The sequence below is a fragment of the Maricaulis sp. genome (genome assembly GCF_048269565.1).
In the GTDB taxonomy this organism is placed as follows: domain Bacteria; phylum Pseudomonadota; class Alphaproteobacteria; order Caulobacterales; family Maricaulaceae; genus Maricaulis.
Window position 1 is genome coordinate 35236 of record NZ_JBLXIK010000005.1, and the last position, 110846, is coordinate 146081.

113 protein-coding genes and 4 tRNA genes (1 of these 117 running past the window's edge) are annotated in these 110846 nt (G+C 64.4%); 43 read left to right on the forward strand and 74 right to left on the reverse strand.

The genetic code is table 11. The features are described from left to right. Window positions 1-379: 379 nt before the first annotated feature. The 4 genes from ACN0YL_RS10700 to ACN0YL_RS10715 all read right to left on the reverse strand — a co-directional run bounded on the left by ACN0YL_RS10700 (window position 380) and on the right by ACN0YL_RS10715 (window position 3286). Window positions 380-922, reverse strand: coding sequence for a CDP-alcohol phosphatidyltransferase family protein (locus tag ACN0YL_RS10700; RefSeq protein WP_417491543.1), 543 nt, complete (start codon window positions 920-922; stop codon window positions 380-382). 34 nt (window positions 923-956) lie between these two features. Further along, window positions 957-1595, reverse strand: a complete 639-nt coding sequence (locus ACN0YL_RS10705) for a lysophospholipid acyltransferase family protein (RefSeq protein WP_417491542.1) — start codon at window positions 1593-1595, stop codon at window positions 957-959. Next, on the reverse strand, window positions 1596-2546 hold the full coding sequence (locus tag ACN0YL_RS10710; protein ID WP_417497965.1) for a phosphatidate cytidylyltransferase: 951 nt from the start codon (window positions 2544-2546) through the stop codon (window positions 1596-1598). Between the two features lie 155 nt (window positions 2547-2701). Beyond that, window positions 2702-3286, reverse strand: coding sequence for a hypothetical protein (locus ACN0YL_RS10715; protein ID WP_417497966.1), 585 nt, complete (start codon window positions 3284-3286; stop codon window positions 2702-2704). 174 nt (window positions 3287-3460) lie between these two features. Here ACN0YL_RS10715 and ACN0YL_RS10720 point away from each other — a divergent pair, with 174 nt between their 5' ends. The 10 genes from ACN0YL_RS10720 to ACN0YL_RS10765 all read left to right on the forward strand — a co-directional run bounded on the left by ACN0YL_RS10720 (window position 3461) and on the right by ACN0YL_RS10765 (window position 12017). Continuing rightward, complete coding sequence (locus ACN0YL_RS10720; RefSeq protein ID WP_417491587.1) at window positions 3461-3745, forward strand: helix-turn-helix domain-containing protein; 285 nt, start codon at window positions 3461-3463, stop codon at window positions 3743-3745. A gap of 67 nt (window positions 3746-3812) precedes the next feature. Beyond that, the gene (locus ACN0YL_RS10725; RefSeq protein ID WP_417497967.1) at window positions 3813-5552 is read left to right on the forward strand and encodes a SulP family inorganic anion transporter; all 1740 of its coding nucleotides are present in this window, start codon (window positions 3813-3815) and stop codon (window positions 5550-5552) included. Next, entirely contained in the window at window positions 5545-5883 is a 339-nt protein-coding gene (locus tag ACN0YL_RS10730) for a DUF983 domain-containing protein (protein ID WP_417497968.1), read from the forward strand. Before ACN0YL_RS10725 ends, ACN0YL_RS10730 begins: the two co-directional genes overlap by 8 nt. 53 nt (window positions 5884-5936) lie before the next feature. Then, window positions 5937-6299, forward strand: a complete 363-nt coding sequence (locus tag ACN0YL_RS10735) for an ArsR/SmtB family transcription factor (protein WP_417491537.1) — start codon at window positions 5937-5939, stop codon at window positions 6297-6299. Then, a complete protein-coding gene (locus ACN0YL_RS10740) occupies window positions 6296-6769 on the forward strand; it encodes an ArsI/CadI family heavy metal resistance metalloenzyme (RefSeq protein ID WP_417469026.1) in 474 nt (157 codons plus the stop codon). Before ACN0YL_RS10735 ends, ACN0YL_RS10740 begins: the two co-directional genes overlap by 4 nt. Further along, window positions 6769-7797, forward strand: a complete 1029-nt coding sequence (gene arsB / locus ACN0YL_RS10745; protein WP_417497969.1) for an ACR3 family arsenite efflux transporter — start codon at window positions 6769-6771, stop codon at window positions 7795-7797. The genes ACN0YL_RS10740 and arsB overlap by 1 nt, the downstream gene beginning before the upstream one ends. After that, window positions 7794-8231 carry an arsenate reductase (glutaredoxin) gene (arsC, locus tag ACN0YL_RS10750; protein ID WP_417497970.1) on the forward strand — a complete coding sequence of 146 codons (438 nt, stop codon included), beginning with the start codon at window positions 7794-7796 and terminating at the stop codon, window positions 8229-8231. The genes arsB and arsC overlap by 4 nt, the downstream gene beginning before the upstream one ends. 92 nt (window positions 8232-8323) lie before the next feature. Then, window positions 8324-9217: an N-formylglutamate amidohydrolase gene (locus ACN0YL_RS10755; protein ID WP_417497971.1), complete on the forward strand. Its 894-nt coding sequence runs from the start codon at window positions 8324-8326 to the stop codon at window positions 9215-9217. Then, a complete protein-coding gene (locus ACN0YL_RS10760) occupies window positions 9214-10605 on the forward strand; it encodes a YfcC family protein (protein WP_417497972.1) in 1392 nt (463 codons plus the stop codon). Before ACN0YL_RS10755 ends, ACN0YL_RS10760 begins: the two co-directional genes overlap by 4 nt. A gap of 77 nt (window positions 10606-10682) precedes the next feature. Continuing rightward, window positions 10683-12017 carry a M20/M25/M40 family metallo-hydrolase gene (locus tag ACN0YL_RS10765; RefSeq protein WP_417497973.1) on the forward strand — a complete coding sequence of 445 codons (1335 nt, stop codon included), beginning with the start codon at window positions 10683-10685 and terminating at the stop codon, window positions 12015-12017. Window position 12018: 1 nt separating this feature from the next. Here the strand turns inward: ACN0YL_RS10765 and ACN0YL_RS10770 are convergent, their stop codons facing one another. After that, the gene (locus ACN0YL_RS10770) at window positions 12019-12948 is read right to left on the reverse strand and encodes an NAD(P)H-binding protein (RefSeq protein ID WP_417497974.1); all 930 of its coding nucleotides are present in this window, start codon (window positions 12946-12948) and stop codon (window positions 12019-12021) included. Between the two features lie 110 nt (window positions 12949-13058). On the opposite strand from ACN0YL_RS10770, the gene ACN0YL_RS10775 reads away from it, so the two are divergent. Next, a complete protein-coding gene (locus ACN0YL_RS10775; RefSeq protein ID WP_417491529.1) occupies window positions 13059-13982 on the forward strand; it encodes a LysR family transcriptional regulator in 924 nt (307 codons plus the stop codon). A 13-nt stretch (window positions 13983-13995) separates the two neighbouring features. On the opposite strand, the gene ACN0YL_RS10780 is transcribed toward ACN0YL_RS10775, so the two are convergent. Then, window positions 13996-14071, reverse strand: a tRNA-Lys gene (locus ACN0YL_RS10780). 116 nt (window positions 14072-14187) lie between these two features. On the opposite strand from ACN0YL_RS10780, the gene ACN0YL_RS10785 reads away from it, so the two are divergent. Next, complete coding sequence (locus ACN0YL_RS10785) at window positions 14188-14802, forward strand: hypothetical protein (protein ID WP_417491528.1); 615 nt, start codon at window positions 14188-14190, stop codon at window positions 14800-14802. On the opposite strand, the gene ACN0YL_RS10790 is transcribed toward ACN0YL_RS10785, so the two are convergent. The 3 genes from ACN0YL_RS10790 to queA are packed head-to-tail and all read right to left on the reverse strand — an operon-like array spanning window position 14775 to window position 17535. Then, complete coding sequence (locus tag ACN0YL_RS10790) at window positions 14775-15341, reverse strand: GNAT family N-acetyltransferase (RefSeq protein WP_417497975.1); 567 nt, start codon at window positions 15339-15341, stop codon at window positions 14775-14777. The two genes, ACN0YL_RS10785 and ACN0YL_RS10790, sit on opposite strands and share 28 nt — an antisense overlap. Beyond that, window positions 15338-16480, reverse strand: a complete 1143-nt coding sequence (gene tgt / locus ACN0YL_RS10795; protein WP_417497976.1) for a tRNA guanosine(34) transglycosylase Tgt — start codon at window positions 16478-16480, stop codon at window positions 15338-15340. Before tgt ends, ACN0YL_RS10790 begins: the two co-directional genes overlap by 4 nt. Next, window positions 16477-17535, reverse strand: coding sequence for a tRNA preQ1(34) S-adenosylmethionine ribosyltransferase-isomerase QueA (gene queA, locus ACN0YL_RS10800; RefSeq protein ID WP_417497977.1), 1059 nt, complete (start codon window positions 17533-17535; stop codon window positions 16477-16479). Before queA ends, tgt begins: the two co-directional genes overlap by 4 nt. Window positions 17536-17737: 202 nt before the next feature. On the opposite strand from queA, the gene ACN0YL_RS10805 reads away from it, so the two are divergent. Beyond that, entirely contained in the window at window positions 17738-18745 is a 1008-nt protein-coding gene (locus ACN0YL_RS10805) for an endonuclease/exonuclease/phosphatase family protein (RefSeq protein WP_417497978.1), read from the forward strand. Window positions 18746-19060: 315 nt separating this feature from the next. Here the strand turns inward: ACN0YL_RS10805 and ACN0YL_RS10810 are convergent, their stop codons facing one another. Beyond that, window positions 19061-20290 carry a cytochrome C gene (locus tag ACN0YL_RS10810; protein WP_417497979.1) on the reverse strand — a complete coding sequence of 410 codons (1230 nt, stop codon included), beginning with the start codon at window positions 20288-20290 and terminating at the stop codon, window positions 19061-19063. A 608-nt stretch (window positions 20291-20898) separates the two neighbouring features. On the opposite strand from ACN0YL_RS10810, the gene ACN0YL_RS10815 reads away from it, so the two are divergent. After that, window positions 20899-21207, forward strand: coding sequence for a hypothetical protein (locus ACN0YL_RS10815; protein ID WP_417497980.1), 309 nt, complete (start codon window positions 20899-20901; stop codon window positions 21205-21207). Window positions 21208-21278: 71 nt separating this feature from the next. Beyond that, a complete protein-coding gene (locus ACN0YL_RS10820) occupies window positions 21279-21968 on the forward strand; it encodes a hypothetical protein (protein WP_417497981.1) in 690 nt (229 codons plus the stop codon). A gap of 139 nt (window positions 21969-22107) precedes the next feature. Here ACN0YL_RS10820 and ACN0YL_RS10825 read toward each other — a convergent pair whose 3' ends face one another. From ACN0YL_RS10825 to gyrA, 4 genes are read right to left on the reverse strand one after another with little or no spacing between them, the layout of a single operon-like run. Continuing rightward, the gene (locus ACN0YL_RS10825) at window positions 22108-22560 is read right to left on the reverse strand and encodes a peptidylprolyl isomerase (protein WP_417491522.1); all 453 of its coding nucleotides are present in this window, start codon (window positions 22558-22560) and stop codon (window positions 22108-22110) included. A gap of 5 nt (window positions 22561-22565) precedes the next feature. Further along, complete coding sequence (locus ACN0YL_RS10830; protein ID WP_417497982.1) at window positions 22566-23519, reverse strand: peptidylprolyl isomerase; 954 nt, start codon at window positions 23517-23519, stop codon at window positions 22566-22568. Further along, on the reverse strand, window positions 23516-24007 hold the full coding sequence (gene coaD, locus ACN0YL_RS10835; protein WP_417491520.1) for a pantetheine-phosphate adenylyltransferase: 492 nt from the start codon (window positions 24005-24007) through the stop codon (window positions 23516-23518). Before coaD ends, ACN0YL_RS10830 begins: the two co-directional genes overlap by 4 nt. A 2-nt stretch (window positions 24008-24009) precedes the next feature. Further along, complete coding sequence (gene gyrA, locus ACN0YL_RS10840) at window positions 24010-26832, reverse strand: DNA gyrase subunit A (RefSeq protein ID WP_417497983.1); 2823 nt, start codon at window positions 26830-26832, stop codon at window positions 24010-24012. A 328-nt stretch (window positions 26833-27160) separates the two neighbouring features. On the opposite strand from gyrA, the gene ACN0YL_RS10845 reads away from it, so the two are divergent. Next, on the forward strand, window positions 27161-28447 hold the full coding sequence (locus ACN0YL_RS10845; RefSeq protein ID WP_417497984.1) for an ectonucleotide pyrophosphatase/phosphodiesterase: 1287 nt from the start codon (window positions 27161-27163) through the stop codon (window positions 28445-28447). Between the two features lie 14 nt (window positions 28448-28461). Here ACN0YL_RS10845 and ACN0YL_RS10850 read toward each other — a convergent pair whose 3' ends face one another. Beyond that, the gene (locus ACN0YL_RS10850; protein ID WP_417491517.1) at window positions 28462-29082 is read right to left on the reverse strand and encodes an EF-hand domain-containing protein; all 621 of its coding nucleotides are present in this window, start codon (window positions 29080-29082) and stop codon (window positions 28462-28464) included. Window positions 29083-29350: 268 nt separating this feature from the next. On the opposite strand from ACN0YL_RS10850, the gene ACN0YL_RS10855 reads away from it, so the two are divergent. Together ACN0YL_RS10855 and ACN0YL_RS10860 are read left to right on the forward strand one after the other, a co-directional pair. Next, window positions 29351-29911: a superoxide dismutase family protein gene (locus ACN0YL_RS10855; RefSeq protein ID WP_417497985.1), complete on the forward strand. Its 561-nt coding sequence runs from the start codon at window positions 29351-29353 to the stop codon at window positions 29909-29911. Window positions 29912-29967: 56 nt separating this feature from the next. Then, window positions 29968-30441, forward strand: a complete 474-nt coding sequence (locus ACN0YL_RS10860) for a hypothetical protein (RefSeq protein ID WP_417497986.1) — start codon at window positions 29968-29970, stop codon at window positions 30439-30441. A gap of 15 nt (window positions 30442-30456) precedes the next feature. Here ACN0YL_RS10860 and ACN0YL_RS10865 read toward each other — a convergent pair whose 3' ends face one another. Then, window positions 30457-31023: a winged helix-turn-helix domain-containing protein gene (locus ACN0YL_RS10865; RefSeq protein ID WP_417497987.1), complete on the reverse strand. Its 567-nt coding sequence runs from the start codon at window positions 31021-31023 to the stop codon at window positions 30457-30459. Window positions 31024-31112: 89 nt separating this feature from the next. Between ACN0YL_RS10865 and ACN0YL_RS10870 the strand changes: the two genes are divergently transcribed. Beyond that, the gene (locus tag ACN0YL_RS10870; RefSeq protein ID WP_417497988.1) at window positions 31113-32555 is read left to right on the forward strand and encodes a serine hydrolase domain-containing protein; all 1443 of its coding nucleotides are present in this window, start codon (window positions 31113-31115) and stop codon (window positions 32553-32555) included. Here the strand turns inward: ACN0YL_RS10870 and ACN0YL_RS10875 are convergent. The 4 genes from ACN0YL_RS10875 to ssb are packed head-to-tail and all read right to left on the reverse strand — an operon-like array spanning window position 32552 to window position 35580. Beyond that, a complete protein-coding gene (locus tag ACN0YL_RS10875; protein WP_417497989.1) occupies window positions 32552-33025 on the reverse strand; it encodes a DUF2269 family protein in 474 nt (157 codons plus the stop codon). The genes ACN0YL_RS10870 and ACN0YL_RS10875 overlap by 4 nt on opposite strands. Next, a complete protein-coding gene (locus tag ACN0YL_RS10880; protein WP_417497990.1) occupies window positions 33025-34320 on the reverse strand; it encodes an NAD(P)H-binding protein in 1296 nt (431 codons plus the stop codon). Before ACN0YL_RS10880 ends, ACN0YL_RS10875 begins: the two co-directional genes overlap by 1 nt. A 48-nt stretch (window positions 34321-34368) precedes the next feature. Continuing rightward, window positions 34369-35061: a hypothetical protein gene (locus ACN0YL_RS10885; protein ID WP_417497991.1), complete on the reverse strand. Its 693-nt coding sequence runs from the start codon at window positions 35059-35061 to the stop codon at window positions 34369-34371. A 36-nt stretch (window positions 35062-35097) separates the two neighbouring features. Next, the gene (ssb, locus tag ACN0YL_RS10890; protein ID WP_417497992.1) at window positions 35098-35580 is read right to left on the reverse strand and encodes a single-stranded DNA-binding protein; all 483 of its coding nucleotides are present in this window, start codon (window positions 35578-35580) and stop codon (window positions 35098-35100) included. Window positions 35581-35890: 310 nt separating this feature from the next. On the opposite strand from ssb, the gene uvrA reads away from it, so the two are divergent. Then, entirely contained in the window at window positions 35891-38767 is a 2877-nt protein-coding gene (gene uvrA, locus ACN0YL_RS10895) for an excinuclease ABC subunit UvrA (RefSeq protein ID WP_417497993.1), read from the forward strand. Between the two features lie 43 nt (window positions 38768-38810). On the opposite strand, the gene ACN0YL_RS10900 is transcribed toward uvrA, so the two are convergent. Further along, entirely contained in the window at window positions 38811-39530 is a 720-nt protein-coding gene (locus tag ACN0YL_RS10900) for a cytochrome b/b6 domain-containing protein (RefSeq protein WP_417497994.1), read from the reverse strand. A gap of 98 nt (window positions 39531-39628) precedes the next feature. On the opposite strand from ACN0YL_RS10900, the gene ACN0YL_RS10905 reads away from it, so the two are divergent. Continuing rightward, window positions 39629-40129 carry a helix-turn-helix transcriptional regulator gene (locus ACN0YL_RS10905; protein ID WP_417468992.1) on the forward strand — a complete coding sequence of 167 codons (501 nt, stop codon included), beginning with the start codon at window positions 39629-39631 and terminating at the stop codon, window positions 40127-40129. Here ACN0YL_RS10905 and ACN0YL_RS10910 read toward each other — a convergent pair. From ACN0YL_RS10910 to ACN0YL_RS10925, 4 genes are all read right to left on the reverse strand, one after another. Next, window positions 40054-41028 carry a CPBP family intramembrane glutamic endopeptidase gene (locus ACN0YL_RS10910; protein WP_417497995.1) on the reverse strand — a complete coding sequence of 325 codons (975 nt, stop codon included), beginning with the start codon at window positions 41026-41028 and terminating at the stop codon, window positions 40054-40056. The genes ACN0YL_RS10905 and ACN0YL_RS10910 overlap by 76 nt on opposite strands. Before the next feature lie 129 nt (window positions 41029-41157). Next, window positions 41158-42213 (reverse strand): hypothetical protein, encoded by a 1056-nt coding sequence (locus ACN0YL_RS10915; protein WP_417497996.1) that lies wholly within the window; start codon window positions 42211-42213, stop codon window positions 41158-41160. Between the two features lie 74 nt (window positions 42214-42287). Further along, on the reverse strand, window positions 42288-43208 hold the full coding sequence (locus ACN0YL_RS10920; protein WP_417491501.1) for a hypothetical protein: 921 nt from the start codon (window positions 43206-43208) through the stop codon (window positions 42288-42290). A gap of 88 nt (window positions 43209-43296) precedes the next feature. After that, a complete protein-coding gene (locus ACN0YL_RS10925; protein WP_417497997.1) occupies window positions 43297-44499 on the reverse strand; it encodes an energy transducer TonB in 1203 nt (400 codons plus the stop codon). A 99-nt stretch (window positions 44500-44598) separates the two neighbouring features. Here ACN0YL_RS10925 and trmFO point away from each other — a divergent pair, with 99 nt between their 5' ends. Next, window positions 44599-45993: a methylenetetrahydrofolate--tRNA-(uracil(54)-C(5))-methyltransferase (FADH(2)-oxidizing) TrmFO gene (trmFO, locus tag ACN0YL_RS10930; protein ID WP_417497998.1), complete on the forward strand. Its 1395-nt coding sequence runs from the start codon at window positions 44599-44601 to the stop codon at window positions 45991-45993. A 65-nt stretch (window positions 45994-46058) separates the two neighbouring features. Beyond that, a complete protein-coding gene (locus tag ACN0YL_RS10935) occupies window positions 46059-48002 on the forward strand; it encodes an alpha/beta fold hydrolase (protein WP_417497999.1) in 1944 nt (647 codons plus the stop codon). Here the strand turns inward: ACN0YL_RS10935 and ACN0YL_RS10940 are convergent. Next, complete coding sequence (locus ACN0YL_RS10940; RefSeq protein WP_417498000.1) at window positions 47999-48814, reverse strand: squalene/phytoene synthase family protein; 816 nt, start codon at window positions 48812-48814, stop codon at window positions 47999-48001. The two genes, ACN0YL_RS10935 and ACN0YL_RS10940, sit on opposite strands and share 4 nt — an antisense overlap. 119 nt (window positions 48815-48933) lie before the next feature. Here ACN0YL_RS10940 and ACN0YL_RS10945 point away from each other — a divergent pair, with 119 nt between their 5' ends. Both ACN0YL_RS10945 and ACN0YL_RS10950 read left to right on the forward strand, forming a co-directional pair. Next, complete coding sequence (locus tag ACN0YL_RS10945; RefSeq protein ID WP_417498001.1) at window positions 48934-49539, forward strand: superoxide dismutase; 606 nt, start codon at window positions 48934-48936, stop codon at window positions 49537-49539. A gap of 81 nt (window positions 49540-49620) precedes the next feature. Further along, window positions 49621-50961 carry a serine hydrolase domain-containing protein gene (locus ACN0YL_RS10950; RefSeq protein ID WP_417498002.1) on the forward strand — a complete coding sequence of 447 codons (1341 nt, stop codon included), beginning with the start codon at window positions 49621-49623 and terminating at the stop codon, window positions 50959-50961. Between the two features lie 86 nt (window positions 50962-51047). On the opposite strand, the gene ACN0YL_RS10955 is transcribed toward ACN0YL_RS10950, so the two are convergent. The 7 genes from ACN0YL_RS10955 to surE form a co-directional block, all read right to left on the reverse strand. Next, entirely contained in the window at window positions 51048-51656 is a 609-nt protein-coding gene (locus tag ACN0YL_RS10955) for a urate hydroxylase PuuD (RefSeq protein ID WP_417491493.1), read from the reverse strand. Between the two features lie 88 nt (window positions 51657-51744). After that, entirely contained in the window at window positions 51745-52680 is a 936-nt protein-coding gene (gene secF, locus ACN0YL_RS10960; protein ID WP_417491492.1) for a protein translocase subunit SecF, read from the reverse strand. Between the two features lie 13 nt (window positions 52681-52693). Next, a complete protein-coding gene (gene secD / locus ACN0YL_RS10965; protein WP_417468982.1) occupies window positions 52694-54352 on the reverse strand; it encodes a protein translocase subunit SecD in 1659 nt (552 codons plus the stop codon). A 28-nt stretch (window positions 54353-54380) separates the two neighbouring features. After that, window positions 54381-54689 (reverse strand): preprotein translocase subunit YajC, encoded by a 309-nt coding sequence (gene yajC / locus ACN0YL_RS10970; RefSeq protein ID WP_417468981.1) that lies wholly within the window; start codon window positions 54687-54689, stop codon window positions 54381-54383. A gap of 120 nt (window positions 54690-54809) precedes the next feature. Next, complete coding sequence (locus ACN0YL_RS10975) at window positions 54810-55718, reverse strand: peptidoglycan DD-metalloendopeptidase family protein (protein WP_417491490.1); 909 nt, start codon at window positions 55716-55718, stop codon at window positions 54810-54812. 189 nt (window positions 55719-55907) lie between these two features. Further along, entirely contained in the window at window positions 55908-56561 is a 654-nt protein-coding gene (locus tag ACN0YL_RS10980; RefSeq protein ID WP_417498003.1) for a protein-L-isoaspartate(D-aspartate) O-methyltransferase, read from the reverse strand. Between the two features lie 14 nt (window positions 56562-56575). Beyond that, on the reverse strand, window positions 56576-57373 hold the full coding sequence (surE, locus tag ACN0YL_RS10985; RefSeq protein ID WP_417498004.1) for a 5'/3'-nucleotidase SurE: 798 nt from the start codon (window positions 57371-57373) through the stop codon (window positions 56576-56578). 156 nt (window positions 57374-57529) lie between these two features. Between surE and ACN0YL_RS10990 the strand changes: the two genes are divergently transcribed. Then, window positions 57530-57757 (forward strand): hypothetical protein, encoded by a 228-nt coding sequence (locus ACN0YL_RS10990; protein WP_417468978.1) that lies wholly within the window; start codon window positions 57530-57532, stop codon window positions 57755-57757. Further along, window positions 57754-58134 carry a type II toxin-antitoxin system death-on-curing family toxin gene (locus tag ACN0YL_RS10995; RefSeq protein ID WP_417498005.1) on the forward strand — a complete coding sequence of 127 codons (381 nt, stop codon included), beginning with the start codon at window positions 57754-57756 and terminating at the stop codon, window positions 58132-58134. Before ACN0YL_RS10990 ends, ACN0YL_RS10995 begins: the two co-directional genes overlap by 4 nt. Before the next feature lie 4 nt (window positions 58135-58138). Here the strand turns inward: ACN0YL_RS10995 and ACN0YL_RS11000 are convergent, their stop codons facing one another. The 10 genes from ACN0YL_RS11000 to ACN0YL_RS11045 form a co-directional block, all read right to left on the reverse strand. Continuing rightward, window positions 58139-58570 (reverse strand): hypothetical protein, encoded by a 432-nt coding sequence (locus tag ACN0YL_RS11000; protein ID WP_417498006.1) that lies wholly within the window; start codon window positions 58568-58570, stop codon window positions 58139-58141. 635 nt (window positions 58571-59205) lie between these two features. Further along, complete coding sequence (gene serS / locus ACN0YL_RS11005) at window positions 59206-60483, reverse strand: serine--tRNA ligase (RefSeq protein ID WP_417498007.1); 1278 nt, start codon at window positions 60481-60483, stop codon at window positions 59206-59208. Window positions 60484-60564: 81 nt separating this feature from the next. Continuing rightward, entirely contained in the window at window positions 60565-61371 is an 807-nt protein-coding gene (tatC, locus tag ACN0YL_RS11010; RefSeq protein WP_417491485.1) for a twin-arginine translocase subunit TatC, read from the reverse strand. Window positions 61372-61376: 5 nt separating this feature from the next. Then, window positions 61377-61829: a Sec-independent protein translocase protein TatB gene (gene tatB / locus ACN0YL_RS11015; protein WP_417498008.1), complete on the reverse strand. Its 453-nt coding sequence runs from the start codon at window positions 61827-61829 to the stop codon at window positions 61377-61379. A gap of 5 nt (window positions 61830-61834) precedes the next feature. Next, window positions 61835-62047, reverse strand: coding sequence for a twin-arginine translocase TatA/TatE family subunit (locus ACN0YL_RS11020; RefSeq protein ID WP_339741872.1), 213 nt, complete (start codon window positions 62045-62047; stop codon window positions 61835-61837). A gap of 79 nt (window positions 62048-62126) precedes the next feature. After that, a complete protein-coding gene (gene scpB, locus ACN0YL_RS11025; RefSeq protein WP_417498009.1) occupies window positions 62127-62930 on the reverse strand; it encodes an SMC-Scp complex subunit ScpB in 804 nt (267 codons plus the stop codon). Beyond that, window positions 62923-63732: a segregation and condensation protein A gene (locus ACN0YL_RS11030; RefSeq protein WP_417498010.1), complete on the reverse strand. Its 810-nt coding sequence runs from the start codon at window positions 63730-63732 to the stop codon at window positions 62923-62925. Before ACN0YL_RS11030 ends, scpB begins: the two co-directional genes overlap by 8 nt. Before the next feature lie 7 nt (window positions 63733-63739). Beyond that, complete coding sequence (gene nagZ, locus ACN0YL_RS11035; RefSeq protein ID WP_417498011.1) at window positions 63740-64756, reverse strand: beta-N-acetylhexosaminidase; 1017 nt, start codon at window positions 64754-64756, stop codon at window positions 63740-63742. Beyond that, window positions 64753-65601, reverse strand: a complete 849-nt coding sequence (locus tag ACN0YL_RS11040) for an SPOR domain-containing protein (RefSeq protein ID WP_417498012.1) — start codon at window positions 65599-65601, stop codon at window positions 64753-64755. Before ACN0YL_RS11040 ends, nagZ begins: the two co-directional genes overlap by 4 nt. 109 nt (window positions 65602-65710) lie before the next feature. Further along, on the reverse strand, window positions 65711-66919 hold the full coding sequence (locus ACN0YL_RS11045) for a deoxyguanosinetriphosphate triphosphohydrolase (RefSeq protein WP_417491479.1): 1209 nt from the start codon (window positions 66917-66919) through the stop codon (window positions 65711-65713). Between the two features lie 65 nt (window positions 66920-66984). Between ACN0YL_RS11045 and erpA the strand changes: the two genes are divergently transcribed. Together erpA and ACN0YL_RS11055 are read left to right on the forward strand one after the other, a co-directional pair. Next, window positions 66985-67314: an iron-sulfur cluster insertion protein ErpA gene (erpA, locus tag ACN0YL_RS11050; protein ID WP_417491478.1), complete on the forward strand. Its 330-nt coding sequence runs from the start codon at window positions 66985-66987 to the stop codon at window positions 67312-67314. After that, a complete protein-coding gene (locus ACN0YL_RS11055) occupies window positions 67314-67988 on the forward strand; it encodes a nitroreductase family protein (RefSeq protein ID WP_417498013.1) in 675 nt (224 codons plus the stop codon). The genes erpA and ACN0YL_RS11055 overlap by 1 nt, the downstream gene beginning before the upstream one ends. Here the strand turns inward: ACN0YL_RS11055 and ACN0YL_RS11060 are convergent. Then, a complete protein-coding gene (locus ACN0YL_RS11060) occupies window positions 67985-68353 on the reverse strand; it encodes a hypothetical protein (protein ID WP_417498014.1) in 369 nt (122 codons plus the stop codon). The two genes, ACN0YL_RS11055 and ACN0YL_RS11060, sit on opposite strands and share 4 nt — an antisense overlap. Window positions 68354-68454: 101 nt before the next feature. On the opposite strand from ACN0YL_RS11060, the gene ACN0YL_RS11065 reads away from it, so the two are divergent. Continuing rightward, on the forward strand, window positions 68455-69243 hold the full coding sequence (locus ACN0YL_RS11065; protein ID WP_417498015.1) for an exodeoxyribonuclease III: 789 nt from the start codon (window positions 68455-68457) through the stop codon (window positions 69241-69243). A 9-nt stretch (window positions 69244-69252) separates the two neighbouring features. Here ACN0YL_RS11065 and ACN0YL_RS11070 read toward each other — a convergent pair whose 3' ends face one another. The 5 genes from ACN0YL_RS11070 to ACN0YL_RS11090 all read right to left on the reverse strand — a co-directional run bounded on the left by ACN0YL_RS11070 (window position 69253) and on the right by ACN0YL_RS11090 (window position 75953). Next, the gene (locus ACN0YL_RS11070; RefSeq protein ID WP_417498016.1) at window positions 69253-70209 is read right to left on the reverse strand and encodes a DUF3137 domain-containing protein; all 957 of its coding nucleotides are present in this window, start codon (window positions 70207-70209) and stop codon (window positions 69253-69255) included. Window positions 70210-70226: 17 nt separating this feature from the next. Beyond that, window positions 70227-72896: a valine--tRNA ligase gene (locus ACN0YL_RS11075; RefSeq protein WP_417498017.1), complete on the reverse strand. Its 2670-nt coding sequence runs from the start codon at window positions 72894-72896 to the stop codon at window positions 70227-70229. 73 nt (window positions 72897-72969) lie between these two features. After that, on the reverse strand, window positions 72970-73590 hold the full coding sequence (locus tag ACN0YL_RS11080; protein WP_417498018.1) for a DUF2497 domain-containing protein: 621 nt from the start codon (window positions 73588-73590) through the stop codon (window positions 72970-72972). A gap of 91 nt (window positions 73591-73681) precedes the next feature. Beyond that, entirely contained in the window at window positions 73682-75076 is a 1395-nt protein-coding gene (locus ACN0YL_RS11085) for a TolC family outer membrane protein (protein WP_417468960.1), read from the reverse strand. 223 nt (window positions 75077-75299) lie between these two features. Continuing rightward, entirely contained in the window at window positions 75300-75953 is a 654-nt protein-coding gene (locus ACN0YL_RS11090; protein ID WP_417491471.1) for a protein-L-isoaspartate O-methyltransferase family protein, read from the reverse strand. 186 nt (window positions 75954-76139) lie between these two features. Here ACN0YL_RS11090 and ACN0YL_RS11095 point away from each other — a divergent pair. Next, window positions 76140-76213: transfer RNA gene (locus tag ACN0YL_RS11095), tRNA-Cys, on the forward strand. 86 nt (window positions 76214-76299) lie between these two features. Here ACN0YL_RS11095 and ACN0YL_RS11100 read toward each other — a convergent pair. Continuing rightward, window positions 76300-76656, reverse strand: a complete 357-nt coding sequence (locus ACN0YL_RS11100) for an Mpo1-like protein (RefSeq protein WP_417491470.1) — start codon at window positions 76654-76656, stop codon at window positions 76300-76302. Window positions 76657-77038: 382 nt separating this feature from the next. Between ACN0YL_RS11100 and ACN0YL_RS11105 the strand changes: the two genes are divergently transcribed. Next, window positions 77039-77114, forward strand: a tRNA-Asn gene (locus tag ACN0YL_RS11105). Window positions 77115-77137: 23 nt separating this feature from the next. Here the strand turns inward: ACN0YL_RS11105 and ACN0YL_RS11110 are convergent. The 4 genes from ACN0YL_RS11110 to ACN0YL_RS11125 form a co-directional block, all read right to left on the reverse strand. Beyond that, a complete protein-coding gene (locus ACN0YL_RS11110; protein ID WP_417491469.1) occupies window positions 77138-77875 on the reverse strand; it encodes a prephenate dehydrogenase/arogenate dehydrogenase family protein in 738 nt (245 codons plus the stop codon). 75 nt (window positions 77876-77950) lie between these two features. Then, window positions 77951-78631: an SET domain-containing protein gene (locus tag ACN0YL_RS11115; RefSeq protein ID WP_417491468.1), complete on the reverse strand. Its 681-nt coding sequence runs from the start codon at window positions 78629-78631 to the stop codon at window positions 77951-77953. A gap of 87 nt (window positions 78632-78718) precedes the next feature. After that, window positions 78719-80527: an ABCB family ABC transporter ATP-binding protein/permease gene (locus tag ACN0YL_RS11120; protein WP_417491467.1), complete on the reverse strand. Its 1809-nt coding sequence runs from the start codon at window positions 80525-80527 to the stop codon at window positions 78719-78721. 146 nt (window positions 80528-80673) lie between these two features. After that, window positions 80674-81672, reverse strand: a complete 999-nt coding sequence (locus tag ACN0YL_RS11125; protein ID WP_417491466.1) for a LysM peptidoglycan-binding domain-containing protein — start codon at window positions 81670-81672, stop codon at window positions 80674-80676. Between the two features lie 134 nt (window positions 81673-81806). Between ACN0YL_RS11125 and ACN0YL_RS11130 the strand changes: the two genes are divergently transcribed. Continuing rightward, window positions 81807-82370 (forward strand): TIGR00730 family Rossman fold protein, encoded by a 564-nt coding sequence (locus ACN0YL_RS11130; protein WP_417498019.1) that lies wholly within the window; start codon window positions 81807-81809, stop codon window positions 82368-82370. Here the strand turns inward: ACN0YL_RS11130 and ACN0YL_RS11135 are convergent. The 5 genes from ACN0YL_RS11135 to gltX all read right to left on the reverse strand — a co-directional run bounded on the left by ACN0YL_RS11135 (window position 82367) and on the right by gltX (window position 85536). Continuing rightward, the gene (locus ACN0YL_RS11135) at window positions 82367-82570 is read right to left on the reverse strand and encodes a helix-turn-helix transcriptional regulator (RefSeq protein ID WP_417498020.1); all 204 of its coding nucleotides are present in this window, start codon (window positions 82568-82570) and stop codon (window positions 82367-82369) included. The genes ACN0YL_RS11130 and ACN0YL_RS11135 overlap by 4 nt on opposite strands. Further along, window positions 82567-82953 (reverse strand): hypothetical protein, encoded by a 387-nt coding sequence (locus ACN0YL_RS11140; protein ID WP_417498021.1) that lies wholly within the window; start codon window positions 82951-82953, stop codon window positions 82567-82569. The genes ACN0YL_RS11135 and ACN0YL_RS11140 overlap by 4 nt, the downstream gene beginning before the upstream one ends. 1 nt (window position 82954) lies before the next feature. Further along, window positions 82955-83113, reverse strand: a complete 159-nt coding sequence (locus tag ACN0YL_RS11145; RefSeq protein WP_417491463.1) for a hypothetical protein — start codon at window positions 83111-83113, stop codon at window positions 82955-82957. A gap of 9 nt (window positions 83114-83122) precedes the next feature. Further along, window positions 83123-84022: an alpha/beta fold hydrolase gene (locus tag ACN0YL_RS11150; protein WP_417498022.1), complete on the reverse strand. Its 900-nt coding sequence runs from the start codon at window positions 84020-84022 to the stop codon at window positions 83123-83125. Between the two features lie 170 nt (window positions 84023-84192). Then, complete coding sequence (gene gltX / locus ACN0YL_RS11155; protein WP_417498023.1) at window positions 84193-85536, reverse strand: glutamate--tRNA ligase; 1344 nt, start codon at window positions 85534-85536, stop codon at window positions 84193-84195. A gap of 176 nt (window positions 85537-85712) precedes the next feature. On the opposite strand from gltX, the gene ACN0YL_RS11160 reads away from it, so the two are divergent. Further along, the gene (locus ACN0YL_RS11160; protein WP_417498024.1) at window positions 85713-88037 is read left to right on the forward strand and encodes a pentapeptide repeat-containing protein; all 2325 of its coding nucleotides are present in this window, start codon (window positions 85713-85715) and stop codon (window positions 88035-88037) included. Window positions 88038-88047: 10 nt separating this feature from the next. Here the strand turns inward: ACN0YL_RS11160 and ACN0YL_RS11165 are convergent, their stop codons facing one another. The 4 genes from ACN0YL_RS11165 to ACN0YL_RS11180 form a co-directional block, all read right to left on the reverse strand. Then, window positions 88048-88476, reverse strand: coding sequence for a hypothetical protein (locus tag ACN0YL_RS11165; RefSeq protein ID WP_417498025.1), 429 nt, complete (start codon window positions 88474-88476; stop codon window positions 88048-88050). Between the two features lie 645 nt (window positions 88477-89121). Beyond that, the gene (locus tag ACN0YL_RS11170) at window positions 89122-90783 is read right to left on the reverse strand and encodes an NAD+ synthase (protein WP_417498026.1); all 1662 of its coding nucleotides are present in this window, start codon (window positions 90781-90783) and stop codon (window positions 89122-89124) included. 41 nt (window positions 90784-90824) lie between these two features. Then, window positions 90825-91751 carry a Gfo/Idh/MocA family protein gene (locus tag ACN0YL_RS11175; protein ID WP_417498027.1) on the reverse strand — a complete coding sequence of 309 codons (927 nt, stop codon included), beginning with the start codon at window positions 91749-91751 and terminating at the stop codon, window positions 90825-90827. A 105-nt stretch (window positions 91752-91856) separates the two neighbouring features. Then, the gene (locus ACN0YL_RS11180; protein ID WP_417491457.1) at window positions 91857-92360 is read right to left on the reverse strand and encodes a GNAT family N-acetyltransferase; all 504 of its coding nucleotides are present in this window, start codon (window positions 92358-92360) and stop codon (window positions 91857-91859) included. Between the two features lie 72 nt (window positions 92361-92432). On the opposite strand from ACN0YL_RS11180, the gene ACN0YL_RS11185 reads away from it, so the two are divergent. The 3 genes from ACN0YL_RS11185 (at window position 92433) to ACN0YL_RS11195 (ending at window position 94670) form a co-directional block, all read left to right on the forward strand. Next, on the forward strand, window positions 92433-92867 hold the full coding sequence (locus ACN0YL_RS11185; RefSeq protein ID WP_417498028.1) for a DUF3667 domain-containing protein: 435 nt from the start codon (window positions 92433-92435) through the stop codon (window positions 92865-92867). A 21-nt stretch (window positions 92868-92888) separates the two neighbouring features. Next, window positions 92889-93884, forward strand: coding sequence for an NADP-dependent oxidoreductase (locus tag ACN0YL_RS11190; protein WP_417491455.1), 996 nt, complete (start codon window positions 92889-92891; stop codon window positions 93882-93884). Window positions 93885-94403: 519 nt separating this feature from the next. After that, window positions 94404-94670, forward strand: coding sequence for an HU family DNA-binding protein (locus tag ACN0YL_RS11195; RefSeq protein ID WP_091767795.1), 267 nt, complete (start codon window positions 94404-94406; stop codon window positions 94668-94670). Between the two features lie 95 nt (window positions 94671-94765). Here ACN0YL_RS11195 and ACN0YL_RS11200 read toward each other — a convergent pair whose 3' ends face one another. Genes ACN0YL_RS11200 through glmU form a run of 6 tightly spaced genes read right to left on the reverse strand, consistent with a single transcriptional unit; the run spans window position 94766 to window position 101574 of the window. Continuing rightward, on the reverse strand, window positions 94766-96133 hold the full coding sequence (locus ACN0YL_RS11200) for a class II 3-deoxy-7-phosphoheptulonate synthase (RefSeq protein ID WP_417498029.1): 1368 nt from the start codon (window positions 96131-96133) through the stop codon (window positions 94766-94768). 1 nt (window position 96134) lies between these two features. After that, the gene (gene gor / locus ACN0YL_RS11205) at window positions 96135-97526 is read right to left on the reverse strand and encodes a glutathione-disulfide reductase (protein ID WP_417498030.1); all 1392 of its coding nucleotides are present in this window, start codon (window positions 97524-97526) and stop codon (window positions 96135-96137) included. A 22-nt stretch (window positions 97527-97548) separates the two neighbouring features. Beyond that, the gene (locus ACN0YL_RS11210; RefSeq protein WP_417498031.1) at window positions 97549-98004 is read right to left on the reverse strand and encodes a DUF2059 domain-containing protein; all 456 of its coding nucleotides are present in this window, start codon (window positions 98002-98004) and stop codon (window positions 97549-97551) included. Window positions 98005-98051: 47 nt separating this feature from the next. Continuing rightward, window positions 98052-98753, reverse strand: coding sequence for a ribose-5-phosphate isomerase RpiA (gene rpiA / locus ACN0YL_RS11215; RefSeq protein WP_417491450.1), 702 nt, complete (start codon window positions 98751-98753; stop codon window positions 98052-98054). Then, on the reverse strand, window positions 98750-100219 hold the full coding sequence (locus tag ACN0YL_RS11220; protein WP_417498032.1) for an NAD-dependent succinate-semialdehyde dehydrogenase: 1470 nt from the start codon (window positions 100217-100219) through the stop codon (window positions 98750-98752). The genes rpiA and ACN0YL_RS11220 overlap by 4 nt, the downstream gene beginning before the upstream one ends. Beyond that, window positions 100216-101574 carry a bifunctional UDP-N-acetylglucosamine diphosphorylase/glucosamine-1-phosphate N-acetyltransferase GlmU gene (gene glmU / locus ACN0YL_RS11225; protein ID WP_417498033.1) on the reverse strand — a complete coding sequence of 453 codons (1359 nt, stop codon included), beginning with the start codon at window positions 101572-101574 and terminating at the stop codon, window positions 100216-100218. The genes ACN0YL_RS11220 and glmU overlap by 4 nt, the downstream gene beginning before the upstream one ends. A 116-nt stretch (window positions 101575-101690) precedes the next feature. Between glmU and ACN0YL_RS11230 the strand changes: the two genes are divergently transcribed. Continuing rightward, on the forward strand, window positions 101691-102380 hold the full coding sequence (locus tag ACN0YL_RS11230; protein ID WP_417491447.1) for an HAD hydrolase-like protein: 690 nt from the start codon (window positions 101691-101693) through the stop codon (window positions 102378-102380). Between the two features lie 6 nt (window positions 102381-102386). Here the strand turns inward: ACN0YL_RS11230 and ACN0YL_RS11235 are convergent, their stop codons facing one another. Continuing rightward, window positions 102387-102605, reverse strand: coding sequence for a phosphoglycolate phosphatase (locus ACN0YL_RS11235; RefSeq protein WP_091767813.1), 219 nt, complete (start codon window positions 102603-102605; stop codon window positions 102387-102389). A 249-nt stretch (window positions 102606-102854) separates the two neighbouring features. Here ACN0YL_RS11235 and ACN0YL_RS11240 point away from each other — a divergent pair. From ACN0YL_RS11240 to ACN0YL_RS11255, 4 genes are all read left to right on the forward strand, one after another. After that, window positions 102855-102929 (forward strand) — tRNA-Val (locus ACN0YL_RS11240). A gap of 175 nt (window positions 102930-103104) precedes the next feature. Beyond that, entirely contained in the window at window positions 103105-104145 is a 1041-nt protein-coding gene (locus tag ACN0YL_RS11245; protein ID WP_417491446.1) for an extracellular solute-binding protein, read from the forward strand. Window positions 104146-104147: 2 nt separating this feature from the next. Then, a complete protein-coding gene (locus tag ACN0YL_RS11250) occupies window positions 104148-105770 on the forward strand; it encodes an ABC transporter permease (RefSeq protein WP_417498034.1) in 1623 nt (540 codons plus the stop codon). A gap of 22 nt (window positions 105771-105792) precedes the next feature. Then, the gene (locus tag ACN0YL_RS11255) at window positions 105793-106833 is read left to right on the forward strand and encodes an ABC transporter ATP-binding protein (protein WP_417491444.1); all 1041 of its coding nucleotides are present in this window, start codon (window positions 105793-105795) and stop codon (window positions 106831-106833) included. Between the two features lie 67 nt (window positions 106834-106900). On the opposite strand, the gene ACN0YL_RS11260 is transcribed toward ACN0YL_RS11255, so the two are convergent. From ACN0YL_RS11260 to ACN0YL_RS11270, 3 genes are all read right to left on the reverse strand, one after another. After that, window positions 106901-107974: a Leu/Phe/Val dehydrogenase gene (locus ACN0YL_RS11260; RefSeq protein ID WP_417498093.1), complete on the reverse strand. Its 1074-nt coding sequence runs from the start codon at window positions 107972-107974 to the stop codon at window positions 106901-106903. A 110-nt stretch (window positions 107975-108084) separates the two neighbouring features. Next, window positions 108085-108675, reverse strand: coding sequence for a uracil-DNA glycosylase family protein (locus ACN0YL_RS11265; protein WP_417498035.1), 591 nt, complete (start codon window positions 108673-108675; stop codon window positions 108085-108087). Further along, window positions 108662-108919, reverse strand: coding sequence for a DUF3253 domain-containing protein (locus tag ACN0YL_RS11270; RefSeq protein ID WP_417491441.1), 258 nt, complete (start codon window positions 108917-108919; stop codon window positions 108662-108664). The genes ACN0YL_RS11265 and ACN0YL_RS11270 overlap by 14 nt, the downstream gene beginning before the upstream one ends. Window positions 108920-108963: 44 nt before the next feature. Here ACN0YL_RS11270 and ACN0YL_RS11275 point away from each other — a divergent pair, with 44 nt between their 5' ends. Further along, the gene (locus ACN0YL_RS11275) at window positions 108964-109686 is read left to right on the forward strand and encodes an acyltransferase (RefSeq protein ID WP_417498036.1); all 723 of its coding nucleotides are present in this window, start codon (window positions 108964-108966) and stop codon (window positions 109684-109686) included. Here ACN0YL_RS11275 and ACN0YL_RS11280 read toward each other — a convergent pair. After that, window positions 109683-110846 carry the 3' portion of a NupC/NupG family nucleoside CNT transporter gene (locus ACN0YL_RS11280; RefSeq protein WP_417498037.1) on the reverse strand. It continues 126 nt past the right edge of the window, so 1164 of the gene's 1290 nt are visible here — the last part of the coding sequence; its start codon lies off the right edge, out of view; its stop codon occupies window positions 109683-109685. The genes ACN0YL_RS11275 and ACN0YL_RS11280 overlap by 4 nt on opposite strands.

Here is a 110846-nt window from a genome sequence, read left to right on the forward strand (position 1 = left end):
CCCCCCTGCGCGGGGGTGAACGCCAGTCAGGACCTCGAACGACCGGGCTCCGACCCTGCCATGTCGAGGTCCCGGCCTTCGCCGGGATGACGTGGGATAATTGTCGGCGGTGGGGGATAAGTGAGCGGCAGCGAGGGACTGGCACCTCTGGTGCCTGTCCCGGGGAGGACTCACTTTTCCCGTGGGACGCGTACCAGAGGGACACGTCCCTCTGCACCGGGATAAGTTGGCTCAATTTTCGTCATCCCGCCCCCCTGCGCGGGGGTGAACGCCAGTCAGGACCTCGAACGACCGGGCTCCGACCCTGCCATGTCGAGGTCCCGGCCTTCGCCGGGATGACGTGGGATAATTTTCGGATGGTGGGGATAGGCGGACGCCCCTACCCCGCCAGCGCCCGCACAGCCTGGCGGGTATAGCCTATCAGTGTCACCAGGGTCAGCGCGGCGGCGAGCACGATCACGGTTTCGGCGACCGGGGCGAGTGCGATCTGGGTGCCGGGCACCCGCGCCAGCGGCATCATCGCCAGGCCCAGCCCCGCAAAGCTGGCGATGATCTTGACGGATTCCAGGGGCGAGGCTGTCAGCGCCGCCCGTGCAGCCAGGGCCTCACCGAAGGAGGCGACGATATTGCAGCGCGCAACCAGGATGACGGCGGCGCAGGCCGCGAGCAGGCCGAGATCGCCATGGACCAGAAGACCGGCGACGGCGGCCAGGGTGAGCAACCGGTCGGCGACCAGGTCGAGCATCGCGCCCAGAGCCGAGCTTTCGCCGAGCCCACGCGCGATCTTGCCATCAACGACATCGAGCAGGCCCGAGCCGAGATAGAGCGCCAGCGCGATCCAGCCCGGACCACTCATCGCCAGCAGGATGAAAAGCGGCAGGACCAGGCCCATCCGGAACAGGGTGACGGTATTGGAAATCATCGCAGTCTCCATTCGATGCGGCGTCGCGGCGCACTCACAGCCAGCGCAGCGGCGGCGCATCCTTGCGCAGGGTTTCGATCGTCGTCTTGAGCTGGTCCATGAAAGCGGCCCGGTTGCCCGACCAGGTGAAGGGCGCACCGATAATGGCGCTGCAATTGAAGGGCACGAGAATACGCGCGCCGCGCGGCAGCACCCGCCCGGCGCCCTGAAGATAGACCGGGGTGATGGGAGCTTTGGGAAATTCCTCGGCGAGGCGGGCAATGCCGGCCTTGAAATCCCCCATCTCCTCGGCCTTGCCGCGCGTGCCCTCCGGGAAGATCAGCAATATCTCGCCGCGCGCCAGCGCCGCCTTGCAGCCCGCCAGGACATCGCTGCGGCCGGCGCCCGTGCGGGTGATGGGCAGAATGCCGACGACGCGCTGGTAGAACCAGCTGGAGAATGGCGTCTTGAGGAAATGATCGGCCGCCGCGACCGGCCGGATTTCCGCCAGGCTGGCGGAGGGAAACAGGCAGATCAGCAATAGCGTGTCGATATGGCTGTTGTGATTGGCCGCAATCATCGCCGGCCCCTGGGTCGGCAGATTGCGCGCCCCTCGCACATCAAACCCTATGATCAGCCAGGCAAAGGGCTTCACGAGCAGGACCAGAATCAGTCGGCGCACCAGCTGCAGCATCTAGAAGCGCTCCAGGGCGAAGATCGCCAGCATGTGGAAATACCAGGGCGCGGTGAACATCAAACTGTCGAGCCGGTCGAGGACACCGCCATGGCCCGGCAGGAAGAGGCTGGTATCCTTGACCCCGAGATCGCGCTTGATCGCCGACATGGTGATATCACCGAAAAAGCCCAGCACCGGCAGGACCGTCCCGATCAGCACGCTCGGCCAGAAGGCCAGCGGCGTGAAGAAGGGCGCCAGCACGACAAACACGATCGCCGTTGTCGCGAAGCCGCCGATCGCGCCTTCCCAGGTCTTGTTGGGGCTGACGGTGGGGATGATCTTGTGACGGCCGAAGGCCTTGCCCCAAACGTATTGGGCGACATCATTGAACTGGGTGATGAAGATCAGGAAGAAGACCAGACCGGCTGCGCCCGCCTGCGGCACCTCTGCCGCCGGTGTGCGCATCAGGAAGGCGACATGGCCGAGATTGTAGACGCAGACAATCACGCCCCAGTGCATCACCCCGATCGTCGCGAGAAACCCGTCGGTCCGGCCGAGCAAGGTCATCATCACCGCCGTGGCGACGAAGACATAGATCGGCACGATCACCAGGAAATAGGCGTAATTGTCGATCCAGATCGCCCAATAGCTGATCAGGATCGAGGCATAGACCACCAGCACCACCAGCCGGTCCTCGCGCCGCGTGGGCGCCAGGGTGAGAAATTCCCGCAGGGCGACGAAACTGACGAAGGCGAAGACAATCGTGAAGGCCTGCCAGCCGGCCAGGAGGGCACCGCCGATCACGCCGCAGATCAGCCACCAGCTGCGCATGCGCGGACCGAGGTCGCTCCATCGGCCCTGCTGCAGGCGCGGCAGGATGATCGCGGCCAGACTGCCGGCGAGCAAAAGCGCCAACAGCCCGGCAAAGCCGGCGCCGAGCGGGACAGGAAGCGGGGCGAACGGGTTCAAGCCCCGCCGCCAGCGATGCGGCGGGCAGGTGCGGACCTGCCTGCGAGTTTCAATCTGCACGCCAAGACCGGTTTCCCCATTGCCATTGCAACCCTAGCGGTGAATCGGCTTCACGCAATAGCGATCAGGACGGCACGGATCGATACGGGGCGCCGCTACTCCGGACAGCGCACCAGCGTCCAGGCGTCCTTGCGGCCGCCATCGGCCCAGTGGACCAGATTGCCATCGATCACCGCGAGATTGTAGTCGATCGGTTGCTCATCGCCCTCGACGCTGCACAGGCCGGTGACACGCCATTGTGACGGGCCGGTCTCGGTGACGCTGTCGAACTCGCAATGGGCCTCATGCTGGTCATAGCCGTCGGCGCGCAGGATCATCGGCGGTTGCTCGTATTCCTGTCCGACGGCGCATTGCGCCAGATCGACGCCCCAGGTGCCGACATAGGCAGGCGCGGCGACCGACGCAGATGGAGCAGGCCCCTTGCCAGGCACGGCCGCGGCAGGCTCGGTGGCAGCGGGCTCGGCCGGGTCGGGCTCAGTGGCAGCTGACGGCTCGCTCGCCATCTGGCTGTCCACTTCGGTGGCCGGTGCGGCCATCTCGGCCGGTGCGGCCATCTCGGCCGGTGCGGCGGCGTCCGGGGCCGCAGGGGCCTCCTCGCCGCCACAGGACACGAGCAATGCGGATGCGAGCAAAAGCGAGCCCGCAGGCAGACAGTTTGCGAAGCGGTCAGAACTGGACATGATTTCCCCCATTGGCCTGAAAAACCTGAATATTCCGGCCAGCTTGGGCGAGACCGGCGGTTTGTACAAGTGGGCAGGAGGCTGCGGCAGAAAATCGCAGCTCAAGCAGCAATAATGATGTTTCATATATCATCATTAATGCGTATGCTCGAATCGCAAACGGAAAACGCGATCATGATCACCTCGGCCCAGATGCGCGCGGCGCGCGCCCTGCTCGGAATCGACCAGAAGACACTGGCGGCCAGGGCCGGCGTCTCGGTCCCGACGATCCAGCGGATGGAAGCCAGCGATGGCAATGTGCGCGGCGTGGTCGGATCGCTGGTGCGTGTGGTCGAGGCGCTTGAAGGCCTCGGCGTCGAGTTGATCGGCGATCATGCGCCCAGCCAGGGGACAGGGCGCGGCGTGCGCCTGAAGGCACCGCCCGATGCGGCGACCGATGAGATCTCAACAGCAGACTGAATTTTCTTTCGCGACGGCGACCGCCGACTGATGCCGACGATCCCGCCCCTCTTGAAGGCAGGTGGACATGACCCAGACGACCCAGAAGCAGACCCGCAAAGCCGCAAGTCAGGAACCGCCTGTCCTCGGCGAACTCTTCCTGCCCAAGCTGATCACCGTGCTGCGCGAGGGCTATACCCTGGCGCATTTGCGCAGCGATGCCGTCGCCGGTCTCACGGTGGCGATTGTCGCCCTGCCGCTGTCGATGGCAATCGCGATTGCCGCCGGCGCCTCGCCGGCCCAGGGCATCATCACGGCAATCATCGGCGGTTTCTTCGTTTCCCTGCTCGGCGGCAGCCGGTTCCAGATCGGTGGTCCGGCCGGGGCCTTCATCGTGCTGATGGCAACAACAGCCCAGACCTTCGGCATGGACGGGCTGATCCTGGCGACGCTGATGTCGGGCGCCATCCTGATGGCGATCGGCTTCTTCAAGCTCGGCACCTATATCAAATTTATCCCCTACCCGGTCACGGTCGGTTTCACCGCCGGCATCGCGGTGATCATTTTCGCCAGCCAGGTCAAGGAATTGCTCGGCCTGCAACTCGCCGTGCCCGAACCGGGCCCGCTGCTGGAAAAACTGCCGGTGCTCTGGCAGGCCCTGCCGACGACCGATGCACTGACCATAGCGGTCTCGGCGGCGACGGTGCTGGTGATCATCGGCATCCGTCATGTCAGACCACACTGGCCGGGCATGCTGATCGCTGTCGCGCTCGCCGCCGGCGCCACCGCCGCCTTCTCGCTGCCGCTGGAGACCATCGGCTCGCGCTTTGGCGGTATTCCGTCCAGCCTGCCCTGGCCTTCCCTGCCCGATATCTCCGGCCCGCGCCTGATGGCGCTTTTGCCGAGCGCCTTCGCCTTTGCGCTGCTGGGTTCGATTGAATCCCTGCTCTCGGCTGTGGTCGCCGATGGCATGACCGGGCGGCATCACCGCTCCAATAGCGAGCTCGTCGCCCAGGGCGTCGCCAATATCGGCTCGTCCCTGTTTGGCGGCATCTGCGTGACCGGCACGATTGCGCGCACCGCGACCAATGTCCGCGCCGGGGCCCACGGCCCCGTCGCCGGCATGATGCATGCCGGCTTTCTGCTGCTCTTCATCCTGATTGCGGCCCCGCTGGCCAGCTTCATCCCGCTCGCCTGCCTGGCCGGGGTGCTGGCCCTGGTGGCGTGGAACATGGTCGAGAAACACGCTTTCATGATCCTGCTGCGCGCCTCGCGCGCCGATGCGGTGATCCTGCTGGCAACCTTCGGCCTGACGATTTTCCGCGATCTGACGGAAGCCATCATCGTCGGCTTCGCCATCGGCTCGGTCGTCTTCATCCACCGCATGTCGCAGACCACCGCAATCGAGAGCCTGACGCCCTTTGTCGACGAGGACCGGCCCGACCGTGTCACCGCGCCGGCCGACGCCAAGGCCGGGCCGACCGAGCAGGATGCCGACATCCTGGTCTACCGCATCAGCGGTGCCTTCTTCTTCGGCGCCGCCGCCTCGATCGGCTCGGTGCTGGAGCGAATCGCCGACACCCATCGCGTCCTGATCATCGATTTTGCCGCCGTGCCCTTCGTCGACTCCACTGCGGCGAACATGATCCTCGGCCTGGCGCAACGGGCCCGGCAACGCGGCCTGCCGGTGATCATATCGGGCGCCTCGACAGTCGTGCAGCAAAAGCTGACGGCGCTGGAGATTACCGCGCCGCTGGCGAGCTATGAGCCGGCGCTGGAACCGGCGATGGCCGCGGCGCGCAGCTGGATCGACGGGCATCATGAATAAGCTCCTGCCGGTCTGGCGCGCCTTCAACCTGCGCTGTCCGGCCTGCGGCAAGGGCAAGCTCTATGCGCGCTATCTCAAACCGGTCGAGGTGTGTGAGGTCTGCGGCGAACCGATCGGGCTGATCCGCGCCGAGGATGGTCCCGCCGCCTGGACGATTCTCGGCCTCGGGCCGTTTCTGGTGCCGATTGCCTTCATGGTCTCGATGAGCGGGGCACCGATCTGGCTGACCCTGCCGCTGATGCTGCTCGGCGCCATCGGCATCGTATTGCTGGCGCTGCCGCGGGTGAAAGGCGTCTTCATCGCGGTGTTGTGGAATATGGGCCGGCGCTGAGCCGCGTGAAAATCCGGCTTGACGGCGGATATTATTTCTATAATCGTTGAATTATGGAAACATCACTCGCAGTCCTTCGTCTCTCCGCCCTGGCCCAGGCCAACCGCCTGTCGGTCTTCCGCCTGCTGGTTCGGGCCGGCAAGACCGGCCTTGCCGCCGGCGAGATCGCGCGCCAGCTCGACATCGCCCCCAATACGCTCTCGGCGCAGCTGACCGTGCTGGCCAATGCCGGCCTGGTCGACAGCCGCCGCGAGGGCCGCTCGATCATCTATACCGCCGCCTTCGAACAGATGGGCGATCTGCTCGTCTATCTGGTCGAGGATTGCTGCCAGGGCGATGCCGGCGTCTGCACGCCGGTGATGGACGCAGCCCAGCGCATCGCCTGCACCCCCTCATCCAAAGGAGCCTGCTCATGAAACGCCTGCACATCCACGTCGCCGTCGACGATCTGCCCGGCTCGATCAAATTCTACTCGACCCTGTTTGCCAGCGAACCGAGCGTCGAAAAATCCGACTACGCCAAATGGATGCTCGAGGATCCACGCGTCAATTTCGCCATCAGCGCCCGCGGCGCCAAGACCGGGATCGAACATCTCGGCATCCAGGCCGAAGACGGCGCGGAACTGGCCGAGGTCTATCAACGCCTCGCCAGCGCCGACGCCGCCGTGCTTGAAGAGGGCGAAACGACCTGCTGCTACGCCAAGTCCGAAAAGAGCTGGGTCAATGATCCCAGCGGCATCGCCTGGGAGGTGTTTCACACCACCGGCGAAGCGGTCACCTATGGCGGCGCCGCTGCCGGCGCCGATTTGCCGCCCTCCGCCCGGGCCGGCAGCGAAGCGCAAGCCTGCTGCACCCCGACGGTCAAGCGCGACGGCGCCTGCTGCTGATGGGCACGTTCGAACGCTATCTCTCCGGCTGGGTTGCGCTTGCAATCATCGTCGGGATCGCCCTCGGCCAGCTGGCGCCCGACCTTCTGGGCGCCCTGGCCGCGCTCGAAATCGCGCACGTCAACCTGCCGGTTGCGCTGCTGATCTGGGCCATGGTCTGGCCGATGATGATCGGGATTGATCTGGCCAGTGTGAAAGAAGTCGGCAAACAACCCAAGGGCCTGATCATCACCCTGGTGGTCAACTGGCTGATCAAGCCCTTCACCATGGCCGCCCTCGGCGTCCTGTTTTTCAAACACGTCTTCGCCGGACTGATCCCCCCCGCCGATGCGCAGGGCTATCTCGCCGGCCTGATCCTGCTCGGCGCCGCACCCTGCACCGCCATGGTGTTTGTCTGGTCACAGCTGACGCGCGGCGATGCCGCCTACACACTGGTCCAGGTCAGCGTCAATGACACCATCATGGTCTTCGCCTTCGCGCCGATCGTGGCGCTGCTGCTCGGCGTGACCGATATTGCCGTGCCGTGGGAGACCCTGCTGATCTCGGTCGGGCTCTATGTCGTCATTCCGCTGATCGCCGGAATGCTCACCCGGCGCATCCTGATCCGCCGCGGCGGCGAAGCGGCGATCACCGCCTTCACCGACCGCATCAAACCGGTCTCGATGATCGCGCTGCTGGCCACCGTGGTTCTGCTGTTCGGCTTTCAGGGTCAGGTCATCCTGGCACGGCCGCTGATCATCGCCCTGATCGCGGTGCCGATCATCCTGCAATCCTACGCCATCTTCGCGCTCGCCTATGGCGCCGCCTGGGCCTGGAAACTGCCGCATGCGGTCGCCGCGCCCTGCGCCATGATCTCGACCTCGAATTTCTTCGAGCTCGCGGTCGCCGTCTCGATCAGCCTGTTCGGATTGAATTCCGGCGCGGCGCTGGCGACCGTGGTCGGCGTGCTGGTCGAGGTGCCGGTGATGCTCTCCCTGGTCGCGATCGCCAATGCGACGCGCGCCCGCTTCCCCGGGGCCAATCCATGATCGTCGTCCACCACAACCCCGCCTGCGCCACCTCGCGCAATGTGCTGCAGACGATCGAGGCGGCCGGCTATGCGCCGGTGGTGGTCGAGTATCTGACCGAGGGCTGGACCCGGCCGCAATTGCTCGGCCTGTTCGCCGCCGCCGGCCTGACCCCGCGCACCGCGCTGCGCGAAACCAAGTCGCCCGCCGCCGAGCTCGGCCTGCTCGAGCCCGGCGTCAGCGAGGCGCGCATCCTCGACGCCATGCTCGAGCACCCGGTTCTGGTCAATCGCCCCATCGTCTGCACCGGCAAGGGCGTCCGGCTCTGCCGCCCCAGCGAGGCCGTGCTCGACCTGCTCGACAACTGGCCGCAAGGCCCCTTCACCAAGGAGGATGGCGAGATCATCATCGATGCTGACGGCCAGCGTGCCGACGGCGCGGGTCAGAGCGGATAATCCCGTCGTCCCGACAGATTTTTCTGGTCAGGCCGCAGCATTTCCCGGAACACTGAATCCCGACGCCGAATCCACGGCGTCCGGAGTATTTCGTGGCCACACCCGATCCTGCAACCGCGCCCGCGTTCCGCCTCTCCCTGCCGGACGGGGACACGGCGGTTCCGCTGGTGCTGGATTCGCCGCATAGCGGCACGGCCCTGCCGCCCGGCTTCGAGACACTGGCGACGCGAGAGCAGCAGCTCACCGCCTGGGACGCCTTCATTCCCGACCTGTGGCGCGGCGCGGTCGAGGCCGGCGCCAGCCTGCTCGAGGCGGAGTTCCCGCGCATCGTGATCGACCCCAATCGGGCCGCCGACGATATCGATCCGGAGATGGTCGACGGGGCATGGCCGCTCGCCTGGGGCAAGCTGGCACCGACACGCTATAGCGCGCGCGGGATGGGGCTGATCCGCAAGCTGATCCTACCCGGCCTGCCGATGTATGCCGGCCCGCTGACGCCGCAGGAGATCCACCGGCGGATCGACACGCTCTACACGCCCTATCACTGCGCCCTCGCCGACCGGCTTGATGCCCTGCACGCCCGCTTCGGAGGGGTCTGGCATATCAATGCCCATTCGATGAAGTCCCAGCCCAATGCGATGAATATCGATCTCGGCCAGGCGCGGCCCGACATGGTGCTCGGCGATCTCGACGGGACCAGTGCAGCGGCGGACTTCACCGATCTGGTCGAGCGCGAATTGCGCGCCTGCGGTTATTCGGTCGCGCGCAACCAGCCCTATAAGGGCGGCGATATTGTGCGACGCCATGGCCATCCTGCCCGCGGGCGCCACAGCCTGCAGATCGAGATCAACCGCGCCCTCTACATGGATGAGGCCCGTTTCGAGCCATCCCCCGGATTTGACGCCCTGCAACGCAATCTCACAGGCCTCGCCCGGGCCATCGCCAACGACCTGCGCGCGCGCACCCAGCCAGGACAGACCCGATGACAAGCACCACCAAACCGGCCCGTCCGATGAACCCGGTCATCATCCTGCTGGGGATATTGCTGCTGGCGACACTGATGACCTGGCTGGTCGGTTCCGGCAGCTATGAGCGTGCCGGACGTCTGATCGTGCCTGACAGCTATGCGCCAATGGGCAAGGACGGGTCGCTGACCGGGGTCTTCCTGCCGGTCGAGGCGCGCGAGGGTATGGCGACGCCGGTCAGCCTGACCGAAACCCTGCGCGCGATTCCCGAAGGCCTGCAGCGCGCCGCCAATCTGATCTTCATGGTGCTGATCATTGGCGGCCTGTTCGGTATTCTCGACCGCGCCGGCGTGGTCGAGAATGGCATCAACCGGCTGCTGCACGCCGTGAAGGGCAATGTCATGGTGCTGGTCGCCGCCCTGATGACGATCTTCTCGGCCGGCAGCGCCTTTTTGGGCCTTGCCTCGGAATACCTGATCGTCATCCCTGTGATGACAGCGTTGGCGACGCGCATCGGCCTGTCGCCGATCATCGGCTTCGCCATCGTCACCATCGCGGTCAAGGTCGGCTATCTCGCCTCGGTCACCAATCCGATCCCGCTGACCATCGCCCAGCCGCTGGTCGGGGTGCCGATCTTTTCCGGCGCCGGATTACGCCTCGCCTTCTATGCGGTGTTTCTGGCGGCCGGGATCGGCTTTCTGCTCTACCGCGTGCGCGGCATGAACAAGGGCGAAGCCATCACCATCACCGACCATCCCGTGCCCGACATGACCTGGCGTGAAGGCGCGATGCTGGCGATCCTGGTGATCGGCATCGGCATTATCCTGACCGGATCGACGCGCTGGGAATGGTCGCATCACGAGCTTTCGGCCTGCTATATCGCCATGAGCCTCGCCCTCGCATTCGCCAGCGGCCTCACGCCCAATGAAAGCGCCGACGCCTTCATTTCGGGCATGAAGAAAGTCCTGCTCGCCAGCGCCCTGATCGGGGTCGCCATGGCGGTCACCGTGGTGCTGGAGGATGGCCGCATCCTCGACACGATTGTCCACGCCCTCAATGGCGCCGTCGGCGAACACGGGTCCTATGTCACCGCGATCTCGATGTTCGGCTCGCAGCTGGTGCTCGATTTCCTGATCCCCTCGACCTCCGGCCAGGCCGCCGTCACCATGCCAATCCTGGCGCCCCTGGCGCAGCTGGCCGATGTCGGGCCGCAAACCACCGTCATCGCCTTCCTGTTCGGCAATGGCATCACCAATATGCTGACCCCGACCTCGGGCACATTGCTCGCCTATCTCGCCGCCGGCCGCATCGACTGGCTCGACTGGGCCAAATTCATCGCGCCGCTCTGGGCCGGCTTCATCGTCATCGCCTGTCTCCTGCTCGGCGTGTCGGTCTGGCTGGGCGCCTAGCTGTGCCGGCCCGGGGCTGGCCGGCGGAGCCGATCCGCCTATAGTCACCGCCAAATCGAGCTACATCAGGAGTGAACATGCGCGCGAAAATGATGATCGCCAGCCTCGCGGGCCTCGCCCTGCTGGGCGGTTGTGCGAGCACCAGCTGGCCGGCGCCGCAGCCGGCAATGGCTGAACCGGCCGCATCCGCGCGGCCTGCCGATGATGGCCGCATCACAGGCCTTATGGCCGACGCGCGGGTGCAGGCCGCGTTCAGTGAGATCGAGGCGATGCGCACGCTCAATAATGAGCGCCTGGTCGAACTGACCGAAATCCCCGCCCCGCCCTTCGCAGAGCAGGCACGCGGCACAGAAATGGCGGCCCGCATGCGCGCGCTCGGGCTGGATGATGTCAGCATCGACGCCGTCGGCAATGTCATCGGCCGCCGCCCCGGCACCGCCGGCAGCGAGGCGCGCCGCATCGCCATCGTCGCCCATCTCGACACCGTGTTTCCGGAGGGCACCGACGTCACCGTTCACCGCGAGGGGGACCTGTTCACCGCGCCGGGGATTGGCGATAATTCGCGCGGACTGGTGGTCCTGCTCAGCCTGATCGATGCGATGCAACAGGCCGGGATCGAGACCCGCGATGATCTCGTCTTCATCGCCTCGGTCGGCGAGGAAGGCCTCGGCGATCTGCGCGGCGTGCGCCACCTCTACGCCAACGGGGCCTCGCCGTTTGACAGTTTCATTGCCATTGATGGCGGAGAGGCGGCGCGGCTGGTCGTCACCGCCGTCGGCTCGATCCGCTACCGCGTCACCTTCCGCGGACCGGGCGGGCATTCCTATGGCGCCTTCGGTCGCGCCCAGCCGCACCAGGCGCTGGCCGAGGCGATCCTGCGCTTCACCGAAGCGGCGACACCGATCACCGAATCCGGGCCCAAGGCGACCTTCTCCTTCGGCCGTGTCGGTGGCGGCACCTCGGTCAATTCGATTCCGTTCGAAAGCTGGATGGAAGTCGATATGCGCTCGGCCAATCCGCCCAAGCTCGCCGCATTGCACGAAGCCTTTCTTGGCGCGGTCGATGCGGCGCTCGAGGCTGCCAATGCACGCCGCCGCCAGGGCGAGGCGATGACGGTCGAACTCGATGCCGTCGGCAACCGGCCACCGGGCGAAGGCGATCTCTCCGCGCCGCTGGTGCAAAACGCCATGGCCGCGATGCGCGCCCTCGGCCTCGACCCCGAACTGGCCGCCTCCTCCACCGACGCCAATATCGCGATCTCGCGCGGCGTCCCGGCGGTCACGCTGAGCCGCGGCGGCATTTCCCGCAATGCCCACGCACCCAATGAAAGCTGGCAGGACGAACAGTCCCACGAGGCGATCCAGATCGCCCTGCTGGTCGCGCTGGCCGAGGCGGGGCTGGCGGAGCGGTAGTTCAGCGCGCCCGGCCAATCCCGATAGCCAGCGCCTGCGCCAGTGGCGTCGGCTGGAAGTCCGGCAGGAGTTGCGCCAGCCGTGCGCCGTCAATCGCGTGTGGCACATGCCACAGATATTCCATCTCGCAGACCTCGCGCATCTGGGCGTTGACCAGGCCCAGCAGGCGCAGGAACGTCCAGGGCATGCCGGTGATTTTCAGCCGGCGTCCGGCCACGCCCTCAAGCGCATCCACCAGCTCGCGACCGGTCAATGCATAGCCGGCAAAGCCGATAGTCTCGAAGCTTGGGAGCGCAGCGCGTTGCCCGGCCAGCGCCGCCATGGCCCGCGCCATATCGGGCAGGAAGGCCCAGGCGTGAACCCGGTCGAGCGGTCCGGGATACATCACCTGGCCGCGCGCGATATTCGCGGTGATATGGTCCTCGAACCAGTTGCCGGATTTCACGCCCTCAAAGAAATCGCCGCCACGCAGGATGACGGTCTGGACGCCGTCGGCCGCGGCACCGGCATAGGCCCGTTCCATCTCGACGCGCAGCCCTCCCTTGCGGTGCCGCGCGCGCTGCGGCGTCGCGGCATCCAGACGGGACGGCATATTGCGCCCGAAATTATAGACATTGCCCGGCAGCATGACCGTCGCGCCGGTCTGTTTCGCGGCGGCGATCACGGCCCTGGTGATACGCGGCAGATCGCGTGACCATTTCGGATAGGGCGGATTGACCGCATTGACGATCACATCACAACCGGCGGCCGCGGCACCCAGGCTGGCGGCGGAGAAGGCATCGCCCGTAACACGCGTCTCGCCACCGGCCGGCGCAGCCCCGGTCCAGTCGCGCGCCAATGCCCGCACCGACCAGCCCGCTGCGAGAAAGGCGGTGACGGCGGCACGGCCAAAGCGGCCCCTGGCCCCGAGAATGATGGCTTGTCCTGACATGGAAGACCTCTGCTGGTTTCGGTTTCGAATTGACAGACGGGTTATCGTCATTCAATTTTGATTGAACAATTTACATTTTTGGCTATTTGCCAATCATTTTTGGATACACGATGACGCGCGATTTCGACTGGTCCCATCTGCAGACCTTCCTCGCCGTGGCCGAGCACGGCACGCTCTCCGCCGCCGCCCGCGCCACCGGCGGCAGCCAGCCGACGATGGGCCGGCATATCGCGGCGCTGGAGGAACAGCTCGGCGTGCGCCTGTTCGACCGCGCCGCGCACGGGCTGACGCTAACGCCGACCGGTGGCGATCTGATCGAGCATGCGCGCTCGATGTCGGCGGCGGCCAACCGGCTTTCCCTGACCGCCAGCGGCCGCAGCGAGCATATTGGCGGCACGATCCGCATCACGGCGAGCGAAATCGTCTCGACCTATATCCTGCCTGACATCCTGACCGCCCTGCACCGGGCCGAGCCGGAGATCGAGATCGAACTCGTGGCCTCCGACCGCAGCGAAAACCTGCTGCAGCGCGAGGCCGATATCGCCATCCGCATGTACCGGCCAACCCAGGCCGATGTGTTCACCCGCAAGGTCGGCGATCTGCAACTCGCCATGTTCGCCGCCCGCGATTATGTCGCCCGCCACGGTGTCCCGACCGGCCTGGACGATATCGGCGATCATGTGATGATCGGTTATGACCGCAGCGATCTCATCCTGCGCGAGTTCGCGGCGCTGGGCCGCCCGGTCGACCGCCATTTCTTCGGCTTTCGCTGCGACAGCCAGGTGGTGTGCTGGCGCATGGTGGTGGCCGGCTTCGGCATCGGTTTCAACCAGCTCGAGATCGGTCTCGCCGAACCGCGCGTGCAACGCATCGAGACCGACATCCCCCTGCCCTCACTGCCGATCTGGCTCACCGCCCATTCCGAACTCAAGACCAGCCGCCGCGTACGCCGCGTGTTCGATTTCCTCGCCGAAGCGCTGAAGGCCCAAGGCGCTCATGCCGACGAGCGGAGCGGTGCAGTGCGCGTGGACTGAAAGAAAAAAGGAATGGTGAGCCCGCCGGGGCTCGAACCCGGGACCTACTGATTAAAAGTCAGTTGCTCTACCAGCTGAGCTACAGGCTCCCCTCTCGAGGAAGGCCCTACCTATAGCGGTGATTCCGGTGGGTCAATCGTGGCTTGCCTATGGATTTCAGCAATTGCGATACGGTTTTGCCATAATTGGCGGTAATATCGAATCCATGAGTGGAAAGATCAGTCTCCTGACATGCGTGCTGGCGGCGTTAGCGGTCAGTGCATGTTCCTCGACCGGACAGGGCGCCGGCAGTTTTGCGCGCGACGAGACCAGCGTCGCGGTGGAAGATGCGATCGGCCTGCCGCGCGAGCGGCCCGGGCCGATCATGGTCGATGAGGGCGATGAGACCGTCCCCACCCCCTATGGCGGCGAAGGCTCGCCGCGGCGTTGCTCGACGGTAGCGCGCGACATCGCCCGCCTGACCGTCGTGCTCGGCCCCGACATCGAGGAAGTCGAACGCCGCGAAGCCGAGGCGGATGCGGATCATGACCATGAGGGCTGGATCGACCAGGGGGCCCATTTCGCCTCCCAGGCGCCGGACCTCGCCTCCGACGGCGCGCGCAGCCTGTATCACTCCACCATTGTCGGGCTCAATCCGGTGCGCCCGGTGATCCGGTTCATCGGCGGCGCCAGCCGGATCGAGGACGATGCCCGCGAACGCCGCGACATGGCCCAGCGCCGCCGCGCCTATCTGCGCGGCATCTATGACGGTTTCGGCTGTCCCCCGGCCCAGATGCGGCGGGCATTCGAGGATTATGGACTGCTTGAAGAGGCGGAGTGACGCGCGGGGCCGAGCTGCTTGCAGAACAGCCGCGTATCGCAGGGCGCACCATCGGGCATCAGCGCAAAGCCGGGAATGATCCCGACAGGCGTCCAGCCGGCGCGCGTATAGAGCCGGTCGGCGGGCGTGCCGGGCACGGTATCGAGCACCAGCAGCGTCTTGCCGGCCTCGATGGCCGCCGCCTCGACAGCCGCCAACAGAGCCGCGCCCAGGCCTTGTTTGCGCGCGCTGGAATGCACCAGCATTTTGGAGATATCGCCGCGATGCGGCTGATTGTCGGGCTGGGCGGTCACCAGCTGCACCGAGCCGAGGATGCGGCCGTCAGGCCCGTCTGTCGCTGCGAGCAGGATACGCTCGCCGCGCTCAACGCCGGCGATAATCCCCTGCCAGAACTCACGCGCGCGCTCAGCCGAGAGCGGTGCCATGAAGCCGACCGAAGCGCCGCCCTCGACGATGTCGAGCAGCAGGTCACAGAATTCGTCCAGCCGGGCGGTGATAGTCGGCGCCGTCAGGGCGCGGATGACGAGCGCGTCGCTCATTCGCTGCGCGCTGCCGCCTCGGCGACGCCCTGATCCCATTTCGCCCGGAATTCGCGCCGGAAGGCCTCGTATTCACCCGCCGCGATGGCGGCGCGGATGCGCGCCATCAAGTGTTCGAAATAGGCGATATTGTGCCAGGAGATCAGCATCGCCGAGAGATATTCGCCGGACTTGAACAGGTGGTTGAGATAGGCCTTGGAATAATCCCGGCTGGCGGGGCAATCGATCTCGGGCGCCAGCGGTGTGTCATCCTCGATGAAGTCGGCGCGCTTGATATTGATCGGGCCATAATCCGACCAGGCCTGGCCATGGCGGCCCGAGCGGGTCGGCAGGACGCAATCGAACATGTCGACCCCGCGCGCGACGGCCTCGACCAGATCGATCGGCTTGCCGACGCCCATCAGATAGCGCGGGCGTTCCACGGGCAAATGCGGCGTGGTGAAATCCAACACATCGCACATCTGCTCGAAGCCTTCGCCAACGGCGAGACCGCCAATGGCATAGCCGTCAAAGCCGATTTCCTTGAGCCCTTCAGCCGATTGACGGCGTAAATCTTCGAATACCGAGCCCTGGACAATGCCGAACAAGACCTGGTCATCGCGGGTTCCGAACGCGTCTTTCGAGCGCTGGCCCCAGCGCAGGGAAAGTTCCAGCGAGGCCTTGGCTTCTGCGGGCGTGCAGCCGAAGGCGGTGCATTCATCGAGCTGCATCGAGATGTCGGCGCCGAGCAGGTCGGCCTGGATCTCGATCGAGCGTTCCGGCGTCAGATGATGTTTCGAGCCATCGATATGACTTTGAAAGGTGACGCCCTCCTCGGTCATCTTGCGCAGTTTCGACAGCGACCAGACCTGGAAGCCACCGCTATCGGTCAGGATCGGGCCGCGCCAGGTGGAGAATTTGTGCAGACCGCCCAGACGCTTCACCCGTTCAGCACCGGGGCGCAGCATGAGGTGGTAGGTATTGCCCAGAATGATGTCGGCGCCGGTGTCCTTGACCTGGTCCATATACAGCGCCTTGACCGTGCCCGCCGTGCCGACAGGCATGAAGGCCGGGGTGCGGATATCGCCGCGCGGGGTTTTCAGCGTGCCGGTGCGCGCAGCGCCGTCTCTGGCGTGGATCTCGTAGGCAAAGACGCTCATCGGGCGCGCTCCAACAGGCTGGTATCCCCGTAGGAATAGAAACGATAGCCGTCCGCAATCGCGTGGGCATAGGCGCGCTGCATCGTCTCCAGACCGGCCAGGGCGCTGACCAGCATGAACAGCGTCGAGCGCGGCAGGTGGAAATTGGTCAAAAGCGCGTCGGTGATGCGGAACTCATAGCCGGGCGTGATGAAAATCTCGGTGTCGCGGCTGCCGGCCTCGATACGCCCGACCTCAGGTGCCAGGCTCTCCAGCGTGCGCAGCGCCGTGGTGCCGACCGCGATGACGCGGCGGCCCTCAGCCTTCGCCGCATTGATCGCGTCGGCCGATGCCTGCGAAATCGTGCACCATTCGCCATGCATGAGATGGTCGTCGGTATCATCCGCCTTGACCGGCAGGAATGTGCCGGCGCCGACATGCAGGGTCACATCACAGCGCTCGACACCGCGCGCCGCCAGGGCCGCAAACAGGCGTTCGGTGAAATGCAGCCCGGCGGTCGGCGCGGCGACGCTGCCGTCCTCGCGGGCGAACAGGGTCTGGTAATCCTCGATATCGGCGGCATCGACCTCACGCTTGCGCGCGATATAGGGCGGCAAAGGCGGCACGCCGGTGGCGGCGATGGCCTCGTCGAGCGCAGCGCCGCTCTTGTCAAAGGCCAGCAGGGTGTCGCCCCCTTCGGCCTTTTCGACCACCTCGGCAGAGAAGGCGCCGAATTCGATCACATCGCCGACTTTCAGCCGCTTGGCCGGGCGCACGAAGGCGCGCCAGCGATCGGCGCCGATGCGCTTGTGCAGATTGATCTCGGCACTCACCGCGCCGCCACCACCGACCGCGCGCGCGGCGCGGGTGCCGGTCAGGGCCGCCGGGATCACCCGGGTATCGTTGAACACCAGCAAATCACCGGCGCGCAGCAGATCGGGCAGGTCGAGCACTTGCTTGTCGGCCAGCGCGCCGGAGGCATCGACATGCAGCAGCCGCGCGCCATCGCGCGGACGCGCCGGACGCAGGGCAATGCTGGCCTCGGGGAGGTCGAAATCGAAATCATCTACTCGCATCTGGTGGGGTCTAGAGCATTTTCAGCAAAAGTGGGAACCGGTTTTGCGGTTCGAAAATGCGACCACACGGGATTCAGCATTTTCAGCAAAAGTGGGAACCGGTTTTGCGGTTCGAAAATGCGGCACTTGCATCCGTCGGACACACCGCTTCGCAATCTTTGCTGTGTATGAGAGGCTGCCGACGGTCAAACGGATATTCGACTTGCGTCACACCATTACCGCCCTTCTCGCCACCGGCCTGCTGTGTGGGCTGGCCCTGATACTGATGCTGGCGCCGCTCTGGCGCGGCTTTGACGCCGCGCGCGAGATCTGGCCCATCCTGATCGTGATCGGCGCCCTCGCCGCCCTCAGCGTCCAGGCCAACCGGCATCGCGGCGCCCGCCTGCTCGCGCTGGTGGCTTTCGCGGTGATCCTGCTGCCGGGCGTCGGCGAGACGGTCCGGGCCTGGCGCCAGACACCGGCGGAGCCGACCCCCGACGCCTATGAGATCGCCATCGGCACGCATAATCTGTGGGGCCGCAATGCCTCGCCGATGGATGCCGCCAGCCTGTTGCCGGTGCGCGCGCCGGATGTGCTGGCCTTGCAGGAGAGCTTCGGCAAGGCCAGCGAGGCCGGCGAAGCGCTGGTGGCGCATTATGCCCATGGCGCCCGCTGCCGCTCCAACCGCCTGCTGAGCAATCTGCCCATGCTCGCCTCCGGCTGTGTCGAACTGCCGCCGGCCGTGCTTGAGGCCGCGACGATCCCGTGTGACTGGGAAATTCCGCCCGCCGTGTGGGCGCGCCTGCAATTGCCCGATGGCAGCGAGGCGGTTTTCGTCTCGGTGCACCTGACCTGGCCCTTCCCCGGCGCGACCCAGGACTGCCAGCGCCGCGGCCTCAGCCGCGCCCTGGCACAATGGCCACAGGACCGGCTGGTGGTGATGGGCGATTTCAACGCCGCCGCCCCCGCCTTCGCCCTCGCCCGCCTCGACCGCGATCTCGGTCTTGAGCGCCGCTCGATCGGCATCGCCACCTTCCCCGCCGAGGGCCGTTTCCAGCAAGCCGGCCTGGGCACACCGCCCGTCCCGCCGATGTTGCTCGGGATCGACCATATCTTCGCCGGGGAGGATTGGGAGACGGTCGCCATTGAGGCGGGACCGAATACGGGGTCTGATCACCGGCCGCTACTGGCGACGCTGCGGCTGCGCGGGGCGCTGGCTGATCAGCCGTGAGACCCGTTCTCCACCTGCCGTCCCGATCAACGCGCCTCAATCAGACGTCATGCTCACTAGGTTTTTGAACTCTTGAGAATGAACTGTCTCAAGCTCTTCCCCCGGAGGAGCGCAGCGACTTCCGGGGGAAAACCTATGCTGTGTTTGGTCCCGAGGAGGCCCCGCGCGGGGCCACACCTCGCCCTGAACACCATGCCGAGTCCTGTCTGGCGCTCTGCTTGGCAAGGATTTCAGGGACCGCTGCGCCCTGCGTGGGCGAGTTTTGAAGGAGATTGTTTTCCTCAGGCGATTGCGCCGGGAAACCAATGCCCCGCCTCAACGCCCCTCCACCGTCACCCGCGCAAGATGATTGGTCCCGCTCTGATGGATCAGCAGGGCCTGGCCATCGCGGGTCGTACGCATATGGCGCAATATCCCGGCATGGACCGGGCCGGAGGGGATGGGCCAGCTCTGGAAGGTCTCGGCCTGCGGGTCGAAGCGGACCAGCATGTCGGGGCGCACCCCGCTCTCATTATACCAGATCGCGCCATCAAAAACGGCGATGGCATAGGGATGCGAATTGGGGCCGCTGGGCGAATCCCATTCGCGGATCTCGCCGCTTTGCGGGTCATAGCGGCCGAGCCGCCCCAGCCGCGAATTGACCCACCAGATAATGCCATCGCTATCGATATCGAGCCGGCGCACCGTGGTGCCGGCATCCGGCAGGGTGATTTCCTCGACATCCATCGTTTCCGGGTCGACGCGCAGCAGGCAATTGGCGCCATTGCAGGCGACCCAGACCGTGCCATCTTCCGCGATCTTGACGCCATAGGGCCTCGAGCGCGCGCGTGGACTGTCGACCAGGCGAACCTCGCCGCTTTGCGGATCGAGGCGGCCGATCATATTGCTGCCCTGCAGCGAGAACCACATGATGCCATCGGCGTCGAACTCGGCCGTATGCGGGTCGCGGGCGGCCTCATCGGGCATCGGATATTCGGTGATCTCGCCGGTCGCCGGGTTGAAGCGGCCAATCGTGGCGTTGCGATTGCCGGTATACCAGGCATCGCCATCCGGGCCGATCGTCACCGAATGCGGCCCCGCACCGGCGGGCAGATCAAATTCCTCCATCTCGCCCGTTACCGGGTCGAGCCGGCCGAGAATGTCGAGCCATTGCCCGACCCACCAGATACTGCCATCGGCCGCCTCGACCGGATCGCGCGAGCGCTGCCCCAGGGTCGGCACCTGCCATTCCTCGAAACGGATCGACATCGGACCATCGACCGGTGTCGCGGCGCGGCTGTCATTGCGCGGGTAATGTTCGGCAAGATAGTCAAGGATTTCCGCCTGCATTTCCGGCGCGCCCGACAGGTCGATCATCATCGCGGTCAGCGCGCTCCAGTCCTCGCGCGAATAGCCCGATGTGCGCTCGACCGTGCTGATCGCATGGCAGGCGGAACAGACGGCTTCCACCGTCTCGCGGGCCTCGCTGGCCGGTTGCGCCAGGGCTGCGGCGGGCTGGCAAAGCGTGGCGGCGATGATGAGCAAGGGAAGTGAATGGCGTCGCATGTCAGGGCTCCGGGCGGTGGCATGATCGGGGCAGTGTAGTGGAAGATTGGCGGATTGGGAGGGGAAATCAGGGGATGTCGTTGCGCCGGTGGCGGCGCTCGGCTGCCCGGCGCAAGGCGCTCTATCTCATAACACCACAAACCTTCCCCCGGAGGAGCACAGCGAATTCCGGGGCCTGCCATGCGTTGGCCAGCTGGCTGGATTCCCCTCCGGCAGGCCCCGCAACAAGTGCGGGGGAAGAGTGCGTTGTAAGTTTTGGAATAGCTTGCCCCGCGCCGGCCCACACCCCGCCCTGAAAACCATGCCGGGATCCGGCCAGACTGGACTTGTCTCGTCAAGGGCGCCGGAGGCGCCGCTTCGCGGTTTCACCCTTGACGAGACAAGTCCAGTCTGGCGCCCTGCTTGGCAAGGGTTTCAGGGATCGCTCCGCCCGGCGCGGGCGAAGATTTGAAAAACGTCAAGCGCCCCGAGATTTTTGGCCAGGGAAAGTGGTGTTCGCCCCTGCTGTTCGATCGAGGCAGATCGCCTCGGCCTAGCGGTCGACAATCAATTCCTTTACGTTCGCCGAGCAAAGGTTGAGCATTGCACTAGTAATCTGGGAGATTGTGATGGGATTGCTGCAGGACATGCTCTCGGCCCTCGATCGTTGGGATGAATGGAAACGTATGCGGGCGACGCCCGATCGCGTCGATGAATTGGAGCGCCGGTTGAAGGCGGTCGAGTCGCGACTGACGCGTGCGCCGGGCGATCCGTCGCTTCCGCTCTGCCCGATCTGTCGGTCCGGACGGCTCAAGACCATAGACATCAAACCAGATCCGCAATTCGCGTTCGCTGGGCTGCAAATTCACACCCTGAAATGCGACGACGAAGCCTGCGGACACTCCGAGACACGACAGGTCGATCCAAAGAAATCTTGAGTATAGTCAATCCAAGCTATTCGATATCATGTGGATCGCTAGCGCATGCACCGAAACGAGGAGCGGACACCATGAAACGAACCATCGGCATTCTAATTGGCAGCGCATTAGCCGCTTTGGCGCTTGCGGGCCCAGCACTCGCAGACTGCGTGCGTAGTGACATCACAGAAGAGCGCAGCGTTGCAACCACCTTTAGAGCAGCAGACCACAATTCGATTACATCAAGCTACGACTTACGGCCCACATTCGCGAGCCTATGCCTTAGTGATGGTAGTGTGCCTGATGGCGACTTCGTATTGTTCGAAATCGATACCTATGGAGGGACTGGGTATAGTCGCTTTGCTGTGCGCCTCGACGACGCACCCGAGCTGATCGATGACCTGCAAACATTCCTACGTTGGCACGCTATAGCGGCAGCCCGTGGCGACGTGTTCGAGCGGGACATTTCAGTCGACAGCGACGCCCGTTGTCGCCACGCGGAATATCTCGACGAAAGGGAGCACAACCGATCAAACCAGCGAATGGCACAAGATGCTCGACGGCAGTGCGAGCTGGATCGGGCGAACAGTTACGGCTTTGGTTACGCGTATTATCGTGGTGTTTTTGTCAAATTTCAGCGATCTGCTAGAGGACAATCGGTAGGTTCCACGATCACGCCCGATCAAGTGCCCGAGTTGATCCGCGTGCTGGCGGACTTCATTTCCGGTGAGCTGGAAGCTGAAACACTGTCACAGGCTGAGTTGGATGCGACGTACCAATAGCCGCCGTTCAGCGGCGTTGGCGAAGTGATGCCGCCCCAACCCATTCCCGCCTCAAGCCAACCCACCTCGCCCCCACCCAACAAAAAGCCGCGACACCCAAAGGCATCGCGGCTCTCCATTTCAGCACATACGTCGGAGCCTAAACCTCGACAATGCTCGCCTTGATGATCTTGCCGGGGTTTGCCGGTGGCTCGCCCTTCGGGATGGCGTCGACATGGTCCATGCCGTCGATGACTTCGCCCCAGACAGTGTACTGGTTGTCGAGATAGGGCACGGCATCCAGGCAGATGAAGAACTGGCTGTCGCCGCTGTTCGGATCGGACGAGCGGGCCATCGACATGGTGCCGCGGACGTGTTTCTCGGCGTTGAATTCGGCCGGGATCTTGGTGCCCGAACCGCCCATGCCATTGCCGTTGGGGCAACCGCCCTGGGCGACGAAGCCGTCGATCACGCGGTGAAAGGTCAGGCCGTCATAAAAGCCTTCCTTCACCAGCTCGGTGATGCGGGCGACGTGTTTGGGCGCCAGGTCGGGGCGCAGTTTGATCGTCACATCACCCGTTTCGAGGGTGAATACGAGTTGTTCTTCAGCCATTGAATTTACTCCAGAATTCGTGTCGGCACGGGAATTTCGCAAACATCCGGCAGGGCGCCGGCGGCATTGCGCAGTGAATCGAGATAGGCGGTAAAAGCAGCCGACTCGGTGTCGACAACCTGGATATGGGTGCGTTCGGATTCGGGCAGGTCAGCGGCGACGCGCATCGAATCGATCGTGTCCGGCACAAAGCCCGGATCCTGCCCCAGCGTTCCGGTGCGCAGCGCGTTGACGGCGTCCTGGCCGGCGCGGACGCGGCCCCAGACGGTGTAGATCGCGTTGAGGTGCTCGGCATTGCCGCGCGTGATGTAGAACTGGCTGCCGGCGCTGTTGGGGTCATTGGTGCGAGCAGCAGCAGCAGCGCCGGTGCAATGCAGGAGCCAGCTATTGATGCGGCCATCGCCGGTCAGGGCGGCGGCGGCCAGCGTCTGGGTGCCAACCGGGAAACCGTGCCAGAAACCGGCCTTGGCCGATTGCGGAATATTGGAGGGGTTGATCACACGGTCCTGCAACTCGCTGACTGGAAGTTCGGCACCACGGCGCACGGTGAATTCAGAGTCCATCGCCGGCAATTCGGTGCGGTGATTGGGATTGCCGCGCGCGCCGCCGCCCTGGGCCATGAAGCCGTCGAGGACACGGTGCCAGACCAGGAAATCATAGAATTGCTCCCGCGCCAGGGTCTTCATCCGCTCGACATGATTGGGCGCAAATTCCGGCGCCAGCTCGACAATCACACGGCCACGCGGCGTTTCGATATAGAGCGTGTTTTCCGGATCGAGCTCGCGCCAGGCGTCTTCGGGGAAATCGAACGTCGCCGCGCCGCCGGCCGCACCGGTATCGTCCTGGACGAGGGTGACGATGTCGGCATCGGCGGCCTGGCCGGTATCGGCCTCGCGCGCGCAGGCAGCGGTCGCCAGACCGAGCGAGAGGACAAGGGAGAGTGTAAGATGTTTGATCACGCGAGACGCTCCTTCAAACGGCGTTCGATCACCGGGGGCACGAAAGCCGAGATTTCACCGCCCAGCGAAGCGATTTCCTTCACCAGCCGGGACGAAATGGCCTGGTGGCGCGGATCCGCCATCAGGAAGACAGTCTCGATATCATCATTGAGCTGCTGATTCATCGCCACCATCTGGAATTCATACTCGAAATCGGACACGGCCCGCAGTCCGCGCACGATCGACTGGGCCCCGACCTGCTCGGCGAAATGCATCAACAACCCCTCGAACGGCCGCACCTCGACGATGGTGTTGCCGGCGATATCAGCCACTTGCGACTGAAGCATCTCGACCCGTTCCTCGAGCGAGAACAGCGGTTGCTTCGCCGCATTGATGGCGACACCGATGATCAGATGATCAACCAGTTTCACCGCGCGCCCGATAATATCGAGATGCCCATTGGTGAGCGGGTCAAACGTGCCGGGATAAAGCGCGGTGCGAGTTTCCATGATCAGCTCTCCGTCTCGTTGCCCGGTCCCTCACTGCCGTTATCAAGGTCAGGCGACAGGCCGTCAGCCCCGTCATGCCCGTCATGCCCGTCCCCGTCATGCCCGTCCTCATCGCCCGCATCCTGAATGCGTACGACGGCGACAACATTCTCGCCTTCATTGAGACGGATCAGGCGCACACCGCGCGTCGACCGCCCGGCAATGCGTACAGTCTCGACCGGGAAGCGGATCAGCTGCCCGCCATCGGTGACGGCCATGATCTGGTCGCTGTCCTCGACGGCGAAGCTGGCGGCGAGCTCAACCCCGCGCTTGAGATCGGTCGCCGCGACACCCTGATTGCCGCGTCCCATGACACGGTAATCATAGGCGCTGGAGCGCTTGCCCATGCCATCGACACCGACGGTGAGGAGGAATTCCTCGGCGGCGCCAAGCTCGGCAATCCGTTCCGGCGACAGCGCAGCGATCTCGCCGTCATCCTCGCCATCACCGGCGTCAGCCGTGACCGCGTCCTCGCCCTCATCGCCCGCCGCCAGCCGCATTGCGGTGGCGTGCTTGAGATAGGCGCGCGCTTCCGGTGAGGTGACATCGACATGGTTGAGAATGGCCATCGAGATCAGATGATCGCCCTCGGCCAGACGGATACCACGCACACCGACCGAGGAACGGCCGGCAAAGATGCGGACATCATCCACCGGGAAGCGAATGGCGCGGCCCTTGTCGGAGACGAGGAAGACGTCATTGTCCTCGGTGCACAGGCGTACGGCGACAATGCTGTCATCGTCTTCCAGCTTCATCGCAATCTTGCCGTTGCGATTGACCTGCACGAAGTCGGACAGGCGGTTGCGGCGCACCGTGCCGCGCCCCGTCGCGAACATCACATTCAGTTCGCTCCAGCTGTCCTCGTCCTCCGGCAGGGCCATGATCGAGGTGATGGTCTCGCCCTGGTCAAGCGGCAGGAGATTGATCATTGCCTTGCCGCGCGTATTCGGCGCGCCCAGCGGCAGACGCCAGGCCTTGGTCTTGTAGACCATGCCGCGATTGGAGAAGAACAGCAGCGGCGCATGGGTCGAGGTCACGAACAGGGTCGTGATGAAATCCTCGTCCTTGGTCGCCATGCCCGAACGGCCCTTGCCGCCGCGCCGCTGGGCCCGGTAATCGGACAGGGCCGTACGCTTGGCATAACCGCCATGAGTGACGGTGACGACCATTTCCTCGCGCGGGATGAGGTCCTCGTCCTCGAAATCGAACTCGCCATCGATGAAGACGGAACGGCGCGGCGTGCCGAAATTCTCGCGAACCTCGACCAGCTCATCGCGAATGATCTCGATCACACGATCGCGCGAACGCAGGATATCGAGCAGATCGGCGATCTGTTCGGCCAGCGTGCCGGCCTCATTGCCGAGTTCGTCACGGCCCAGGCCGGTCAGGCGGTTGAGGCGCAGTTCGAGGATGGCGCGGGCCTGCTCCTCGGTCAGCTTCAACGTGCCGTCCGGCTGCAGCACCGATCGCGGATCCGCGACCAGGGAGACCAGCGGCGCAACATCATGCGCCGGCCAGGCGCGGGCCATCAGGCCTTCGCGCGCCGCGGCCGGATTCGGCGCCGCACGGATCAGGGCGATGACTTCATCGATATTGGCGACGGCGAGTGCCAGACCGACGATCACATGCGCGCGGTCACGCGCCTTGGCGAGATCATGCTTGGCACGGCGGGCGACGACTTCCTCGCGGAAGCGCAGGAACTCCTTGAGGATATCCATGACGCCGAGCAATTGCGGGCGGCCGCGCACCAAGGAGAGCATATTGGCGCCGAAACTCGTCTGCATCGGTGACCAGCGATAGAGCTGGTTGAGGATGACATCGGCATTGGCATCGCGCTTGAGCTCGATGACAACGCGCATGCCGGTGCGATCGGATTCGTCGCGCAGATCGGCAATGCCCTCGATCTTCTTCTCGCGGACAAGGTCGGCGATCTTCTCGATCATCGTCGCCTTGTTCACCTGGAACGGGATCTCGTGAACGATGATCGCCATGCGATCCTTGCGCACTTCCTCGACCGTGGTGAGGGCCCGCATGATGATCGAGCCACGCCCGGTCGCCACGGCACTGCGCGCACCGGCGCGGCCGAGGATTTGCGCCCCGGTCGGGAAATCGGGGCCGGGGATGTATTCGAGCAATTCATTTTCGCCGAGCTGCGGATCGTCGAGCAGGGCCAGCGTGCCATTGATCACTTCGACCAGATTGTGCGGCGGGATATTGGTCGCCATGCCGACGGCAATACCGCCGGCACCATTGACCAGAAGATTGGGGAAACGCGCCGGCAGAACCGCGGGTTCATGTTCCTGGCCATCATAATTGTCGCGGAAATCGACAGTGGACTTGTCGATATCGGCCAGCAGCGCACTGGCCGGCTTGTCCATGCGAACTTCGGTATAACGCATCGCGGCCGGCGGATCGCCATCGACCGAACCGAAATTGCCCTGCCCGTCGAGCAGCGGCAGACGCATCGACCAAGGCTGGGCCATGCGCACCAGCGAATCATAGACGGCCTGGTCGCCATGCGGGTGATACTTACCGATCACATCACCGACGACCCGCGCCGACTTGCGATAGGGCTTGTCGGGCGTGTAGCCGTTTTCATGCATCGACCAGAGAATACGGCGGTGCACCGGCTTGAGACCGTCACGCGAATCCGGGATGGCACGGCTCACGATCACGCTCATCGCGTAATCGAGATAGGAGGTGCGCATCTCGTCTTCGATGGAAATATTGCCAACGCCTTCCGGCAGACCGGGTGGCGGGGTCAGAACATCATCGTGATCGCTCAAGGCGGTCCTCTCTCATTCGCGTCGCTGCCGGGTGAAACCCCGCTGCGCAATGCAAAATGCCGCCTTGTATCCGGCACACAGAATCGGTGCGTGAATCAGGCGGCTTTCCTGTCACCAACACTTAACAAGCACAGGCCCGAAGGGCAAATGCGCTGGGCGGTAGCGGCGGCCTGCTGCAGACGATCGGCACGCTGACAAGAAACTGTCTCGCAGGGCGGCTAGTCAGGGACAACTTGCCAAAGCCTGCCCACAGTCTGCACGGTGTCGAAACCTGCAGCCTCAACTGTTCGACCGGACGCGAGTCGCCGGTCCACACGGGATGATGAACATGACCAATCCACGCCTGCTCGCCAGGGCCATCACCGGCCTCGCCTTGCTTGCCCTCGCCGCCTGCGCCCACACGCCGGCGCCGCCTGCGGCCAGCGATGAACCGATCGTGCTGATGATCGGGCTCGACGGGCTGCGCTATGACGCGATCGACCGCTGGGATGCCCCCAATCTGCAGGCGCTGGCGGCACGCGGCACCCGGCCGCAGCGCATGCTTCCGGTGATGCCGTCCAAGACCTTCGTCAATTTCTACTCCTTGGCGACCGGGCTTTATCCCGAACACCACGGTATGATCTCCAACGCGCCCTATGATCGCGTCTTTGACGAGGTTTTCTCGAGCCGGAATGGCGGCCCGCAGGATCCGCGCTGGTGGGGCGGCGAGCCGATCTGGACGACGGCCGAGGAGCAGGGCGTGCGCTCAGGCATCATGTTCTGGCTCGGCTCGGAAGTGGCCCATAACGGCATCCGTCCGACGGTCTGGCATCCCTATGTCCACGAAATGCCCTATGAGGACCGCGTCGCCGAAGTCCTGTCCTGGTTTGACGCCCCGGCCGATGAACAGCCGCGCCTGGCTGCGGTCTATTTCGACCATGTCGACACCATCACCCACGGCGCCGGTCCGTTCACGCCCGAGGAAGGCGAGGCCGTCGCCCGCGTCGATGCCCTGGTCGGCGAGCTGGTGGACGGGTTGACCGAGCGCGGCCTGATTGACCGCACCAATATCATCATCGTCTCCGATCACGGCATGGTGGACGTCTCGATGGAGCGCTCCGTCGCCATCGACACGCTGGCCGATCTGGACGGGCTCTTCATCCCGGAATTTTCCGGACGCTACGGCCCCGGTCTCGAGCCGTTCGTGATGGCCTATGGCGAGCCGGAGGCCGTTGACCGCGCCTATGCCGCACTCGATGGCGCCAATGAGCATGTCACCGTCTACCGGCGCGGCGCCATGCCCGACACCTGGCATTTCGACCATCCCGATCGCGGCCCCGACCTGTTCATCCATGCCGAACCGGGCTGGCTGCTGACGCGCAGCGATGCCGATCTTTCCGGCGCCTGGCCGGCCGGCATGCACGGTACCCATGGCTATGACAATCGCGCCGAGAGCATGGGCGCGACCTTTATCGGCGCCGGTCCGATCTTCCCGGCGGGCACGCGTCCGGACGCCTTCGAGAACGTCAATGTCTATCTGATGATCGCCTGTGCGCTTGGCCTCGAGCCCGCCGCCACCGATGGTGATCCGGCCGAAGTGGCGCGGATCACCGGGGGGCGGTGCCCGGCGAACTGAGCCGGGCGTTCGGCTCAGTCGCGATGGGCGATGAATTCGGCGCGGCTGATACGGCCATCGCTGTCCGCGTCCATCGCGTCGAACACGTCATCGACACCGCTGCGTGCGCCCGCCTCGGCATCGCTGAGCACGCGCTCGATATAGGCGGGGTCGAGCAGGGTTTCCTGCGCCGCCGGACCGAATTCGGCCATCGCCTCGGTGATCGAGGCCATCGCCTCACTGCGAAGGCCCTCGCCGAGCCGTCCGTCATCGGTCAGGCCGGCGACATGATAGAGATCGACGCGGTTGAAATACCCGTCGGCGTCGGTGTCGACACTGGCGAATTGCTGTTCCGGATCGTCGCGGTCAGCGGTCGCCGTCTGGACCGGCAGGATGGCCGTAGCTGTGGTGAGCGCCAGGGCGGCTGCAAGGGCAGCTGGAATTGTCATCATCATGGGGAACTCCGTGAGCTTGAGGGGCAAACGGGCCCAGGGGCGCCGGACGGGACGCACGGGATAGGCCTCCACGAATTGCCGCACCGCTTCACTGGCGGTGATGCCGCGTTCGCGGCAGGCCGCCATGAAGGCTTGCTTGGCAGTATGGCCGAGCCGGACTTCCAGTGATTCTGAACGTTTTTCGTGGCGGTCTGTCGTCATGTGTCACGCTTTTCCTGTTGCAGGGCCGGCGCGTCGGCCCGGCCCGAACCCGAACGGATTTCCCGCGCCATGAAAACAAATCCCGCGTCCCGATGCACGCAAAACCGTGTCCGGACAGCGTTAAATCGCCGAAAGGATTGAGTTTAATTTCCACACGCTCCTCGCAGGGCCTGCACGATGCGCAGGCCGGATCGCGCAGGGAACTGGCCGGACGCGGTCATCGGGCGTAGAAGCTGGGGCCGAACTGTTTGCCCCCAAGGAGCCCATCATGTTGTCACGCACCCTGTCCTTGACCGCCCTTCTCCTCCTGCCCGTCGCCGCCTGCGCCCAGGACGAAGCCCCCGCACAGCCCCAGGCCGTCGACACCGCCAGCGGCGAGCTGATCATCCGTGACCGCTCCACCGCCGGCCATGTCAGCCTGCGCCAGGGCGCCGAGGGCGTTGTCATCCGCATCGAGGCCGACGGACTGCCCGAAGACGCGCGCAGTCAGTGGCATGGCGCGCATCTGCACAGCATCGGCGATTGCTCGTCGGAGGACTTCACCTCTTCGGCCGGCCATATCAATCCGTCGGGACGCCAGCACGGCCTCCTGAATCCTGAAGGTCCCGACAATGCCGATCTGCCCAATCTCTGGGTCGATGCGACCGGTTCGATCCGCGCCGAGGTCTACACGACACGCGTCAGCCTTGGCGGCACCGACGCCCTGCCCGCCCTGCTCGATGCTGACGGCTCGGCCCTGGTGATCCATGCCGGCAGCGATGACCAGACCAGCCAGCCCATCGGCGGTGCCGGCGCTCGCATTGCCTGTGCCGTTATCACCGCACCCTAGCGTGCAGCCGCAAAACACCGCACACTGGCCGTCTGTTCAAATCGGGGGAAATCATCATGTACAAAACTGTCTGCCTGGGCGCAGCCCTGCTGGCACTGGCCGCCGCGCCCGCCCTTGCCGATGAGGCCTGGACCAGCAATCTTGGCCCGGTCATCTATGATGACGAGATCGGCGAATACGCGATCCTCCTCCACTATGATGGCGCCGTCCCGCACCACACCTTCATTCGCGGCCTCGCCGGGAATTTTAGCGATCGCGGCCATTTCACCGGCTATTGGAGCGAGCAGGAAGATGTCGGCTCGACCAGCCCGGCCTGCGACGTCACCATCATCGACGAATTCGGTACGGCGACCCGCCATTGGGGCCGCGTCGAGATTGACTTCCTGCGCCCCGGCTTCCCGACCGAGTGGGACGCACGGATCGGGTCCTGTTTCGAGGAACCGGCGCAAAGCTGGAATGGCCGTCTCGACGATAATTTCGACTATGACAGCTTCGGCCCGCAGGAAGGCCCGACGCCCAAGGAGCGTTGACGAGGCGAGTGCCTGTCAGTGATCCGTCGCTGGCAGGCCCGCCGCCTCGATCGCGGAGGCACCGTTGAGGTCCAGGATCTGAAATTCACGCTCGATGACCCGCGTGCCGAACATCGCATAAAGCGCACCGGCCAGAAGCGCTGCGACAATGAATCCAGCGATGAAACTGCCACGATCAATGCCGGCTACGACATCGCCGATGGACACGCCCGGCCGGGCGCGCGCCGGCAATCCGGCCAGGGCCGCCGGTGCCGGATCGATCGCCAACCGGTAGCCGACGCGCGGCAGGGTCTGAATCAGGTCGGCGCGGCCAAGCAGGCGGCGCAGGCGCGAGATCGCCTGGTTGAGCGCCTCGTCCGATCCATCCTCGTCCCAGACGCTGTCGAGAAATTCATCGCGCGTCACCGGCGCCCCGCCGCGGCGCACCAGAAGGTCGAGCACCCCGGCCAGACGCGGTTCGAGCCGGTGACTGCGGCCGCCCACTTCCAGCACACAACTGCGCAGATCACAGACCGCATCACCGATCTGTACAATCGAGGCCGAGGGCGAGCGACGGGTAGAAACGGAGCTGGCAATATTCATCATCATCTTTCGAAAATGTTTTCGTCAGGACAGTCTGGCGCGGTTTTCCTAAGCCTCACCTCCTACCACAGAACAGGAAGGTCCTGCCCATGAAAGCTTTTTCATCTCCCCTCGCGATAGCGCGCTTCGCCCTCGCGGTGACATTCGCATCGCCCTTGATCGCCCCCGTCGCCGGCGCCCAGACGGACCCCGCACAGCAGGCGCGGCTCGATGCCCGTTTCGACGAGCTTGCCGAGGCCGGCTTCACCGGCTTTGCCGCCATCGCCCGTGACGGCGAGATCATCTTCGCCCGCGGCGCCGGCCTCGCCGACCCGGAGACAAACCGCCCCTTCACGCTCGACACTCAGGTGGATACCGGTTCGATCACCAAGAGTTTCACCGGCATGGCCATTGCCAGTCTGATCGACGCCGGCCGCCTCTCGCCCGACGCGACGCTGGCCGATTTCTTCCCCGACGTGCCCGATGACAAGGCCGCGATCACGGTGCAGCAATTGCTCACCCACACGGCGGGCCTGCCCGATGCGGTCGGTGATGACTTCTCGGACGAGGGCTGGGACAGCGTCCGCGACAAGGCCTTCACCGCCGATCTGCTGCACGCGCCGGGCTCGGCCTATCGCTACTCCAATGTCGGCTTCACCATCCTCGCCGCCATCATCGAAAGCGTGACCGGCCGCACCTATGAGGACTATCTGGTCAATGACCTGCTGGTGCCGGCCGGCATCGAGCATACCGGCTATCAATCGGTCTATGACAACGGCCTCGCGGCCCGCAACAGCCATGGCGAGCCGGTGATCGACGCCTCCTGGGGCGGCCATGATCCGAACTGGAACCTGATGGGCAATGGCGGTCTGGTCTCGACACCGCGCGACATGCTCGCCTGGGAACACGCCTACTGGAACGCGACCATCGTCTCGCCGGCCGCGCGCGACATGGCCCATGCGCCTCTGGTCCGTGAAGGTGAAGGCGCGCCGTCCTTCTATGGCTATGGTCTGGTGGTCGAGGATGATCCGCTGGTCGGACGCATCTACTGGCATAATGGCGGCAATCGCTCCTTCAACTCGCATTGGCGCGTGCTGGCGGACCAGGGCTATGAGCTGTTCGCCACCACCAACCAGCGCGCCGTCTCGGCCGACAGCGCCATCGAGGCGCTGGTTGCGGCCTTGATGGGTCAGGACTTCGAGCTGCGGCGCCCGCTCGAGGCCAGTATCGATCCCGTCGCCCTGCCCGAGACGGCTGGCGGAAACATTGCTGCCGGTTTCCTCGCCATGATCGCCAGCGATGATGAGGCTGTCTGGCGCGAGTATGTCCTCAACCGGATGAGCGATGACTTGCGCGCCTTCGCACCGATCGAGGGACATCTGGACATGATGCGCCAGCTGCACCGGGACTTCGGCAATGCCGCGATCGTCGCGGTGTTCGAAAGCGAAAACGAGATCCGGCTGGGCCTGCGCGATCCACTGTCCGGGGAAGTGATCCCGGTCGTGATCGAGTATACCGGCGATGGCCTGGTCAACGGCCTGCTGCTCGGCTAGCTCCAGCTCGGCCGCGCCACCATCAGGCCAAAGATCGCGATCAATGCGATAAAGGCCGGCCAGCCGAGCACAAACCAGATCCGCATCAGGCGGTGAACGCGGTCGGGGACAGCCTCCCCGGCCGCAACCGCTTGTGTCATCAGCCGCCGCACTTCCAGCTGGATCCACACCACGGGTAGCCAGCAGGCGCCGATGAAGATGTAGAGGCCATAGCTGATCAGGAGCCAGGGCGCCGTCAGCGGCCAGCCCGCCAGATGCGCCAGCGCGATGCCGGTCAGCGGCTGGGCGATGACGGCGCTGGTGGTGAAGACCCAGTCGGCGAGCACGACATGTTTCGAGGCCAGGGCAAAGCCGGGCGCATCGCCGGAACGCCAGGCCATCAGCATGAAAAAGGCAATCGCCGCACCGGAGCCGAACAAGACGCCGGAGGAGAGGATATGGGTGGTCTTGACGATCCAGTACAGCTCCATCAGCGCTCATCCTCGGTTGCCGCGATCATCAGGGCGAGCGCCATCATCGGGAAGACTTTCAGGATCGGTCCGAGCGCATCGGCCCACAGGCCGGGCAGGGTCAGGCTGAGCGCCAGGACATAGGCGAAGGTGCCGGCGATCATGGTCGCGGCGATCCAGCGCACCCGCCATTTGGCGACCATCGCCGCGCCCATGGCGATGTCGAAGGCCGAGCCGAACCAGAGCAGGAAAGCCTGCATCGCGGGGCTGTAGCCGGCGGCCTGCAGCACGGCATAGGCATGGTCGCTGGCAATCGTCAGCGAGAGGATGCCGGTCGCCAGCCAATAGAGGCCCAGCACCCAGCGCGCGAGCGGGCGGGCAAAGCCGAGCCGGGCATGCCAGCGATCCTGCAGCCCGGCCGGAGCGCTGGCGAGATAATCATCGAAGCCGCGCGGTGACGCACCGGTGGCGGCGCGCCAGTCGGCGGGATCGCCTTCGACGTCGAAATCGAGCTGTTTCAGTGCCGTTGTGCGCATCGAGGTGCGCACGCCGATCCAGCCGAGCAGATCGCCGGCGGCAAAAGCCGGCGCGGCGAGCCAGCGCGGCACATGCCAGATCCGCGTCTTGCCGAAGCCGAGCCAGCGGCGATAGCCGCGCACCAGTTCGTCCATGGTGACGCGCTGCGGCCCGCCAACATCCCAGCTCACCCGCGACGGCGCGCCCGGCTGCAGCAGGTCATGGATTGCGGCGCTCAAATCCTCGGCGGCGATCGGGCGGAAGACCTGCTCGCCGCCGACCAGCGGCGTCAGCCAGGGGATGCCACAAAGCGCCCGCACCAGCGCCGTGCCGCCATAGACATTGCGCGCGATCACCAGCGAAGGCCGCAGGATAACCCAGTCGAGATCGAGTGCCGTCAGCGCCGCCTCGCCATCCTGCTTGTCGCGGGCATAGGCCGAGCCGGAGGCCGCATCGGCGCCGACAGCGGAGACATGGATCACCCGCCGCACCCCGGCCTGCTCACAGGCGGCAAACAGGGCGGCAGCGCCATCGACATGGGCGGCGCGGCTATTGTCGCCGAGCCCGTCCTGCAACACGCCGACGCAATTGATCACCGCATCGATGCCGGCCAGCCGCGGGAACCAGTCGGCATCGCTGTCATGGCGGAAATCGCAGGCGATCCAGTCGAGGTCAGGCGCACGGCGGGCCGCCCGGGTGATATCACGCCCGGCGGCCAGCACATGATGGCCGGATGCGTGCAGCTGCGCGGCAAGATGCGATCCGATAAATCCGGACGCCCCCGTGATCAGGATCTTCATCGCCCCGGACTCCCCCTCGGCCGCCTGCGGATCGCCGCTGTGCCCCGCCTATTGCTGTGCGGCCTGCAGGCCCTCGCGCAAGCGCGCCAGATTGGCATTCATATTATTGCTGATCGCTGCGCGCAGTGACGGCCAGACGCCCTCGACCTTCAGCCATTCCTCCCCCGGCATGTCGGCCGAATTGACCGCGGCAAGATAGGCCGCATTGCCATAGGAACAGGCCCACCAGGGCGATGCCTGGCTAGTGAAGATCTCGTCTGACGCGATCACCGAGGCCAGCGCGGCCTCGAGCCGTGCCGGGTCCGAACTCATCAGCTCGTGCACGACCGGCCCCGCCTGTTCGGAGGCTGCGGCCACGACGCCGAGCGCCGTCGGGTCGACACAACGCGATGCGTCATAGATCGAACGTGCCCGGGCGAGGAAATAGGCGTGCAGCGCGCGGTCCGGTTCCGTGTCGACGACCAGGCGCGCATATTCGAACAGGAAAATCGGCTGATTGGTATCACGCCGCTCCCATAATTGCTGCGCGATGGCCGGCGCCTGCTCCGGGTCGACACCACGCAGGGCCGCCAGTGTCACCAGCACATTGCCCCAGGCCGCATCACCGATGATGTAGCGGGCTTGTGTACCGTCACCCTCCACGGCCATGATTTCGGGGTGGCGCATATTGGCATCATCGCCCTGCGCCCAGGCGGGCGCGGTCAGCACGAGGCTGACCAGAAACAGAACCATGTGAAGCATTTTCATCTCCTCGCCCCCCGGCCGCAGCGTTCCCGCCTAGAACGGGATTTCGTCATCCATGTCGGCACTGCGGAAGTCTTCCTTCGGCGCATCGACCGAGCGTTGCGGCGAGCGCTCGCTGGAGTCAAAACTGCCGCCACCGCCGCCATAGGAGCCACCGCTCTCGCCCTTGGAATCGAGCATTTGCAATTCGCCGCGATATTTCTGGAGCACGATCTCGGTATTGTACTTGTCGACGCCGTTCTGGTCGGTCCATTTGCGGGTCTGCAGTGCGCCCTCGATATAAACCTTGGCGCCCTTCTTGAGATAATTGTCCGCGACCTTGGCCAGCTGGTCATTAAAGATCACGACGCTGTGCCATTCGGTCTTCTCGCGGCGCTCGCCGGAGGTCTTGTCGCGCCAGCTCTCCGAGGTCGCGATGCGCAGATTGCACACCGGATCGCCGTTCGGCAGACGCCGCGTCTCCGGATCCTTGCCCAGATTACCAACCAGGATGACCTTGTTCACAGATCCCGCCATCGCCCATTCTCCATGTTTCTTGTTGCACGGCCTGCCGCCGCGCCAATTTGTTCACATTCTGTTCCGCAGGTCAATTGCGCCCGCGAGTCGGGGGGATTTGAACGGAGTGGCGGGCCAGAGTCCAGTCAGGCGCGCGGCACACGGTGGATGGAAGACAGGCCGCCCGCTTGCCGCCTCCGCCATCCTGCCTACATGGTGTCAGCAGACCCGCAACTCGCCGCTGGACGCAGCGCGCCTTGTTCTCTAATTGTTCAACATGACTCACCCCTAGACCGGTCCCGCCCGCGAACTCGCAGACGAAAGACATTTCATGGCCCTCGACACCATCCGCGTGCGCGGTGCGCGCGAACATAATCTCAAGAATGTCTCGGTCGATCTGCCGCGCGACAAGCTGATCGTGTTCACAGGGCTTTCGGGCTCGGGCAAGTCCTCGCTGGCGTTTGACACGATTTATGCAGAGGGCCAGCGGCGCTATGTCGAGAGCCTGTCGGCCTATGCGCGGCAGTTTCTTGAGCTGATGTCGAAGCCGGACATGGATTCGATCGAGGGCCTGTCGCCGGCGATCTCGATCGAACAGAAGACAACCTCGAAAAATCCGCGCTCCACCGTCGGCACCGTCACCGAGATTTACGACTATATGCGCCTGTTATGGGCCCGCGTCGGCGTGCCCTATTCGCCCGCGACCGGCCTGCCGATCCGCTCCCAGACCGTCAGCCAGATGGTCGACAAGCTGATGGCGCTCGAGGATGGCGCCCGGCTCTATCTGCTGGCGCCCGTCGTGCGTGGCCGCAAGGGTGAATACCGCAAGGAATTCGCCGAATGGCTCAAGGCCGGCTTCCAGCGCGTCAAGGTCAATGGCGAGTTTTATACGCTGGAAGAAGCGCCGGTCCTCGACAAGAAATTCAAGCACGATATCGATGTCGTGGTCGACCGGCTGGTGATCAAGCCGGGCCTGGAAGACCGCCTCGCCGACAGTCTGGAAACCGCCCTGCGGCTCGCCGATGGTCTCGCGATTGCCGAATTCGCCGACCAGAGCGACGAAAAGGGCAATCCGGAGCGGCTGGTCTTCTCCGAGAAATTCGCCTGTCCGGTCTCCGGCTTCACCATTGCCGAGATCGAGCCGCGGCTGTTCTCCTTCAACAATCCCTTCGGCGCCTGTCCGGCCTGTGACGGGCTCGGCCAGTCGCTGAAATTCGACGAGGATCTCGTCGTCCCCGACCGCGACAAATCGCTAACCAATGGCGCCATCGCGCCGTGGAGCCGGGCGACCTCGAAACTCTACCAGCAGACCCTGCAGGCGCTGGCGGAGCATTTCGGCGGTGACATGTTCAAGCCCTGGCGCGAATTGCCGGAGGCCTTCCGCAAGGTGATCCTGTTTGGCACCAGGGAAGACATCACCTTCGTCTATGAGGACGGCCTCAGAAAATTCGAGACCAAGAAGCCGTTCGAGGGCGTCATCCCCAATCTGGAGCGGCGCTGGCGCGAGACCGATTCAAGCTGGGTCCGCGAGGATCTGGGGCGCTTCCAGTCGTCGCAGCCGTGCGAGACCTGCCATGGCCGCCGCCTGAAGCCGGAAGCCCTGTGCGTCAAGATCGCCGATCATGATATCGCCCAGGCCGGCACCATGCCGATCCGCGTCGCGCGCGACTGGTTCGGCGCCATCGAGAAGACGCTCTCGGCCAAGGACCAGCAGATCGCCGAGCGCATCCTCAAGGAAATCCGCGAGCGGCTGAAATTCCTCGTCGATGTCGGGCTCGACTATCTCACCCTCGACCGCGCCTCGGGCACGCTGTCCGGCGGCGAGAGCCAGCGCATCCGCCTCGCCAGCCAGATCGGTTCCGGCCTGACCGGCGTGCTCTATGTCCTCGACGAGCCCTCGATCGGCCTGCACCAGCGCGACAATACCCGCCTGCTGGAAAGCCTGCGCGGCCTGCGTGACCTGGGCAATACGGTGATCATCGTCGAGCATGATGAAGAGGCGATCCTGACCGCCGACCACGTCGTCGATCTTGGCCCGGCCGCCGGCGTGCATGGCGGCGAGATCATCGCCGAGGGCACGCCCGCCGATATCCTCGCCAGCGAAGCCAGCCTGACCGGCCAGTATCTGCGCGGCACACGGCGGATCGAGATTCCGGTCAAACGGCGCAAGATCGACAGGAAGCGTATCGTTCGCGTCGTCGATGCGACCGGCAATAATCTCAAGAAGATCTCAGCCGATTTCCCGCTCGGCGTCATGACCTGTGTCACCGGCGTCTCCGGCGGCGGCAAGTCGACGCTGACGATCGAGACGCTGTACAAGGCCGCCGCCCGCAAGCTGGCCAAGGCGCAGACCGTGCCGGGCCCGCATGAGCGCATCGAGGGGCTGGATCAGCTCGACAAGATCATCGATATCGACCAGTCGCCGATCGGGCGCACGCCGCGCTCCAATCCGGCCACCTACACCGGCGCCTTCACGCCGATCCGCGAGTGGTTCGCCCAGCTCCCGGACTCGAAGACCCGCGGCTACAAGCCCGGCCGCTTCTCCTTCAACGTCAAGGGCGGGCGCTGCGAGGCCTGCCAGGGCGATGGCGTGGTGAAGATCGAGATGCACTTCCTGCCCGACGTCTATGTGCCCTGCGATGTCTGCCATGGCGCCCGCTTCAATCGCGAGACGCTGGAAGTGAAATTCAAGGGCAAATCCATCGCCGATGTCCTCGACATGACGGTCGAGGAAGGCGCCGACTTCTTCAAGGCCGTGCCCGCCGTGCGCGACAAGATGGAAACGCTCAAGCGCGTCGGGCTCGGCTATGTCAAGATCGGCCAGCCCGCGACCCAGCTCTCCGGCGGCGAGGCCCAGCGCGTCAAGCTCTCCAAGGAACTGGCCAAGCGTGCCACCGGCAAGACGCTCTACATCCTCGACGAGCCGACCACGGGTCTGCATTTCGAGGATATCCGCAAGCTTCTCGAAGTGCTGCACGAGCTGGTCGAGACCGGCAATACCGTCGTCGTGATCGAGCATAATCTCGACGTCATCAAGACCGCCGACTGGCTGATTGACCTTGGCCCCGAGGGCGGCGATGGCGGCGGCGAAATCGTCGCTGTCGGAACGCCGGAACAGGTCGCCAAGGTCGAGGCGAGCTGGACCGGGCGCTATCTGGCACCCATGCTGGAGAAAGAGGCCGCGCGGCTGAAGGCGGCGCGGGTTTAGGGAACAGGCGAAGCGGCGGGCCCGCAAGGGCCCCCCTCCATTCTCACTCCGCCCGTTTGCGGCCATTCACCATCGACCGCACCAGGTTCTCGCCGTGGGCGAGGCTCGAAACGATGACGCCAATGACATGCAGCGCCGCCAGGCCCAGCGTCAGATAGACAAAGATTTTGTGCCAATCCTCCAGCCATTCTCCGGCGCCGCCCTCTTCATCACCCGCTTCGCCGCCCGCCGCGTGCTCCCGGCGCTCGCCGGGCCCGTCATCATCATCGTCATCATCACCTGAACGGGTCAGACCCGGGGACACGGGCGCAGCCACGCCCTCCTCCGGTGATTGCGCGATGATCCCGGCCAGCGGTCCGGCGCCGTCTTCAACGGCATACAGCGCCATGCCGGTACCGGTTGTGCCTGCGAGGCTGACCAGCAGGAGAATAATCATCACCGCCCCGGCCGGGTTGTGGCCGAGGGTCCGCTTCGCCGAACCGTCCGCCAGACCGCGCACATAGCCCACGGCTGCCCCGGGTCCGCGTACGAAGCTGGAAAAGCGGGCATAGCGCGTTCCGACAAAGCCCCACAGGATGCGGATCACAACCGCTGCGGCGACGACATAGCCGGCCCATACATGCAGGCCGAGTTGCTCATCGCCGGTGAAATAGGCCGTCAGAACGCCAATGACGATCACCCAGTGTCCGATCCGGACAAGCGGGTCCCAGACTTTCACCTCGCGGGGCTGGGCGTCTGTAGCCGTTTCATTTGATGCCTTCATGGCACACCTCCGTTCCTGTGGACTGGAACGTCATGCCGCAGGCGCGCCGGCGCCATCTGTCATATGACATAGACCAAGCCTTCAAAGGGAGTCGCGCCATGAATGACGATGACCAGAAACGCTGGACAATACGCGCCGGCGGGGTGCTCTTTGCCCTGATTGCCGTCTTCATCGCGACGGATCTTGCCACCGACCGCGGCGAAGGCGTCTCCTGGTTCCACCTGGTGCTGGAATGTGTCGCGCTCGTTTCGGCCGCCACGGGCGCGCTCGCCCTGCTCGTCAATTTCCAGCGCACCCGCAGCGACCTCGCGCTGGCACGCGCCGAAGCCCGGCGTTGGCAGGACGAGAATCGCGCCCTCGTGCGCGGCCTCGGGGCCGCCATCGTGGAACAATTCGACCGCTGGGCCTTCACACCGGCGGAGTCGGATATCGGTCTGTGTCTGCTGAAAGGTTTCAGCCATACCGAAATCGCGGCGCTACGCGGCACCAGTGAACGCACCGTGCGCGAACAGGCCCGGACGATCTATCGCAAATCCGGCCTCTCCGGACGGACGGAACTCTCCGCCTTCTTCCTCGAGGACCTGCTGCCGGCAGCCTGAGCAAAGCTCGCGAACCGGCCGCGCAGCAAGAGCGCCACAATGCCGGCGGTGAGGACCAGGCTCGTCACCACGCTCGCTTCCGGCCCGAACACGCCGCCGGTCAGCCACCAGGGGGCCTCGGCCGTGTCGGCCAGATCGATGATGAAAGGGTCGACCAGCACGTCCTGGCCGCTGACCGGCAGGCCGAAGCCCGAGGCCAGCAGCCAGTTCCAGGCCGCATGCCAGCCGCACACGCCCCAGAGCGAGCCTTCCTTGGCCGCATAGAGGCTGAGGAAAACGCCGACCAGCACGATATTGGCGAGGCCGAACATCAATTCCTGCGACCAGGCGATATTGCCGCCATGGACCAGGCCGAACAGGATCGAATTGATGGCGATCGCCAGCCAGATGCCATGGCGCGAGGCGATCAGGCCCATCAGCCAGCCGCGGAACATCAATTCCTCGGTCGAGCCCTGGACAATGAAACCGGCCAGGAGCCAGGCGACCGGGATCAGGCTGGCGATGGCGAGACTGCCGCCCGCCTCGATGCGGTAACCACCGGCGAGCCAGATGATCGCAACCACCACGACCAGAAAGCCGAGACCGAGGCCATAGCCGCGCGCGAAACGTTTGGCGAAAGCGCCGTTGAGCCCCAGCGTCGCCGGGCCGCGGCGCTCGAACAACGTCGTCCACAGCAAGAGCAGGATCGCAGAGACCCCAAAGGCCGCAAACAGGACATAAGCCATGCCGGCCCAGTCCATCGCCGCCGGGTCCATGCTGACCAGGCCCAGCATCACGCCCGGGATCACGCCCAGGATCTGGCCGCCGACCATGAAGACCACCAGCAGCACGATGGCGGCGAGTGTCCATGTGCGGCGATGGCGCGCCTGTCGATCTGCGTAGATTTCACGTCCGGCCATGTCAGCCCCCCTGATTCCGACTCACTCGGACTGGCAGCGTGCCCAGTGCAGCGCCGCACCGCAAGCGAACGCAAAACGGCCCGCAGGTCTGCACCGGCGGGCCGCATTGTCATTCAGCCGGGATAGTGCCTAGCCCTCGCTGGGCGAGGCGCCGGCCGGATGGTCGGTCGTCAGGGTCGGGGAATCGGTTTCCTCGACATCGCCGCCGGCGCGATAGCGCACGGCATTATAGGCGCCGACGCCGTGCCACATGCCTTCAAACACGATCTGCATCGCATAGCCCAGCACCAGGCCGGTCACCAGACCCACGACAACACCGGGATTGCCGAGCGTCGCCTGCAGCGTGGCAAAGACTTCCTCGGGCATCAGGTCGGCACCGCCCTCGGCCATTTGTGCGAACTCCATCACCAGCGGCATCAGCGCGCCCAGGAAGACCAGCTGGATCAAGGTGCCGAGCACGGTGGTGAGCACAAGGATCAGGCCGGCGACGACCAGATAGCTCAGCGCCAGGTGCCAGAACACACCCTTGCTCGCCGTCCAGCTCTCGAAGAAGCGGACCTTGCGATCGACCATGGTCAGGCCCGGCGCCGATGCGAGGCGGATACAGAACACGACCACGATGATGCTCACCGCCAGCACACCGAGAAAGGCGATCAGCCCGGTCGCCATGCCGCCGGCCATCGAACCATCGCCAGCCGCGAACACGCCGGCCGCGACCAGTCCGACCACGACGGCCGCGATCACGATGCCGATATAGGCGGCAATCCCGACGACGATATAGAGCAGGTTGACGCCAAGCAGGCGCAATTCATCGCCGCCGAAGCGGAAGGGAATCACCGGAGCCACCTCACCGCGGGTCAGCAGACGCAGCCAGGCGCCCTGGAACATCAGGGCCGAGACGATGCCCAGCAAACCGATCAACGGGATGGAGGCGAGGAAGGGCCCCATCATCGCCAGGACTTCCTGCTCGATTTCGGCCTCGCTGAGGCTGCCGGATGCGTCCTGCATCGCCAGCTCGAACAGGCTCATATAGGCCGGGCCGACCAGCGAGACGGCCAGCGCCGCCAGCGCGCCGACCACCAGGGCCTGGCAGACGGCAATCCAGATCACGCCAACCGGATTCTCGCCGAAGCGCTTGAAAAAATAGAATATGCATTCCCCGATATCGAAAGCCTTGCCTGTCATGTCATTCCCCTCTGCGACTGGTCGCATGTTAGGCGCACATCATGACGAATTGGCAATCAAACACCAGAGGGAAGCTAGGCGGCAGCGTCCCCCGCCGCCGGCGTGGCGGTGCGATTGCGGTAGATATAGGCATACAGGCCTGAGAAGACCGGGATGTTGATGAAGGCCATCAGCCCGTTCCAGCGCAGATATTCCTCGGCCGCGGCCAGGGCCGGTGCATTGAGCTGGTCGGCCCCGACCGGGACGGGCACATAGAGCGGCCGCGAGCCGAGCACGGCGCAGATCAGTTCATACAGTCCCGCTTCCAGCGCCAGCAGCGGCAGTGAGGTCAGCAGCAGGGCCGCCGCGATGCGCAGGGCATTGCCATTGCTCAGCGACCAGGCGCTCAGCACCATGATCTTGCGATTGGCGATCGTCGCCGGCAGCGCCAGCACCAGCCGCGCCGAGAGCCAGACCAGCAGCGCCGCTGCCGCCAGCCCGACGACGATGGCGACCACCCAGTCGGCCGTGCCGAGATAGGCCATCGCATCGGCCAGCTCGAGACCTTCCGCCTCGGGGTCGATCCCGGCCCGGCTCATCGCACCGGCGGCAATCGAGCCCAGCACCACGGCCCAGAACATGAAGGCCATGATGAAGACCAAAAGGGTCAGTGCCGAGACCAGCAGGCCGACGATGAAGATCCGCCCCTCATCAGCCCCGGCCTTCAAAGAATGCCAGCCGCTGTAATCGCCCAGCACCGCCATGCGCAGACAGGCCGCCGACAGCGCCAGGCTGGCGACAACCGTGACCAGCGACAGCAGGAAGAAGCCCATCGACAACACCGGATTGCCCGTCGCACCGCCCAGGCTCTGCATCAGCACCAGCTGCGCGATATAGGCCAGCGTATAGGGCGCCGCCGCGACCAGGGCGCGCTGCCAGTGCGAAATCAGGAAGGCATAGCCGGCCAGCGTGCTGCGCAGGATCGGGACAGACGTCGTGGTGGGTGTCGGGTTCATGCCAGGCTCCGTGACGGGGGCTGTGTTCGAGGCCCCCGATCTGGACGCGCCGCGCCGCGAAGGCAAGTTCCGCGCTGCAGCCGAAGCATCATTCCGCGTCGGCGTCGGCTTCGGCCTCGCTCTGCCGCCGGCATTGCCACTCCGTCGGCAATTCGCACAGGGTGAACCGGAATTGCGTCAAGAGTCCGATACGCCGTACGGCCTGGCCGCCAATCTGCGCCGGCTCATAGCGCCAGCTGCCGAGAGCCCGTAGCACATCATCATCGAACACGCCGCCCGGTGCGGCGGCGACAATGGTCGCCGAGTCCGTTCGCCCGCTCTCGGTCACATCGAACCGGACGACAACAATCCCGTCGATGCCGGCTTCGGCGGCCCACTCCGGATAGCGTGGCTGCGCCCGCATGCCAGTGACCTCCGCGTCGACATCATAAATATTCGCCCCTTCACCATCGCTCCACGATGAGTGCTCGCCGGTTTCGGGATAGGCGGAAGCCGCGATCCGGGCATCGACCAGTGCACGATCCTCGGCCGTCGCATCGCCGCGCGCCAGCTGGATCCATGCCGTGGTCGTGCGGACATTGTCGGTATCCGTCCCCGCGGTCTCGACTGAGGCGAACATGCTGCGCGAGATATGGAAATTGTAGAGGGCGTCCAGCCGCTCACGCTCGAAATACTGACCGACGCCAGCGAGATAGTGCGCATTGGCGAAGACCATGTCCGGACTGCGCCCGCTTGCCTCAAAGAATTCCAGCGCGAGAGCGGCATGCCTGGACATCGTGCGCAGTCGGCCCAGCTGGCCGCTGCTGAGCGCGACCATGTAATGGATGTCTCCGGCCAGCGACGGGGCCACGCTATCCTCGCGCCCGCCTATCGAACGCGATGCCCGCAGCGAACATTGCCGCGCGTCGCTGATATCGCCAGTGGCAAAGGCCGACAGGGATGCCTGATACCAGCGCGTCGCGCGTTCAGTCTGCGGGCCCCGCAAGCGGTCGGAGATTTCCGCCGCACTGCGCCAGGCGGGATAGGCCTGTTCTGGAAGGCCGCGACTGAGCGCGAGATTGCCGTAATTTTCCGCCAGGATACCAATCAGCTCGGCATCGATCCGCTCGGACCGCGCCGCCCGCCAGGCCGTCTCGGCGGCTTCACTGGCCGCCACATAATCCTGGGCTGCCATCGCGGTTTCATACGCCAGATAGGCCTGGGACACGCTATCCGGCAGGGGATCGTCCTGGGCGCTGGCCGCAAGGGTGACCAGCACCACCAAGCCTAGCGCAACTATGAACTGCTTCATGACCAAACTCCCCCTTCACGCGATCATTCGCCGCCCGGAGCGCCGCTGTCAACGCCCCACTGCCCCCAAATGCTTGACTTGCCGCCGCCCGCGCTCGATATGCCGCGCATGACCCAAAGCGCTCCCAAACCTGTCCATATTATCGGCGGCGGCATGGCCGGCTCCGAGGCTGCCTGGCAACTCGTGTCGCAAGGCGTGCCCGTCATCCTGCACGAGATGCGCGGCGTGAAGGGCACCGAGGCCCACAAGACGGACGAGCTGGCCGAGCTGGTCTGTTCCAACTCCTTCCGCTCGGATGATGCCCGGACCAATGCGGTCGGGCTGTTGCATGAGGAGATGCGGCGCTGCAATTCGATCATCCTGGCCGAGGGCGATAATCATCGCCTGCCGGCCGGCGGCGCCCTCGCCGTTGATCGCGACGCCTTCTCCGCCGCCGTCACCAAGCGCCTGAGCGAGCACCCGCTGGTGACGATCTCGCGCGAGGAAATCACCGGCCTGCCGCCGGAAGACTGGGACAGCGTCATCATCGCCACCGGTCCGCTGACCTCGGAGAGCCTGTCGGAAGCGATCCTGAAAGAGACCGGCGAGGACGAGCTGGCTTTCTTCGATGCCATCGCCCCGGTGATCCATCGCGACAGCGTCAATATGGACAAGGCCTGGTTCCAGTCGCGCTACGACAAGGGCGAAACCCTGGCCGACCAGACCGCCTATCTCAATTGCCCGATGGACAAGGACCAGTATGACGCCTTCATCGACGCGTTGATCGCCGGCGAGAAGACCGAGTTCAAGGACTGGGAAGGCACGCCCTATTTCGAGGGCTGCCTGCCGATTGAAGTGATGGCCGAGCGCGGTCGCGAGACGCTGCGGCACGGTCCGATGAAACCGGTCGGGCTGACCAATCCGCACAATCCCACCGTCAAGGCCTATGCCATCGTGCAATTGCGCCAGGACAATGCGCTGGGCACGCTGTTCAACATGGTCGGTTTCCAGACCAAGCTGAAATACGGCGTCCAGACCGAGATCTTCCGCCTGATCCCCGGCCTGGAAGCGGCGCAATTTGCCCGCCTCGGCGGCATTCACCGCAATACCTTCCTCAATTCGCCGCGCCTGCTGGATCATCAGCTGCGCCTGAAATCGCAGCCGCGCCTGCGCTTTGCCGGGCAATTGATCGGCGTTGAAGGCTATGTCGAAAGCGCCTCGATGGGGCTTTTGGCCGGGCGCTATGCCGCCGCCGAACGCCTCGGCAAGACGCTGCCCCCGCCGCCCGAGACGACGGCGATGGGCGCCCTGATCCGCCACATCACCGGCGGCCATCTCGACGCCGGCAAGGGCAGTTTCCAGCCGATGAATGTCAATTTCGGCCTCTTCCCGCCCATCACCCAGCCAACCCAGGACGCAGAGGGCAACCGCATCCGCGGCAAGGCCAAGACCCCGGCCCGCAAGACAGCACTGTCGGCCCGGGCGCTGGAAGATCTGGCGGTCTGGCTGGGCTAGCGCCTCATTTCAACTTGAAATAGCCAGACAAAGCGTGTGAACTCCCGGAAAATCGGGGGAATTACATGTTCAGATCAGCTTTGGCCGGCCTTGCTGTCGCGCTGTTCGCCTGCAGCACCAGCCCGGCCCAAACCGAGGCGCCACCGGCGCTCGAGCTGTTTGCGCAAATGCCGCATATGGACATGGTGACCCTGTCGCCGAACGGGCAGCGGATCGCTTTTCTCAGCAATTACGAAGGCCGCCGCATCCTGGTCGTGCGCGATCTGGCGAGCGGCGAGGACCAGCTCGCCAATGTCAGCGGCATCAGGCCGGAAGGCATGCTCTGGGCCAATGATCGCACCCTGCTGCTCTCGGCCAGTGAAGCGGCCAATACCCAGCGGGTTCGCGGCGTGGTCGATTTTTCCGCCGTTCTGGCCTTCGATGTCGAGGACGGACTGGATTTTCGTCAATTGCTGCGCGGGTCGCGGCGGACCGGGGTCAATATCCGGATGGGGCGCGTCCTCGGCATCAGCGCAGAGGACGGCTATGTCCTGATCCCGGCCAGGGATGAGGGCGGCAATTACGACCTGCTCGCCGCAGACCCGTCCCGGCGAGGCTCACGCGTCGAGGCCGGCGGCAGCACCGTCACCCGCGACTGGGTCATCGACCGCAATGGCGAGGCCGTCGCCCGGGTCGATTACTCCAATGCCCGCGACACGCAGCGCATCTTGGTGCGCGATGGCAATGGCTGGACGCCCATCCTGGAGGAGGAAGATGCCGACCGCCCGGTCTATTCCACCTGGGGGCTGATCGAGGACGGCTCGCTGGCGGTCCGGGTGACCTATAACCGCAATGACCGGGCAACGACCAGCGGCCTCTATGCTGTCTCGCTCGAAACCGGTGAGATCACCCGGCGGCTGTTTCGCCATGACGACTATGATATCGGCGCCGTGCTGACCGACCCCTACACCAATCTGGTCGTCGGCGTGGCCTATAGCGATGTGTTCGACGAGCATGTCTGGTTTGATGAGGAATTGACGGCGCGACAGGACATGCTGGAGGCCGGTTTCGGTGGCGCATCGGTGCGGATCGAGAGCTGGTCGCGTGATCGCAGCCGGTTCGTGGTCTCGACCGAGGGCGACGCCCGGCCGCGGGTCTATTATCTCTATGACGTCGCCAGCAATAATGTCGCCGCGATCGGCAGCGCCTATGGCAATCTGGCCCTGGGTGGATTGCGCCCGCGCCTGCACATCCACTATCCGGCGCGCGATGGCACACAGATACCCGGCTATCTGACCACCCCGGACGGCGAGGGCCCGTTTCCGACCGTCATCCTGCCGCATGGCGGCCCGGGCAGCCGCGACACGGGCGGGTTCGACTATCTCGCGCATTTCCTCGCCTCGCGCGGCTATGCCGTGATGCAGCCGCAATTCCGCGGCTCGGACGGGTATGGCCGGGAGTGGGAAGTGGCGGGTTATGGCGAGTGGGGCACAGGGCTGATGCAGCATGATGTCAGCGATGGCGCCCTCGCCCTGGTCCAGGCCAATATCGCGGACCCCGACCGGATCTGCATTGTCGGCCTGAGCTATGGCGGTTATGCCGCCCTGGCCGGAGCCGCCTTCACCCCCGACCTCTATCGCTGTGCCGCCGCGATTGCCCCTGTCACTGACCTGGCCGCACTGGTGCGCTATGACCGCGACCGCCATGGCAGCGATCACTGGACCGTCGCCTATTGGGATGAGGCCATGAATGGCCTCGATGAAACCCGTCGCACGGCCCGGCTTCGGGCCGTCTCACCGGCTTATCACGGCGACCGCATCCATATCCCGGTGCTGTTGATGCATGGCCGTGACGACAGCGTCGTCCCGATCGAGCAGAGCCGCGACATGCGCGATGCCCTGCGCCGCAACCGGGGCGATCTCGAATACATTGAAATGAGCGATACCGATCACTGGCTGAGCAGTGCCGAGATGCGCACACAGGTTCTCACCGAATTGGAAAGCTTCCTGGACGAGCATATAGGAGACTAGCGCCCCGTCAGCGACAGCCAGCTGAGCCGCGCCTGCCGCGCCAGCAAAGCGCGTTCGGGCGGGACTTCGAACGGGTTTTTCGGCAGGCTTTTCAGATAGCCTGGGGTCAGCACGGCATAGCCGGCCGCCGGCACAGCCTCGACTGGCAGCGCGCCGGCCGCCCGGAAGGCGCGCGCGGCATCCTCGGCGATCGCCCGCACGGGCTGGAGCGCGGCCTTCGCCTTGCCGGAGCCGAGGCCCTGGGCGAGCATGGCGGGGGTGCCGCCGAGCTCGGTGAGATAATCGCCGGCGACCGGGGCGCGGCCGATGCGGGCGCGCCAGGCGAAGGCGCGCATCAGGCCCGTCAGCCCCCAGGCACGGCCGGCATCGATGATCTGCTGCTGCGGCAGTTCGCCCCCGGTCAGGATCAGGGCCAGGCGGATCAGCCGCACCGAGGTGCGGTCGACATAATCCATCAGGGCATCGAGATCGGCATGCGGCGCAGCGCTGATATCGTCGAAACGGGCATCGATCAGATCGATCAGTTCAGCCTGCGGCAGCCGGTCCGTCAGCGGTGCCATCGCCTCGGTGACGGCATGGCGGCGCACTTTGGGCGTCTCGAGATAGAGGTCACTGACCGCCTCGCGCCACCAGGTCAGCTTCATCTCGCCGATCAGACTCTCGCTCGTGGCGTCGGCGATACGGGCGATTTCATGGTTCAGCGCGTAGAGCGCGAACAGACGCACGCGCAGCTGCGCCGGGGCAAACAGGGCCGCCAGACGCCGGTCGGGATCGGATTTTTGCAGTAAAACCGACAAATCCTCGGCGCTCATGCGCTCCTCCGGTGGACATTGGTGGCCCGGGGGCCATATGCATTCATAGCATTGAGCGGCGCTGACGCCCGCCCCGCGCGCACCTGTTTTGTCACACACGCTATCGACGGAGAAATCCCATGAGCTTCACCCTTCCTGCCCTGCCCTATGCCCAGGACGCCCTGGCGCCGCACATCTCCGCCGAGACGCTCGACTTCCACCACGGCAAGCACCACGCCGCCTATGTCACCAATCTCAACAAGCTGCTGGACGGCCATGCGCTGGCCGGCAAATCGCTGGAAGACGTCGTCAAGGCCAGCGCTGGCGAGGCCGACATGGCCGGCATTTTCAACAATGCCGCCCAGGTCTGGAACCACACCTTCTACTGGAGCTCGATGACGCCGAATGGCGGCGGTGCCCCGGCCGGCGAACTGGCCACGATGATCGACCGCGATTTCGGCTCCTTCGACGCCTTCAAGACCGCCTTCGCCACGGCCGGCGCGACCCAGTTCGGTTCCGGCTGGGCCTGGCTTGTGCTGAAAGATGGCAAGCTTGAAATCCGCAAGACCGGCAATGCCGAAACCCCGATCACCGAGGCCGGCGTGACGCCGCTGCTGACGATGGATGTATGGGAGCATGCCTATTACGTCGATTTCCGAAATCGCCGTCCCGACTATATCGCCACCTTCCTTGATCACCTGATCAACTGGGATTTCGCCGCTGCCAATCTGGCCGCCGCGAAATAGTCTGCCCGGCATCTCGCCAAGCGCGCTTTCCCGTCTTAGGTTTCCCCTCGGTTGATCGATAAAAATACCGAGGGGAATTCCATGGAATTGCGTTCCTTCCTGGCCGGGCTCGCTTTCGCGGGCCTGGCAGCGTGTACTCCGGGTCCGGCGGCACAGACCGCCAGCGAAGCGCCGCCCGCGCCTGAAACGGCTGCGCTTGCAGCCGCGCCGATAGCAGCGCCGGATTTCACTCCGGTCGAAAATCCCGCCGCGCTGGGTTTTGACCCGGCCGGCCTCGCCGCGCTGGACCAGCAGCTCGACGCCCTCGCTGCCGCTGGCGCCCGCCCCGGCTATGCCGCCATCATTGCCCGCGGCACCCGGGTCGCCTTCGTCTCGGAAGCCGGCGCGATCAATCTTGAAACCGGTGAGCCCTTCACCATCGACAGCCCGGTGCGTATCGCCTCGATGTCGAAACCGGTGACCGCCGTGGCCGTGATGATGCTGGTCGAGGCCGGCCAGCTCGGGCTTGATGATCCGGTCTCCGACTATATTCCCGAATTCGCCGATGTGCAGGTGGCCGTCAGCCCGATGGCCAATGGCGACGGCGTCATCGAGACGCGCGCACCGGTGCGCCCGATCACGATCCGGCATTTGCTCACCCACACCGCCGGGCTGGGCTATATCTTCGACAATGAGACCGATCTCGGCCGGCTCTATCTGGAAAACTCGCTCTATTCTGGCAGCGGCAATCTGGAAGCGCGGATGCAGCAACTCGCCGCCCTGCCGCTCTATACCGATCCGGGCACGCGCTGGATCTATTCGTATTCGCTCGACGTGCTCGGCCGCGTGATTGAAGTCGTCTCGGGCGAGCCGTTTGAAGTGTTTATGGAAAACCGCCTGTTCGAACCGCTCGGCATGAGCTCGACCGGCTTCTTCTACGAGGATGTCGATTTCGACGAAGCCGAGATGTCACCGGTCTATGTCCATGACGAGAGTGGCGCCATGGTGCCCTTCGACCAGGCGACACCGGACTGGGCGTCCGGCGGTGGCGGCCTGGTCTCGACCGCCTCGGACTATATCCGTTTTGCCATGATGCTGGCCAATGGCGGCGCACTGGGTGAGGTCCGCATCCTGTCCCCGGAGACCGTGCACGAACTCGCCTCGCCGCAGGTCCCGTCCGGTCAGCTCGGCGAAGACTGGGGCGCGCGCGGTTTCGGCTTTGGCGGCGCGGTGGCGCTGTCGCCGGCCGAAGGCCAGGAGGCAGCCGGCATCACCGGGGACTATTCCTGGAGCGGCCTGTTCGACACGGATTTCTTCATCAGCCCCAATACCGGCGTTGCCGCAGTGCTGATGACCCAGATCCAGCCCGGCCCCAACCGTCCCGAACCGCGCAGCTCGGCCATGTTCCGGCCGCTGGTCTATGCCAGCTTTGCCTTCGACTGAGCCGGACGGCCAGCCACAACCCGCCATGAAAAAGGCCCGCCGGGATGACCGGCGGGCCTTTCGTATTGCTGCGTGCGGATCTGGCGTCAGCCAAATACGGTCTGCGCCATCGCCATGGCGATCAGCATCGGGAATGAGAGCAGCGTATTGGTACGCGAGAACAGCATCGCCGTGCGCGCCGCCTTCGGCTTGGCCTCGGCATCGGCCTCGACCAGGCCGAGCGCGATCTGCTGGTTCGGCCAGATAATGAACCAGACATTATAGGCCATGATGATGGCCATCCACATGCCGATCCCGATGAAGCTGTATTGCGGGGAATAGTGCTCGGCCGCGAGACCGAAGCTCAACACCTCGACCGTATAGCCGCGCATGCCGGCGACCGCGAGGCCGGTGACGAGGGTGGCGAAGGCGCCCCAACGGAACCAGAACAGCGCCGCCGGCGCGATCACCTTGCCGATGGCCGGCTTTTGCTCGTCGGGGATGTTCGGCATGTTGGGGATCTGGACGAAGTTGAAATACCACAACAGCCCGATCCACATGATGCCCGAGACGACATGGGTCCAGCGGGCAATCCCCGTCCAGAGCGCCTCATTGACCGCGATACCGCCGGTCAGCACATAGGCGCCGAGATAGATGATCGCGAGCAGCAGCGAGATGTGCACGGTCGCGCGCAGATTGCTCAGAATTGCAGGCATGGCTTCCTCCCCAGGAAATAATGTTTGTCTTCACTGGGGAATTTACAGCAATTCGCGTCTGGCGATAGCCCGGACGCAAACCGGGTTGTCAATCATTCTCGTTGGCGTCGCGCTTGACCCCGACTAGGAGCAGGAGCGGTGCGGCGACGAAGATCGAGGAATAGGTCCCGATCACCACGCCCCAGATCATCGCGAAGGAGAAGCTCTTCAGCGCCTCGCCACCGATGAGATAGAGCGAAACCAGCGCCACCAGCGTCGTTGATGAGGTCAGGATGGTGCGCGAGAGCGTGTCGTTGATCGACATGTTGAGCAGTTCACCGAGAGGCATCTTCTTGTACTTGCGAAGATTTTCCCGGATCCGGTCATACACGATCACGGTATCATTCATCGAATAGCCGACGATGGTCAGGATGGCCGCGACGGTGGCGAGATCGAAGGTCATCTGCGTGACCGAGAACATGCCGACTGTGGCGATGACGTCATGGGTCAGGGCCAGGATGGCGCCGACGGAGAACTGCCACTCGAACTGGAACCAGATATAGATCAGCATCAGGAACAGGGCGAGCGAGACCGCCATGAATCCCTTCACCACCAGCTCACCGGAGACGGAGCCGCCGATCACATCTGTACCGCGCAGCTCGATGTCGGGGAAACTGGATTCGAGCGCCGCTTCCAGCGCCCGGCGGGCATCCTGTTGCGCTTCCTCGCCTTCCAGGCCCTCGCCGGGCTGCAGCGGCAGGGAAATCAGCACTTCGTGCGGATCGCCGGTCTGCTGGATCCGCGGTTCGCCCAGATTGAGATCGCCAACCACCGTGCGCATCGCCTCGACATCGGCCGGCTCTTCGGTGCGAACCTCGGTCTGGATCCCGCCGCGGAAATCAATACCGAAATTGATCCCGACATTGGCGAATTCGAACAGCGAGCCAAGCACCAGCAGGAGCGAAAACGCGATCGCCCACATCCGGATCTTGATGAAGGGGAGATTCGCCGTGGTGGGCAGAAATCTGATCAGGGCAAGTGACATGGGAAAACCTCTCCTACAGCGGAATGGCTTTGGGCTTCAGCGCCCGCAGCCAGATGACCGCCAGCAGGCGGGAGAAGACAAAGGCGGTGAAGACCGAGGTGATGATACCGATACCCAGCGTGATCGCGAAACCACGCACCGGGCCGGCCCCGAGCAGATAGAGCACCGCAGCCGCGATGAAGGTGGTGACATTGGCGTCCATGATCGCCGAGAGGGCGCGCTCATAACCGGCCTGCAGCGCATTGGCCGGCGTGCGACCGAGCTTGTTCTCCTCACGGATACGCTCATAGATCAGCACATTGGCATCGACCGCCATACCGATCGTCAGGATGATACCGGCGATACCCGGCAGGGTCAGCGTCGCGCCGAGGCCCGACAATCCGCCCATGATCAGGATGACATTGACCAGCAGCGCCATCGTCGCGAAGACGCCGAAAATCCCGTAGGCGGCAATCATGAAGATGATGACGGCGAGGAAGCCGATCAACACCGCCATCGTGCCGCTCTCGATCTGGTCCTGCCCGAGGCTCGCCAGCACGGTGCGTTGCTCGACCGGGGTCAGCGAGGCCGGCAGGGCGCCGGCATTGAGCAGCACGACGAGCTGTTGCGCCGTCTCGTAATTATAGCTCCCGCCAATCACGCCGGAACCCGACAGGATCGGTTCATTGATCGTCGGCGCGGTGATGATTTCACCGTCGAGCACGATCGCAAACTGCTTGCCGCGATTATTCCGCGTCATGTCCCCGAAGACGAGCGCGCCCTGGGTGTCGAAACGGAAACCGACGACAGGGCCGACATAATTGGGGTGGGTGGTGACATTGGCCTGGGTGAGGTTTTCACCGGTCAGGCGCGAGGCGGTCTCGACGGCGAGATATTGCACCGGATTGCTGTCAGCCATCGGATAGATGGTGCGGCCCGGCGGCACGCGCGCCTGGCCATTGGGGCCGGGATTGATGGTCTCGTCGACGAGGTGAAAGCTCATGCTCGCCTGGGCGCCGACAATGGCGATGATGGCGTCGGGGTCGCTGGCGCCGGGAACCTGGACCAGCACCCGCGTATCGCCCTGGCGGGCAATCGTCGGATCGGTCGTGCCCAGCCCGTCAAGACGGCGCCGGATCACTTCGATCGACTGCGTCACGGTGCGGGTGCGGATCGCCTCGAGCTGTTCCGGGGTCACGCTGATGCGGATGGCATTGGCATCGCTCGGGTCGCGGCGGATATTCAGCGTCTGCGCCAGGCCGGGCTGACCCAGCGTCGTGGTGACCGGCTGCGACAGTTCGGACAGGGTTTCAAAGGCGGCATCGCGATCATCGGCCCGCGCCATCAGCACCACGACTTCCTCGCCGATCACCGCAACGCTGCGGGCCAGCAGCGGTGGAGTACTGCCGCGCAAGGTCTGGCGGGCATCGGCAGCGAGGGTTTCGAGCTGGCCAGCGCGAACCTCGGCCATGTTCACTTCAAAGACGATATGGGAACCGCCCTGCAAATCGAGGCCGAGATTGACGGTGCTACTGGGAATCCAGCGCCAGATACCGCGCGGTTCGAGCGAATTGTCGATCTCGTTGACGCTGTAGCGCTCGGATTGCGGTACCAGGTTCGGAATCGAGTACAGCACACCCAGAAGAATGATGGCAAAGATGGAAAAAAGCTTCCAGCGCCCGAATTGCAGCATGACGGCGAACCTTGTTCAGCAGGAGCGTTCAGGTATTGGCCGCATCATTGGCCGGCTTCGGCTCGGTCCGGTTACGGACATCGGCAATCGTGTGCTTGATGAGCCGGACCTCGACGCCCTTGGACAGTTCGATCACCGCCTCGGCCTCTTCGACCTTCATCACCTTGCCGACCAGCCCGCCCTGGGTAACGACGACATCGCCGCGCTTCAGCGCCTCGATCATGTCGCGGTGTTCCTTGGCGCGCTTCTGTTGCGGACGGATCAGCAGGAAATAGAAGACGAGGCCCATCAGGACGAGCATCGGGATCGGCGATTCGAGAATGGTCTGGAGATTCATGCTGGGCTCCGCTTGCCGGTAGCCTGCCGCAGCGCGGGGCAGGCCGGATTCAGTTTGGCCGGACTATATCGGGGCGGCAGCGGGTTGCAACAAGACTGACTGCAGGAAAATTTGCGTCACTCAGCGCAAATGGCGCATCGGGTCTTCCGGATTGACGCCGCGGCGGATCTCGAAATGCACCTGGGCGACCTCGACCGTGCCGCTCGAACCGGCCGCCGCGATCACCTGGCCCCGCGTGACCTGGTCGCCCTCGCGCACCATCAGGCGGCTGTTGTGGGCATAGGCGGTGACGAAGCCGCCATCATGGCGCAGCAGCACAAGCTGGCCATAGCCGGCCAGTTCCGAACCGGCATAGACAACCTGGCCGGCCGCTGCGGCGCGGACCTCATCGCCGGTCCGGGCGGCGATATTGATGCCGTCATTGCGGCTGCCATCGGGCTTGCGGCCGAAGCCGGACAGCACCGTGCCACGGATCGGCCAGTCAAAACTGACGGCGGCATTGGCGACAGGCTGCACCGTCGGCTGGGTCGCGGGGGCCTGCGTTGGCCGGCGATAGCTCGTGGTCGGGGTGCTGGGCCGCGATGCAGAGGCGGCGACCGTGGCGCCGCGCGGCAGCTGAATCGACTGGCCGATCTCGAGCTCATAGGGCGCGGGAATGCCGTTATGGCTGGCCAGTTGCTGGAAGGGAATGTCGTAGCGAAGCCCGATCCGGTAGAGATTTTCGCCGCGCTGCACGACATGCACCGCCGGCTGGGGCATCGACAGGGTCTGGCCAGGGCGCAGCGTATAGGGACGGCTCAGCCGGTTGGTGCTTGCAAGCGCCGACATCTCGACGCCGCAACTTTCGGCAATCTCCGACAATGTGTCGCCCGAGCGCACCGTATAACTGCCACCGGAACAGGCCGGCGAGGCGGCGCGGGCCGTGCGCGCGGCCGTGGGTGAATAGCTGGAACCGCTGCGATAATCGACGCGCGCAGGCTCACGCGGCGTTGAAGAACACCCCGCCAGCCCTGCTCCCAGGGCCGCCATAACGCAGATCAAAACACTCCAGCGCATCGTCCCGACACACACCTCCGGCTACTCGTTCCGGTCGTATCAAGCCAGAGAAGGCTTAACCGGCGGTTAGCCATGCGCGGGAAATGCGAAAGATAGCGAAGACCCGCCTTTCCTCGTCATCCTGGCGCAGCTTTATTGGATGATGTCTGTACGCGAAAACGCCTAGAGCGCTTTCGCCTCGCCCTTCACCAGCGGCACGAAGCGCACATCCATGATGTCGTTCGAGGTCAGCTCCTCGCCCTCGCGCTGATAGCGCACCAGCACCTGTTTGGTGCCGCGATCGACCGGGGCGATGGCGATGCCGCCATCCTTGAGCTGGGCCAGGATGGCATCGGGGCGCACCGGGGCGGAGGCGGTCAGGATGATGCGGTCGAACGGCGCCTGTTCCGGCCAGCCCAGCGTGCCGTCGCCGACGCGGGTGGTGATATTGTTGAGCCGCAGGGCGGCAAAGCGCGCCTCGGCCTCTTTCGACAGGGTGCGATAGCGCTCGACCGAATAGACCCGCCGCGCCAGCCGCGACAGCACGGCGGCCTGATAGCCCGAGCCGGTGCCGATCTCGAGCACCTTGGCGCGATCGTCGAGCTTGAGGGCCTGGGTCATCAGCGCCACGATCAGGGGCTGGGAGATGGTCTGGCCGCAATCGATCGGCAGGGCCCGGTCATCAAAGGCCTGGTCGCCGAAACGCTCCGGCACAAAGAGATCGCGCGGTGTGCGCTCGATCGCGGCGAGCACGCGCGCATCGGTCACCCCGCCACCGCGCAGCGCCATCACCAGCTGGATCATGCGCGGATCGGGCATTTTCATCGTGTCAGACATCGAGCGGTCCGTTCTCAGCTGCGCGGCGGCGCGCCGCCCAGCATGCGTTTGAGATTGCCCAGTGTCTCGCCATGGGTGAGGTCCATGTGCAGCGGCGTCACGGAAATCTTGCCCTCATACACCGCGCGCAGGTCGACGCCCTCGGGCGGGTTGGAGAGCAGGCCCTTGAAGGCGAGCCAGTAATAATCCTCGCCGCGCGGATCGAGCCGGTGTTCAGCATGCAGGATATGCTGGTCGCGGCGGCCCTGGCGGGTGACCTCGACTTCGGTGACGTCTTCCACCTTGGCATCGGGGAAATTGATATTGATCAGCACATCGTCCGGCCATTTCAGATCGAACAGCCGCCGCAGGATCGGCGCGCCAAAGGTCTGCGCCGTCTCCCACTCGATCGGATCACCCTTCTTGAAACCATAGGCCTGCGACAGGGCGACCGAGGGAATCCCCAGCTGCATCCCCTGCATCGCGCCGGCCACCGTGCCGGAGAAGGTCACGTCCTCGGCGATATTCTGGCCGCGATTGACGCCCGACAGGATCAGGTCCGGCTTCTTGCCCTTGACCAGATCCTGCACCCCGATCAGCACCGCATCGGTCGGCGTGCCGGACACCGAGAAGCGCCGCTCGTCATATTCGCGAATCCGCAGCGGCGCGTGCAAGGAGAGCGAGCGCCCTGCCCCCGACTGTTCCAGCGCCGGCGCCACGATCCAGACATCATCCGACAATTCCCGCGCAATCGCCTCAAGCACCTTGAGCCCGCGCGCATGCACGCCATCATCATTGGTCAGCAAAATACGCGGATTGGTCTTCGGGATCATGGCGGGCGTCTTTCATGGCGGCGTTTGTCGGTGGCCGGTTCTAGACGATGGAGCGCGCGCTGGACATAGCGCGATGCGGTGGCGGGGGTCGGGGCTCCACAGCCGCCATCGATCATGATATATCTTGATAAGCAAACTCATCGGAAGGATCCCGCCATGGAGCAGCCGCGCGAAAAATTCGCCACCCAGATGGACGCCGCCATCCTCGCCGAGCTGCGTCTGCAAGCCAGAACCGAGGGCCGCCAGATCCAGTCCCTGATCGAGGAGGCCGTTGCCGCCCTGCTCGCCGCCCGGAAGGCCGGCGATCGCCGGGCGCGGATCATGGAACTCCATGAGGCCTCCGTCGCCAAATACGAGGCGGTCTACAAGAAGCTGGCCGAGTGAGCCGCGAATATCTCAATGCCCGCGACGTGATGGAAATTCACGCTGCGCTGATAGAGCGTATCGGAGGCGCTCACGGCCTGCGCGATCCCGGCCAGCTTGATGCCGCCCTGCACCGCCCGCAATCAGGCTATTATCGCGACGTGATCGAGGAAGCTGCTGCACTCTGGGAAAGCCTGTCGCAGAACCATCCCTTTGTTGATGGCAACAAGCGCACTGCACTCGACGCGATGCACGTCTTCCTCGGGCTCAACGAGGTCGAGCTGACGGCTTCGACGCAGGCGCTGTATGCGTTTGTGGTGCCGCTCTATGACGAGGGGCGCTTCTGTTTCGAGGAGCTGGAGCCTTGGTTGCGGGCGAATACGAAGCTGCAGGGGTAAGCACCTAGTCCGGACAATCGCTAGCTGCGGCGCGGGCCGTCCGGTTTAGGACAATCCGGTAGTTGAGAGGGAGAAACAGGATCACCGTTGTCACCCAACTCAAATATGCCTGCCAAGCCTCTGCGCTGATTGGGGCCTGCGCGATCAATGTATAGCCGATGAGCCCCACCAGGAGACTGACTACCAGGCCGAGCGGTAAAATCAGCAAGACAGCCCGCGACGTTGCACCAAGGGCTCTCACCACAAACTGGAGTGGGAGATAGAGCGTGAGGAGGCAAAAGATGACGGTCGCAACAAGCGCTTCACCGGCAAGGGCAATAATCGAGATCGGATTGCCCAAAAGGACACCGAGCACAAGGGCGACGAGAACTGCGAGACCATAAAACAAGGCGAGTGACCGTGCCGTTTCCACGATCAGACCGAAAAACCGTTTCATACTTGTCCCATCTCCCGCACCCTGAGACTCGGCTGAAGCTGAAAGCCCCTCCGCCTCCACCAACCCATAAATCTCTTGCCTGCGAGTGGGCCACCGGGGCTCAACGCCGTCAAGGCCGGCCAGAGGCCGCCGCGAAGCGGGCATGCGCCTTGACGGCGTTGAGCCCCGGTGGCTTGATCTCGGCATAAGGTTTAAGGCGGGGACAGGGCGCTGTGGCCCGCTTTCTCACAACTTGCCCACCCCCTTGTCATCCCCGCCGGATGGCCCGACTTGATCGGGCCGCAGAGCGCGGACCCAGCCCCTGGAGCGTCTGGGTCCCTGATTTCCGCCCGGCTGATGCCGGGCATCCGTCAGGGATGACAAGAGTTTGCATTGATTGGGATAATCACTCAAGGCAGCAGCTGTCGGCGGATAATCGGTCTCCCGCCCTGCCCTTATCCGCCTGCCGCGCCGCGCGCGTATACTGGCGGGGACGTCAACGACGCGGCAGGCGGAGACTCGGCAAAATGGACAGGAAACCAACCCGGAAACGCACCATGCGCCTGGTTTTCTTGTACTTTTCCTTCGACAGGCCGGACACCAGCGTATCACCCAAGCACACACCCGGGGATGATCAGCGTTACACCCGGGATAAACTACGCCCCAAGCCGCTCCAGCCCGCCCATATAGGGGCGCAGCACGGCGGGGATGGTGATCGAGCCGTCGGCGTTCTGGTGGTTTTCCATCACGGCGAGCATGGCGCGGCCGACGGCGACGCCGGAACCGTTGAGCGTGTGCAGGAAGGCCGGCTTCTTCTCGCCCTCCTTGCGGTAGCGCGCATTCATCCGCCGGGCCTGGAACTCACCGCAATTGGAGCAGGAGGAGATCTCGCGATAGGCGTCCTGGCTCGGCAGCCAGACTTCGAGATCATAGGTGCGCTTGGCCGAAAAACCCATATCGCCATTGCACAGCAGCATCACCCGATAGGGCAATTCCAGCAATTGCAGGACTTTTTCGGCGCAGGCCGTCATGCGGTCGAGCTCGGCGGCGCTGTCTTCCGGCTTCACCAGCGAGACCATTTCGACCTTCTGGAACTGGTGCATGCGGATCATGCCGCGCGTATCGCGGCCGGCCGAGCCGGCTTCGGCGCGGAAACAGGGCGTATAGGCGGTCATCCGCATCGGCAGCGCGGCCTCATCATGGATCGCCTCGCGCGCCAGATTGGTCAGCGGCACTTCCGCCGTCGGGATCAGCCAGCGGCCATCGGTGGTGCGGAACAGGTCATCGGCGAATTTGGGAAGTTGGCCGGTGCCGAACATGGCGTCATCGCGCACCAGATAAGGGGGGCTGACTTCCATATAGCCATGCTCGCCGGTGTGCAGGTCGAGCATGAATTGCGCCAGGGCGCGTTCCAGCCGGGCGAGCCCGCCCTTCAAAGCGACGAAGCGCGCACCCGACAGGGCCGCAGCGGCCTCGAAATCCATCTGGCCGAGCCCCTCGCCGAGATCGACATGGTCTTTCGGCTCGTAATTGAAGGCTTTCGGCTCGCCCCAGCGGCGGATTTCGACATTGTCGTTCTCGTCCTTGCCCAGCGGCACATCGGCCTCGGGCAGATTGGGCAGGGCTGCGAGATGCTCGCTCAGCGCCTCGTCGAAATGCTTCGCCTGTTCGCTGCTTTCCTCGAGCACGGCCTTGAGCCGGTCGACCTCGCCGCGCAGCCGGTTGAATTCCGCCTCATCACCGCTCGCCTTCGCACGCCCGACCAGTTTGGACAGGGCATTGCGCTCGGTCTCGGCCTCCTGCTGGCGGCCGAGCGCTTCGCGGCGCTTGGCATCGAGATCAAGCAGGACCGGTGATTGCGGCTCCATGCCCCGGCGGGCCAGGGCGGCGTCGAAGGCGCTCGCGTCGTCGCGGATGAGCTTGATATCGTGCATGGCGGTGATCCAGGTTCAACAAACTGTCAGCGGGCTATAGCCCCAGCCGCCGTTTGCGTAAACCGGGCCGCGCAAGCCAGATCAGGTCTCGTCGACCTCGGTCGCCTTCGGCTCCATCCATCGCATCAGCCCGACAGAGATGAAGAAGAGCAGCAGCAGGGCCGAGCCGAGCATGATCTGGCTGATCGGGTCGGGCGGCGTCACGAAGGCCGCGAACAGGGCAATTCCGACGACGGCGAAACGCCAGCTGCCGAGCATCTGTTTCGAATTGATGATCCCGGCCTTGGCCAGCAGCATCATCAGGATCGGCATCTGGAAGGAAATCCCGAACACCAGCATCAGCGTCGTGATCAGATTCATGTAGTCGGAGACATTGAGCAGAAGCTCGATCGATATCCCCGGCCCGGCGCTGGCCTGTTCCTGTCCGAGCGAGAAGCGCATCACCATCGGCAATACGAGGAAATAGACAAAGCTCACCCCGGCCGCGAACAGGACCGGCGACAGGGCCAGGAAGGGCGCGAAGGCACCGCGCTCATTCTTGTACAGGCCCGGCTGGACGAAGGCATAGACCTGCCAGGCGATGACCGGAAAGGTCACCATGATGGCGCCGACCAGGGAGAGTTTGAGTTTGACGAAGAAGAATTCCAGCGGCGCAAAGAAATTCGCCGTCAGTTCGAGTTCCTCGACCGGTACGCCGCGCACCAGCGAAGCCGCCTGGCTATAGGGCGCGAGCAGCCACTCATACAGCAGGCCGGAGATCAGGAAACAGCCGATGAAACCGACCGTCAGGAAGGCGATCACCAACAGCAGGCGCTGACGCAGCTCGATCAGGTGATCCATCAGCGGCGCGCGGCTCGACTCCACCTCGTCGTGTTCAATCTCGGCCATGGGGGCTATTCGGTGTCCCTGGAGGCTTCGGCGGCATCCGGCCGCGCAACAGGCTCGGCCCCGGTGGAGTCCGGTTTGGACGGGGCCGGTTTGGACGGGGCAGGACGCGGCGGCTGCGGCGCACCGAAGCCGGCATCGCCAATACGGTTGGCGCTGGCCATTTTCAATTGCCGGATCTTGTCATTCTGGAGTTCAAGCGCCGTCTTGTCGAGCTCGCCGCCGATTTCCTCGATCGGATTGCCGCGCTTGAGGGCTTCGATTTCCTTGCGCAGATCCGACAGTTCGGTCTCGCGGCCGAGTTCGTCGAAGCTGGCCTGGAAATCCCTTGCCATACCGCGCGCCTGGCCCAGCAGACGACCGATCCGGCGCATCAGCACCGGCAATTGTTGCGGCCCGACCACGACCAGGGCCAGAACCAGCACGACAAGCATTTCCGGCATTCCGATGCCGGGCGCCATGACGGTTAAACTCCGGTTTTTTCGTCTTCGCGCGCCGCGGCGTCGAGGCCGGGTGCAGGCGCGGCGGCGTCATCGCCTTCGCCGTCTTCTTCCTCATCCTTCAGCCCCTTGCGGAAGCTGGTGATGCCCTTGGCGAAATCGCCCATGACGGCTGCAATCTTGCCGCGGCCGCCAAACAGCAGCACCGCGAGCAATACGACGAGAAGGATTTGCCACATTCCGGGAGCCATTTGCCCCTCCGTCTAACCAATTGTCACAAGGTCTAATCCAGTTACCCGGCCCCGTCCAATGCGGGGTTCAGATATCTTCGCTCTCAGCATCGCCATCATCATCCATGAAGTCGACATGAAATGTGCGCTGATCCTCTTCATCGAGCGGATCCTCGTCAGCACTCCCGTCCTCATGGCGGCCCGGATCGGGCACGAAGAAATCAGCCGGAATGCGGGCATCGAGCAGGCCGGCAGCCTTCAGGTCGGCCTGGCCCGGCAGATCACCGATCGAGGCGAGACCGAAATATTCCAGGAAGCGCGGCGTGGTACCATAAGTCAAAGGCCGGCCCGGCGTGCGGCGGCGGCCGCGCGGCCGGATCCAGCGCAGTTCGAACAACAGGTCCAGCGTGCCCTTGGACACGGCAACCCCGCGAATTTCCTCGATCTCGGCCCGCGTCACCGGCTGGTGATAGCCGATGATCGACAGGGTCTCGAGCGCCGCCTGCGACAGCTTGCGCGGTTCCTGGCGCACCTCATTGAGGGCCTCGGCCAGATCCGGCGCCGTCTCGAATCGCCAGCGCCCGCCGACCTCGACCAGGCGCACGCCGCGCTCGGCATATTCCGCAGCCAGGCTGGCCAGCAATTCTTGGATATTGGCTTCCAGCGGCAGCCGCCCGATCAGGGTTTCCTCGTCGAGCGGTTCGGCGGCGGCAAACAGCAACGCCTCGAGCAGGCGCAGATTTTCGCGCTCGGTATCCACCGCCAGACGCAGGCCCAGCGCCTCGGACGCCTCGCGGTCATCAACCGGACCCTGATGCACGGCACGGGCGCGCAGGCTCGCGATCGCGTCGGAGATCGGATCGGCCATACGGGTCTCGTCATCATCACTCATCGATGGTCTCATCCCTGTCGCAGCCACGCACATAAAGCGGCGCATAGGGCTCACGCTGCCGCAGCCGCGCATGCCCGTCCTTGGTGATTTCCAGCGCTGCCAGCACCGAGCTGGCGCGCACCGAATTCGACGGCGGCGGATCCTCGCCAAGATCGCCTGCGTCCGGCAGCAGCGTATCAAACTCGCGCCACTCCTTCACCTGCGGCAACAGCGTTTCCAGCCGCTCGCGCGCAGTTTCCAGACCGTAAACCCGCGGCACATAAGGCCGGTAGCTCGAGCGGATGCGCGCCGTTCGCCGCGTCGCATAGGCGGAGAGCAGATCGTGCAGATCGGCCTCATAGATCACCGAGCGGGTCGAACGCACCCCCTCCGGAGCGCCGCGCATGAAGACATCGCGATCTTCCAGCGGCCGGGCATAGAGCGCCTCGCCCGCCGCGCGCATCGCATCAAGCCGCCGCAGCCGGAACGCCAGCGCCTGCGCCAGCACCTCGACCGGCGCATCGTCATCCTTGGGCGGTTTGGGCAGGAGGAGCTTGGATTTGAGGAAGGCGAGCCAGGCCGCCATCACCAGATAATCGGCCGCCAGATCGAGCCGCTTGCGGCTCGCCGCGGCCATGAAGCCCAGATATTGCTCGGCCAGTTCCAGGATCGAGATACGGGCGAGATCGATCCTCTTCTTGCGCGCCAGCGCGAGCAGAAGGTGGAGCGGGCCTTCAAAACCATCGAGATCGACGACGAGCGCATCCGTCTCGGCCTCTTCGGCCGCCTCGAATTTCAGCTCTTCCTCGAACTCCTCGTTCACGCCACCCTCACCGTCTGGCCAGCTCCAGCAGCGCATTGAGCTCTGATTCGCCGGTTTCCGGGTCGAAATCCTCGATTGTGTCCCGCGCCTGCTCGGCCAGCGCGGCCCGCTCCAGCGCCTTGCCGGCCAGGCGCGGCGCCGCTTCGGCGACCTGGCGCATTTCGCCGCGATCCCCATTGCAGTGTAGCAGAACATCGCAGCCGGCGCGGATCGAGGCCTCGCCGCGCTGGCGGAATGTGCCTGACAGCGCCTTCATCGAGAGATCATCGGTCATCAGAAAACCGTCAAACCCGATCTCGCCGCGGATCACATTGCCGACCACGTCCGGCGAAGTCGTGGCCGGGTTTTCCGGGTCGATATCGGCATAAACAATATGCGCCGTCATCGCCATCACCGCCTTGTTGAGCTTGCGGAAGGCGGCAAAGTCCGTCTCCGACAGCAGGCCATGCTCCTCGGTGACGCGCGGCAGCGCCAGATGGCTGTCGGCATCGGCGCGGCCATGACCGGGAATATGCTTGATCACCGGCGCAACGCCGCCGGCCATCAGCCCGTCCATCGCCGCCTGACCCAGCAGCGCGACGATATCGGGCGTCTCGCCAAAGGAGCGGTCGCCGATGATATCGTCGGCGCCGGGAATGCGCAGATCGAGCACCGGCGCGCAATCGACATCAACGCCGACGCCGCGCAGCTCGTGCGCCAGCAGGCGGTGATTGAGCCGAACCGCCGCGATCGCCGCTTCCGGCTCGCGCTCGAACAGATCGCCAAACACCTGTGCCGGCGGCGCCTTGCGCCAGGTCGGTGGCTTGAGCCGGGCGACGCGGCCGCCCTCCTGGTCGATCAGGATCGGCACATCGCGGCCGAGCGCATCGCGCAGACTGCCGGTCAGGCGGGCGAGTTGTTTCGGCCCGTCGATATTGCGCGCGAACAGGATGAAGCCCCAGGGATCGGCATCGCGGAAGAAGGCCTTCTCGACCGTCGTGAGCTTGGGCCCCGACAATCCGTAAATCGCGGCACTGATGCTCATCGGCGCGCGACCAGGCAATCCTGCCCGCCCTGCTGCAGCCGCGCGCAATAGGCAACGGCCTCGTCACGGCTGGCAAAGGCGGCGATGCGCAGGCGATGATAGGTGCCGCGCTCGGGGATATTGACCTCGACGACATCGGGCACGACGCCGCTGGCAATGCTGGAAAAACGGGTGCGGAAGGCCAGCCAGGCCGCCTCGGCATCGTCCTGGGAGCGGAAGGAGGCGATCTGCACCACCCAATTGCCGCTGGTATCGACAGCGATGCCGGCTGTCGCCGGGACGGGCTCGGGTTCAGGCTCGGGCTCCGGCTGGCGCACGACCGTGGCCGGCGGCGTTTCCGGTTCAGCGCGCTGCGGCGCCGGCTCCGGGCGATCAGGCGCCTGGCGCGGGATCACATCTGTGGTCTGCGCGGGCTCGGGCTCGGGCTGATCACCGGTCTGATCGGCATCGACGGTCTCGATCCGCAAGGCCGGACGATTTTCCTCCAACGGCTCCTCGGGACCGGGACGCGTGGTGACGGTCTCGTCGCTGTGATCCTCGCCGGTCAGGCGGTCATAGACATCCATGTCGGTATCGGGCGTCTGCTCGCCGCCGGGATCGAGCGGGCGCTCGCGATAGGGCTCGGTATTGGCCAGCAGCCGCGGCGCACCATCACGGCCGCTTTCGCGCAGGCCCTGATTATAGGCGCTCCAGACGACGCCGAGAAACAGCACGAACACCGCAAAGGCCGCCGCCAGCAAGAGCGGGCCGCGGCGCGAATCCTCGTCGCGCGCATCGAAAGTGGCGAACTCGTCGGTCGGTGGAGCATAGGCCCCGAGGCGAGCATCGTCGTCCTGATCCGTCATGGCATCCTGGCGTCTGATCCTGCGCCGCACGAATCGCGCGGTGCAACAAAACAATAGCACTCTCTCGAGCACCGATTTAGCGAACTCTCAGCGCGTTCGCGGCCCGCGGCTAGAAATAGCCCTGGACCGTGAACAGGCGGCGATGCTCCTCGACCGCGAAACGGTCGGTCATCCCGGCGATATAATCGCAAACCGCCCGCGCTGTCTGCGCCGAACCCGGTGCGCCCATGCCCGAGCGCACATCCGGTGGCAGTACGCCGGGATCGGAGAGGTAGAGATCGAACAGATCGCTCATCACCCGCTGGCCCTGGCTCATCATGCGATTGACCTTGTAGTGGCGATACATATTGGCAAACAAATGCCGCCGCAGCGCCGCGAGAATTTCCAGCATGCCGTCGGAAAACGCCACCATCGGCCGGTCGAGCTGACGCAGCGCATCGGCGCTCTGCGGCTGCGTCTCGGCCAGCCGCCGTCGGGTCTCGTCGAGGACATCGCCGACCATCAGGCCGATCAATTCGCGCACCGCCTCATGGATCAGGACATTGCGCTTGATATCGGGCCAGCGCTTGTCGACGCGGCGGAAGATATCACCGAGCAGTGGCAGCTCGAGCAGCGGTTCCAGCTCCAGCAGGCCGGAACGCAAGCCGTCATCAAGATCGTGATTATTATAGGCGATATCGTCAGACAGCGCCGCGATCTGGGCCTCGAGGCCGGAATGGGTGTGCAGTTCCAGCGACCGCCAGTCCTCGTAATCGGTGAAGGCCCAGGCCAGGCCGGAGCCATCGCCATCGGCCGGCATCAGCGGGCCGTTATGCTTGACCACGCCCTCAAGGGTTTCCCAGGTCAGGTTGAGGCCGTCGAATTCCGGATAGCGCACCTCCAGCTTGGTGACGACGCGCAAGGTCTGGGCGTTGTGATCGAAGCCGCCGAAATCCTGCATCTTTTCCGCCAGCACCCGCTCGCCGGAATGGCCGAAGGGCGGATGGCCGAGATCATGCGCCAGCGCCAGCGCCTCGGCGAGATCCTCATCACCGCCCAGCGCCCGCGCCAGGGTGCGTGCGATCTGCGAGACTTCCAACGAGTGGGTCAGGCGGGTGCGATACTGGTCGCCCTCATGCGCGACGAAGACCTGGGTCTTCTCCTTCAGCCGCCGGAAGGCGCCGGAATGGATGATGCGATCGCGGTCGCGCTGGAAGGCATTGCGCATCGCGCTGCCGGGCTGGGGGAAGAGCCGCCCCCGCGATTGCGCCGGGTGGCAGGCATAGGGGGCGCGAAACCGGTCATTGGCCGCTATCATCATGTCGCTTGGGCCTTTCATCAGCACCGGTGCGGGTCCATATAGAACATCAAGCTCTTAAACTGAACGCCGGATATGGCCTGATCATGACGACACCTGTGACACTGTCCGCCAATGCGGCCCGGCAGATCAATACCATCCTCGCCGCGCAGGAGGCAGCCAGCCTGCTGCGCATCGGCGTCGTCGGCGGTGGCTGTTCCGGATTTTCCTACACGTTCGACCTCGACACCGAGGTCCAGCCCGACGATCTCCTGCTCGAGCGCGATGGCGCCAAGGTGGTGATCGACGAGGCCTCCCTGCCCTTCCTCGAAGGCGCAGAGATCGACTATGTCGACGAGCTGATCGGCGCCGCCTTCAAGATCCACAACCCCAATGCCACTGCCGCCTGCGGCTGCGGCACGAGTTTTTCGGTCTGATGGATGTGCGTGAGGCCCTCGCCGCCCGCACCTCCACGCGCGCCTATCTCGACACGCCCGTCAGCGAAGCGCAGGTGCGCGAACTGCTCGCCCTCGCCGCCCGCGCCCCGTCCGGCGGCAATCTCCAGCCCTGGCAGGTCCATGTCGTCACCGGCGAAGCGCGCCAGCGCGTGATCGATGCGGTCAGGGCGACCCAGGCGGAACACCCGTTTGGCGAGCCCGAGCCGGAATACCAGATCTATCCCAAACCGATCATCGATCCCTGGCGCGCCCGGCGCTTTGCCTGCGGCGAGGCCGTCTATGCCGCGATGGAGATTCCACGCGAGGACAAGATGGCACGCCTTGTCCATGTCGCGCGCAATTTCGAATTCTTCGGCGCCCCGGTCGGATTGTTTGTCTCGATCCACAAGGACATGCAGCCGGGCCAATGGTCGGATCTGGGCATGTTCATCCAGTCCTTCCTGCTCGCAGCCACCGAGGCCGGTCTGGCCACATGCGCCCAGGAAGCCTGGTCAATCTATCCCAAAACGGTGAAGACCGCCGTGGGCATCCCAGCCGACTTCACCCTGTTCTGCGGCATCGCCCTGGGCCATGGCGACCCGGACGCGCCGGTCAATGCGACGCGCACCGAGCGGGCGGATGTCGATGAATTTGCGAGTTTTGCCGGGTTTTAGGCCGAGCAGACCAGCGCCCCGCCGCAAAAGGCCTGCAGCGCCGCCAGCCAGCCCAACAGACCGATCAGCCAGACCACCGGAATCGCGATCATCCATTTCAGCGCCGAGCCCCGCTTGCCGCCATTGAAGCGCAGCCAGCCGATCACCAGCGCCAGCAGGGCTGCCAGCGGCCCGCAGGCGGCATAGACCGCAAAGGCCACGGCCGGCGGCGGCAGGCTGCCGCCCGCCAGCATCAGCCCGGCCGTCTCCCACATCACCGAGGAGGCGAAGCCGAAGGCGATAATCACCACGCTGGCGGAAATCAGCCAGGCCCGGCCCGGTCCGGCCGCCGGGGCTGTGTCGAATTCGTCGGTTTCATCGTGCACGCGCCTGCCCATCCCTGTTCATTCGTGCCGCCCGCGGCTTCACTCGAGCCGCAAATCGCCTAAGGTGCGGGTCCTCTGCCGCCAAAGCGAAGCGAACCGCCATGACCCTGACCCTCGCGACCTGGAACGTCAATTCCATCAAGGCCCGCCTGCCCAATGTGCTCGACTGGCTCAGCGAAGCCAAGCCGGACATTGTCTGCCTGCAGGAGATCAAGACCGTTGATGAGGGCTTTCCGCGCGAGGAGATCGAGCGGCTCGGCTACAACATCATCACCCATGGCCAGAAGACCTATAACGGCGTCGCCATCCTCTCGAAATTCCCGATCGAGGAGACCCTGCCCGGCCTGCCCGGCGATGAGACCGACGAGCAGGCGCGCTATCTCGAGGCCGTGATCTCGGCGCCGAATGGCCCGGTCCGTGTCGCCTCGATCTATCTGCCCAATGGCAATCCGGCGCCGGGCCCGAAATATGATTACAAGCTGGCCTGGATGGACCGCCTCGCGCGTCATGCCGAAGGCCTGCTCAAGCTGGAAGAACCGCTCATCCTGGCCGGCGATTACAATGTCATCCCGCGCGACAGCGATTGCTGGGATCCGGAAGTGTGGGAGACGGACGCGCTCGCCCTGCCGCAAAGCCGCGCCGCCTTCGACCGCCTCAAATGGCTCGGCCTGACCGAAGCTTTCGAACAACTCGATGGGCGCGCCCACCAGTACACATTCTATGATTACCAGGCCGGCCGCTGGAACAAGGGCCATGGCATCCGCATCGACCATCTGCTGTGCTCACCGCAGGCGGCGGATCATCTGGAAAGCATCGAGATCCACAAGGCGACCCGCGGCGAGCCCAAGGCCTCGGACCACATCCCGATCGTCGGGACGTTTTCGCTGTAGCGCCGCGCCTCAGCCGCCCTCGCCCAGCTCGGGCGCCTTGACCAGGTCTTCGATGATGCCGATCACCCGGGTGAGGTCATCGATGATGGTCTTGATGCGGGCCTCGTCGGCCAGCGGTTTGAACATCGAGCCGGCCTCGAACTGATTGCCGGTCTCGGCGGCGATCAGCAATTCGCCCTCACCGCTATGCTCGTCGAAGGCGGCGCGGACATTCTTGCCCTTCAGCGCCTTTTCCAGCCGCACCAGGCGTTCCATGAAGGCCGGGTCGAGCATGTAGCGCGCCAGCACCTGGTCGGTGCCATAGACCTCGAAGGCCTTTTCGAATTCCGGATCGACCAGGGCGATACGTTCCAGCTTCTTCGAACCGAAGGAGCGGCCCAGGGCCGCCAGCCCGTTGAAAATGCCGGCATCGCGCGTGATCACGGTGACGCCCTCGACCTTGCGCGGGAAATTGACACGGATCAAAACGCCGCGAAAAACCGTGACCCAATGGGTCGACTTGCCCGAGCGCCGCCTCTGCTCGAGATGCGCTTCATAGAGTTCGAAATCACAGCCCAGCCGCTCACCCGAGAAATGATCCTCGAAATTGCAGCGGGTATAGGAGGGCAAGAGGCCAAAGGCGCGGAAGGTCTCGAAGCGGGCCGGCGCGGCGGGCTTGAGCGCATAGCTGAGCTGGCAGACCTCGGCGATCTTGGTGTTGAGCTCGGCCTTGATCGATTTGCGCAGGCGTTCCATCCGCCGGCTACCGATCAGCATGCCGGCCACGACACCGAAGAAGGCCCCGATCACCGGGAACATGAATTCCGGTTCACGGGTATAGAAATACACCCCGGCGGCCAGGCCAATCAGGGCCATGCCGCCCGTCCAGGCGATGAAACGCGACACACTGGTCTTGCGTTCCGCCTCGAGCGACGCCAGCCACGGCTCCAGCGTCTCGCGCCAGAGCCCCTGAAATTCCTCGTTCATGCCCCCACTCCCCCTGTCTACATCGCGGCGAGCCGCTCCAGTGCCTCGACCATCTTGACGCGTTGCGTCGCATAGTCAGCCAGTTTCTCGCGCTGTTCGGCGACCAGGGCTTCCGGCGCATTGGCGATGAAACGCTCATTGCCGAGCTTGCCTTCCAGCCGCTTGATCTCGCCATCGAGCTTGGCGATCTCCTTGCCGATGCGGCCACGCTCGGCGTCGAAATCGATCACGCCCGCGAGCAGCAGGGCATAGGTCGCCTCGCCGACCACGGTCTGGGCCGAGGCCTGCGGTGCGGCATCCGACGGGGCAATGCTGGCCAGACGCGCCATGCGCCTGATCAGCGTGTCCTGGCGTTCCAGCCGTGCACTCGTCTCGGCAGACGCCCCGATCACGGCGACATCGAGCTGGGCACCCGGCGGGATATTCATCTCGGCGCGCAGACGGCGCAGATCCGTGACCAGACCGATCAGCCAGTCCATCTCGGCCTGGGCGTCGGCATCAACCAGCCCGTCCAGCTGCGGCCAGGCGGCGGTGATCAGCTGGGTGTCGCGCGTGCCGGTCTGGGCCCAGAGTTCTTCGGTGACGAAGGGCATGAAGGGGTGGAGAATTTTCAGCGCCTGGTCGAGCACGAAGGCGGTCGTCGCCCGCGTCTCTGCCTTGGCGGTCTCGTCATCACCCATGAAGAGCGGCTTGGCGAGTTCAAGATGCCAGTCGCAGAACACATTCCACACGAAGCGATAGGCCGCCGCAGCCGCTTCGTTGAAGCGGAAATTGTCGAGCCCGGCATTGACGGCTTTCACCGTCTGCTCGCACTCCGACAATATCCAGCGATTGACCGTCTGTTTGACCGATTTCGGATCAAAAGCGGTGTCGGGCTTGCACTCATTCATCTCGCAGAAGCGGGCCGCATTCCACAGCTTGGTGGTGAAATTGCGATAACCCTCGACGCGATCCTTGGACATGCGGATATCGCGGCCCTGCCCGGCCTGGGCGGCCAGGGTGAAACGCACGGCATCGGCACCGTATTCGTCGATCAGCTCGAGCGGATCGATGACATTGCCCTTGGATTTCGACATTTTCTGGCCGTGCTCGTCGCGGACCAGGGCGTGGATATAGACGTCCTTGAACGGCACCTCGCCCATGAAATGCAGGCCCTGCATCATCATGCGGGCAACCCAGAAGAAGATGATGTCGAAGGCGGTGATCAGAACCGAGGTCGGATAGAAGCGCGCCAGTTCGGCGGTGTTTTCCGGCCAACCCAGCGTCGAGAACGGCCACAGGGCAGACGAGAACCAGGTGTCGAGCACGTCCTCGTCCTGGGTCAGCGCGACGTCGCGTCCATGCTTGGCGCGCGCCTGTTCCAGCGCTGCCGCTTCGTCCTTGGCGACATAGACGCCGCCATCCTCATCATACCAGGCTGGAATGCGATGCCCCCACCAGAGCTGGCGCGAGACGCACCAGGGCTGGATGTTGCGCATCCATTCGAAATAGGTCTTTTCCCAATTCTTCGGATGGAAAGTGGTGCGCCCGTCCTCGACGGCAGTGATGGCGTCTTTCGCCAGCGTCGCGGCATCGACATACCACTGGTCCGTCAGCCAGGGCTCGATCACGACATTGGAGCGGTCGCCGAAGGGCTGCATCACCAGCTTGTCCTCGACGCCGCGCAGCAGGCCGAGCTCGTCCATGCGGGCGACCAGCAGTTTGCGCACTTCGAAGCGGTCGAGACCGCGCCATTCGGCGGGAATGCGTTCAAGACCGCCGGTGCCGTCATCCTCGGTCAGGAAGCGCGCTTCGCGGTCGAGCAGATTGATCTTGGGCAGGTCGTGGCGTTTGCCGACCTCGAAATCGTTGAAGTCATGCGCCGGCGTGATCTTCACACAGCCCGTGCCCTGCTCCGGGTCGGCATGCTCATCGGCGACGATGGGAATTTCGACATTGGCGATCGGCAGGCGGATCATCTTGCCGATCAGATGCCGGTAGCGCTCATCATCGGGATGCACGGCCACGGCGGCATCGCCGAGCACGGTTTCCGGGCGTGTGGTCGCGACGACCAGCTCGCCGGAACCATCGGCCAGCGGATAGGCGAAATGCCAGAAATGGCCCTGGCTTTCGCGGTTCTCGACTTCGAGGTCGGAAATCGCGGTCTGGAAATGCGGATCCCAGTTCACCAGCCGCTTGTCGCGATAGATCAGGCCTTGCTGGTGCAGCTCGATGAAGACTTTCTGCACCGCGGCCGACAGGCCGTCATCGAGGGTGAAGCGCTCGCGGCTCCAGTCGCAGGACGCACCGAGACGGCGCAATTGCCCCATGATCTCGCCGCCGCTTTCCTCTTTCCAGGCCCAGACCCGTTCGACGAAGGCTTCGCGGCCGAGATCGCGGCGCGAGACATTGCCTTCGGCGGCGAGCTGGCGCTCGACCACCATCTGCGTCGCAATGCCGGCATGGTCGGTGCCCGGCTGCCACAACACGCTGTCGCCGAGCATGCGCTTATAGCGGATCAGCACGTCCTGCAGCGTATTGTTGAGCGCGTGGCCGATATGCAGACGGCCCGTCACATTCGGTGGCGGGATGACAATGCAGAAGGGATCCGCCTCGGGATCCTCCTTCGGCTTGAAGGCACCGGATGATTCCCAGCTCTGATAGAGACGGGTTTCGGCTTCGCGGGGGTCGAATGTTTTTTCCATCATGATGGGCGCATGAATAAAGGGCACCGACTATTCAGTCGATGCCCTTTGATGAATTCTGCCCTGCCCCGTGCAGTTAGCGGCGGCGGCGCGCCACCCGGTCGATCTCGGCCTGGACCTTTTCGTCGACAATGCCGGGCAGGTTGGTGTCGAGCCATTCCTTGAGCATCGGACGCAGAAGCGCGCGAACCACGCCTTCCAGCGTACGGCCTTCCTCGTCGGAAATGCGGATCGTGTCGGCCAGGGTGTGAAAAGCGCCCATCGCCGCGGAAGCGGCCGGTTCGCTCATCAGGGCGTCCTCGATATCGGACTCGACCGACTCCAGATCCATGACAGGTTCCGGTTCAGGCGCCGGCGCGGGCGCCGGTTCGGGTTCCTCGACGGCAACAATATCGAGATCATCATCGCGATCGACGATCATCAGGTCGTCATCGCCGACGATCGGGTCGGTGCCGCCCTCGGGCTCATCGATCCGGTCGGTCAGCTCGAGCACATCGCCGGCGTCATCGCCGTCGCCGGCATCGCCGAAAATGTCGTCGATCGCATTCTGATCGGCGGTTTCGGGCTCGGCTTCCGGCGCCGGAGCGACGGGCTCGGCCTCGGCCTCGGCCGGGGCGTCGTCTTCATTGATGATCCGTCGGATGGAGGAGAGAATCTCCTCCATGGATGGTTCGTTGTCGGCGGCTTGCTCTGCCATGGTCGCGCACGTCCCTAACCGGTCGTTTCTCGTATCAGGCGAATAAACCGGGCGCAGCCCCGCCTGTCCAGCCCAAGAATCTTTATCGAGGTTAATTCCAGGGTGTTAAATCAAAGTTAGGGAGTGAGAAACGATCGGGCTCGCCTGCCACGTCATAGACTTCAACGTTCAGCCCCATGCGTTCGGCTGACAGCAGCCCCATCGCCTGCAACAGGCGATAGCCGGCGACATAGGAGTCGCGCTCCGCCGTCACCAAGGTCAGCCGGGAGGCCAGCAATTCCTGTTCCGCATCAAGCACATCAAGCGTGGTACGCAAGCCGACATAGGCCTCCTGCTCGACACCGTCGAGCGCGATTTCATTGGCCCGGACCGCCTGGCGGCTCGATTCAATCACCGCCTGGGAGGTGATGTAGGCGTTCCAGGTATTGGTGACACCCTCGGTCACCTGACGCCGGGCCAGCAGGGATTGCTGCCGGGTCTGTTCTTCCTGGGCAATGGCGGCGCGAACGCGCGAACGATTCAACCCACCGGTGAAAAGCGGCACCGAGACCTGGCCGAGAATCTGCGTCGAATCGCGCTGATCGCCGGTATAGGAACTGTCGCGCGAACCGGATGCCGTCGCCGTCAGCGACACCTGCGGCCGCAACGAGCTGCGGGCCATGCGGATGGCGTGACTGGCGGCCTGCTCGCCATATTGAGCCGCAAGCAGTTCCGGGCTGAAGCGAAAGGCGGTCTCCGCCGCGTCGGCGAGATTGTCGGGCAGGTCAGGCAAGGCCGGCGGATCCTGCAGCGTTGCCGGCGGCTGGCCGGTGACGCGCTCATAGGCCGCGCGGCTCGTCGCCAGCTGCGCCTGGGCAGCGGACAGCTCGGCCTGGGCGCCGGACAGGCGCGCCTCGGCCTGGGCGACATCCGTGCGGGTGATCTCACCGACTTCAAACCGGTCGCGCGCCGCCTGGAGGTGCTGGGCCAGCACATCGGCATTGCTGCGGCGGATATTCACGACCTCGGCATCGCGGCGGACATCCATAAAGGCGGTAATGGCATCGACCAGCACGGTCTGTTCAACCGAGCGCAGCGATTCACGGCCGGCATAGATCAGGGCCGTCGCCTGGTCGACCGCGCCGCCATTATACCCACCGCTATAGATCGACTGGCTGGCCGACAGGGAATAGGTCTTGGGTGTGGAATTCGTCTCGGTGCTGCCGCTCGAAGTCGCGACACCGCCGATGACAAATGTGCTCTGCGATTCGCTGTGCTGCGAACTGACCGTCGCCGAAGCCGAGACCTGAGGCAGGTATCCGGCGCGCGCCTGGACCCGGCCCTCGTCGGTGGCACGCAAGCGCGCACGCTCGGCCTGCAAGGTCGGGTTGGAGTTATAGGCCAGGGCGAGACTTTCCTCGAGGCTCTGCGCCTGCGCCGCAGCGCCCATCGCCAGAAGCGATACACAGCCCGTCGCGGCCATTGCCAACAATTTCAAACGCGTCATCTGCAAATCCCTTTACCGGCAGCAAGCCAATATGACTTGGGCGCCGTCATCATAGCGCCTCATGAACGAGAGGCCAGTACCACTCTTGTCGCAGCCATATAGGCATGGCCACGTTACAATTGAACAGCGTTCACGATTATACTTCCGTAATCCCGGCCCCATGACTGCATTTAACGGCCGGCGCCGGGGATTCCGTCGCTCGAATGCAACAGCTTGCAGCGCGCTAGAAGGCGAAGCCGGGCTCGGGCTCGAAGCCGGGCAGCAATTTGGCCGTCGCATCAAAGATAACGCGTTCGCCAATGCCGGCAGCCGAGCGGGTAAAGACCGTGGCCTTGCCCACCGGGCCCTTGCGCAGGATCGTCACCAGACGCCCGCCCGGCGCGAGCTGGTCGAGCCAGGCCTGCGGCACCGCGCTGACCGAGCCATTGACGAAGATCACATCAAACGGCCCCTGGGCCGGGACACCGAGCTTGGGATCGCCGGCGATGACGACAGCATTGTCGGCACCAATATCGGCCAGCAGGCCGCTGGCCCGCGACAGCCCGTCCTCATCATTGTCGAGCCCGACCACGGTCCCGGCCATGTGCGACAGGATCGCGGTCGAATAGCCGCGGCCACAGGCAATATCGAGCACCAGTTCACCGGGCTGGATTTCCGCAGCCTGGATCAGCTTGGCCAGATCGCGCGGGCGCATCATCGTGCGCTTGTCACCGGTGGCGACTTCGGTGTCGGCATAGGCCGAGGCGAGACGGGCGCGCGGTGTGAAGAGATGGCGGGGTACAGCCATGAACGCCGCGATCAGACGGCGATCCGTGACGTCGGCCGGGCGAATCTGGCAATCCACCATCTGTTTGCGGGCCTGGTCAAATTCGTTCACGGCTCTCTCCCTGCCTGGGTCCGGCCTCACGCCGGTGCTGGCGCTGATATATCCTGCTGCGGCCAAGGCGGGCAAGCACTGTGCTGCGTGCGCGTCACATCCCGGTGCAACTGACAAGTTTCAGCCCGCCATGCCCTCGCCGATTGCCCCCGGCGCGCGGCACGGTTATAGCTCGCAATTGAAGCTGGCACCGTGGCGGAGTGGTTACGCAGCGGATTGCAAATCCGTCCACCCCGGTTCGATTCCGGGCGGTGCCTCCAAGCTTCCCTCAAAACCTTCAACTGCCCAGACCTTGAACTGCTCATCGCGCCGCATTGTCAGCGGCCGGTGCCAGCGCGCGCCGGGTTCAGCGCTCGGTTTCGGCCAGGCCGGCCTCGCTGATCACCCCGGCCCGCACCAGCTCGTCATCGAGCCGGCCGGTCAGGAACATCCCATACATCCGGTAATCGCCGATCAGCGACCACAGCGGATAGGTGAAGGTGGCCGGCTTGTTGCGCTCGACGAAGGCATGGCTGACCCAGGCGAAGAAATATCCCGCCAGCGGCACAGCCAGCAGCCCCCACCAGCTCTGCGTCAGCAGCGCCGCCAGCAGAACGAGAATCGCCAGGGTCGAGCCGACAAAATGCCAGTGGCGCGTCGCCGGACGCGCGTGCTCGCGCAGGTAAAAGGGCCAGAATGATTCGAAAGTCTGGTGTTCGCGCATGGGATTCTCCGGGTGATTCGTACCACCGACACAGTCTACAGGCCTGGAGGCGCCGGAAAACCCGGCCGGGCCATGGATAATCTCACCCTAACGCAGCACCCCATATTTCCATGTATCGATTAGGCTTTCAGCAATCACACTAAACCAAATGAGAAAATTCATCGCCGAAATTAACCGGTCTTTAAGGGCTTGCGGACGATTCTGCACCTGTCTTCCCGTGAAGACACCCCACCATCCACCCAATGCCTTTTCGGGAGCCCATGCGGCTCCCGATTTTTTTTGCCTGCAGATAGCAGCGCAAATGCAGAACTCTGGCAGCAACGCGCTTGCCACCGCCGCAAAAGCTCTGATATACGCGCCGTCTCGCTTGCGAGAGAGATGTTCCCCGGTAGCTCAGTTGGTAGAGCAAGCGGCTGTTAACCGCTTTGTCGCTGGTTCGAGTCCGGCCCGGGGAGCCACTCTCGCAAGCGAATTATCCCCTTCACGTCTTCGTCCGCGCCTCCAGCCGCCCGTCGAACGCGCGCGCCGCTTCGAAGAAGCGCTTGCGCAGCGCGGCGGCATAGGGGTTGAGCTGCTCGATCGCCTGGAACAATTCGTCACTGTCATTGCGCACCAGATCGGTCGCCTGGCGCAGAAGATCATAGCTTCGCGTCGTATAGGGCGGCGGCGGGATATCGAGTTCGGCGATCACGCGCGAGACCAGATGCGTCAGCGCCTGCACATCGGCCATCGCCCGGTCATGCGTGTCGGCATCGGACAGATGCACATCCAGCCCCAGCTGCTCGCACAGCGCCGCCACGCCGCTGGCATCGATACCGGCATCCGGACAGATCACGATCGACTGGCCCGCCAGCCCGTTCGCCGCACTCTGCGGTCCGAACAGCGGATGCGTGCCGATGATGCGGACATGGCCGGGCAGTGTCGCGCGCATCACCCGCATCGGCTCGACCTTGACCGAGGCGACATCGAGCACCAGCGCGCCCGCGGGCAGGTCGGGCGCGATCGCGACGCAGGTCTGCGCCAGCGCCTGTACCGGCACCGCCAGCACCACGACCGGACAGACCGCCGCCTCTTCCAGGCTGACCCGCTCTATCCCCGCCACCGGCGGCGCATCGGGATCATGGCCAAGAATGTCGAAATGCGCTGCCAGATGTCCGGCCGCAAAGCGCCCGAAAGCGCCCAGCCCGATCAATCCGATCCGTTTGCGATCCTCGGCCAAGTCAAACTCCCTCTCGCCAGCTGCGGCGATTGAACGGGATTTCAGCCCAGCGGGCCAGCGCGATTGCTGCCAGCCTCAGATATGATGGGTCGCCGCGCCGCAATTGCAGGCAAAGCCGCCGACGATCTCGCCCTCATTCTCGATATAATCGAAATTGATTTCCTCGCCCGCCGCGATGGCCCGGCGCGCGCGCAGCAATGGCCGCGCCGGATCGCTGGCATCAATGACGCTGTTGGCATCGCAGCAATGGTTGATATAGCGCAGATAGCCGGTCGGCTCGCAGTGGACATCATCGGTAATGCGCGCCGAATGCGGCGTCTGCACGCGCGTCATCTCGCCGCGAATCACCGTGATCACCGCGCCGGCCGCCAGATCGCGCCGGGCGAAGACGCCATGGCCGTGGATCGCACTGGTCCGGATCTCGACGCGGGCATCATATTCAGCCATGAAGGCCGCCATTGCCCCGTCCTCGCTGCTGGAACCGGTTTGAACACGGCGTCCGGACAGGACCATTTCGCCCTCGCCGCGCTCGACAATCTTCAGATCGAGAATCGCCGTTGCAGCGCCCGTCGCGCCCAGTTCGGCGATGAAGCCATCGTCATTGCCGCTGCGGCTGCGCAGATGCGTGGTCGCACCCTCCGCACCCAGCCCCGTGACCTGGCCCATCCAGACATCGCCCTGACGGCGAAGTTCGATCCACTCAAACACACGGCCGCTATCTCCGGGATAACTGGCCAGGAACTCACCAACTCGCACAACGCCACTCCTCTGGAACCGGCGTCGAGCTTGGCACGACCACAGGATGCGGCAAAGACCGGATCTGACCGGGACGTGAATAAAGTATCAAAGCGCGTCGATCGCCATCGCCGGGTCGCCGGCCTCGCTCTGACGCTTCCACATCCGGGCATAGAGCCCGTCGCGGGCCAGCAGCTCGGCATGGGTGCCGGCCTCGGCAATCGCGCCGGCCTCCATCACATAGATCCGGTCGGCATTGGCGATGGTCGAGAGGCGGTGGGCGACGGCGATCGTGGTGCGCCCCCTCGCCGCTTCGGCCAGGGCTGCCTGCACCTCTTTTTCCGTCTCGCTGTCGAGGGCAGAGGTGGCTTCGTCGAGCACCAGCACGGCCGGGTTCTTCAGGATCGCGCGCGCGACGCCGACCCGCTGTTTCTCGCCACCGGAGAGTTTCAGGCCGCGCTCGCCGACGCGCGTCTCCAGCCCGTCGGGCAGCTGGCGCACGAAATTACCCAGCTGCGCCCGCTCGAGCGCGTCGAGGACCTCCGCTTCGCTGGCCCCGGGGCGGCCATAAATCACATTGGCGCGCAGCGTGTCGTTGAACAACACCACGTCCTGCGGCACCAGGCCGAGCGCATCGCGCAGGCTCGACTGGGTCACATGCCGCAGATCCTGGCGATCAATCATCACCCGGCCGGCCTCGGGATCATAGAAACGGAACAACAGCCGCAGGATCGTCGACTTGCCAGCGCCCGAGGGGCCACACAGGCCGACAAAGCTGCCCGGCGCCACATCGAGGCTGACGCCGTCAACCGAGCGCACACGGCCATCATGCGCGAAGCTGACGGCATCGAAACTCACCGCCCCGCCCTTCAGCGCCAGCGGTGCCGCATCAGCCGCATCGGCGACATCGGGTTTCAGCGCCAGGGTGTCGAACAGGCGTTCCATATCGACGGCGCTCTGCTTGATCTCGCGATAGGCCCAGCCAAGGATATTCAGCGGCTGATAGATATTCATCAGGATCAGCGTCACCGCCGCAACATCGCCCGGCTGCAACACACCATTCCAGGCTTTCCAGCCCGCCATCAGCGCCATTGCCAGCAGGCCGGCATTCATCACCAGCGCCTGGCCGCCATTGAGCACGGCGAGCGAGGATTGCGACTTCGCTGCGGCCGTCGCATAGCGCTGCATGACGCTGTCATAGGCCTCGGTCTCGCGCTGTTCGGCGGCGAAGGCCTTGACGGTCTCGAAATTGATCAGGCTGTCGACGGCGCGGGCATTGGCCTCGTTGTCGGCATTATTCATGTCGCGCCGGATCTTGACCCGCCAGTCGGTCACCGACCAGGTCATCGCCATGTAGACGCCGACCGTCGCAGTGGCGATGACGGCAAATTCCCAGCCATAATTCACGCTGAGCACGCCGGCCGCGAGCACCAGTTCGAGCAGGGTCGGCGCGATGTTGAAAATCAGGAAACGCATCAGGAAATCGACGGCGCGGGCGCCGCGATCAATGATGCGGTTGAGCGCGCCGGTGCGCTTCATCTGGTGGAAACCGATCGACAGCCCCTGGACATGACCAAAGGCCTTCACCGAAGTCAGGCGCTGGGCGTCCTGGCTGACGGGGGCAAACATCGCATCGCGCAATTGCGGCGCGCCGACCGAGAGGAAACGCGCCGCCGCGTAGGCGATAAAGGCGATGACAAAGGCCTCGATGGCGCCACTGGCAGCCGTATTCACCGCCGCGGGCGCCGGATCGGGACTGGCGGCATGCGCCGCAATGGCATTGATCCCGTCACCAAAGAAAACCGGGGCCGAAACCGCGAACAGTTTGGCAACCACGGTCAGGACCAGCGCCGCCACCATTCGCACGCGCCAGCGCGCCATCTCCGGCGAAGCCAGCAGGCCGAACAACCGCCCCATGGCCGGGCCGAGCCCGGCTTCGGTGGCTTTTGTGGATTCGTCGGTGGGATCAGGGTTTGAGGGTCGCATCGCACCCACAGATAGGGCGCGTGCGCCTCCAGCGCCAGTGCCTCACTTGCGCCATCCGTCACGCAGAGCAGCGGTGATCAGTCCGGGCCGGGCTCGTCATCGGTCGGCGCGCTGAGCACCTGGCCGGGATAGATCAGGTCGGGATCGCGGATCTGGCTGCGATTGGCCTCGTAGATCACGGTGTATTGCACGCCGCGGCCATAGAGCTGGCGCGCCAGCCGCCACAGCGAATTGCCCGGCTGCACCACGACCGAATTCGGACCGAGATTGAGGTCCTCGGCGGCGACGCGTTCAAACGGCAAAGCGATCACGGCGGTGACCTGACCATCGCTGTCGAGCTGATCGACCTGGAGGTCATAGCGGCCCGGCGGCAAAAGCGCGCCGGCCTGCAGGGTCCAGCGGCCATCCGGTCCGGCAGTCACCGAACCGACCATGGCGCCATTGGCAAAAATCCGCACGGTCGAGCCGGCCTCGGCGCGGCCGGCAAAGATCACCGCACCGGTCTCGTCATAATCGACGGTCTCGAGCACCAGGCTGCCCATTTCCGAATCGGCACAGGACGGGCACTGCCAGACACGGCTTGCCTCGCCGGGGCGTCCGACGACGACCAGCGGCGTGGCACCGCGCGCTTCGGGAATTGACACCAGTACCACCTGCTCGGAGCTCAGCTCGCGGCCATCGACGGCCCGCATCACCAGGCCCAGCTCGATCGCGCCGGAGGGCAGCGGTTCGTTAAGGATGATCACCCATTCGCCTCGATCATTGACCGTTTCGCGGGCAATCTCCTCGCCATTGGCCAGCACGATGATCGCCGCGTCCGGTTCGCCCCGTCCGGCGATGACCGCCGTACCGGAGGGCGCCACGCGCACGATATCGAAGACGGGCGGGGCCAGCATGCTGACGGCGTCACTGCCGGTCACGGTGGCATTGCCGGTGGCCACTGCACTGTCGGCAGGTCCGGCTGGCGATTGTTCGGGACCGCTCAGCGCAGGCCTGTACAGAATGAAGGCCAGCGCGGCAGCAATTGCCAGCGCAGCCAGTGCCGCAGCAATGATGAACGACCGCGTTGCGGTCATGGCCGCTCTCCTGTTTCAAACTGGTCCGGGCGAATGCTGCTATCGATCATGAAAACACCTGATGCAATCCTCGCGCCGCCGGGCCAAGGCGAATACCATCACCAATGAGGAAATCAAACAAGGGCGATGCTTCGATGGCGAAACTAAGGTCGATTGGTGTCTTTTGCGGTTCACGTCTCGGTGAACGCGAAAGCTATCAGGACGCCGCCGAAGCGGTCGGCCGCGCCATTGCCCGCGCCGGGGCGCGTCTGGTCTATGGCGGCGGCGATGTCGGACTGATGGGGGTGGCCGCCTCGACCGCTGCAGCCGAACACGGCACGGTGCTGGGCATCATTCCCGGCTTCCTGATTGCGCGCGAGGGCCATCTCGACGGCGTCGAAATCCGCATCGTCGAGACGATGTCGGAACGCAAGATGGAATTGATCGAGGAATCCGACGCTTTCATCATCCTGCCCGGCGGCACCGGCACGCTGGAGGAAGTCTTCGACGTCGTTTCGCGCCAACAGCTCGACCTGCATGACAAGCCGGTGTTCTTCCTCAATGTCGACGGTTTCTGGGACCCTTTCATGGCCCTGATCGACCACACGGTCCGCGAGGGTTTCACACCGCAATCCCTCGCCGACCACGTCCGGCTCGACGATGATGCCGACAGCGCCGTGCGCCATATCATGACGACACTGGACGCGGCCGGACTTTAATCGGCCTCGCCGACGGGATCAAACACCTCCTCGATCCGCAGTGCGAAAGCCCCCGCCAGGGCAAAGGCCAGGGTGAGCGAGGGATCATGCTTGCCGGTCTCGACCGCATTGATCGCCTGGCGCGAGACACCGACGCGCTCGGCCAGCTCGGCCTGGCTCCAGCGCCGCTCGGCGCGCAGGACCCGGAGACGATTTTTCATCGGTAGTGCCACCGCAGGATACAGGCGATCAGGCCCGACAGGCCGACCATCACCGGCAGGACCCAGATCAGCGAGATCTGCGGCAGATCCACCGCGCCCTCGATGAAACCGTAGGCGAAGCATGCAAAGCCCGTCAGCAGGGCCGAGATGAGCATGGATTCGGAGATGATGCGGCGTTTGAACTCGTCGCGCGACCGGTAGAAGACCATCACCGCATGCAGGCCATAGAGCCCGGGCAGGACCGGCAGAAAGGCCAGCGAGCCGCGCCAGACCGGCGCCATTTGATGGTGGCTGAGCACGTAAACCGAGGCAAACAGCAAGGCCATATAGCCCAGCATTGCGCCTCCGAAATGGATGAGATAGCGGCGAACAGCGGGTTCCATGTCAGTCTCCCTGCCCGGTTGATGCGGCAGCGGTCGGCTCGACCGGCGCAGCGTCCGGATGCCGCGCTGCCGAGCTGGCGGCAATGATGGCAATCAGCGCGCCGACGACGACCAGCGCGCCGGCGCGGAATTTGTGCGATTTCAGTCGGTTCAGGTTCATGATCGCCTCCTAGTTCGCGGCCGGCAGGACGGCGCGCAAGGCGTCGAGGAAGGCTGCGGGCTGATCGAGCATGATGAAATGCCGCGAGTCGGGGATGATTTGCACCTGCGTACCCGGCAGGCCGGCATACTGAGCCTCATACATCGCACGCAATTGTTCGGCCGGCACCGGGGCCGCATCCGACCAGGCAACCAGCACTGTCGCTTCGGCGCGCACATCCATCAGCACCGGGCTGAAATCGCTCCCGGCAATCTCACCCATTGCACGAGCGACTGTGGCCTGGTCGGCGTTTTCCATCCAGCCCATCACGCGGGCCTGACCTTCAGGGGTGATCGACTGGATCGCCAGCCCCTGACGGCTCATTTCGAGATATTGCTCACGCGGCATGGCGGCGAGCTGGGCCGCCATCATCGGCCCGTATTGCGCCGCCTGTTCCGCCGTTGCGGCCGGATTGAACAGACGCATGAAAAAGGGCGCACTGTCGACGATCACGACCCGGTCGATGCGCTCAGGGCGCGCGGCGGCGAGCTGAAGTGCGACCTGCCCGCCCATCGAATGCCCCACAATCGTCAGGCTCTCGAGATGATGGGTGTCGAGATAATCCGCCAGTTCCGCGACGAGCGGCTCCAGGAAGGCCCCCTCTCCAGCCGCCGGCACATCACCGAAACCGGCAGCGGTCAGCGTGTAGATGTCTGCGGAAGCGCCGAGTTCGGCAATCGTCCCGGCCCAGACTTCGCCGGGCGTGGCCAGGCCGGGGATCAACAACAGGGCCGGCGCGCCGGGCGCACCGGATCGTTCGACCGCGAAGCGCGTCTGGGCGTCGGAATTGGCGGCGATACAGGCGGCCAGCGCAATCGCGGTGACAAGCCAGCGCAGCGGTGTCCAGGGCTGGCACAGTTGAATTCGCATTTCACTCTCCATCAGGCATTCATGACAAAATGTAATGATAACCTGACCTATCGAGCTCGATTGTCAAGCAAGCCTTACATATTGCCGAGAGAACCTGTCAAAGAAAAACCCCGCACCGAAGTGCGGGGTTTGACAATGCCTTGCTGTGGCGGGGAAATTCCAGCCCCGCCCTAGGCGGTTTCGCCCTTCAGCCGGGCGATCGCCCGATCGCGTCCGATCAGCGGCAGCATGACCGCCATCTCCGGTCCGTGGGCCTCGCCCGTCAGGGCCAGGCGCAGCGGCATGAACAGCCCCTTGCCCTTGCGGCCGGTCGCTTCCTTCAGCGCCGTCGTCCAGGCGCCCCAGCTGTCGCCCTCCAGATCGCCGGCCGGCAGCATTTCGGCCGCCGTCACAGCGAACTCGGCATCCTCGTCGGCAATTACCGGCGTCACCGGTCCGGAGACCAGGGCGGCCAGCGCCTTGGCGTCGGACAGGCGTTCCAGATTGGAGCGCACCCCATTCCAGAAGGCTTCGCCGCCATCGGCACCCATCGCCGCGAGGCGGTCCTTCACTTCGGCATAGGGCTTGGCGTGCAGCAATTTGGCATTGATGCGCTTGAGGTCTTCCGGATCGAAGCGGGCCGGCGAGCGCGACAGCTTGCCCAGGTCAAAATCGTCCAGCAAGGCCTCGACCGTCTCGAACGCGTCAACGGCGTCCGACGTGCCCAGCCGGGCCAGCAGCGAGATCACCGCCATCGGCTCGAAGCCCTCGACATCGCGGATATCAGAGATACCCAGCGAGCCGATCCGTTTCGACAGTTTGCCGCCATCAGCGCCGACCAGCAGGGCCTGGTGGCCGAACATGGGCGGTTTGCCGCCCAGCGCCTCGAATATCTCGATCTGGGCGCCGGAATTGGTGGTGTGATCCTCGCCGCGGATGATGTGGGTGATCTTGGCATCGATATCGTCAACGACGCTCGGCAGGGTGTAGAGATAGCTGCCATCCTCGCGGATCAGGATCGGGTCGGACAGCGAGGTCGTCTCGATCGAGACATGGCCGCGCACCATATCCTCCCAGACCACCGGATTGCCCGACAGTTTGAAACGCCAGTGCGGCTTGCGCCCTTCCGCCTCGAAGGCGGCTTTCTCGGCATCGGTCAGTTCCAGCGCCGCACGGTCATAGACCGGCGGACGGCCGTTTTTCATCTGCAGCTTGCGTTTACGGTCCAGCTCCTCGCCCGTCTCATAGCAGGGATAGAGCAGCCCGTCGGCGCGCAGCTTCGCCGCAGCCGCCTCATAGAGATCAAAGCGCTCCGACTGTTTGAACGTCTCGTCCCAGGAAATCCCCAGCCAGGTCAGATCCTCACGGATGCCATCCTCATAGGCCTTGGTCGAGCGCTCGGTATCGGTATCGTCGATCCGCAACAGGAAGGCCCCGCCCGCCTTCCTGGCGAACAGATAGTTGAAGATCGCGGTGCGAACATTGCCGACATGAAGCTTGCCGGTCGGGCTCGGGGCAAAACGGACTTTGGTCATGGGAAAACGCCTGCAAGGAGTGGAGGCGGTGGCTTAACGCTGTCGCGGGGTTCGGGCAAGCGGGGGTGTCGGATGTTGCGGATATGCGCGCCACTTTGCCGGGTAAGGGGCGCAGACACTCGCTTTTGCGGCTCATCTGGAGTTTAATCGCTCGCAAGGCGCGAGGGGAGATTTGTGTGTCTGAACGTACAGTCAGAGATGCCGAAAATGAAGACCAAAAGAGTGCATGGTGGGCGAAATGGCGAGCTGAGGATTTTTCCTGGGAGGGGTTGGCGAGGCTGGATGATAGACAGTCACCGGAGATGCCATGGATAGGCTGGGCGGTGACGCCTGACGACCAGGTTGTCGAAACGGATAATGCACCACAGGGGTCACGCGCAGCGACGCTCCAAGATTACTATCGCTGGGATTCCGCTCGCAACCATATGCGCGAGGATGACGCTTTGCCCCTCATCCGGTGTGAAGGACAGCCTACCTTTCATGCCCTCCACTTGCCTCTGCATTATTCAGACGGAAGCGGTACGTGGAAAACCGATCTAGCCGCGGAAGACTGGGGCCAGCTAGAAGCCGAAGCTCGGCGCCGAATATCCGAGGCAGGCAAAACAGAAATCAATAAGGCCGGCCGCTTCAACGGGCCGGACCGACGCGCTCAGCTGCAGGGCACAGTATTGCGCGATTTTCCGATACCTCGCCCCGCTTCATCGGATAGGCGGGCAAACATAAGTCTACATTTGGTCGCCAACGGCGCGATTATTCTACGCGAATGCATTGCACACGCTCTGAGCTTCGAGTCGGCCACCGAATTTCGTGGGTGCGCGTTCATAGGCAGCACCTCCTTTAGCAGCGCGCAATTTTCAGGCGGTAATGCGGACTTCAGTCACGCGCTATTTTCCGGCGCATACACCTACTTTTACAACACCAAATTCTCTGGTGGAAATACAGACTTCAAGTCCTCACGCTTCATCGGCGGCTATGTTGGATTCGAGGGGGCACAGTTTTCCGGCGGATCCGCCAGTTTCGAAAACGCAAGGTTCTCCGAAGGACCTGTCGGGTTCAAAAGCGTCAACTTCTCTGGCGGAAGCGCAAATTTTCGGAACGCGTACTTCTCAGGTGGTGACGTTGACTTCAAAGACGTGCAATTTTCCGGGGGCGGCGCCGATTTCGAAAGCGCGCAATTCTTCGGCGGGTCTGCAGGGTTCGAGAACGCAATTTTTTCTGATGGCTGTGCGAATTTCAAGGAAGCGCTATTTGCTGGCGGCGACGCCAATTTCAAAAGCGCAGAATTCTCTGGTGGAAACGTCAATTTCCAGAGTGCGATATTCTCCGGCGGCAATGCCAACTTCCACAGCGCGCAATTCTCCGGCGGAGACGAGAATTTCAAAGGGATACTCGCTCTGTGTGACCTCGACTTCACGCGTGGTCGCCAAGGTCCACAGAGCGCCGGAAAGATTGCATCGCAACCATCCAGAAGAATGATCCAGCGCGGCAAGATCTCGTCGGTGCCGGATTTTACATTGCACTTAACGACGCCCGAAGCCCAAATGGCAATGGGCGGGTTTCGGGGATTCGATCTCGGCGCCGCTTACTGTTTTGGGCCGGTAAAGTTCGCAGACCGACGTTTCTCGCAAGCCCCCCGTCTCGCCAGTACCCAGTTCTTCGACCGTGTCGAGCTCCACGGTGTCAGCATGCACGAAGGGGTCGATCTGGCTGAGGCTCGATTCAAATATGATAGCGACCGGGATATCGCTCCCCCGACACTCGCGGACATTTTGGTGAAATTGCAGTCGCAGGCCAACGCCAAAATCCTGCCAGAGAACGTCCGTAGGCTCGCTGAAAAACACTACCAAACAGCCATTCAACAGTTCATCGACACTAACCACCAAGCCGCCCGCTTCGAATCCGCCTATCGCACGCTGAAGCAACTCACCGCCGGCATCGGCGCGCGCACCGAGGAGCAACGCTTCTTCGCCCTTGAGCTGAAAGCCCGTCAGGCCCGCACTGACAGCGATGTACGCGTCTGGGAAAAGCGCTTTGCGGCGCTATACGGCGCGATGTCCGATTACGGTCAGAGCCTGACGCGGCCCTTCTGGTGGCTGGTGCGGCTCTCGGCTGTGATGGCAGCGGTCTATATCGCGCTCAACCTGACCGCCCCGACGCCAGCCGGCGCCGAGCCAGCGCCCTGGCCGGTCGCCTCATCGCAGGACCGGCTCGCCACGCGGCACACCCGAGCGGTCCTCGCCCGGCAGACGGGCTATATCGCCAGCCGCGTGTTCCAGCCCGGCCCCATCGTCTACTCCATCGAGATTACCGCCATCCCCCTGATCGATCCCAATCGCCACCACCCCTGGGCCCGCGCCCTGTCCGGCGAAGGCGCGAGCGAGGAGGCGCCGGGCCTCCACCCCTATCTCTTCGCCCTCGCCCGCCTGGTCCATCGCATCCTCGCCTTGCCGCTGGTCTTCCTTTTCCTGTTGACCCTGAGACGGCGCTTCCAGATCAGCTAGTTTGGGGGTGTCAATATGGGGGGCGCGGCCTCCCCGCGAAGTGCCAGTAGGCGAAGCCGGCGATGGCGGCGACAGCCGCCAGCAGGAATGGCAGCCCGCTGATCGACTGGTCGCCCTCGGGGGACATCAGCAAGGCCGAGAATCCGAGGAAAATACCCGCCGGCACCGCCGCATCGGCGATCCCGCGTCGCCAACGGAATAATCGCACCAGATGCACCAGTATGACGGCCGGGATGGCGGTCAGCGCCAGCGTGTAGATGATCGCGGCGAGCAGCACCACCAGGCTCGCAAGCCCATTCTCGCCGTCATAGGCCGTTCCATCCCCGACGATGATCGGAACCGCCAGCGGCGCACTCAGCAACAACCCCGCGACGATACAGGCCAGAACCCAGGCCAGAACCGCCCGCGCCCGCCGTCCCTTGTCGAAACTGATAAACATTCCTGCCCCCCCTGCATGACGCCCGATCATGCCGCGCGAGCCCGGACCGTCCAACAAAATATTCCGGGGATGACAACGAGATTTGGGTTTTTGGTGCGGTGGCAGGCGCAATGGCGTCCTTGTCCAGCACCAGAGCCATAAATCAGCGTCATCCCAGCGCAGGCCGGGACCCAGATTCACACACCGACACTCAATTGATTTAGCGCCAGTTTTCCGTCCGCCTCGCTCTACGAGACTGGGTCCCGGCCTGCGCCGGGATGACGATTTTTGAGGGAAGTTATCCCCACCCCACCAACCTGCGCGCATAATCACCTCGTTCCGGTCGCACGGGAGGCGTGAGCTCAGTCAATCGCGGCGACATGGAAGCGTGCAGCCTGTCCGGGTAGAGGGGTGACGGCCCGAACTCCGGCAGGGCGTCCAGAAGGTCTGACGGCACTAAACGACCGACCTGAATACCTTTCTGGATTGGAAACGGCGGTGGAGACGCCACGGGAAATCTGCACGTGTGGGACGGCTTCGATTGTCACACCCAACAAAATAATACTGGCGCCAGTTCGGCATTCGAAGGCGTCCCACACCCTCCCACCCTGGTGGGAAACCTCTCAAACCTCCAGCGGCCAGCCGCGTGGAGATTTTGGTGCATCCCTAATCCGCGCGGAAGCGGTTGGTCATCGGATAACGCCGGTCGCGGCCGAAATTCTTGGGGCCGATCTTGACCCCGGGCGGGGCCTGGCGGCGCTTGTATTCGGCGCGGTAGAGCAGGTTCTCCACCCGGCGGACGGTGGCGGCGTCATAACCCTCGGCGACGAGATCGCGCGGCGCCTTCTCGTCCTCGATCAGGCCATAGAGAATGGCATCGAGCACGTCATAGGGCGGCAGGCTGTCCTGGTCGGTCTGGTCGGGGCGCAGCTCGGCGCTCGGCGCCTTGGTGATGATGCGGCGGGTGATGACCTCGCCAACGGGGCCGTGGCCGACCGGCTCGCGGATCTCGTTGCGCCAGCGGGCCAGCTCGTAGACTTCCGTCTTGTAGATATCCTTGAGCGCGTTATAGCCGCCATTCATGTCGCCATAGAGGGTGGCATAGCCGACGGCCATTTCCGACTTGTTCCCGGTCGACAGCACCATGGGTCCGAACTTGTTGGACAGCGCCATCAGCACGACGCCGCGGGCGCGCGACTGGATATTCTCCTCGGTCGCATCGATCTTGCTGCCGCGAAAGGCCGGGGCGAGGATCTGGCCGAAACTGGCAATCGCCGGCTCGACATCAATGATGTCATAGCGGATGCCGAGGCGCTCGGCGCAATCCTTCGCGTCTTCCAGGCTCTCTTCGCTGGTATATTGCGAGGGCAGCATCACGGCCCAGACCTTGTCGGCCCCCAGCGCGTCGACGGCGATGGCGGCGCTGATGGCGCTGTCGATGCCGCCCGACATGCCGAGCACGACACCGGGAAAACCGTTCTTGCTGACATAATCGCCCAGCCCGCGGCACAGGGCGCGCCAGTCGGCCTCCAGCCCGGCGACGGTCCCGGCCTGCTGTGCCCCCTCGCAATGCCAGCCGCTGTCATCCAGCGTCCAGACCGCAAGGTCCATGCTTTCCTCGAAGTCCGGCAGGCGCTGGCATTCGGTGCCTGCGCTGTCGCGCGAGAAGCTGGCGCCATCGAAGACGAGCTCATCCTGGCCGCCAACCTGGTTGACGAAGACCAGCGCCTTCGCGCCGTTCCAGCGATCATACCAGCGGGCGAAGGCCGTCTCGCGCTCACGTTCGACCGAACGGCGCCAAGGCGAGCCATTGATCGAGATCATCATCTCGGCACCCTGGGCGATCAGCTTGTCGGGCACGGCGACATACCAGATGTCCTCGCAGATCGGCAGGCCGAGCCGGATGCCGCGCCATTTGACGATTTCCGGCATCGGTCCGCGCTCGAACACGCGCTTTTCGTCGAAGACGGAGTAATTGGGCAGATCATGCTTGAAGCGCAGGGCGAACAGCCGGCCCTCATCGAGCAGGGCAACGGCATTGTGCAACAACGCACCCTGGCGCCAGGGCAGGCCGATAATGATGGCGGGACCGTTGCGGGTCTCCTGCGCCAGCGTGTCGAGAGCGCGCTGGCAGGCCTCAACGGCGGCCGGCTTGAGCACCAGGTCCTCGGGCGGATAGCCGATCAGGAACAGCTCCGGAAAGACAATCAGATCGGCACCGCGCGCCGCCGCCTCGGCATGGGCCGCACGGGCCCGGGCGAGATTGCCCGCGACATCGCCGACCACCGGATTGAGCTGGGCGGAAAGGATTTTCACTGTCTGGGTCATGAGCCGCGATCTATCCCGCTAATCTGTTTCCGGCAAGCCTGTCACGAGCCGTAGAGCCGCGCTCCGTCGACGGCCCGCGCCGCATCCAGTGCCCGCAACCCGGCAATACCGGGCACGGCCACCGGGGCGCCATCGAGCACCGAGGCGAGGAAGGCCTTCACATTGGCGCCGAGCGAATCGCGCGCCATTTCGGTATCGGCAAAGCCGGGATTGAGCGTGTAGGGCGTTGTATTCTCAAACGTCTTGGCAATGAAATCGACATCGACCACACCGTCCGCATATTCGACGCGCATCTTGCGATCGCGCTCATGATGCACCCGGCTGGCGCTGAGTTCGGCGACGCAGCCATTCTCGAAGGTCAGCACGGCTTCGGCGATATCGGGATAGCCAAAGCGGCCCTTGTCGACCTGGCCGTCGACCTTGGTCACGGCGGCGCCGGCCAGGGCGATGGCCAGATCGAGGTCATGGATCATCAGATCGAGCGTCACCGAGACATCGAGATTGCGGTCCGAGGGCGGGCCCATACGGCGCGCGACGATACGTTTGGGCGCCACCGGCACCTGGAACAGGCCCATCGCATTGAAGACGAAACGCTCCTGGTGACCGACCTGCAACACGCAGCCATGGGCGGCGGCGAGCGCGATCAGTTCACGCGCTTCCTCAACCGAAGAAGCAATCGGCTTCTCGACCAGGACATGCCGCCCCGAGGCCAGGCTGGCCGCAGCGGCCTCGAAATGATGGATGGCGGGGCTGGCGACGGTCAGCGCCTCGCATTCGGCAATCAGGGCTGCGAGGGTGTCGAACCCCTTGGCGCCGTGTTTGGCGGCCAGGGCACTGGCCCGCTCGAGATCGGGGTCATAGATCCCGACAAGCTCGGCCCGCGCATCACCGGCGTATTTTCCGGCATGGAAACCACCGAACACGCCGGCGCCGACCACACCCGCCCTGACAATCCTGGACTCAGACATTTTCACAACTTCCCTTGGTCAATACCGGCTGCTTACAAGCGTGCGCGGGGCATTCAAGTCATACTCACATCAAGGCTTGTTACCCGGCATTGCCGCGGGCGCGGCTCAGTCGCCGGCGGTGAGCGCCTTGCTCATGCGATAATTGTGCAATTCGACGCCGCGAATGACCGGCGTCTGTTCGGCATCGACGACCCAGTCATTACGCTCGAACAGGATGCGGGCGCGGGCGCTGGCATCGCTGTAGAGCCGGTCCAGACCGGCCTCGCGGGCATGGGATTCGAGCCGGTCATACAGGATCTGCGCGACACCGTGGCCGATATGCTCGGGATCCACGAAGGCGAGATCGAGATAGCCGTCGGTCTTCAGGCTCATGAAGCCGATAATGACCCCGTCCAGCTCGGCGACGAAGACGGTCTGCGGCGTCAGACGCTTGTCCCAGGCCTCGACTTCCGGCGGTGCCGGCGCCCAGGCGGCGCGCTGTTCGGTAGAATATTCCGGACCCGCGCCTTCGCGCACGGCGCGATAGAATACGCTGGTCAGCGCCGCGATATCGCCGCGCTCGCCCCGGCGGACGACGATCCCGGAGGGATGATTGTCGGTGGTCTGCATCGGCTTCAGCCTCCCCTACTTGCGGTCCGGCGATGGCGCTCTACCATGAAGCGGCATTGGAGGGGATACCGTGTGACAGACGAGGCGCGATCAAACCAGAGCGATTACGAGCTCGTGAATTCGATCTCCGTCGCCGCTTTCGATGTCGATGCCCGGATATTCCGCACGCTCTGGCACTCCCTCATCCGCGCACCCGGTGTCACCCTCGCGGCCATCAGGGGTGATTATACCCGCTATATCTCACCGGTCCGCGTTCTCATTGCCCTGTTCGGAATCCAGTTCGGGCTCGCGGCCATTTTCGGTTCGCCGATGACGCCGACAGTGGAAACCCTGGCGCCCCAGGTCACGCCGGAGCGCTTCGCTTTCGGCACGGTAATGCGAATCACCGGACTGGTCCTGATTCTGCCGGTCACATTCCTGATCAGCGCCGCCTGCCAGATTCTGGCGGTGTCGTGGATTCTCGACAGCCAGTTCGATCTCGGCCTGCTAGGCTTGTTTCAATCATAACCCCCAAGAAGGACTCCCCCCATGAAATCCCGTGAAATTCACCTCAATGCCTATCTCAAGGGCGCGCCGAAGACCGAGAACTATTCGGTTGTCGAAACCGAGCTGCCGGCACCGGCCGAAGGCCAGGTCACCGTGCGCAATCTCTATATCTCGGTCGACCCCTATATGCGCGGCCGGATGAGCGGCATCAAAACCTATATCGACCCGTTCAAGCTTGGTGCAGTGATGGAAGGCGGCGCTGTCGGTGAAGTCGTCGAGAGCCGGTTCGAGGGGCTGAAGCCCGGCGATCACGTGATGTCGATGCTGGGCTGGCGCGAAGGCTATACCGCTTCGGGCAAGGCGGTGCAGAAGATCGATACCAGCCTGCTGCCGCCGCAAGCCTTTCTCGGCATTGCCGGCCTGACGGGCCTCACCGCCTATGTCGGCATCAAGCGCTGCCTCGACCTGCAGCCGGGTGAAACCATGTGGATGTCGGCCGGGGCCGGCGCGGTCGGCTCGGCCGGGATCCAGTTCGCCAAGGCGATGGGCGCCAATGTGATCGCCACCGCCGGTGGCGCCGAGAAATGCGAATACGTCAAATCGATCGGCGCCGACCATGCCATCGACTACAAGGCGACCGATGACCTCACCGCCGCGATCCGCGCCGTGGCACCCCAGGGCGTCGAGACCTATTTCGAGAATGTCGGCGGCACGCATTTCACCGCCGCACTCAATACGCTGAAACAGTATGGCCGCATGGCCGCCTGCGGCATGATCCAGCGCTATAATGACGCCGAACCGGCGATGATCCCCGACAATCTCACCTTCATCGTCGGCAAATCGCTGCGGATCCAGGGCTTCATCGTCTCCGACCATCTCGATATCCAGCCGGAATTCATCAAGGATCTGAGCACCTGGATGATGGCGGGCAAGATCACGCCGGCCGAGACCGTCCTGGAAGGAATCGAAAAAGCACCGGAAGCCTTCACCGGCCTGTTCTCTGGCCTCAACAAGGGCAAGATGCTGGTCAAGATCTAGGCCGACACATCCGGGCCGGGCATCCTGCCCGGTCCAGGACCGCGCCAAGGACCCGGGCCGCCCAGCGAGGCCCGGGACCGTGCCGGTCCCGGCCGGCGGCACGCCGCTGACAGGGTCGCGGCGGACTAGTGCCGCATCAGCCGTCCCTGGACCCAGCCGCCGGCAATCGCCGCCAGCACGGCCGCCCAGTCCGGGCCAACGCCGCAGCGCTCAAGCAGGAGATATGCGCCAACAGCGGCCGCCAAAGCAAAGGGCAGCACGCGAATCGCTCGAATCGCGGCGGGCGTATTAGGGTCTGGTTCACCTTGAAACATGGGCTTCCAGGTACGCAATTAAGGGGCCGGAGGGCCTATTTCGGGGTTTTGCCTATAAAAATGCAGCGATTTCGCCCCGATTCACCTGTTGAGGCTTGCAAACAGGGCCGGTTGTTGGCCTTGTTGACCGGTCAACGAACACGCGAAAAACCGGCTTGATGCGATGACCGTGTCGGCCGGAACGCGACAAACTGGGGGGAACCCTATGAACAAGTCAGACCTCGCCAAAGCCGTCAGCGAAAAGACCGGCCTGTCCCGCACTCAAGCGGGCGACGCCGTCGACGCTGCGATCGATGCCATCATCGGTTCGGTCAAAGGCAATGACAGCGTCCAGCTTGCCGGTTTCGGCACGTTCCACGCCAAGCATCGTGAAGCTCGTGAAGTGCGCAATCCGCGCACCGGCGAGAAGATGATGTCGAAGGCTCGCACCCAGGCGGCTTTCCGTCCGGCTGCTGCCCTCAAAGATATCTAATCAGCGCTTCTCAGCACTGATGAAACGCCGCCCGAAGCAATTCGGGCGGCGTTTTTCATGGTGCGGCTGGAAGGCCCCTGAGGGAGGACCGGCAATCAGGCGGCGTCGACGCTCTGGCTGGTCCGGACCCGCTTGAGCGATTCCGAGATGCGGAAGGCCATGTCGAGCGCCTGCTCGGCATTGAGCCGCGGATCGCAATGGGTGTGATACCGCGATGCCAGGTCAGCCTCGGTGACCGCATTGGCGCCGCCGACACATTCGGTGACATTGCTGCCCGTCATCTCGATATGGACACCGCCCGGATAGGCCCCCTCGGCGTAGAGCACATCCATGAAGCCCTCGAGCTCATCGAGGACACGTTCGAAATCGCGCGTCTTGAAGCCGCTGGAGGTTTTCATCGTATTGCCGTGCATCGGATCCGACGACCAGACGACCTTGCGCCCGGCCCGCGTCACGGCTCGGGCAAGCGCCGGCAGTTTCTCGCGCACATTATTGGCGCCCATCCGGGTGATCAGCACCAGGCGTCCGGCCTCATTGGTCGGGTTGAGAGCATCAATCAGTGCCAGCAGATCATCAGGCTGCATGGTCGGCCCGCACTTGACCCCGATCGGGTTGGCAATGCCGCGGGCATATTCAACATGGGCACCGTCTAGCTGGCGTGTCCGCTCGCCGATCCAGACCATATGCGCCGAGGTGGCGTACCATTGCCCGGAATTGGGATCACGCCGGGTCAGGGCTTCCTCGAAGGGCAGGTGCAGCGCTTCATGGCTGGTGAAAAAGTCCACCGTTTCCAGCGAAGGCGCACTGTCGCGGCCGACACCGCAAGCCTTCATGAAGGCCAGCGCTTCGGAAATCCGGTTGGCCGTCTCGACATAGCGCTCATTGGCCGGGCTGTCCTTGACGTAGTCGAGGGTCCACTGGTGCACATTGTTCAGGTCGGCATAGCCACCCGAGGCAAAGGCCCGCAGCAGGTTCATCGTCGAGGCTGACTGGTCATAGGCCCGCAGCAGACGCTGCGGATCGGGCTCACGGCCTTCGGGCGTGAAGGCCATGTCGTTGACGCTGTCGCCGCGATAGCTCGGCAGCGAGACGCCATCAATGGTTTCCATGTCCGCCGAACGCGGCTTGGCAAACTGGCCGGCAATCCGGCCCAGCTTCACCACCGGTTTCGAGGCCGCAAAGGTGAGCACGACCGCCATCTGCAGCAGAACGCGGAATGTATCGCGCACGCCCTCGGTCGAGAACTCCTTGAAGCTCTCGGCACAATCGCCGCCCTGCAGCAGGAAGGCATTGCCTGCAGAGACGTCGGCCAATTGGCGCCGCAAGCGCCGCGCCTCGCCGGCGAAGACAAGCGCCGGCCGGTTGGTCAGTTCGGCGATGGCGCTGTCGAGCGCCGCCGGATCGGCATAGTTCGGCAATTGCTGGACAGGCTTTGAACGCCAGGAATTCGGGGACCAGGTCATATCACTCAGCAGCTTTCAATTCGGGCGGCGACCATTTTTCCTTCATGGTCACCAGTTCTTCCGCACTTGTCGGATGCACGGCGCAGGCCATGTCGTATTGCGCCTTGGTCAGACCCGCCTTGACGGCTATCGCCGCCAACTGGATCATTTCAGGAGCATCCGGCCCGACAATATGCACGCCCAACACCCTGCCTGTCTCCCCGTCGACGACAAGTTTCATCAACATACGACTTGAGTCATTGGTTAACGAAAGTTTCATGGGCCGGAATGTGGTCTTGTATATGTCGACTTGCGCAAAGGATTTGCGCGCATCGGCCTCCGAGAGGCCGACCGAACCAACCGGCGGCTGGGTGAAGACCGCCGAGGCGATGTCATTGTGATCGTAAGCTGTCGGATTGCCGCCAAACACCGTCGCCGCAAAGGCGGCCCCCTCGCGGATCGCCACCGGGGTCAGATTGACCCGATTGGTGACGTCGCCGACGGCATAGATATTGGCTGTGGCGGTCTGTGAGTAGGCATCGACCTTGATGGCACCGCGGGCATCGAGTTCGACACCGGCCTTTTCCAGCCCCAGTCCGACGACGTGCGGATCGCGGCCGATCGCATACATCACCACATCGGCGTCGACATGGGTGCCATTGGAGAGCTGGACGCGTTTCATGCCATTGCCCAGATCGGTGATCTTCTCGAACACCGCATGGGTGATGACGCGGACGCCGGAATGCACCAGCTCTTCATGGACCTGGCTGCGGACATCATCGTCGAAGCCGCGCAGAACCGTGTCGCCGCGATAGACCTGGCAGACCTGGGATCCCATGCCGGCAAAGATCTGGGCGAATTCACAGGCAATATAACCGCCGCCGGCGATCACGACATGCTTGGGCAGGCTTTCCAGATGGAAGGCCTCATTGGACGAAATCCCCAGCTCATGGCCTTCGATATCGGTCGGCGCGAAAGGCGTGCCGCCGGTCGCGACCAGGATCTTGTCGGCGGTGACCGTCTTGCCGGATTTGACCAGGCGCAGCGTATGCGCGTCCTCGAACACGGCCCGGTCCTCGATGATCTCGACACCGGAATTGGACAGGTTGCGCCAGTAGATCCCCGACAGCCGGTCGATCTCGGCATCCTTGGCCGCGATCAGTTTTTCCCAGTCGAAGGCCGGCTTGCCGACCGACCAGCCATAGCTCTCCGCCAGCTTGAACGTCTTGGCGAACTCGCTGGCATAGACGAGGAATTTCTTCGGCACACAGCCGCGAATGACGCAGGTGCCCCCGACCCGGTATTCCTCGGCAATCGCCACCTTGGCCGCGCCGTGCTGGCGCGCCATGCGCGCCGCGCGGACACCGCCGGAACCGGCGCCGATCACGAAGAGGTCGTAGTCGTATTGGGTCATCGGATCGTCTCCCGCTCGTCAGTTATTCCAGGCCGGCAAAGTATTCCTGGACCTGTGGCATGGCGCGCAGGGCGACTTGCGCACCCCAGGCCTGGCCCATTTCCACCGAACGCTCTGCCAGACCCGGCATGCGATCAAGCATGATCTGCCCGAGATCAGTCTGGTAGAAGGCGATGAACTGGACGAGCTCGGCTTCAGTGAATTCGCTGGCATAGAGATCGACGATCATATCCGTCAATTCCGACTCGGCCGCGTGGAATTCCACCATCATGATCGCGACGACCTCGTCGAGTTGCGTCTCGGTCAATTGCGGGACACTCGCGCGGATCTGTTCGCGCATCAGCGGCGCCATCGCGACCATCATGGTCGAAGCGAGCTCTGTCACACCGATCTGCTCGGTCAACTGCCGGGCGAGCGCCTCGCGCTCATCGGCAGCGGCCGGAGATGTGGTGAACAGCGCCGACGCCAGCAATGCCATCCCCACAATGCCTGCGCATTTCCCGAAACCTGTCATGGTCTGTCCCCCTATAATTCCAGCACGCGCGCTTCGGTGTCCTCACCGACAATCACGACACGGGCCAAGCCAATGAACAGGCCATGCTCGACAACGCCGGGCAAGGCCTTGAGCCGGTAATCCACCATCGCCGCATCGGGGATGGCGCCACAGGCGCAATCGAGAATGTAATGGCCGCCATCGGTGACAAACGGGTCGAGCCCGTCGCCCTTGCGGCGCAGCTGAACGTCCGGCTTGGCGATGCCGCAGGCGCGCAGCACGTCATAGACTTGGCGCGCCGTAATCGAGAAGCCGAAACGGTCGACCTCGACCGGCAGGGCGAAACGCCCCAGCTTCGAGACCAGCTTGGTCTCGTCGATCACCACGATCATCAGATCGGAGGCGTGGGCGATGATCTTCTCGCGCAACAGGCAGCCGCCGCCGCCCTTGATCAGCTGGAAATGGCCATCGACCTCGTCGGCACCGTCAATGGTCACCGAGATCTGGTTGACGTGATCGACATCGATCAGCGGCACACCGACCTCCAGCGCCAGCGCCTCGGTCCGGGCCGAGGTCGGCACGGCCTGCACGCGCAGACCATCCTTGATGCGCTCGCCGAGCAGGCGCACGAAAATTTCCGCCGTCGAACCCGAGCCGAGCCCCAGCGTCATGCCGTCCTCGACATAGCTCAACGCTGCTTGGGCGGCGAAGGTCTTCTGGCGGTCAGCACTCATGCCTGGACACCGCCGAGCAGGACGTATTTGAGCTCGGAGAATTCCTCGACGCCCCATTTGCCGCCCTCGCGGCCAATGCCCGATTCCTTCATGCCGCCAAACGGCGTCGAAGCCGATCCGACCATCGGGGCATTGACACCGATCATGCCGTAATCAAGCCCTTCGGTGATGCGGTAAACCCGGTTGACGTCGCGGGTATAGACATAGGCGGCGAGCCCGTAGGGCGTGTCATTGGCGAGGTGGAGAATCTCCGCCTCGGTCTCGGCGCGATAGATCGAGGCCACCGGGCCGAAAATCTCGAAACAGGCCATCTCCATGGTCGGATTGCCGCCCTCGATCAGGGTTGGCGCATAGAAGGCACCGCCGAGCTCGTCCGTCAGCGGGTGACCGCCGGTAACGATGCGCGCGCCGCTCTCGCGGGCATTGCGCACCAGGGCATCGACACGGGCAACGGCCTCATGATGGATCAGCGGTCCGAGATCGGTGCCGCTGTCGAAACCGTCACCGGCCTTGAGCTTCGAGACCCGCGCTTCCAGCGCTGCCACGAAACGCTCGGCAATCGAGCTCTGGACGATGATGCGGTTGGCCGAAACACAGGTCTGGCCAGAGACGCGGAATTTCGAGGCGATGACGCCGTCGGCGGCAGCCTCGAGATCGGCATCGTCCATGACGATGAAGGGCGCATTGCCGCCCAGCTCGAGCGCGACACGTTTCACGCCGTCTGCGGCCTGGCGCATCAGCAGCTTGCCGACCGCGGTCGAGCCGGTGAAGCCGATCATCTTGACCTCGGGCGCGCCGGTCAGGACCGGTCCGAGCACCTGGGCATCGCCGCAGACCACGTTGAAGACGCCATCGGGGATGCCGGCCTGCCGCGCCAGTTCGGCCAGGGCGAGGGCCGAGAGCGGGGTTTCCGGTGCCGGCTTGATCACCATGGTGCAACCGGCGGCCAGGGCCGGTGCGCATTTGCGCGTGATCATCGCATTGGGGAAATTCCACGGCGTGATGCAGGCCACGACGCCGACCGGCTGATGGATGGTCCAGCCGCGCGAATTGGGGAAAGGCGGCTGCATGGTCTCGCCATGGATGCGCTTGGCTTCCTCGGCCGACCATTCGATGAAGGAGGCGCCATAGACCACCTCGCCCATCGCCTCGCGCCGGGTCTTGCCCATCTCCAGCGTGATCAGGGTGGCGAGGTCTTCGGCATTCTCCAGGATCAACTGGTGCCAGCGCATCAGCAGTCGGCTGCGCTCGAAGGGCGAGACCGTTTTCCACGTCTTGAAGGCGGTTGCTGCCGCGGCGACGGCCGCGCGCGCGCCATCGGCACCGACATCGCCGAGCTCGGCAATGGTCTCGTTATTGGCCGGGTTGACGATCCGCGTCGCGCCCTCGCCCTGGACCCAGCTCCCGTCGATAAACGAGGCGGTGCGATACAGTGATTTGTCCTTCAGACGGTCTGCAACACTCATGAAGCCGTGTCCTTCTTGGCTTTGCGGGTCGATCTGGCGCGGCGGAAACGGGCCGCCCAGCCATCCTTGTTCGTTTGCTCTGCCCGAGCCAGGGCCAGCGCGTCGGCGGGAACGTCCTCGGTGATGACACCGCCGGAACCGGTCATCGCCCCGGCGCCGACCGTCACCGGTGCGACGAGGCTGGTATTGGAGCCGATGAAGGCGCCCTCACCGATAACCGTGCGGTATTTGCCGAAGCCGTCATAATTGCAGGTGATCGTCCCGGCACCGACATTGGCGCCGGCACCGATGCTGGCATCCCCTACATAGGAGAGGTGATTGACTTTCGCACCCTCTCCCAGCTGCGACTTTTTGATCTCGACGAAATTGCCGACCTTGGCCTTCACGCCGATTTCCGCACCGGGCCGCAGACGCGCATAGGGGCCAATCTGCGCCCCCTCGCCGATGGTCGCGCCCTCGAGATGCGAGAAGGCATGGATCACCGCATCCTCGCCGATCGTCACGCCGGGGCCGAACACGACATTCGGCTCGATAATGACATCGCGCGCGATCTGCGTGTCCCAGGAGAAGAACACCGTTTCCGGCGCCACCAGGGTAACACCGGCATTCATCGCCTCGCGCCGCATCCGGGTCTGGAAAGAGGCCTCGGCGGCGGCGAGATCAACGCGCGAATTGACGCCGAGCACTTCACCGGCGCTGGCATTGACCACCACCGCCTTCAGCCCGCGCGACCGCGCCAGGCCGACAACATCGGTGAGATAGTATTCGCCATTGGCATTGTCATTGCCGACTTCGCCGAGCAGCTCGAACATCAGGCGCGACGAGGCCGCCAGCATGCCGGAATTGCACAGGCCGATGGCCCGTTCCGCCTCACTGGCATCCTTGTATTCCACGATGCGGTCGAGATCACCCTCGGCATTGAGGACCAGGCGGCCATAGGCCCCCGGATCGGCCGGCTCGAAACCGATCGCCACCACATCAGCGCCGCGCTCCAGCGCTGCAAACACCGCCGAGACCGTGGCGGGCCGGACCAGTGGCATGTCGGCGGGCAACACGATCATGTCACCGTCAAAGTCTTCCAGCGCCGCCCGCGCCGCCAGCACGGCATGGCCGGTCCCCAGTGGCGGGTCCTGCAGGGCTGTCTGCGCACCGAGCCGCGCTGCGGCATCACCCACGGCCGGCGAATGGGCGCCATAGACCGTCACAACCCGCTCTGCGCCGGACGCGCGCGCCGCATCGATCGCCCAGTCCAGCATCGGCCGTCCGCCGACCGAATGCAGCAGCTTGACGGTTTTCGACTTCATCCGAGTGCCCTGTCCGGCAGCAAGAATGACGGCGGCGCGGGATCGAGACATGGGTTACCCTCTTCCACTGCAGGCGTGTTTGGACATGTGTCACGGCGCTATAGCCTATCGCGCGATAGCGCGTAACCATACAGCGTCGCCTGCCCTCTTTTGAAAGTGCAAATCACATGTCTGACCCGCTCGACCCTGACCTGTTCGCCACCGCCTCGATTGCCTTCGATCTCGACGGCACCTTGGTCGACACCGCGCCCGATCTGGTGCGGGCGCTCAATGGCGTCATCACGCCGCTCGGGCTGGCCTCCATTCCGGTCGACGATGTGCGCGCGATGGTGGGACGCGGGGCCCAGGCCCTGATCGAGCGTGCCTATGCCAGCCAGCAACGCGCGCTCGAGCCGGCACAGACCGCCGAGCTGCTGGCCCGCTTCATCGAGATCTACCAGGCCGATATCGCGGCCGACAGCCGTCTGTTTCCCGGCGTCGAGGCGACGCTGGCGCGGCTGCGGGATGCGGGCGCGACGCTGTCGGTGTGCACCAACAAGCTGTCGGTGCTGTCCGATCAGCTGATCGCCGAATTCAATCTGACGGATTATTTCGCCCGCATCATCGGCCCGGACCGCACGACGGCGAAAAAGCCGGCGGCCGATCATGTCCACACCGCGCTGGGCCAGGGGCATCTGCGCGCGGCGATGGTCGGCGACAGCGCGCCGGATGTGGATGCAGCCCGCGCGGCGGGCGTGCCGAGCATCGCAATGAGCTATGGCTATAGCGAAGCACCGGCCGGCTCCTTGGGAGCCGACCGGTTGCTGCATGATTTCAGTGATGTTCCGGGGGTACTCGCCGAAATCTGGCGAGCATAGTCAATATCAGGCGGAGCGACGCTCGCGACCGACATCATTGGCAGGCCGGGTCGGCATGCCATTGACCAGGTTCGACCGCACATCGGTGCGGGCGGAACGCATGGCAGGCATGAAGCCGGCCTCGACGAGATCAACATTCACGTCATAGCCACGCTCGGCCCAGTAAGCTTCAATACGAGCTTTAAGACGGCGCGCGCCCTCTGGCGTGCACAGATCGTTATTCATGAACAATACCTCCAATACGACCGAAGCTTCCCTCGGCCGGGAATTGCGTCCAATCTGATGATAATAAGCGCCGGCGCGCTGGATGCGCTTCCGGTTCGGAAGGGCTGATATAGGGATGACGCTTCTATGACGAGGCAAAATTAGTGTGTCAAGTTGTCGCACCTTGGTCGCAGGGCAGGTGCAGATCGGCATGCACGCGGTGTTGACCGGCTCTAAGCGCGTGCTTATACGAGCGCTTTCCGGGATACCGGGCGATTAGCTCAGCGGGAGAGCACCTCGTTCACACCGAGGGGGTCACTGGTTCAATCCCAGTATCGCCCACCATTTCCACCATTTCCCCAGCTCGAAACAGACCTGACCTGTCACGGTTCAGGGGGCGATTCTGCGCGGGTTTTGCCGTTCGATTTGCGCGGCGGTGCGACCAACCGGTGCGAGCATCACTTGCGAAACGTTCTCAAAAATGTGAGAGGTCAGGCTGATCAATCATATTGGGTGTGCCATGAAAACCGTGAAAATCCTCATCCTAGCCACCAGCGCCTTGCTGGCCGCGTGTTCCCAACAGGCGGTGACCGACGGTGACAGCGCCCGCGTCGTCAACGTCTACAGCGCCCGCCATTATTCCAGTGATGACGCGATCTATGCGGCCTTCACCGAGCAGACCGGCATTGCGGTCAATCTGGTCTCCGCTGGCGGCGACCAGCTGATCGAACGCGTCCGCGCCGATGGCGAGCGCAGCCCGGCTGACGTCATCATCACTGTCGATGCCGCCCGCCTGCACCGGGCCGAGGAAGCCGGCCTGTTTGCGCAGACCGATTTCAGCGAACTCACGGCGACCGTGCCGGCCAATCTGATCGACCCGCAGGGCTATTGGGTGTCCATCGCCAAGCGTGCCCGCGTCATCGCCTACTCCAACACCCGCGTGCAGCCTGGCGAGATCCAGACCTATGAAGACCTCGCCGACCCGCGCTGGCATGGCCGCATCTGCGTGCGCGAGAGCGGCAATGCCTACAACCAGTCCCTGCTCGCCTCGATCATCGCGCGTTCTGGCGAGGAAGCCGCCGAAGCCTGGGCCCAGGGAATTGTCGACAATATGGCCCGCCCACCCCAGGGCGGCGACATCACCCAGATCCAGGGCATCGCGGCAGGGGCGTGTGATGTGGCGATTGTGAATCACTATTATTACGCGCTGATGACCAATTCCGACGAGCCGGCCCGCCAGGCCGATGCCGCCGCGGTCGCCCTCCTGTTTCCCAACCAGCAGACCTCGGGCGCTCACATCAATGTGTCCGGTGTCGGCATTGCAGCGAATGCGCCGCACCCGGCCGAGGCGCGCGCGCTGATCGACTTCTTCTTCACCCACGACGCCCAGCGCATGTTCGCGGAAATGACCAATGAAATCCCGGTCATTGCCGATACGCCGTGGGAAAACCCGACGCTGGCGGCGATGCTGCCCTTCGTCGAGGACCCGCGCAATGTCTCTGAACTGGGCGACCATAATGCCGCCGCCCAGCGGATTTTCGACCGGGTCGGCTGGCAATAGCGATGGCGGCAACAGCCCGCCCGATCAAGGTTCGCGACTGGCTGCCAGGCCGCGCCATTTTGCTCGCGGTGCTGGCAGCAGCATTGTGCGCGGCGCCGGTGCTGGCGGTCGCCTGGATCGCGCTGACCGGTGAGACCGGCGACTATCTGCGCCACCTCGCCGGCACGCGCCTGCCGACCTATCTCGCGACCTCGGCGGTCGTCGCCCTGATCGCCGCCTCCGGGGCCGGATTGATCGGAACCAGTCTCGGCTGGCTGATGGCGCGCACCGATTTCTTCGGGCGCCGCACGCTGGGCTGGGTGCTGATCCTGCCGCTGGCGGTCCCCGCCTATGTCGCGGCCTATGCCTGGCTCGACCTGAGCCATGCCGGTGGACCGCTGCAGGCCCTGACAGGCGGATTATTCCCGACCATACGCGGCAGCTGGGGCGCGGGGCTGATGTTTGCCTTCGTGCTCTATCCCTATGTCTACCTGCTGGCGCGCAACGCCTTCGCCGGGCAATCGGTCGACGCCTATAATGCCGCACGCACATTGGGCGCCGGCCCGTTTTGGGCTTTCTGGCGCACCTCGCTGCCGATGGCACGGCCCGCCATCGCGGCGGGTCTGGCGCTGGTGGTGATGGAGAGTCTGGCGGATTACGGCACCGTGTCCCATCTCGGCGCGCCAACCCTGTCGATCGGCCTGGTCCGCGCCTGGAGCGGCGCCGGCTCGCTGGTCGATGCGGCACGCCTGTCGCTGGTGCTGGTGATGATCGCGATCCTTGTCTTCGGGCTGGAACGCGCCCAGCGCAGCGGCGCCCGCAATATCAACGCCGCCGGCCGTCACAAGCCGGCACCGCGCCTGCGTCTCAGCGGAGCCACCGCGCTGGCCGCGATCGCGGCCTGCCTGCTGCCGCTCGCGCTCGGCATGATCATTCCGCTCGGACGGCTGGCCTGGCTGGCGCTGCGCACCGAGGCCGCGAGCGGCCTCGCCGCCGCCAGTCTGCACAGCCTCACCCTGGCCGGCATAACCGCCCTGATTGCGGCCGTGCTCGGCCTCGCCACAGCCTATGCCCTGCGCAGCCGCACGATGATCGCAACCCTCGCCGCCCGCGCCGCCGGCCTCGGCTATGCCGTCCCCGGTGCTGTCGCGGCGGTCGGCGTGATCGCACTTCTGTCCGGCACCCAGGCCTTGATCGATCCGGCCTGGCGCGCGGCGACCGGTGAGGTGTTCCCGATTTTGCTCACCAGCACCGCCGCGGCGCTCGTGCTGGCCTATCTCTCGCGCTTTGCCGCCGCCGCAATCAGCCCGGCCGAGACGGCGCTGGCGCGGGTGACGCCGTCGCTGGACGGCGCTGCGCGCACGCTCGGCGCGACACGGCGGCGCCGGGTCTGGCAGATCCACTGGCCGCTGATCGCCGCCGGCGTCAGCTCGGCCGGTCTGCTGGTGTTCGTGGAAGTGCTCAAGGAATTGCCCGCGACGATGATCCTGCGGCCGTTCAATTACGACACGCTCGCCATCATCGCCCATAATTTCGCAACTGATGAGCGCCTCGGCGAAGCGGCCCTGCCCTCGCTGCTGATTCCGCTGGTTGCCCTGCTTCCCATGATCTTTGTCGCCCGCTACCTGTCGCGGCAGGACCGCTAGAATGCCTCCCGGGAGAGCCTGCATGGCCAACGCACACACAGGGTTGAGCATTCGCGGCGCCGAACGCCGTTATCACGCGGACCGCACAGCGCTGGCGGGCACCGATCTCGACGTGCAGGCCGGCTGCATCACGGCCCTGCTTGGCCCCTCGGGCAGTGGCAAGTCGACCCTGTTGCGCGCCATTGCCGGGCTGGAACGCCTCGAAGCGGGGTCAATCCGTCTCGGCGACACGGTGTGGGATGACGACCGGACCCACCTGCCGCCGGAAGCGCGCCGGGTCGGCATGGTGTTCCAGGACTACGCCCTCTTCCCGCACATGACGGCGCTGGCCAATGTCGCCTTCGGCCTCGACGGCCCGGACAAGCGGGCACGCGCGCTGGCGCAGCTGGAGGCCGCCGAGCTCGGTCACCGCGCCAAAGCCTATCCGCACGAGCTGTCAGGCGGTGAGCAGCAGCGTGTCGCGCTCGCACGTGCCCTTGCCCCTCAACCGGCCGTCGTGCTGCTGGACGAGCCCTTTTCGGGCCTTGACCGCCGTCTGCGCGGCGAACTGCGCGAGCGCACAATCGACACGCTGAGAGCCGCCGGCGCCACCGCCCTGATCGTCACCCATGACGCCGACGAAGCGATGGCCGTCGCCGATCAATTGGCGCTGATGGACAGCGGCCGCATCATCCAGACGGGCACGCCGGATACGGTCTGGATGAACCCGGTCAGCGCGGTCGCGGCGAAACTGCTCGGCGATGTCGAGATTGTCGAAACCCGTATCAGCGACGGCACGGCCACGACGCCGTTCGGGACGCTCGATGCAGCAGAGTTTGAGAACGGTCAGCGCGTCGACGTCCTGATCCGCCCGCGCGCCTTTGTCCTGACCCCCAGCGAGACGGGCGCCTTCACCATCACCCGCCGCCGCTCGGCCGGGGCTGACCTGAATTTCCGCTTTAGCCGCGGTTCGGATGAATGGACGGCACAAATGCCCGCCCCTTCAACACTCGCCGAAGGTGATCGGGTGACCGTGGCGCTGGCCCCGTCCGGGGTGCGGATCGTGGCGAACGCGCAGCCCTAGACACAAAATCGCCCCCGCCTTGCGGCAGGGGCGATTGATCACTGTCTGGCCTTCAGGCCCTTGTGGCCTACGACGCCTTCGAGATTTTGGCGGACCGCTTTTCCTCGATGCGCTGGCGGGCAATCTCGTCCGCGATGATGTTCGACGGACGGCCTTCCTTGTCGGACTGGTCGAGAATCTCGCCGAGGGTCTGCTCGAGACCCGCCAGCTTGCCCTGGACCCAGGCCGGGTCGAAATCGCCGGCAATCTCGCCCATGACATTGATGATGCCACCGGCATTGAGCACGTAATCCGGCGCGTAGATCATGCCGCGCTTGAGGATTTCCGCGCCCATCTCGCGCGTGGCGAGTTGGTTGTTGGCGGCGCCGGCGATGATCTTCGCCTTGATGCGGCCGATCGTGTCGGGATTGATCACGGCACCGAGGGCGCACGGTGCGAACACATCGGCGTCCTGGTCGTAGATTTCATCGAGACCGACAATCGTCGCGCCATATTCACTCTTCAGGCGCTCGAGACCATCGACATTGATGTCGGTGACGATCAGCTTGGCGCCGGCCTTGGCCAGATGGCCGCTGAGATAGGAGCCGACATGGCCGGCGGCGCCCTGGATGGCGATGGTGACACCGGACAGGTCGGTCTTGCCGAGGCCGCGCTCGATGCAGACCTTCATGCCGCGGAAAACGCCCTCGGCGGTCACTGGCGAGGGATCGCCCGAGGCGGCCTTGCCTTCGGGCAGGCCAACGACATGTTCGGTATGGCGGCGCACGGCCATCATGTCGGCCGGGCTGACACCGACATCCTCGGCGCTGATATATTCACCGTTCAGGCTTTCAACGGCACGGCCGAAGGCTTCAAACAGGGCGACGCGGTCAAAATTGCCCGCCGGCTTCATGATCACGCTCTTGCCGCCGCCGATCGGCAGGTCGGCCATGATATTCTTGTAGCTCATCCCCTGCGACAGACGCAGCGCGTCGTTCAACGCCTCGGCTGATGAGGGATAGGTCCACATGCGGCAGCCGCCGCAGGCCGGACCGCTGACGGTCGAGTGGACGCCGATAATGGCTTTCAGACCTGTCAGCTCGTCGGTGGCGAACAGGACTTTCTCGTGATTGTCAAAAGACGGGTGCTCGAAGACACTCATGAAGCGCAGACCCTTTTTCCATCTGGGCAGCGAGATCGCTGCGAAATCGGGCGCCCGAATACCCTTTCGCAACACAGGATACAAGCGGCGAGAAACACCGCGATCATGGATTAATGTAACAAATCTATTATGCGGCAGCGCAGCAATGGGAGAATTTTTGCCTCAAACCAGGGGTTTTTGCGCAACCAGGCACTATTACGCCAAGAGGGGTGGGGAAGCGGAAGATAATCTGGTCCGAACGCCGCCGCCTCGTGCACTGTTTCCGTCATGGTTTTTCGCATCTGCGAACCGAGGTAAAAGCGCTGGGCATGCAGGCCGACAAGAAGTGTAAGCCGGACATTTTTCAACTCACCGGCGACTTTGCGCTGCCATAGCGGCGCGCATTCCTTGCGCGGCGGCAGGTCCGGGCCCGACTCGTCGAGGCCGGGAAAGCAGAATCCCATCGGCACGATGGCGATTCTGGAGGCGTCGTAGAACACGGGCTCGTCTACCCCCATCCAGTCGCGCAGGCGGTCGCCGGACGGGTCGGCAAAGGGGCGGCCGGAGGCATGAACCCGTGTGCCCGGCGCCTGGCCGACAATCAGGACTTTTGCGGTTGGCGATGCCTGGACGACCGGCCGCGGTTCATGGGGCATGTCAGGCGCGCAAACACGGCAGGCCCGGATATCCGCGAGGAGCTGATCGAAATCAGACGCGGCCAATCCTGTAGACCCCTTTGAAGGTCTCGGCGTCGGCGACCGGCTTGCCCTTGCGCAGGATCGCCACCTCGCCCCTTTGCATCAGGCGGATCGCCGCCTGGCGCACATGGCCGAAGCGCTTGTGCCAATTGTCGGGATCTGCGGCGCGGGCCACGTCCTCCGGCGCAATGGAACGGCCGGCAGGCGCGGCTTTCACCAATTGCAGGATAACGGCTTCGATCGGGTCGTCGGATGATGTATCGGTCATGGGCGATATCTATTCCAGCTTTCCCGCCGTTACCAGAGGCTGCCATGCGCCGCGATCACCGCCCCTACTGGATGCACCGTTTGTGGGAGCAATACGAGGACGCCTGGACACAGCATTTCCTGGCGCCGCATTTCGAGGCGCTGGGCAGCGACCCCAAGATCGTGCGCCCCTGGCATGTCGAGGTATTCGGCCCGAATATCGCGGCCGGCGACAAGCTGCACATCATCGCCAGCGCTGCCGACCCGGTCCGCCTCACCGTCTGGTCGCCGCAGGACAGCCAGGGCCGCATCACTCTAGGCGACGGCGTCTTCATGGCTGGCGGCACGCGCCTGCTCGCGGCGGGCTCGATCGAGATCGGCGATGCCTGCCTGATCGCCCGCGAAAGCGTGATCACCGATTGCGACTGGCATTCCCTCTATGATCGCGTCGATCCGGCGCCGCCCTTCAAACCGGTCAAGCTGGGCAAGAATGTCTGGATTGGTGATGGCGCCTTTATCGGCAAGGGCGTCACCATCGGCGATCATGCCGTGATCGGCGCCCGCGCGGTCATCACCAAGGATGTCGAGCCCTATGCGGTGATGGCCGGCAATCCGGCTCGCCTCGTCAAACGCCTCGATCCAGACTTGCCGATGAAGACAAGACTCGACCTGCTCGGTGATCTCGACGGGCTCGATGCCTTCATGGAAAACGCCTATCGCGAGGCCCTGAAGGACAATTCCACCTTCGGCTGGCTGCGCTCGAAGCTGTGGCCGCGCCGCGGCGACTAGATCGCGAACAGGCTCATCGGGAAGACACCGATCGCCGCGCCGGTCATCAGGGTCGCCAGCGTGCCGGAAACCAGGGCTTTCGGCGCCAGGCTGAGAATGTCCTCACGCCGGCTTGGCGCAATCGCCACCAGACCACCGGTCAGGATGCCTACACTGGCGAAATTGGCGAAACCGCACAGGGCATAGGTCATGATCAGGTTGGAGCGCGGGCTCAACGCATCGCCCAGCCGCGCCAGCTGGTCATAGGCATAGACCTCGTTGAGCGCCGTCTTCAGCCCCATCAGCGAGCCCGCCGTCGTAGCTTCCGCCCAGGGAATACCGGCCAGCCACACGACCGGCGCAAACAGCCAGCCGAGGATGCGATTGGCACTCAGCGGTTCGCCGCCGACATCGGGAAACAGCGCCAGCAGGACATTGGCCAGCGCCACCAGGGCGGTGAAGACCAGCAGCATGAAGATGATGTTGAAATACAGCCGCATGCCGTCGGAGACGCCGGTGGTGAGCGCATCCATCGAGGAATTGTAGATCGGGGCGGGAATCTTCTCCTTCTCGGCCGCCGCTTCCAGCGCCGCGGCATTGGGCTCGGCCGGCATCATCAGGCGCGCCAGCAAGACGGCGGCGGGCACCGAGATCAGCGAGGCGGTGAAGATATGCCCGGCGGCATTCTCGATCACGCCGGTCAACTGGCTGACATAGAGCGCCATCACCGAGCCGGCGACGGTGGCAAAACCGACCGTCATGATCAGGAACAGGTCCGACCGGCTCATCTGGGGCAGGCGCGGCCGGATCAGGACCGGGCTCTCGGTCATGCCGAGAAAGATATTGGCCGCCGCACCGAGACTGGCGGCGCCGGACAGGTTGAGCAGGCGGCGAAAGGCATAGGCGAAACCCTGAACCAGAAGTTCCAGGATGCGCCAGCGCCACAGCAGGGCCGAGAGTGCCGACAGCACGATCACCATCGGCAGGGCCTGGAAGGCAAACAGGAACAGGCTGCCGCCCTCGGGATCGACCACGAAGGGCGACGGCGCGCCCGACAGATAGCCGAACACGAATTGCGCGCCCTCATTGGTCACCTCCTGCAGCACCACGACGACGCCGGTCAGCGATTGCAGGAAGGCGCGAAACGGCGTCACCGAGTAGAGCAGCCAGGCGATCAGCAA

Coding starts and splice junctions, on each gene's coding strand:
- ACN0YL_RS11075 (WP_417498017.1), bottom strand. CDS start 72,896: ATGATGGAAAAAACATTCGACCCCCGCGAAGCCGAAACCCGTCTCTAT.
- ACN0YL_RS10770 (WP_417497974.1), bottom strand. CDS start 12,948: ATGTCAGGACAAGCCATCATTCTCGGGGCCAGGGGCCGCTTTGGCCGT.
- ACN0YL_RS10905 (WP_417468992.1), top strand. CDS start 39,629: ATGAATGACGATGACCAGAAACGCTGGACAATACGCGCCGGCGGGGTG.
- ACN0YL_RS10900 (WP_417497994.1), bottom strand. CDS start 39,530: ATGAAGGCATCAAATGAAACGGCTACAGACGCCCAGCCCCGCGAGGTG.
- coaD (WP_417491520.1), bottom strand. CDS start 24,007: ATGGAAACTCGCACCGCGCTTTATCCCGGCACGTTTGACCCGCTCACC.
- ACN0YL_RS10855 (WP_417497985.1), top strand. CDS start 29,351: ATGTTGTCACGCACCCTGTCCTTGACCGCCCTTCTCCTCCTGCCCGTC.
- ACN0YL_RS11100 (WP_417491470.1), bottom strand. CDS start 76,656: ATGCGCGAACACCAGACTTTCGAATCATTCTGGCCCTTTTACCTGCGC.
- tatB (WP_417498008.1), bottom strand. CDS start 61,829: ATGGCGCCCGGCATCGGAATGCCGGAAATGCTTGTCGTGCTGGTTCTG.
- serS (WP_417498007.1), bottom strand. CDS start 60,483: ATGCACGATATCAAGCTCATCCGCGACGACGCGAGCGCCTTCGACGCC.
- ACN0YL_RS10705 (WP_417491542.1), bottom strand. CDS start 1,595: ATGCTGCAGCTGGTGCGCCGACTGATTCTGGTCCTGCTCGTGAAGCCC.
- secF (WP_417491492.1), bottom strand. CDS start 52,680: ATGTCACTTGCCCTGATCAGATTTCTGCCCACCACGGCGAATCTCCCC.
- ACN0YL_RS11200 (WP_417498029.1), bottom strand. CDS start 96,133: ATGACCTGGTCCCCGAATTCCTGGCGTTCAAAGCCTGTCCAGCAATTG.
- ACN0YL_RS10945 (WP_417498001.1), top strand. CDS start 48,934: ATGAGCTTCACCCTTCCTGCCCTGCCCTATGCCCAGGACGCCCTGGCG.
- ACN0YL_RS10885 (WP_417497991.1), bottom strand. CDS start 35,061: ATGCTTCACATGGTTCTGTTTCTGGTCAGCCTCGTGCTGACCGCGCCC.
- surE (WP_417498004.1), bottom strand. CDS start 57,373: ATGATCCCGAAGACCAATCCGCGTATTTTGCTGACCAATGATGATGGC.
- ACN0YL_RS11080 (WP_417498018.1), bottom strand. CDS start 73,590: ATGGCAGAGCAAGCCGCCGACAACGAACCATCCATGGAGGAGATTCTC.
- ACN0YL_RS10700 (WP_417491543.1), bottom strand. CDS start 922: ATGATTTCCAATACCGTCACCCTGTTCCGGATGGGCCTGGTCCTGCCG.
- ACN0YL_RS10875 (WP_417497989.1), bottom strand. CDS start 33,025: ATGGAGCTGTACTGGATCGTCAAGACCACCCATATCCTCTCCTCCGGC.
- ACN0YL_RS11245 (WP_417491446.1), top strand. CDS start 103,105: ATGAAAACCGTGAAAATCCTCATCCTAGCCACCAGCGCCTTGCTGGCC.
- ACN0YL_RS11065 (WP_417498015.1), top strand. CDS start 68,455: ATGACCCTGACCCTCGCGACCTGGAACGTCAATTCCATCAAGGCCCGC.
- yajC (WP_417468981.1), bottom strand. CDS start 54,689: ATGAATCTCCAGACCATTCTCGAATCGCCGATCCCGATGCTCGTCCTG.
- ACN0YL_RS10740 (WP_417469026.1), top strand. CDS start 6,296: ATGAAACGCCTGCACATCCACGTCGCCGTCGACGATCTGCCCGGCTCG.
- ACN0YL_RS10880 (WP_417497990.1), bottom strand. CDS start 34,320: ATGAAGATCCTGATCACGGGGGCGTCCGGATTTATCGGATCGCATCTT.
- nagZ (WP_417498011.1), bottom strand. CDS start 64,756: ATGAGCATCAGTGCCGCGATTTACGGATTGTCGGGGCCCAAGCTCACG.
- ACN0YL_RS11255 (WP_417491444.1), top strand. CDS start 105,793: ATGGCCAACGCACACACAGGGTTGAGCATTCGCGGCGCCGAACGCCGT.
- rpiA (WP_417491450.1), bottom strand. CDS start 98,753: ATGAGTGCTGACCGCCAGAAGACCTTCGCCGCCCAAGCAGCGTTGAGC.
- queA (WP_417497977.1), bottom strand. CDS start 17,535: ATGCGAGTAGATGATTTCGATTTCGACCTCCCCGAGGCCAGCATTGCC.
- tatC (WP_417491485.1), bottom strand. CDS start 61,371: ATGGCCGAGATTGAACACGACGAGGTGGAGTCGAGCCGCGCGCCGCTG.
- ACN0YL_RS10825 (WP_417491522.1), bottom strand. CDS start 22,560: ATGGCTGAAGAACAACTCGTATTCACCCTCGAAACGGGTGATGTGACG.
- ACN0YL_RS11165 (WP_417498025.1), bottom strand. CDS start 88,476: ATGTTTATCAGTTTCGACAAGGGACGGCGGGCGCGGGCGGTTCTGGCC.
- ACN0YL_RS10845 (WP_417497984.1), top strand. CDS start 27,161: ATGACCAATCCACGCCTGCTCGCCAGGGCCATCACCGGCCTCGCCTTG.
- secD (WP_417468982.1), bottom strand. CDS start 54,352: ATGCTGCAATTCGGGCGCTGGAAGCTTTTTTCCATCTTTGCCATCATT.
- ACN0YL_RS11150 (WP_417498022.1), bottom strand. CDS start 84,022: ATGCGAATTCAACTGTGCCAGCCCTGGACACCGCTGCGCTGGCTTGTC.
- ACN0YL_RS11190 (WP_417491455.1), top strand. CDS start 92,889: ATGAAATCCCGTGAAATTCACCTCAATGCCTATCTCAAGGGCGCGCCG.
- ACN0YL_RS11195 (WP_091767795.1), top strand. CDS start 94,404: ATGAACAAGTCAGACCTCGCCAAAGCCGTCAGCGAAAAGACCGGCCTG.
- ACN0YL_RS11230 (WP_417491447.1), top strand. CDS start 101,691: ATGTCTGACCCGCTCGACCCTGACCTGTTCGCCACCGCCTCGATTGCC.
- ACN0YL_RS10720 (WP_417491587.1), top strand. CDS start 3,461: ATGATCACCTCGGCCCAGATGCGCGCGGCGCGCGCCCTGCTCGGAATC.
- ACN0YL_RS11135 (WP_417498020.1), bottom strand. CDS start 82,570: ATGAAAAATCGTCTCCGGGTCCTGCGCGCCGAGCGGCGCTGGAGCCAG.
- ACN0YL_RS11125 (WP_417491466.1), bottom strand. CDS start 81,672: ATGACCGCAACGCGGTCGTTCATCATTGCTGCGGCACTGGCTGCGCTG.
- ACN0YL_RS10915 (WP_417497996.1), bottom strand. CDS start 42,213: ATGACAGGCAAGGCTTTCGATATCGGGGAATGCATATTCTATTTTTTC.
- glmU (WP_417498033.1), bottom strand. CDS start 101,574: ATGTCTCGATCCCGCGCCGCCGTCATTCTTGCTGCCGGACAGGGCACT.
- ACN0YL_RS10850 (WP_417491517.1), bottom strand. CDS start 29,082: ATGACGACAGACCGCCACGAAAAACGTTCAGAATCACTGGAAGTCCGG.
- gltX (WP_417498023.1), bottom strand. CDS start 85,536: ATGACCAAAGTCCGTTTTGCCCCGAGCCCGACCGGCAAGCTTCATGTC.
- ACN0YL_RS11000 (WP_417498006.1), bottom strand. CDS start 58,570: ATGAAACGGTTTTTCGGTCTGATCGTGGAAACGGCACGGTCACTCGCC.
- arsC (WP_417497970.1), top strand. CDS start 7,794: ATGATCGTCGTCCACCACAACCCCGCCTGCGCCACCTCGCGCAATGTG.
- ACN0YL_RS10925 (WP_417497997.1), bottom strand. CDS start 44,499: ATGAAGCAGTTCATAGTTGCGCTAGGCTTGGTGGTGCTGGTCACCCTT.
- ACN0YL_RS11145 (WP_417491463.1), bottom strand. CDS start 83,113: ATGAACCTGAACCGACTGAAATCGCACAAATTCCGCGCCGGCGCGCTG.
- ACN0YL_RS11130 (WP_417498019.1), top strand. CDS start 81,807: ATGGCGAAACTAAGGTCGATTGGTGTCTTTTGCGGTTCACGTCTCGGT.
- ACN0YL_RS10980 (WP_417498003.1), bottom strand. CDS start 56,561: ATGTCTGACACGATGAAAATGCCCGATCCGCGCATGATCCAGCTGGTG.
- erpA (WP_417491478.1), top strand. CDS start 66,985: ATGACGACACCTGTGACACTGTCCGCCAATGCGGCCCGGCAGATCAAT.
- ACN0YL_RS10865 (WP_417497987.1), bottom strand. CDS start 31,023: ATGAATATTGCCAGCTCCGTTTCTACCCGTCGCTCGCCCTCGGCCTCG.
- ACN0YL_RS10950 (WP_417498002.1), top strand. CDS start 49,621: ATGGAATTGCGTTCCTTCCTGGCCGGGCTCGCTTTCGCGGGCCTGGCA.
- ACN0YL_RS10790 (WP_417497975.1), bottom strand. CDS start 15,341: ATGAGCGACGCGCTCGTCATCCGCGCCCTGACGGCGCCGACTATCACC.
- ACN0YL_RS11140 (WP_417498021.1), bottom strand. CDS start 82,953: ATGGAACCCGCTGTTCGCCGCTATCTCATCCATTTCGGAGGCGCAATG.
- ACN0YL_RS11120 (WP_417491467.1), bottom strand. CDS start 80,527: ATGGGGCGGTTGTTCGGCCTGCTGGCTTCGCCGGAGATGGCGCGCTGG.
- gor (WP_417498030.1), bottom strand. CDS start 97,526: ATGACCCAATACGACTACGACCTCTTCGTGATCGGCGCCGGTTCCGGC.
- ACN0YL_RS11270 (WP_417491441.1), bottom strand. CDS start 108,919: ATGACCGATACATCATCCGACGACCCGATCGAAGCCGTTATCCTGCAA.
- trmFO (WP_417497998.1), top strand. CDS start 44,599: ATGCCGCGCATGACCCAAAGCGCTCCCAAACCTGTCCATATTATCGGC.
- scpB (WP_417498009.1), bottom strand. CDS start 62,930: ATGAGTGATGATGACGAGACCCGTATGGCCGATCCGATCTCCGACGCG.
- ACN0YL_RS10765 (WP_417497973.1), top strand. CDS start 10,683: ATGCGCGCGAAAATGATGATCGCCAGCCTCGCGGGCCTCGCCCTGCTG.
- ACN0YL_RS10715 (WP_417497966.1), bottom strand. CDS start 3,286: ATGTCCAGTTCTGACCGCTTCGCAAACTGTCTGCCTGCGGGCTCGCTT.
- ACN0YL_RS10810 (WP_417497979.1), bottom strand. CDS start 20,290: ATGCGACGCCATTCACTTCCCTTGCTCATCATCGCCGCCACGCTTTGC.
- ACN0YL_RS10870 (WP_417497988.1), top strand. CDS start 31,113: ATGAAAGCTTTTTCATCTCCCCTCGCGATAGCGCGCTTCGCCCTCGCG.
- ACN0YL_RS10730 (WP_417497968.1), top strand. CDS start 5,545: ATGAATAAGCTCCTGCCGGTCTGGCGCGCCTTCAACCTGCGCTGTCCG.
- ACN0YL_RS10820 (WP_417497981.1), top strand. CDS start 21,279: ATGAAACGAACCATCGGCATTCTAATTGGCAGCGCATTAGCCGCTTTG.
- ACN0YL_RS11275 (WP_417498036.1), top strand. CDS start 108,964: ATGCGCCGCGATCACCGCCCCTACTGGATGCACCGTTTGTGGGAGCAA.
- tgt (WP_417497976.1), bottom strand. CDS start 16,480: ATGAGCGTCTTTGCCTACGAGATCCACGCCAGAGACGGCGCTGCGCGC.
- ACN0YL_RS10990 (WP_417468978.1), top strand. CDS start 57,530: ATGGAGCAGCCGCGCGAAAAATTCGCCACCCAGATGGACGCCGCCATC.
- ACN0YL_RS10815 (WP_417497980.1), top strand. CDS start 20,899: ATGGGATTGCTGCAGGACATGCTCTCGGCCCTCGATCGTTGGGATGAA.
- ACN0YL_RS10910 (WP_417497995.1), bottom strand. CDS start 41,028: ATGGCCGGACGTGAAATCTACGCAGATCGACAGGCGCGCCATCGCCGC.
- ACN0YL_RS11045 (WP_417491479.1), bottom strand. CDS start 66,919: ATGAAAGGCCCAAGCGACATGATGATAGCGGCCAATGACCGGTTTCGC.
- ACN0YL_RS10735 (WP_417491537.1), top strand. CDS start 5,937: ATGGAAACATCACTCGCAGTCCTTCGTCTCTCCGCCCTGGCCCAGGCC.
- ACN0YL_RS10920 (WP_417491501.1), bottom strand. CDS start 43,208: ATGAACCCGACACCCACCACGACGTCTGTCCCGATCCTGCGCAGCACG.
- ACN0YL_RS10775 (WP_417491529.1), top strand. CDS start 13,059: ATGACGCGCGATTTCGACTGGTCCCATCTGCAGACCTTCCTCGCCGTG.
- ACN0YL_RS11180 (WP_417491457.1), bottom strand. CDS start 92,360: ATGCAGACCACCGACAATCATCCCTCCGGGATCGTCGTCCGCCGGGGC.
- arsB (WP_417497969.1), top strand. CDS start 6,769: ATGGGCACGTTCGAACGCTATCTCTCCGGCTGGGTTGCGCTTGCAATC.
- ACN0YL_RS10785 (WP_417491528.1), top strand. CDS start 14,188: ATGAGTGGAAAGATCAGTCTCCTGACATGCGTGCTGGCGGCGTTAGCG.
- ACN0YL_RS11170 (WP_417498026.1), bottom strand. CDS start 90,783: ATGACCCAGACAGTGAAAATCCTTTCCGCCCAGCTCAATCCGGTGGTC.
- ACN0YL_RS11175 (WP_417498027.1), bottom strand. CDS start 91,751: ATGTCTGAGTCCAGGATTGTCAGGGCGGGTGTGGTCGGCGCCGGCGTG.
- ACN0YL_RS11235 (WP_091767813.1), bottom strand. CDS start 102,605: ATGAATAACGATCTGTGCACGCCAGAGGGCGCGCGCCGTCTTAAAGCT.
- ACN0YL_RS11260 (WP_417498093.1), bottom strand. CDS start 107,974: ATGAGTGTCTTCGAGCACCCGTCTTTTGACAATCACGAGAAAGTCCTG.
- ACN0YL_RS10860 (WP_417497986.1), top strand. CDS start 29,968: ATGTACAAAACTGTCTGCCTGGGCGCAGCCCTGCTGGCACTGGCCGCC.
- uvrA (WP_417497993.1), top strand. CDS start 35,891: ATGGCCCTCGACACCATCCGCGTGCGCGGTGCGCGCGAACATAATCTC.
- ACN0YL_RS10955 (WP_417491493.1), bottom strand. CDS start 51,656: ATGCCTGCAATTCTGAGCAATCTGCGCGCGACCGTGCACATCTCGCTG.
- ACN0YL_RS10940 (WP_417498000.1), bottom strand. CDS start 48,814: ATGAGCGCCGAGGATTTGTCGGTTTTACTGCAAAAATCCGATCCCGAC.
- ACN0YL_RS11250 (WP_417498034.1), top strand. CDS start 104,148: ATGGCGGCAACAGCCCGCCCGATCAAGGTTCGCGACTGGCTGCCAGGC.
- ACN0YL_RS10975 (WP_417491490.1), bottom strand. CDS start 55,718: ATGGCGGCCCTGGGAGCAGGGCTGGCGGGGTGTTCTTCAACGCCGCGT.
- ssb (WP_417497992.1), bottom strand. CDS start 35,580: ATGGCGGGATCTGTGAACAAGGTCATCCTGGTTGGTAATCTGGGCAAG.
- ACN0YL_RS11020 (WP_339741872.1), bottom strand. CDS start 62,047: ATGTGGCAAATCCTTCTCGTCGTATTGCTCGCGGTGCTGCTGTTTGGC.
- ACN0YL_RS11210 (WP_417498031.1), bottom strand. CDS start 98,004: ATGGCATTGCTGGCGTCGGCGCTGTTCACCACATCTCCGGCCGCTGCC.
- ACN0YL_RS11055 (WP_417498013.1), top strand. CDS start 67,314: ATGGATGTGCGTGAGGCCCTCGCCGCCCGCACCTCCACGCGCGCCTAT.
- ACN0YL_RS10725 (WP_417497967.1), top strand. CDS start 3,813: ATGACCCAGACGACCCAGAAGCAGACCCGCAAAGCCGCAAGTCAGGAA.
- ACN0YL_RS11070 (WP_417498016.1), bottom strand. CDS start 70,209: ATGAACGAGGAATTTCAGGGGCTCTGGCGCGAGACGCTGGAGCCGTGG.
- ACN0YL_RS10760 (WP_417497972.1), top strand. CDS start 9,214: ATGACAAGCACCACCAAACCGGCCCGTCCGATGAACCCGGTCATCATC.
- ACN0YL_RS11220 (WP_417498032.1), bottom strand. CDS start 100,219: ATGAGTGTTGCAGACCGTCTGAAGGACAAATCACTGTATCGCACCGCC.
- ACN0YL_RS10935 (WP_417497999.1), top strand. CDS start 46,059: ATGTTCAGATCAGCTTTGGCCGGCCTTGCTGTCGCGCTGTTCGCCTGC.
- ACN0YL_RS11040 (WP_417498012.1), bottom strand. CDS start 65,601: ATGACGGATCAGGACGACGATGCTCGCCTCGGGGCCTATGCTCCACCG.
- ACN0YL_RS11085 (WP_417468960.1), bottom strand. CDS start 75,076: ATGACGCGTTTGAAATTGTTGGCAATGGCCGCGACGGGCTGTGTATCG.